This is a genomic window from Chloroflexota bacterium (assembly GCA_016875535.1).
Classification (GTDB): Bacteria; Chloroflexota; Dehalococcoidia; order SHYB01; family SHYB01; genus VGPF01.
On sequence record VGPF01000002.1, the window covers coordinates 1 to 115,343 of the forward strand.

General features: G+C 63.6%; 100 protein-coding genes, 1 rRNA gene and 1 pseudogene (1 of these 102 running past the window's edge). 54 read left to right on the top strand and 48 right to left on the bottom strand.

Annotation, left to right across the window (positions count from 1 at the left end; all coding sequences use genetic code 11):
- The first annotated feature begins 318 nt into the window (after window positions 1-318).
- From FJ039_00855 to FJ039_00865, 3 genes are all read left to right on the top strand, one after another.
- Window positions 319-1,539, top strand: coding sequence for a hypothetical protein (locus FJ039_00855; GenBank protein MBM4404724.1), 1,221 nt, complete (start codon window positions 319-321; stop codon window positions 1,537-1,539).
- 242 nt (window positions 1,540-1,781) lie between these two features.
- Window positions 1,782-3,011, top strand: a complete 1,230-nt coding sequence (locus tag FJ039_00860; protein ID MBM4404725.1) for a thiolase — start codon at window positions 1,782-1,784, stop codon at window positions 3,009-3,011.
- 3 nt (window positions 3,012-3,014) lie between these two features.
- Complete coding sequence (locus FJ039_00865) at window positions 3,015-3,488, top strand: hypothetical protein (protein ID MBM4404726.1); 474 nt, start codon at window positions 3,015-3,017, stop codon at window positions 3,486-3,488.
- 69 nt (window positions 3,489-3,557) lie between these two features.
- Here the strand turns inward: FJ039_00865 and FJ039_00870 are convergent.
- The 3 genes and pseudogenes from FJ039_00870 to FJ039_00880 form a co-directional block, all read right to left on the bottom strand.
- Window positions 3,558-4,622 (bottom strand): annotated as a pseudogene (locus FJ039_00870) (class I SAM-dependent methyltransferase).
- A 677-nt stretch (window positions 4,623-5,299) separates the two neighbouring features.
- Window positions 5,300-6,124 (bottom strand): tRNA (adenine-N1)-methyltransferase, encoded by an 825-nt coding sequence (locus FJ039_00875; protein ID MBM4404727.1) that lies wholly within the window; start codon window positions 6,122-6,124, stop codon window positions 5,300-5,302.
- A gap of 55 nt (window positions 6,125-6,179) precedes the next feature.
- Window positions 6,180-7,253: an alpha/beta hydrolase gene (locus FJ039_00880; protein ID MBM4404728.1), complete on the bottom strand. Its 1,074-nt coding sequence runs from the start codon at window positions 7,251-7,253 to the stop codon at window positions 6,180-6,182.
- 599 nt (window positions 7,254-7,852) lie between these two features.
- Here FJ039_00880 and FJ039_00885 point away from each other — a divergent pair.
- The 3 genes from FJ039_00885 to FJ039_00895 are packed head-to-tail and all read left to right on the top strand — an operon-like array spanning window position 7,853 to window position 10,190.
- Entirely contained in the window at window positions 7,853-9,076 is a 1,224-nt protein-coding gene (locus FJ039_00885; protein MBM4404729.1) for a hypothetical protein, read from the top strand.
- Between the two features lie 34 nt (window positions 9,077-9,110).
- Complete coding sequence (locus FJ039_00890; protein ID MBM4404730.1) at window positions 9,111-9,308, top strand: DUF2235 domain-containing protein; 198 nt, start codon at window positions 9,111-9,113, stop codon at window positions 9,306-9,308.
- Window positions 9,309-9,326: 18 nt separating this feature from the next.
- Entirely contained in the window at window positions 9,327-10,190 is an 864-nt protein-coding gene (locus FJ039_00895; GenBank protein MBM4404731.1) for a DUF2235 domain-containing protein, read from the top strand.
- A 17-nt stretch (window positions 10,191-10,207) separates the two neighbouring features.
- Here the strand turns inward: FJ039_00895 and FJ039_00900 are convergent, their stop codons facing one another.
- Window positions 10,208-11,368: a hypothetical protein gene (locus FJ039_00900; protein ID MBM4404732.1), complete on the bottom strand. Its 1,161-nt coding sequence runs from the start codon at window positions 11,366-11,368 to the stop codon at window positions 10,208-10,210.
- 121 nt (window positions 11,369-11,489) lie between these two features.
- Here FJ039_00900 and FJ039_00905 point away from each other — a divergent pair, with 121 nt between their 5' ends.
- The 9 genes from FJ039_00905 (at window position 11,490) to FJ039_00945 (ending at window position 17,322) form a co-directional block, all read left to right on the top strand.
- Complete coding sequence (locus FJ039_00905; protein ID MBM4404733.1) at window positions 11,490-12,689, top strand: aminotransferase class V-fold PLP-dependent enzyme; 1,200 nt, start codon at window positions 11,490-11,492, stop codon at window positions 12,687-12,689.
- Entirely contained in the window at window positions 12,686-13,069 is a 384-nt protein-coding gene (locus tag FJ039_00910) for an iron-sulfur cluster assembly scaffold protein (protein MBM4404734.1), read from the top strand. Before FJ039_00905 ends, FJ039_00910 begins: the two co-directional genes overlap by 4 nt.
- A 12-nt stretch (window positions 13,070-13,081) precedes the next feature.
- Entirely contained in the window at window positions 13,082-13,696 is a 615-nt protein-coding gene (locus FJ039_00915; protein MBM4404735.1) for a hypothetical protein, read from the top strand.
- A gap of 73 nt (window positions 13,697-13,769) precedes the next feature.
- Window positions 13,770-14,795 carry a phosphate acyltransferase PlsX gene (gene plsX, locus FJ039_00920; GenBank protein MBM4404736.1) on the top strand — a complete coding sequence of 342 codons (1,026 nt, stop codon included), beginning with the start codon at window positions 13,770-13,772 and terminating at the stop codon, window positions 14,793-14,795.
- A gap of 37 nt (window positions 14,796-14,832) precedes the next feature.
- On the top strand, window positions 14,833-15,162 hold the full coding sequence (gene trxA, locus FJ039_00925; GenBank protein MBM4404737.1) for a thioredoxin: 330 nt from the start codon (window positions 14,833-14,835) through the stop codon (window positions 15,160-15,162).
- A 250-nt stretch (window positions 15,163-15,412) separates the two neighbouring features.
- Window positions 15,413-15,796 (top strand): hypothetical protein, encoded by a 384-nt coding sequence (locus FJ039_00930; GenBank protein MBM4404738.1) that lies wholly within the window; start codon window positions 15,413-15,415, stop codon window positions 15,794-15,796.
- Window positions 15,797-15,812: 16 nt separating this feature from the next.
- Window positions 15,813-16,277, top strand: a complete 465-nt coding sequence (locus FJ039_00935) for a redoxin domain-containing protein (GenBank protein MBM4404739.1) — start codon at window positions 15,813-15,815, stop codon at window positions 16,275-16,277.
- A 5-nt stretch (window positions 16,278-16,282) separates the two neighbouring features.
- The gene (locus FJ039_00940; protein ID MBM4404740.1) at window positions 16,283-16,819 is read left to right on the top strand and encodes a 2'-5' RNA ligase family protein; all 537 of its coding nucleotides are present in this window, start codon (window positions 16,283-16,285) and stop codon (window positions 16,817-16,819) included.
- A complete protein-coding gene (locus FJ039_00945; GenBank protein MBM4404741.1) occupies window positions 16,819-17,322 on the top strand; it encodes a flavodoxin in 504 nt (167 codons plus the stop codon). The genes FJ039_00940 and FJ039_00945 overlap by 1 nt, the downstream gene beginning before the upstream one ends.
- A 12-nt stretch (window positions 17,323-17,334) precedes the next feature.
- On the opposite strand, the gene FJ039_00950 is transcribed toward FJ039_00945, so the two are convergent.
- Window positions 17,335-17,985, bottom strand: a complete 651-nt coding sequence (locus FJ039_00950) for a hypothetical protein (GenBank protein ID MBM4404742.1) — start codon at window positions 17,983-17,985, stop codon at window positions 17,335-17,337.
- 80 nt (window positions 17,986-18,065) lie between these two features.
- Here FJ039_00950 and FJ039_00955 point away from each other — a divergent pair, with 80 nt between their 5' ends.
- A complete protein-coding gene (locus FJ039_00955) occupies window positions 18,066-19,400 on the top strand; it encodes an MFS transporter (protein ID MBM4404743.1) in 1,335 nt (444 codons plus the stop codon).
- Between the two features lie 6 nt (window positions 19,401-19,406).
- On the opposite strand, the gene FJ039_00960 is transcribed toward FJ039_00955, so the two are convergent.
- Window positions 19,407-19,859, bottom strand: coding sequence for a hypothetical protein (locus tag FJ039_00960; protein ID MBM4404744.1), 453 nt, complete (start codon window positions 19,857-19,859; stop codon window positions 19,407-19,409).
- Window positions 19,860-20,036: 177 nt separating this feature from the next.
- On the opposite strand from FJ039_00960, the gene FJ039_00965 reads away from it, so the two are divergent.
- From FJ039_00965 to FJ039_00980, 4 genes are all read left to right on the top strand, one after another.
- Complete coding sequence (locus FJ039_00965; GenBank protein MBM4404745.1) at window positions 20,037-21,161, top strand: type III PLP-dependent enzyme; 1,125 nt, start codon at window positions 20,037-20,039, stop codon at window positions 21,159-21,161.
- Between the two features lie 7 nt (window positions 21,162-21,168).
- The gene (gene speE / locus FJ039_00970) at window positions 21,169-22,032 is read left to right on the top strand and encodes a polyamine aminopropyltransferase (protein MBM4404746.1); all 864 of its coding nucleotides are present in this window, start codon (window positions 21,169-21,171) and stop codon (window positions 22,030-22,032) included.
- 109 nt (window positions 22,033-22,141) lie between these two features.
- Complete coding sequence (locus tag FJ039_00975) at window positions 22,142-23,272, top strand: site-2 protease family protein (GenBank protein MBM4404747.1); 1,131 nt, start codon at window positions 22,142-22,144, stop codon at window positions 23,270-23,272.
- A gap of 90 nt (window positions 23,273-23,362) precedes the next feature.
- The gene (locus FJ039_00980; protein ID MBM4404748.1) at window positions 23,363-24,568 is read left to right on the top strand and encodes an NADP-dependent malic enzyme; all 1,206 of its coding nucleotides are present in this window, start codon (window positions 23,363-23,365) and stop codon (window positions 24,566-24,568) included.
- Here the strand turns inward: FJ039_00980 and FJ039_00985 are convergent.
- Window positions 24,565-25,707 carry a hypothetical protein gene (locus FJ039_00985; protein ID MBM4404749.1) on the bottom strand — a complete coding sequence of 381 codons (1,143 nt, stop codon included), beginning with the start codon at window positions 25,705-25,707 and terminating at the stop codon, window positions 24,565-24,567. The two genes, FJ039_00980 and FJ039_00985, sit on opposite strands and share 4 nt — an antisense overlap.
- Window positions 25,708-25,797: 90 nt before the next feature.
- A complete protein-coding gene (locus FJ039_00990; protein MBM4404750.1) occupies window positions 25,798-26,973 on the bottom strand; it encodes an acyl-CoA dehydrogenase in 1,176 nt (391 codons plus the stop codon).
- A gap of 164 nt (window positions 26,974-27,137) precedes the next feature.
- Here FJ039_00990 and FJ039_00995 point away from each other — a divergent pair, with 164 nt between their 5' ends.
- Window positions 27,138-27,458 (top strand): DUF370 domain-containing protein, encoded by a 321-nt coding sequence (locus FJ039_00995; GenBank protein ID MBM4404751.1) that lies wholly within the window; start codon window positions 27,138-27,140, stop codon window positions 27,456-27,458.
- A 6-nt stretch (window positions 27,459-27,464) separates the two neighbouring features.
- Complete coding sequence (locus tag FJ039_01000) at window positions 27,465-28,067, top strand: guanylate kinase (GenBank protein ID MBM4404752.1); 603 nt, start codon at window positions 27,465-27,467, stop codon at window positions 28,065-28,067.
- 3 nt (window positions 28,068-28,070) lie between these two features.
- Here FJ039_01000 and FJ039_01005 read toward each other — a convergent pair whose 3' ends face one another.
- Window positions 28,071-28,979 (bottom strand): A/G-specific adenine glycosylase, encoded by a 909-nt coding sequence (locus FJ039_01005; protein MBM4404753.1) that lies wholly within the window; start codon window positions 28,977-28,979, stop codon window positions 28,071-28,073.
- A 12-nt stretch (window positions 28,980-28,991) separates the two neighbouring features.
- Window positions 28,992-30,752 (bottom strand): DNA mismatch repair endonuclease MutL, encoded by a 1,761-nt coding sequence (mutL, locus tag FJ039_01010; GenBank protein ID MBM4404754.1) that lies wholly within the window; start codon window positions 30,750-30,752, stop codon window positions 28,992-28,994.
- A gap of 211 nt (window positions 30,753-30,963) precedes the next feature.
- On the opposite strand from mutL, the gene FJ039_01015 reads away from it, so the two are divergent.
- From FJ039_01015 to FJ039_01040, 6 genes are all read left to right on the top strand, one after another.
- Window positions 30,964-31,851: a trypsin-like serine protease gene (locus FJ039_01015; GenBank protein MBM4404755.1), complete on the top strand. Its 888-nt coding sequence runs from the start codon at window positions 30,964-30,966 to the stop codon at window positions 31,849-31,851.
- Between the two features lie 120 nt (window positions 31,852-31,971).
- Window positions 31,972-32,946: a MoxR family ATPase gene (locus FJ039_01020; GenBank protein MBM4404756.1), complete on the top strand. Its 975-nt coding sequence runs from the start codon at window positions 31,972-31,974 to the stop codon at window positions 32,944-32,946.
- Entirely contained in the window at window positions 32,933-33,856 is a 924-nt protein-coding gene (locus tag FJ039_01025) for a DUF58 domain-containing protein (protein MBM4404757.1), read from the top strand. Before FJ039_01020 ends, FJ039_01025 begins: the two co-directional genes overlap by 14 nt.
- Window positions 33,853-34,872 (top strand): VWA domain-containing protein, encoded by a 1,020-nt coding sequence (locus FJ039_01030; protein MBM4404758.1) that lies wholly within the window; start codon window positions 33,853-33,855, stop codon window positions 34,870-34,872. Before FJ039_01025 ends, FJ039_01030 begins: the two co-directional genes overlap by 4 nt.
- 284 nt (window positions 34,873-35,156) lie before the next feature.
- Complete coding sequence (locus tag FJ039_01035) at window positions 35,157-36,332, top strand: lipid-transfer protein (protein MBM4404759.1); 1,176 nt, start codon at window positions 35,157-35,159, stop codon at window positions 36,330-36,332.
- Entirely contained in the window at window positions 36,284-36,784 is a 501-nt protein-coding gene (locus tag FJ039_01040) for a thiolase (protein MBM4404760.1), read from the top strand. The genes FJ039_01035 and FJ039_01040 overlap by 49 nt, the downstream gene beginning before the upstream one ends.
- Before the next feature lie 68 nt (window positions 36,785-36,852).
- On the opposite strand, the gene mutS is transcribed toward FJ039_01040, so the two are convergent.
- Together mutS and FJ039_01050 are read right to left on the bottom strand one after the other, a co-directional pair.
- Window positions 36,853-39,435 carry a DNA mismatch repair protein MutS gene (gene mutS, locus FJ039_01045; GenBank protein MBM4404761.1) on the bottom strand — a complete coding sequence of 861 codons (2,583 nt, stop codon included), beginning with the start codon at window positions 39,433-39,435 and terminating at the stop codon, window positions 36,853-36,855.
- Window positions 39,436-39,603: 168 nt separating this feature from the next.
- The gene (locus FJ039_01050) at window positions 39,604-40,968 is read right to left on the bottom strand and encodes an FAD-dependent oxidoreductase (GenBank protein ID MBM4404762.1); all 1,365 of its coding nucleotides are present in this window, start codon (window positions 40,966-40,968) and stop codon (window positions 39,604-39,606) included.
- 92 nt (window positions 40,969-41,060) lie between these two features.
- On the opposite strand from FJ039_01050, the gene FJ039_01055 reads away from it, so the two are divergent.
- The gene (locus FJ039_01055) at window positions 41,061-41,633 is read left to right on the top strand and encodes a TIGR03086 family protein (GenBank protein ID MBM4404763.1); all 573 of its coding nucleotides are present in this window, start codon (window positions 41,061-41,063) and stop codon (window positions 41,631-41,633) included.
- A gap of 103 nt (window positions 41,634-41,736) precedes the next feature.
- Here FJ039_01055 and FJ039_01060 read toward each other — a convergent pair whose 3' ends face one another.
- From FJ039_01060 to FJ039_01075, 4 genes are all read right to left on the bottom strand, one after another.
- On the bottom strand, window positions 41,737-44,454 hold the full coding sequence (locus tag FJ039_01060; GenBank protein MBM4404764.1) for a 4Fe-4S dicluster domain-containing protein: 2,718 nt from the start codon (window positions 44,452-44,454) through the stop codon (window positions 41,737-41,739).
- Between the two features lie 57 nt (window positions 44,455-44,511).
- Complete coding sequence (locus tag FJ039_01065) at window positions 44,512-46,161, bottom strand: NADH-quinone oxidoreductase subunit F (GenBank protein ID MBM4404765.1); 1,650 nt, start codon at window positions 46,159-46,161, stop codon at window positions 44,512-44,514.
- 1 nt (window position 46,162) lies between these two features.
- Window positions 46,163-46,636, bottom strand: coding sequence for a hypothetical protein (locus FJ039_01070; protein MBM4404766.1), 474 nt, complete (start codon window positions 46,634-46,636; stop codon window positions 46,163-46,165).
- A 118-nt stretch (window positions 46,637-46,754) separates the two neighbouring features.
- Window positions 46,755-47,162, bottom strand: coding sequence for a hypothetical protein (locus FJ039_01075; protein ID MBM4404767.1), 408 nt, complete (start codon window positions 47,160-47,162; stop codon window positions 46,755-46,757).
- A 614-nt stretch (window positions 47,163-47,776) separates the two neighbouring features.
- On the opposite strand from FJ039_01075, the gene FJ039_01080 reads away from it, so the two are divergent.
- Complete coding sequence (locus FJ039_01080; protein MBM4404768.1) at window positions 47,777-49,972, top strand: response regulator; 2,196 nt, start codon at window positions 47,777-47,779, stop codon at window positions 49,970-49,972.
- A 59-nt stretch (window positions 49,973-50,031) separates the two neighbouring features.
- On the opposite strand, the gene FJ039_01085 is transcribed toward FJ039_01080, so the two are convergent.
- The 5 genes from FJ039_01085 to ftsY all read right to left on the bottom strand — a co-directional run bounded on the left by FJ039_01085 (window position 50,032) and on the right by ftsY (window position 58,238).
- The gene (locus tag FJ039_01085) at window positions 50,032-51,345 is read right to left on the bottom strand and encodes an NAD(P)/FAD-dependent oxidoreductase (protein ID MBM4404769.1); all 1,314 of its coding nucleotides are present in this window, start codon (window positions 51,343-51,345) and stop codon (window positions 50,032-50,034) included.
- The gene (locus FJ039_01090) at window positions 51,342-52,430 is read right to left on the bottom strand and encodes a flippase-like domain-containing protein (protein MBM4404770.1); all 1,089 of its coding nucleotides are present in this window, start codon (window positions 52,428-52,430) and stop codon (window positions 51,342-51,344) included. The genes FJ039_01085 and FJ039_01090 overlap by 4 nt, the downstream gene beginning before the upstream one ends.
- A 61-nt stretch (window positions 52,431-52,491) precedes the next feature.
- Complete coding sequence (locus tag FJ039_01095) at window positions 52,492-54,777, bottom strand: TIGR03663 family protein (protein MBM4404771.1); 2,286 nt, start codon at window positions 54,775-54,777, stop codon at window positions 52,492-52,494.
- Window positions 54,778-54,785: 8 nt separating this feature from the next.
- The gene (locus tag FJ039_01100; GenBank protein ID MBM4404772.1) at window positions 54,786-57,284 is read right to left on the bottom strand and encodes a hypothetical protein; all 2,499 of its coding nucleotides are present in this window, start codon (window positions 57,282-57,284) and stop codon (window positions 54,786-54,788) included.
- A gap of 3 nt (window positions 57,285-57,287) precedes the next feature.
- A complete protein-coding gene (gene ftsY, locus FJ039_01105; protein MBM4404773.1) occupies window positions 57,288-58,238 on the bottom strand; it encodes a signal recognition particle-docking protein FtsY in 951 nt (316 codons plus the stop codon).
- A gap of 158 nt (window positions 58,239-58,396) precedes the next feature.
- Between ftsY and FJ039_01110 the strand changes: the two genes are divergently transcribed.
- Window positions 58,397-59,275: an LLM class F420-dependent oxidoreductase gene (locus FJ039_01110; GenBank protein MBM4404774.1), complete on the top strand. Its 879-nt coding sequence runs from the start codon at window positions 58,397-58,399 to the stop codon at window positions 59,273-59,275.
- A gap of 88 nt (window positions 59,276-59,363) precedes the next feature.
- Here the strand turns inward: FJ039_01110 and FJ039_01115 are convergent, their stop codons facing one another.
- From FJ039_01115 to rnc, 4 genes are all read right to left on the bottom strand, one after another.
- Window positions 59,364-59,858 carry a type II toxin-antitoxin system VapC family toxin gene (locus FJ039_01115; GenBank protein ID MBM4404775.1) on the bottom strand — a complete coding sequence of 165 codons (495 nt, stop codon included), beginning with the start codon at window positions 59,856-59,858 and terminating at the stop codon, window positions 59,364-59,366.
- Window positions 59,858-60,073 carry a hypothetical protein gene (locus FJ039_01120; GenBank protein MBM4404776.1) on the bottom strand — a complete coding sequence of 72 codons (216 nt, stop codon included), beginning with the start codon at window positions 60,071-60,073 and terminating at the stop codon, window positions 59,858-59,860. The genes FJ039_01115 and FJ039_01120 overlap by 1 nt, the downstream gene beginning before the upstream one ends.
- A 155-nt stretch (window positions 60,074-60,228) precedes the next feature.
- A complete protein-coding gene (locus FJ039_01125) occupies window positions 60,229-61,161 on the bottom strand; it encodes an SDR family oxidoreductase (protein MBM4404777.1) in 933 nt (310 codons plus the stop codon).
- 89 nt (window positions 61,162-61,250) lie between these two features.
- Window positions 61,251-61,949, bottom strand: a complete 699-nt coding sequence (gene rnc / locus FJ039_01130; protein ID MBM4404778.1) for a ribonuclease III — start codon at window positions 61,947-61,949, stop codon at window positions 61,251-61,253.
- A gap of 59 nt (window positions 61,950-62,008) precedes the next feature.
- Between rnc and FJ039_01135 the strand changes: the two genes are divergently transcribed.
- From FJ039_01135 to FJ039_01150, 4 genes are read left to right on the top strand one after another with little or no spacing between them, the layout of a single operon-like run.
- Window positions 62,009-63,298: a CCA tRNA nucleotidyltransferase gene (locus FJ039_01135; GenBank protein ID MBM4404779.1), complete on the top strand. Its 1,290-nt coding sequence runs from the start codon at window positions 62,009-62,011 to the stop codon at window positions 63,296-63,298.
- Window positions 63,291-63,524, top strand: coding sequence for a hypothetical protein (locus FJ039_01140; GenBank protein MBM4404780.1), 234 nt, complete (start codon window positions 63,291-63,293; stop codon window positions 63,522-63,524). Before FJ039_01135 ends, FJ039_01140 begins: the two co-directional genes overlap by 8 nt.
- Before the next feature lie 2 nt (window positions 63,525-63,526).
- The gene (locus FJ039_01145; protein ID MBM4404781.1) at window positions 63,527-64,594 is read left to right on the top strand and encodes a hypothetical protein; all 1,068 of its coding nucleotides are present in this window, start codon (window positions 63,527-63,529) and stop codon (window positions 64,592-64,594) included.
- 3 nt (window positions 64,595-64,597) lie between these two features.
- The gene (locus FJ039_01150; GenBank protein MBM4404782.1) at window positions 64,598-64,870 is read left to right on the top strand and encodes a hypothetical protein; all 273 of its coding nucleotides are present in this window, start codon (window positions 64,598-64,600) and stop codon (window positions 64,868-64,870) included.
- Here FJ039_01150 and FJ039_01155 read toward each other — a convergent pair.
- From FJ039_01155 to FJ039_01165, 3 genes are read right to left on the bottom strand one after another with little or no spacing between them, the layout of a single operon-like run.
- Entirely contained in the window at window positions 64,867-65,745 is an 879-nt protein-coding gene (locus FJ039_01155; protein MBM4404783.1) for a hypothetical protein, read from the bottom strand. The genes FJ039_01150 and FJ039_01155 overlap by 4 nt on opposite strands.
- A 39-nt stretch (window positions 65,746-65,784) precedes the next feature.
- Window positions 65,785-68,655 carry a hypothetical protein gene (locus FJ039_01160; GenBank protein ID MBM4404784.1) on the bottom strand — a complete coding sequence of 957 codons (2,871 nt, stop codon included), beginning with the start codon at window positions 68,653-68,655 and terminating at the stop codon, window positions 65,785-65,787.
- An 18-nt stretch (window positions 68,656-68,673) separates the two neighbouring features.
- Window positions 68,674-69,360, bottom strand: a complete 687-nt coding sequence (locus FJ039_01165; GenBank protein MBM4404785.1) for a hypothetical protein — start codon at window positions 69,358-69,360, stop codon at window positions 68,674-68,676.
- 169 nt (window positions 69,361-69,529) lie between these two features.
- Here FJ039_01165 and FJ039_01170 point away from each other — a divergent pair, with 169 nt between their 5' ends.
- From FJ039_01170 to FJ039_01180, 3 genes are all read left to right on the top strand, one after another.
- Entirely contained in the window at window positions 69,530-70,132 is a 603-nt protein-coding gene (locus FJ039_01170; GenBank protein ID MBM4404786.1) for a sigma-70 family RNA polymerase sigma factor, read from the top strand.
- Window positions 70,133-70,201: 69 nt separating this feature from the next.
- Complete coding sequence (locus tag FJ039_01175) at window positions 70,202-71,038, top strand: anti-sigma factor (GenBank protein MBM4404787.1); 837 nt, start codon at window positions 70,202-70,204, stop codon at window positions 71,036-71,038.
- 101 nt (window positions 71,039-71,139) lie between these two features.
- Entirely contained in the window at window positions 71,140-72,447 is a 1,308-nt protein-coding gene (locus FJ039_01180; protein MBM4404788.1) for an adenylosuccinate synthase, read from the top strand.
- Here FJ039_01180 and dapA read toward each other — a convergent pair.
- From dapA to FJ039_01195, 3 genes are read right to left on the bottom strand one after another with little or no spacing between them, the layout of a single operon-like run.
- Entirely contained in the window at window positions 72,444-73,352 is a 909-nt protein-coding gene (gene dapA, locus FJ039_01185) for a 4-hydroxy-tetrahydrodipicolinate synthase (GenBank protein ID MBM4404789.1), read from the bottom strand. The two genes, FJ039_01180 and dapA, sit on opposite strands and share 4 nt — an antisense overlap.
- Window positions 73,353-73,367: 15 nt before the next feature.
- Window positions 73,368-74,390 carry an aspartate-semialdehyde dehydrogenase gene (locus FJ039_01190; GenBank protein ID MBM4404790.1) on the bottom strand — a complete coding sequence of 341 codons (1,023 nt, stop codon included), beginning with the start codon at window positions 74,388-74,390 and terminating at the stop codon, window positions 73,368-73,370.
- 9 nt (window positions 74,391-74,399) lie between these two features.
- Complete coding sequence (locus tag FJ039_01195) at window positions 74,400-75,197, bottom strand: 4-hydroxy-tetrahydrodipicolinate reductase (GenBank protein MBM4404791.1); 798 nt, start codon at window positions 75,195-75,197, stop codon at window positions 74,400-74,402.
- Window positions 75,198-75,319: 122 nt separating this feature from the next.
- Between FJ039_01195 and FJ039_01200 the strand changes: the two genes are divergently transcribed.
- Window positions 75,320-76,438 (top strand): hypothetical protein, encoded by a 1,119-nt coding sequence (locus tag FJ039_01200; GenBank protein MBM4404792.1) that lies wholly within the window; start codon window positions 75,320-75,322, stop codon window positions 76,436-76,438.
- Window positions 76,435-77,523: a hypothetical protein gene (locus FJ039_01205; protein ID MBM4404793.1), complete on the top strand. Its 1,089-nt coding sequence runs from the start codon at window positions 76,435-76,437 to the stop codon at window positions 77,521-77,523. Before FJ039_01200 ends, FJ039_01205 begins: the two co-directional genes overlap by 4 nt.
- 60 nt (window positions 77,524-77,583) lie before the next feature.
- On the opposite strand, the gene FJ039_01210 is transcribed toward FJ039_01205, so the two are convergent.
- The 4 genes from FJ039_01210 to FJ039_01225 all read right to left on the bottom strand — a co-directional run bounded on the left by FJ039_01210 (window position 77,584) and on the right by FJ039_01225 (window position 83,494).
- Window positions 77,584-79,845, bottom strand: a complete 2,262-nt coding sequence (locus FJ039_01210; GenBank protein MBM4404794.1) for a polyribonucleotide nucleotidyltransferase — start codon at window positions 79,843-79,845, stop codon at window positions 77,584-77,586.
- 87 nt (window positions 79,846-79,932) lie between these two features.
- Window positions 79,933-80,196, bottom strand: a complete 264-nt coding sequence (rpsO, locus tag FJ039_01215) for a 30S ribosomal protein S15 (GenBank protein ID MBM4404795.1) — start codon at window positions 80,194-80,196, stop codon at window positions 79,933-79,935.
- Window positions 80,197-80,311: 115 nt separating this feature from the next.
- Window positions 80,312-80,758 (bottom strand): Lrp/AsnC family transcriptional regulator, encoded by a 447-nt coding sequence (locus tag FJ039_01220; protein ID MBM4404796.1) that lies wholly within the window; start codon window positions 80,756-80,758, stop codon window positions 80,312-80,314.
- A 249-nt stretch (window positions 80,759-81,007) separates the two neighbouring features.
- On the bottom strand, window positions 81,008-83,494 hold the full coding sequence (locus FJ039_01225; protein ID MBM4404797.1) for a hypothetical protein: 2,487 nt from the start codon (window positions 83,492-83,494) through the stop codon (window positions 81,008-81,010).
- Window positions 83,495-83,626: 132 nt separating this feature from the next.
- On the opposite strand from FJ039_01225, the gene FJ039_01230 reads away from it, so the two are divergent.
- From FJ039_01230 to FJ039_01240, 3 genes are all read left to right on the top strand, one after another.
- The gene (locus tag FJ039_01230; protein MBM4404798.1) at window positions 83,627-86,047 is read left to right on the top strand and encodes a CoA transferase; all 2,421 of its coding nucleotides are present in this window, start codon (window positions 83,627-83,629) and stop codon (window positions 86,045-86,047) included.
- Window positions 86,048-86,064: 17 nt separating this feature from the next.
- Entirely contained in the window at window positions 86,065-86,718 is a 654-nt protein-coding gene (locus FJ039_01235) for a methyltransferase domain-containing protein (protein MBM4404799.1), read from the top strand.
- A 186-nt stretch (window positions 86,719-86,904) separates the two neighbouring features.
- Entirely contained in the window at window positions 86,905-87,813 is a 909-nt protein-coding gene (locus FJ039_01240; GenBank protein ID MBM4404800.1) for an acyl-CoA desaturase, read from the top strand.
- Between the two features lie 219 nt (window positions 87,814-88,032).
- On the opposite strand, the gene FJ039_01245 is transcribed toward FJ039_01240, so the two are convergent.
- Window positions 88,033-89,109, bottom strand: coding sequence for an ABC transporter permease (locus tag FJ039_01245; protein MBM4404801.1), 1,077 nt, complete (start codon window positions 89,107-89,109; stop codon window positions 88,033-88,035).
- A 1-nt stretch (window position 89,110) separates the two neighbouring features.
- Complete coding sequence (locus FJ039_01250; protein ID MBM4404802.1) at window positions 89,111-90,064, bottom strand: ABC transporter ATP-binding protein; 954 nt, start codon at window positions 90,062-90,064, stop codon at window positions 89,111-89,113.
- Window positions 90,065-90,264: 200 nt separating this feature from the next.
- On the opposite strand from FJ039_01250, the gene FJ039_01255 reads away from it, so the two are divergent.
- The 3 genes from FJ039_01255 (at window position 90,265) to FJ039_01265 (ending at window position 94,483) form a co-directional block, all read left to right on the top strand.
- Window positions 90,265-91,485 carry an amidohydrolase gene (locus tag FJ039_01255; protein MBM4404803.1) on the top strand — a complete coding sequence of 407 codons (1,221 nt, stop codon included), beginning with the start codon at window positions 90,265-90,267 and terminating at the stop codon, window positions 91,483-91,485.
- Window positions 91,482-92,624 carry an amidohydrolase gene (locus FJ039_01260; protein ID MBM4404804.1) on the top strand — a complete coding sequence of 381 codons (1,143 nt, stop codon included), beginning with the start codon at window positions 91,482-91,484 and terminating at the stop codon, window positions 92,622-92,624. The genes FJ039_01255 and FJ039_01260 overlap by 4 nt, the downstream gene beginning before the upstream one ends.
- Window positions 92,625-93,733: 1,109 nt before the next feature.
- On the top strand, window positions 93,734-94,483 hold the full coding sequence (locus FJ039_01265) for a dienelactone hydrolase family protein (protein ID MBM4404805.1): 750 nt from the start codon (window positions 93,734-93,736) through the stop codon (window positions 94,481-94,483).
- On the opposite strand, the gene aroA is transcribed toward FJ039_01265, so the two are convergent.
- The 7 genes from aroA to FJ039_01300 all read right to left on the bottom strand — a co-directional run bounded on the left by aroA (window position 94,480) and on the right by FJ039_01300 (window position 101,691).
- A complete protein-coding gene (gene aroA / locus FJ039_01270) occupies window positions 94,480-95,787 on the bottom strand; it encodes a 3-phosphoshikimate 1-carboxyvinyltransferase (protein MBM4404806.1) in 1,308 nt (435 codons plus the stop codon). The genes FJ039_01265 and aroA overlap by 4 nt on opposite strands.
- Window positions 95,777-96,793 (bottom strand): prephenate dehydrogenase/arogenate dehydrogenase family protein, encoded by a 1,017-nt coding sequence (locus tag FJ039_01275; protein MBM4404807.1) that lies wholly within the window; start codon window positions 96,791-96,793, stop codon window positions 95,777-95,779. Before FJ039_01275 ends, aroA begins: the two co-directional genes overlap by 11 nt.
- A 14-nt stretch (window positions 96,794-96,807) precedes the next feature.
- Complete coding sequence (gene coaBC / locus FJ039_01280; GenBank protein MBM4404808.1) at window positions 96,808-98,007, bottom strand: bifunctional phosphopantothenoylcysteine decarboxylase/phosphopantothenate--cysteine ligase CoaBC; 1,200 nt, start codon at window positions 98,005-98,007, stop codon at window positions 96,808-96,810.
- Window positions 98,000-98,785 (bottom strand): type III pantothenate kinase, encoded by a 786-nt coding sequence (locus tag FJ039_01285; protein ID MBM4404809.1) that lies wholly within the window; start codon window positions 98,783-98,785, stop codon window positions 98,000-98,002. The genes coaBC and FJ039_01285 overlap by 8 nt, the downstream gene beginning before the upstream one ends.
- A gap of 87 nt (window positions 98,786-98,872) precedes the next feature.
- Entirely contained in the window at window positions 98,873-100,432 is a 1,560-nt protein-coding gene (locus FJ039_01290) for an NAD(P)H-hydrate dehydratase (protein ID MBM4404810.1), read from the bottom strand.
- Complete coding sequence (gene acpS, locus FJ039_01295; protein MBM4404811.1) at window positions 100,429-100,794, bottom strand: holo-[acyl-carrier-protein] synthase; 366 nt, start codon at window positions 100,792-100,794, stop codon at window positions 100,429-100,431. Before acpS ends, FJ039_01290 begins: the two co-directional genes overlap by 4 nt.
- Before the next feature lie 12 nt (window positions 100,795-100,806).
- Window positions 100,807-101,691, bottom strand: a complete 885-nt coding sequence (locus tag FJ039_01300; GenBank protein MBM4404812.1) for a 5,10-methylenetetrahydrofolate reductase — start codon at window positions 101,689-101,691, stop codon at window positions 100,807-100,809.
- Between the two features lie 56 nt (window positions 101,692-101,747).
- On the opposite strand from FJ039_01300, the gene tenA reads away from it, so the two are divergent.
- The 8 genes from tenA to FJ039_01340 all read left to right on the top strand — a co-directional run bounded on the left by tenA (window position 101,748) and on the right by FJ039_01340 (window position 108,862).
- Window positions 101,748-102,413, top strand: coding sequence for a thiaminase II (tenA, locus tag FJ039_01305; GenBank protein ID MBM4404813.1), 666 nt, complete (start codon window positions 101,748-101,750; stop codon window positions 102,411-102,413).
- Window positions 102,414-102,441: 28 nt separating this feature from the next.
- A complete protein-coding gene (locus FJ039_01310) occupies window positions 102,442-103,326 on the top strand; it encodes a bifunctional 5,10-methylene-tetrahydrofolate dehydrogenase/5,10-methylene-tetrahydrofolate cyclohydrolase (protein MBM4404814.1) in 885 nt (294 codons plus the stop codon).
- A 4-nt stretch (window positions 103,327-103,330) separates the two neighbouring features.
- Complete coding sequence (gene queA, locus FJ039_01315; protein ID MBM4404815.1) at window positions 103,331-104,359, top strand: tRNA preQ1(34) S-adenosylmethionine ribosyltransferase-isomerase QueA; 1,029 nt, start codon at window positions 103,331-103,333, stop codon at window positions 104,357-104,359.
- 5 nt (window positions 104,360-104,364) lie between these two features.
- The gene (locus tag FJ039_01320; GenBank protein MBM4404816.1) at window positions 104,365-106,344 is read left to right on the top strand and encodes a DUF2075 domain-containing protein; all 1,980 of its coding nucleotides are present in this window, start codon (window positions 104,365-104,367) and stop codon (window positions 106,342-106,344) included.
- Between the two features lie 48 nt (window positions 106,345-106,392).
- The gene (locus FJ039_01325; GenBank protein MBM4404817.1) at window positions 106,393-106,653 is read left to right on the top strand and encodes a hypothetical protein; all 261 of its coding nucleotides are present in this window, start codon (window positions 106,393-106,395) and stop codon (window positions 106,651-106,653) included.
- 2 nt (window positions 106,654-106,655) lie between these two features.
- The gene (locus FJ039_01330) at window positions 106,656-106,889 is read left to right on the top strand and encodes an Lrp/AsnC family transcriptional regulator (protein ID MBM4404818.1); all 234 of its coding nucleotides are present in this window, start codon (window positions 106,656-106,658) and stop codon (window positions 106,887-106,889) included.
- Between the two features lie 88 nt (window positions 106,890-106,977).
- Entirely contained in the window at window positions 106,978-108,213 is a 1,236-nt protein-coding gene (locus FJ039_01335; GenBank protein MBM4404819.1) for an acyl dehydratase, read from the top strand.
- A gap of 61 nt (window positions 108,214-108,274) precedes the next feature.
- Window positions 108,275-108,862 carry a DsbA family oxidoreductase gene (locus FJ039_01340; GenBank protein ID MBM4404820.1) on the top strand — a complete coding sequence of 196 codons (588 nt, stop codon included), beginning with the start codon at window positions 108,275-108,277 and terminating at the stop codon, window positions 108,860-108,862.
- 232 nt (window positions 108,863-109,094) lie between these two features.
- On the opposite strand, the gene FJ039_01345 is transcribed toward FJ039_01340, so the two are convergent.
- The 4 genes from FJ039_01345 to FJ039_01360 form a co-directional block, all read right to left on the bottom strand.
- Window positions 109,095-110,590, bottom strand: a 16S ribosomal RNA gene (locus FJ039_01345).
- Window positions 110,591-110,801: 211 nt separating this feature from the next.
- Window positions 110,802-111,410 carry a hypothetical protein gene (locus FJ039_01350; GenBank protein ID MBM4404821.1) on the bottom strand — a complete coding sequence of 203 codons (609 nt, stop codon included), beginning with the start codon at window positions 111,408-111,410 and terminating at the stop codon, window positions 110,802-110,804.
- Window positions 111,411-111,486: 76 nt separating this feature from the next.
- A complete protein-coding gene (locus FJ039_01355) occupies window positions 111,487-113,982 on the bottom strand; it encodes an ATP-dependent Clp protease ATP-binding subunit (protein MBM4404822.1) in 2,496 nt (831 codons plus the stop codon).
- 120 nt (window positions 113,983-114,102) lie between these two features.
- Window positions 114,103-115,343, bottom strand: partial view of a S1 RNA-binding domain-containing protein gene (locus FJ039_01360; GenBank protein MBM4404823.1) — the 3' portion only. It continues 4 nt past the right edge of the window; the window shows 1,241 of its 1,245 coding nt (coding positions 5-1,245); the start codon falls outside the window, past its right edge; the stop codon is at window positions 114,103-114,105.

The window sequence follows — 115,343 nt, forward strand, 5'->3', positions numbered from 1 at the left end:
CCCACCCAGCAAAACGAAAAGAAAGCGAGAAACAAAAGAAACCCTCCATCTAGAAGCAAGTGAAACAACCACAAACCACAAGGCGTCCCTCCCTTCTCAGGGCGAGGGATAAGAGGGAGAGGTCTCCCACCGCCGTCCCACGGCCATCCCCCGTAGGGGCGGTCCGATTCCATCGGACGAACGCGGCGCGCGCCCCTCCCTCGCCCCGGTGCGCCCCTCTGCAGCCCTGAGAAGCGGCGATGCCCAATCACCGCGCCGGGACGACCCTACTGCATTGTGCTACCCTCTTCTCCCACCCCCTAGCACAGGAGCAGTCCCATGGGCCCCTTCACGGATAAGTGCGCCATCGTCGGCGTCGGCGAGACGGCCCACATGCGCCCCTCCAACCGCACGACGCTTTCGATGGCCGTAGAGGCGATCAAGCGGGCGTGCGACGACGCGGGGCTGAAGCCGAGCGAACTCGACGGGATCACCAGCTACCAGGCCGGGGATTCCGTCTCCGGCGCGAAGGTGGCGCACGCCCTGGGCATGCGGCCCAACTACTACATGGACGTGAACGGCGGCGGCTCCAGCATCGAGGCGCTCATCGCCCACTGCGTCGGCCTCATCGTCGGCGGCTACGCCCGGCGGATCGTCTGCTTCCGCTCCATGAACGGGCGCTCCGGGAGGCGCATGGGGGGCCAGTCGCCGGGCGGCCCGGCGACGGCGATGCCGATCGTGAACGACGACGGCTTCATGCAGATGAACGGCTTCACCACGCCGGCCCAGCAGTTCGGCATGGTCTGCATGCGGTACATGCACGATTACGGCCTCACGAGCGAGCAGCTTGGAGCCATCGCCATCACGCACCGGAGGCACGCGCTCCTGAACCCCAAGTCCATCATGAAGGCGCCCCTAACGATGGAGGACTACCTCTCGTCGCGCTGGGTCTCCAAGCCATTTCGCCTCCTGGACTGCTGTCTGGAGACGGACGTTTCGGCCGCCCTGATTGTCACCAGCGCGGAAGACGCGCAGAACCTGCGGCATCCGCCCGCCTATATCATGGGCGGCGCGGCGAAGCTCCAGACGGAGGAGGCGGCGTGGAACTATGGCCGGGAGTCCATCCACAAGGTCGCCGGCTTTTACGCCCGCAACAGAGCCTTCGGCATGTCCGGCATTGGCCCCAAGGACGTCAGCATCACTTCTTCCTATGACGCCTTCACCTTCACCACGCTCATCCAGCTGGAGGCCTACGGCTTTGTGCCCAGGGGCGAAGCCGGCCCCTACGTCGCCTCCGGCGCCATCGGGATAGACGGCGAGCGGCCGAACAACCTCTCCGGAGGGCACCTCTCAGAGGGGTATACCCATGGCATCTCGATGGTCATCGAGAACGTGCGCCAGCTGCGACACCGGGCGGACGACTTCTGCCCCCGGTGGCGGGAAGGCGTCCACACCTATGACCGGGCGAAGGGTTGCCGCCAGGCGAAGCGGGCGGAGATCGCCGCCTGCCTGGGCTGGGGGAGTCCCACCACCGCCAGCACGTGCATCCTGCGGCGGTGATAGGAACAAGGAACTCAGGAACTTAGGAACCGAGGAGCATAGGGGGCCGGATACGGACCGACCAGCGCGAACACTTCCCGCCCTAGTTCCTGACTTCCCGTTTCCGACTCTCTGCTCCACCCTACGCAATGCATCCTTGAAAGCGCCCTCTTGCTTTGGTACAGTCACAGGGTTTTGCGCCGGAGCCACACCGCACTCGAGGCTTGTCCAGGGTAGCGGCGGCTCGCGAAGGAGCTCCGTACATGGGTGAATTTACCGATAAAGTCTGTATCGTCGGCTGCGGCGAGACGGCCCACATGCGCCCCTCCAACCGCACGACGCTTTCGATGGGCATCGAGGCCGTGAAGAAGGCCTGCGACGATGCCGGGATGGACCCCCGGGAAGTGGACGGCATCACGAGCTACAACGTGATGGACTCCACCTCCGGCATGGCCATCGCGGAAGCGCTGGGCATGCGCCTGAACTACCAGGTGGACATCATGGGGGGCGGCTCCAGCTCGGAGGCCCTGATCGCCCACGCCGTCGGCCTCATCGTCGGGGGCTATTGCAACAATATGATCATCTTCCGCTCCATGAACGGGCGCTCGGGCCGCCGCATGGGCGGGCAATCGCCCAGCGGCCCTGCCGCGGCGATGCCGGTGAGCGGCCCGACGCTCAACCAGCTCTACGGCTTCACCACGCCGGCGCAGTACTTCGGCATGACGTGCATGCGCTATATGAAGGACTACGGCCTGAAGAACGAGGCGCTGGGAGCGGTAGCCATCGCGCACCGCAAGCACGCCCTCCTGAACCCCAAGTCCATCATGCGGCCCCAGGGGCCCATCAAGATGGAAGACTACCTGGCCTCCCGCTGGGTGGCAAAGCCTTTCCGGCTCCTGGACTGCTGTCTGGAGACGGACGTGGCGGCGGCCATCCTGCTCACCAAGCGGGAGCGCGCCTTCGACCTGCGGCACCCGCCGGTCTATATCAGAGGCGGGACGGCGCGCGTCATGACGGATAACCCGATGTGGAATTACAGCCGCGACGTCATCCATGAAGTGGCGGGCTTCTACGGCCGCAACCGCATGTTCGGCATGTCCGGCGTCACGCCCAAGGACGTGAGCATGACCTCGTCCTATGACGCCTTCACCTTCACGACGCTCATCCAGCTGGAGGCCTACGGCTTCGTCCCCCGCGGCGAGGCGGGCCCCTACATCCTGGACGGGAACCTGGAGATAGACCACCCGGGCGGACGGCCGAACAATCTCTCCGGCGGGCACCTCTCAGAGGGCTACACCCACGGCATCTCCATGGTGATTGAGAACGTGCGCCAGCTGCGCCATCGCGCCGACGACTTCTGCCCGCGCTCCCAGGAGGGCATCCACACCTACGATCGTTCCAAGGGCTGCCGCCAGGTCAAGAACGCCGAAGTGGCCGCCTGTTTAGGCTGGGGCATGGAAACCATGTCCAGCACCTGCATCCTACGGAGGTAAGCCATGCCAGGACCTGTTGACTACGCCAAGATCGCGATCTTTCCGGACCAGGACACCACTGAGTGGTATGAGGCCTTCAAGCGGAAAGAGTTCCTGATCCGCGAGTGCAAGGACTGCAGCCACCGCTTCTACCCGCCGCTGCCCGCCTGCAAGAAGTGCGCCTCCATGAACGTGGGCTGGCACAAGATCCAGGGCAAGGGCACTATCTATAGCTACATCGTGGTGACGCAGCCGATCCTGGCGCACCTGGTGCCCACGGTCCCCTACGTCATCGCCATCGTGGAGCTGCCGGACGGCCAGAACAAGGACGGCTCCAAGACGCGCATCCCGGCCCTGATGCTGGACGATGAGAAGGACTGCGGCATCGGCGCGCCGGTGGAGCTTGCCTGGGACGACCATCCCAAGCAGGAGTACAAGATCCCGCGCTGGCGCGTCACGGATAAGCACGCCAAGGGCGTCTGGCACTTCCCCAGCTAACGCCATCCACGTTAGACACAAAAGGGGCGGCCTGCGCAGGCCGCCCCTTTTTATTCGTGCGGCGGCGCGCTACTTCTTGGCGATGAAGAAGGCGTGCATCGGGTCGCCTTCGATGTGCTTCACGACGATGTTCTTGAAGCCTGCCTTGGTCAGGTATGCCTGGGCCTTCTGCTCGCCCCACACCGTGCCGAGTCCCTCACCCTTGTAGGCCAGGGAGACGGTCATGCAGTGGAGGGTGGAGACGGCGTAAAGCGTCGGGCCAAGGGGATGCTGGACATTCTCCTCGAGATTGCTTGAGCCGGCGATGTCCATCATCAGGAAATCGCCGCCCGGTTTGAGGGCGGCGCGGATCTTCTTCAACACCGTCATCGGCTTTGCCTGATCATGAATCGTGTCGAGGGCCGTGATGAAGTCGAACTCCCCGCGCAGGTCGCCGATGTCCTTCACTTCGAAGCGGGCGTTCTTCAGCCGCCACTTCTTCGCCTCCGCCTTGGCCGCCGCGATGCCCTCCTTGGAGAAGTCGTAGCCCACAAAGGTGCTCTTGGGGAAGGCCTTGGCCATGACGTTGACGGCGTGGCCCTGGCCGCAGCCGACATCGGCGACGGCGATGCCTTGCTTGAGCCTCTCCGTCAGGCCCGGGACCATGGGCAGGACGACAGGGATAAGGGCGCTATCGTAGAGCATGGCGCTCTCTTCGCCTTGGACCGCTTGGAAGCGCGGGTACTCGGACTAGGGGACGCCGCCGCCGTTCTTGAAGGCCTTGATAACCTTCTGTTCCACATCGCCAAGCACTGAAAGGTAGGTCGCAAAAAAGGCTAAGTTATTCTGGCCTGCAGCGCGGGTCAGGAAGGCGGCGTGCTCCGGCGCAAGGCGGTAGGTTTGCCCCTTGGGCTCGTAGTGCACGATGCCGCCGGTGACCATCGCGCCGAGCCATTCGCGCACATAGCGCTCGTTGAGCTTGGCCGCCTTGGCGATCTGCTTGCTCGTGGATGGCGGCAGCTTAGCCATCGCGTCGTACAGTCCCGTCTGGTGGCCGATGCTGACCATGAGCCCCAGCATCGAATCATTCAGCAGGCCGAGCATCTTGCCTGCAAAGGCCTCGGACTTTGCCTGATCCATCGTCCGTGTCGTCATATCTTCCCCCTTGCCAAGCCGTTAGGCGAGCGAAATCGGCGGCGATTGTAGCACCGCCGCCTGAGGGGAGACAAGGCAAGCGGAAGGCCAAGAGCCGGTGTGCCGGGCCATCCAGCCGTTGAGCGGCCCTCAGCGCGCGACGGGCGTTGGAGCGTCTCTACCAAAGGCCCATTGCCGAATGGGCGCCGCCTCCCGAATAATCGTGGCGGTTGCGGCAGTGTCACACAATGTGTTCCATTCACGAGGCGGCGGATGTATATCGAGGACCTTGAGTGGGACGAAAGAAATGTGGAGCACATCGGCAGGCATCACATTACGACGATGGACGTCGAGAACGTTTGCTACGGCAAGCTCCTGGCCAGGAATATCGCCCATAGGCGGTATACGGTCAGCGGACAGGCAGCAGCGGCGTGTATATCAATGTAATCATAGAGCGATTGCATGGTTCGTTCCTCCGACCCATCACCGGATATGAGACGAAGCCTCAGCAGAAGAGCAGCTTCCGAAAGAGAGGCTAACAGACCACCTATGCCAAGAAGAAAAGAGGATCCCGTCCCGGAATTCGATACGCCAGAGGAAGAAAAGGCCTATTGGGAAGATGTGCTCGCCAAGAGCAACGTGAAGGACAGGAAGAAGCTGGTCAAGACGCTGGACAGCCTGCTGAAGCCGCCGCGCTCCTAATAGCCGCCTAGGACGCGGCGCGTCATGGGGCGCGAGCTCTCGCGCGGCTCGCAGCGGGTGGCGCGCGTCAGGAAGCCGGTGTGGGCCACCATGCGATGCCCGGGGCGCGCGCTCGTCTCGGCGAAGTGCCAGGGCCGCTGCATCACCTCGAAGCTGTCCAGCAGCTCGAAGCGCCTGTCCTTGGTGATCTCTTGGTGGAGCTGGTAGACCTGCAAGACCGTGGGCAGATAGACGACCCAGACGCCGCCCGTGCGCAGGGAGTTGGCAACAGGCTCGATGGCGCGCCACGGCTCCGGCACGTCCAAGACGACCCTGTCCACCTCTTGCTCTTGGATCCCTTCGTAGATATCGCCGATGTGGAGCGTGTGGTTCGGCGTCTCCCCCATGAAGGACCTGACGTGCTTCATCGCCTGATTCGCCATGTCCTCGCGCACTTCATAGGAGATGACCCGGCCTCCGGCGCCCACGGCGCGAAGGAGCGCCATGGTGAGCGCCCCGGAGCCGATGCCCGCCTCCACCACGGTCGCGCCGGGGTAGATATCGCCATACATCAAGATCGGGCCGATGTCCTTGGGATAGATGATGGTGGAGGCCCGCTTCATGTTCATCAGGTAGTCTTCCAGCGTCATGCGCAGCACCAGGAAGTCGTGGCCCGTATGGGTGGTGATGCGCGAGCCTTCCGCCTTCCCGATGATATCGTCGTGCTTGATCATGCCCAGGTGGGCGTGGAACTCCCGTCCGTGGACAAGATGGGCCGTGTAGGGACGGCCCTTGGGGTCGTAGAGGACAACGTGGTCGCCGGGGGAGAGGGGTTTAGGCATGGCACAAGAATTGTATCTGAAAGAGAGCGGATGCGGGGCGCGTTCCAGCCACCGGCTAGGCGCGGCTCACGAACTCCCGCACCGCCTTGAAGTATAGGTCGCGGCCGACCCATAAGAGGTCGTTGTGGCCGGCGCCGGGGATGACGCAGAGCGTCTTATCCTTGGAGCCGACGGCGTCATAGAGGTGGATCGCACTCTCCACCGGCACCAGTTCGTCAATCTCGCCGTGGATGATGAGCACGGGCAGCGTAACGGCCCGTACCTTTTCTTCATGCAGCTTCTGAAGCTCCTTGGCGCGCGGCAGCTCCTTCGTCCCCTCAAAGCGCTGGATCATGCGCATCGTCACGCCGGCGCCGCTGCTTTCGTGAATCATCCCGGCAAGATCGCCGGCAAAGTGGTAGGCCACCTCCAGCGCCGAATGGCCGCCGAGGGAACGTCCCTTCACGTAGAGCTTCCCCGTGAAGCCTTCCTTCTTGAGCAGGTCGCGCACGTAGGGAAAGCCGGCGCGGGCATCGGCGATCATATTGGAGAAGAGGGGGCTGCCGCCGCTCTTGCCGTAGCCGCGAAAGTCCACGGCGAAAAGGTTGGCGCCCGCCTTGGTATAGTCGGGCGCCACATCGTCATAGTCGCAGGCCACTTCACCGTTGCCGTGGAAGAAGAGGATGGTGGGCGACTGTTTGTCCCGGATGTAGAGGCGGGCCGAAAGGCTGACGCCCGCCGCCACAGGCACCATGTGGTCTTGCGCGTCCGGCGGCGCGGGCGACCAGACGCGGCGCGGGAAGAACATCCGCGCCATGAGGTCGGGGCTATCGAAGAGCGTGTATTCGATGATGCGCGGCACCGGGCGTGGGCTAGATCGCCTCGCGCGGGGCGGGGAACTGGAGAATGAGGGCTTCCATGCCGGAGGCGCCTGCGGTGAGGTGCAGCGGCGGGTCGCCGGGCGTGAGGGAGATGCACGACCAGAGCGGCATCTGCTTCTCGCCATGCTGAGCATCCCCGGAGACGATGAGGGCGATCTGGCCGCCGCCCTTTGGCGAAGGGGCGCTGACCTGCATCTTGGGCCCCGCGCGGATGACCCAGGCCGCCAGACCATCGTTGTGCGGGGCAAAGGGCTGCTCAACCGCCACATCGTTGCGATAGAGCGTTTCGGGGGCTTTCACCTCGGTCTCAAAGATGACCTCACGCCCGGAGCGCCCCTTGATCTCGTGCCGCGATTCAGGCATGTTGTAGATGCTGGTCCCGTCCGTCCGCGCCCGGAGCGTAAAGAATGAGATGCCCTTGGGCCCGGCCAGGATAGGGCCATAGGGCGTGTAGGCGTCCGTGTAGTGGACGGAGATGGGGTGCAGGCCGTGATTGCCCATGTGGCCCCCGCCTGCCACCACTACCTGAAACTGGTCCACGGCATGGAAGTGGGGCTGTATCTTGCCGCTGGGCGTGACCAGGGCGACGAGGAAGGCGCAAGCCCCTTCCCTGACCTCCTTGGGGCCGTTGCGGTAATCGGCGTTGATGTAGTAGCGGTTGACGAAGGTTCCGTTAGGGCCTTCATACCGCTTTTCGATGGCCTCTGTGCTCGCCACTGCTTGAACCATGTGCTCCTCCATCCACTGCCTGATCGCGCTACGTCAGGTAGGGCCCAATGATACGTCCTCCTTGCGCACCTGTCACTCTCCGCCCTCTGAATCTGGAGGGGGCAGACCGAATCGTCGCTCTCCTTGATTCAAGAGGCGCATGACCATATCCTTAGTTGGTTCACCGTCTGCATGGAGGCACGCCGTGGATTTCAAGTTCGGCCCCGAGCACGATACTCTCCGCCAGGAAGTGCGCGACTTCGTCAAGAAAGAGCTGCCCCAGCCCTGGGACGGATTCATGGGCGAAGTGGACGGGCCGGAAGAGCTGGCCCTGGATAAGAAGATCCGCAAGCGCCTGGGCCAGAAGGGGTGGCTCACCTTCGCCTGGCCCAAGGAGTACGGCGGCGGCGGCGCGGACCACATCATGCAGATGGTCCTGAACGAGGAACTCTCCTACCACCGCGTCCCAGGCAAGGACGGCTCCGGCAACGCCTTCATCGGCCCGTGCATCATCGTCCATGGGTCAGAGGCCCAGAAGAAGCAGCACGTCCCCCCCATCGCCCAGGGTGAGGTGGTCTGGTGCCAGGGCTTCAGCGAGCCCAACGCCGGCTCTGACCTTGCCTCCCTCCAGACCAGCGCGGTCAAGGACGGCGACGACTACATCATCAACGGGACCAAGATATGGACCACCTTCGCCCATTACGGCGATTGGATGCACATCCTCTGCCGCACGGACCCCAACGCAGAGAAGCACAAAGGGATCACCTACTTCCTGCTGGACATGAAGACCCCGGGCATCACCATCAAGCCCCTCTTGAACGTGGCCGATGGGCACATCTTTAACCAGTGCTTCTTCGATAATGTGCGCGTCCCCGCCAGCAACATCCTGGGCCAGCTCAACCGGGGCTGGTACGCCGCCGCAACCGCCCTCGACTTCGAGCGCTCGTCGGTGGCCTCTTCCGCCCAGTCGCGCCGCCTTCTCGATGATTCGATCACCTACCTGAAGAGCGAAAAGAAGAATCCCCACGCGCCCATCAACAAGGCCGTTTCCAGATACAAGCTGGCCGACCTGCTGGTGCAATCAGAGGCGGGCAAGGTCCTGAACTACCGCGTGGGCTGGATGCAGCGCAGCGGCAAGGCCCCTAACGCCGAGGCCTCAGTAGCCAAGGTCTTCTCCACGGAGTTCAACCAGCGCCTAGCCCGTACCCTGATGGAAATGATCGGCCTCAAGGGTCTGCACTACCATAAGGACAAGAAGCGTTCGCCGGTCTTGGGGCGCATCGAGCACCACTACCTGCACTCCATCGCCTCCACCGTCGGCTCCGGCACCTCCGAGATCCAGCGCAACGTCATCGCGTGGAGAGGCTTGGGCCTGCCCAGGTAGCCTTCGTTACAGAGCGATCCATTAGGGGGCGAGCGTGGCTCGTCCCCTTTTTCTTTTCCAGGGCTTGACGGCGCATCCCTACAATAGAGGCATGAAGAGACGGCTCATCGTCTGCGCGGACGGCACGTGGAACTCCATCGGCCAGCGCTATCCCACGAACGTGGTGAAGTTCGCGCGGGCCATCGCGCCCACAGCGCCAGATGGCGTCAGCCAGGTCGTCTTCTACGATTAGGGTGTCGGCACCGGCAATATCCTGGATAGGCTCACCGGCGGGGCATTCGGCAACGGCCTGGAGCAGAATATCTCGGACTGCTACCACTTCCTGCTGCACAACTACGCCGAGGGCGATGAGATTTTCCTTTTCGGCTTCAGCCGGGGGGCCTACACGGTGCGGAGCCTGGCGGGGCTCGTCCGCAAGTGCGGCATCCTGCGCAAGGCCCACGCCAATCGCTTTCGCGATGCGCACGCCCTCTACCGCCGGAGCGACATCCACCCGGACGATGAAGCGGCGAAGAAGTTCCGCGAAGACCACTCCCGTATCGTGGAAATCACGTGCCTCGGCGTCTGGGATACGGTGGGCGCGCTGGGCATCCCCGTTTCAGGGCTACGACGCCTTACCAAGGGGAAGCACCAATTCCACGATGTTGAACTGAGCCGCTTTGTGCGCAACGGTTTTCACGCCATCTCCATAGATGAGCGCCGCAAGGCCTTCGCGCCATCCATCTGGGCGAACAAGGTGAAGGCAGGCCAGCGGGTGGAGCAGGTTTGGTTCGCCGGGGCGCATACGGATATCGGCGGCGGGAATCGAAGCTCCGGCCTCTCCGACATCGCCCTCGATTGGATGGCGGGCAAAGCCGCCTTCTGCGGCCTCGCCTTCGATGTTGCCTATCTAAAGGATATATGCCATCCGGATGGCAACGGCCCGTTGCATCTGCGCATCCCGTGGTTCTACCGCTTCCTTGGCAGCTTCAAGCGCCGATTAGGCAGGGGCGGCTTGAACGAATCGGTGCATCCGGAGGCCATCGCTCGATATCGGAGCCCAACGATGGCCTATCACCCGGAAAATCTAACGGCCTACCTGAGCGAACAGGGCGATAACGGGCCGGCGGCGTAGAACACCGGCCGGAGAGGCTATCGGGGCAGGCCCAGGCCGCGTGTGGCCAGAATGTTGCGATTGACCTCGGAGCTGCCCGCCGCGATGGTGGCAGGGATACTCACCATCGCCTGATAGGGCAGGATGCCCGCCACCGGGGCGCGGCGATCGCCATTCAGCAAGTGGCTGTACAGCCCCACGATGTCCATGGCGACGCGGGTCATGCGCTGCTCCAGCTCCGTGGCGAAGATCTTGGCCATGGAGGCCTCTTTGTTCGGCTGCTGCCTCTGGTCCTGCATCCATGCCACGCGATAGGAGAGGTTGCGGCTGACGGCGATCTGCACGCGCATATCGGCGAGCTTGTGGAGCGCCCCTGCGCCGCGGCGGACGCCAGGCACGCCCTTCAACTGGCGCAGCGCATCCAGGATATCGTCAAAGAGGCGGCGGCAGCGGGCGACGTCCCTGATGCCGGAGCGCTCGTTGTCCAGAGTCGTCGTCGCCACGTACCAGCCCATATTCTTCTCGCCGATCATGTTGATCTTCGGCACCCGCACATTTTCAAAGAAGACCTGGTTGAAGTGGTGCTCGTCGGTCATATCCACCAGGGGCACGATAGTGATGCCGGGTTGGTTCATTTCGGCGACGAAGTAGGAGATGCCCTTATGCTTCGGCGCGTTCGGGTCTGTGCGCACCAGGATGTGGATGTAATCGGCCTTGTGGGCCATGGAGGTCCAAATCTTGGAGCCGTTGATGACAAAATCGTCGCCGTCCTCAACGGCTCGCGTCTGCAGGCTCGCCAGGTCGGAGCCGGAGTTCGGCTCTGAGAATCCCTGGCACCAGACGATCTCCTGGGAGGCTGTGGCGGCGATGAACTTCTTTTTGAGGTATTCTGAACCGTGCTTGATCATCGCCGGGCCAAGCTGATAGGCCTGGGAATCAAGCGGCGCATGGTGGTAGATCATCTCCTCATGGAAGATGCACTGCATCATGGGGGAGGCGCCCAGCCCGCCGTATTCCTTCGGCCAGCCGATGCCGATCCACTTCTTGGCGCCGAGCTTCTTGCGAAAGCCCATGGCCGCCTGGAAGTGCTGGCGATAGGCCTCTTCGCCGGCGATGATGCGCGGGTCGAGCTCTTTACGGATGTAGTCGCGCACCTCGGCGCGCCAGGCATCCTGTTCGGGAGTCAAGTTAAAGTCCATGAAACAGCCTCTAGAAAAGCGACCGTGAAAGTCTAACACAGAGGCGTCTCACTCCTGGAGGCGCTCTGTGTTATGTCCAGTCGGCGAGGCGGCGGATGGTATACTTCTCTCGAGCGCTTCCATGGCAAATCAACCCGGATCCTTCATCTACATGGACCACGCCGCAACCACGGCCGTCCACCCAGAAGTCCTTGAGGCGATGCTGCCCTACTTCTCGGAGGAGTTCTACAACCCTTCGAGCATGTACGCGCCAGCTCAACGCTGCCGACAGGCCGTGGACGCCGCCCGCAAGACCATCGCCGATCTGCTGGGCGCACTCCCTCCTGAAATCATCTTCACCAGCGGCGGCACCGAGTCCGACAATGCCGCGATCAGGGGCATCGCCACGGCCCTGCGGCCCCAGGGCAACCACATCATCACCTCAACGGCAGAGCATCACGCCGTCCTCCATACCTGCCACGCCATGGAGAAGCTAGGCTTTGCAGTGACCTATCTGCCCGTTGACCGCTACGGCATGGTGAAGGCGGGCGATGCGGAAAAGGCGATCAAGCGCGAGACGGTCCTCATCAGCCTCATGCTGGCGAACAACGAAGTGGGCACGATCAATCCCGTTGCCGAGATCGCCGCTATCGCGAAGGCAAAGGCCAAGAGCCTCAAGACGCACATCGCCGTCCATACGGACGCCGTCCAGTGCCCCGGCCACCTGGACATCACGGTGGATCGGCTCGGCGTAGACGCCCTGAGTCTCTCCTCGCACAAGTTCAACGGCCCCAAGGGCGCGGGCATCCTGTACCTCCGGAAGGCCACGCCCTTTGAGCCATATCAGGCCGGCGGCAGCCACGAGCGCAACCGCCGCGCCGGAACGGAAAATGTGCCGGGCATCGTCGGCACAGCGGCGGCCTTGAAGATCGCGATCGAGGAGCGCTCGTCAAACGTCGAACAGACCAAGGCCCTTCGCGATCGGCTCATCGGCGGCATCCAGAAGCGCATCCCGGGGGCGCACCTGAACGGCCACCCGGTGGAGCGGCTACCCAGCAACGTCAACTTCTCCTTTGAGCGCACCGATTCCCAGTGGACGCTGATGGCCTTGGACGAGGCGGGCATCGGCGCGTCCACAGGCAGCGCCTGCAGGACGGCATCGCTGGAGCCGTCCCACGTCCTCGTCGCCTGCGGCATCCCGGCGAACCTGGCCATCGGCACCCTGCGGCTCACCCTCGGCCCGGAGAACACGGCGGCGGAAGTGGACAAAGTCCTTGCGATCCTGCCCGGCATCATCCAGCGCGTCCGCGATACCGCGCCGCCGGCGGAGGCGAAGGCGTGACGCGCGAAACAAAGGGGAAAGAGGCGGCACTGGAGCACTACGCCCATCCGCGCAACCAGGGCGAGATGCCTTCGCCCGACGCCTCCGCCTCCATCTACAACCCCGCCTGCGGCGATACACTGCGCCTGATGCTGAAAGTCAGCAACGGCGTTATCACGGAGGCCAGGTGGAAGGCCCAGGCCTGCGGGGCATCCCTGGCGGCGGCGAGCCTTGCCACGGAGACGATCAGGGGCATGACGCTTGCCCAGGCGGAGGCGGTGACCCGCGAGCAGATCGCCGATGCCTTTGGGGGACTGCTTCCCGCCAAGTTCCACTCGGCCACACTTGCGGTAGACGCCGTGCGGGCCGCGATCCAGGACTACACGGCCAAGCGCCGGTAAAAGCCCCCGCCTGTGGCGACCCTCTCCGCACCCCGAACGCCCAGAGCGCCCATAGAGCGGCGCATCTTTCACCTTCTGGCCGCTTCGCTCTTTCCAACGCTCTCCTTCTTTGTCCCCAAAACGCCGCTGATGCTCACGGCCGCCGCTACCGCCATCGCCTTCGTCGGCATGGAGTGGCTGCGCCTTCGCTGGCCGCCGCTGAACAACCTGCTGACGCGCCACTTTAAGCGCATCATGAAACAAAAGGAGAACCGGACGGCCTTCGCCAGCACCTCGCTCATGGTCGCGACGGCCGTCTCCATGGTCACGATGCCGCGCGCCGCCTACACCGCAGGCCTCTTCTTCACCGCCGTCGCCGATCCGTTCGCCGCCTTCTACGGCGAGCGATGGGGCAAGCGGCGCTGGTTCGATAAGACGATCGAAGGCTCGATGGTCTTCCTCATCGCGGCCCTCCTCATCGGCGCGATCATCTGGGCAGGCGGCTTGGAGGTCTCCTACTGGGTCATCATCATCGGCGCCATCGTGGCCATGCTGGCGGAGGCGGTCCCCATCCTCGGCCTGGACGATAACTTCAAGGTGCCGCTCGCCTCGGGCGCGGTGATGATGGTCGCGGCGAATCTCATCTGACTTCGCCTGCCCATATCGCCTTGTCAGTCCAGAATTCAACCGCTACTATTGTCGAAACGCACCGCACGGATAGATGCCCATGCCCAGCGAAGTGATCGCCCTGGACGTTATGGGCGGCGATAAAGCTCCCGATGAGATCGGCAAGGGGGCCATCGCCGCCTCGCTCGACCTCGGCGCGCATATCGCCCTCGTCGGCCCCAAGGAAGTCCTGGCCTTCCAGATGGAGCGCGCCCGCGAGGCTGGGGCCGCCACCATCACGCCCGTGGAGGCGAGCCAGGTGGTGGAGATGGCCGAATCGCCAACGGAGGCCTGGCGCAAGAAACCGGACTCCTCGATCGCCGTGGGCCTGCGCCTGCACAAAGAGGGGAAGGCCGCCGCCTTCATCTCCGCGGGCAACACCGGCGCCATCGGCACGGCCGCCCTCTTCACCCTCGGCACCATGCCCGGCATCGAACGCCCCGCCATTGCCACCATCTTCTCCACCACGGACGGCAAGGCCGCCATCTTCCTCGATATCGGCGCCAATGCCGATTGCCGTCCCTCCTTCCTGCTCCAGTTCGCTCAGATGGGCAGCGACTTCATGACCAAGCTCTTCCAGGTGGAGCGGCCGCGGGTCGGCCTCCTGAGCAACGGAGAAGAGGAGTCCAAGGGAAGCAAGCTCGTCAAAGAGAGCCATGCCCTGCTCAAGGCCAGCAATCTGAACTTCATCGGCAACGTGGAGGGTTTTGACGTGCTGAACGGCAAGGCCGATGTCGTCGTGACGGACGGCTTCACCGGAAACGTGGTGCTGAAGCTGGCGGAGGCACTGACGGAGTCCATCTTCCTCTCCCTCAAGGACGCCCTCATCAACAGCCCATTGGCACGGGCCTCCAAGTTCCTCTGGGGTCCGCCGATCAAGTCTGTCGTGAAGCAGTGGGACTATAGTAATATCGGCGGCGCGCCGCTCTTGGGCGTGAACGGCAACGTTATCATGGCCCACGGGAGGAGCGACGCCGACGACGTGAAGCACGCCATCGAGTTCTCCCTGCGCATGATCCGGGAGGGGTGGCTCCAGCCATCCGGGATGAATCCCAAGACACAGGTCTCGCATCAAAGCTAATGCACAGCTGAAAACCACAGGCAGAGAAGAGGTTGCCATGGCAAAGCCCGTTGAAGTGTCCGACCAGAACTTTGAAGCGCAGGTCCTGAAGGCCGCGACGCCCGTCGTCGTTGACTTCTGGGCCGTCTGGTGCGGCCCGTGCCGCATGATCGCCCCCGTGGTGGAAGAGCTGGCCACGGAGTATGACGGCAAGGTCTCCTTTGTAAAGCTCAACGTGGATGAGAATCCCGAGACCTCGATGAAGTACAGCGTGCGGGCCATCCCCACGCTCCTCATCTTCAAGGGCGGCAAGCCCGTGGACCAGATCGTGGGCGCGGTGCCCAAGCGGGAGATCAAGCGCAGGGTAGACGCCCTGATGACCGCCTAGCCGCCAGGCGCTGTGGGAGAGGATGGGTCCCGGTGGGCTTCGCGGTCTTCAAAACCGTTGGTCCTTCCGTTCCCGGAAGGACGGTGGGTTCGACTCCCTCCCTTTCCCGCCACAGCGCCAAGGGGTAGGCGACCCTGCAAGACGCGGCATGTTCTAGGCGTCCCGACCTGGTCGGGACGCCTAGGTTTTTTGCCCAGCAAGGCGGCATGAATCTGGTATAATTCGTGGCCGTTGCACCGAGTAGGAGACTATGAACGTCTTTTTCGATGTCGACTACACCCTCATTGCGGAAGACGGCAGCCTCCGCCCTTTCGTCCGGGAGACCTTCGAGAAGATCAAGCAGGACGGCCACAAGATCTACATCTGGTCGGGCGTCGGCATCCGCTGGGAGGTCGTCCGCCGCCATGATCTGAAGTCGTTCATCGAGACCTGCTACCTCAAGCCGCTCTCCGATTATCGCGAAACCCTCATCGAGCTGGGCGTGGACGTTGTCCCCGATTTCTGCATAGACGATCACTCCGGCGTCATCCTGGCCTTTGGCGGCGTTGTGGTGAAGCCCTACTACACCAAGAACCCGGCCGATGAAGAGATGAACCGGGTCTACGACGAGCTGAAGAAGTTCAAGAAGCCCTGAACGGCGCGAGGCCCCGATGAGTCCAGAACTCCAAGCGGGCCGGCAAGCGCCTGACTTCACCGCTGCAAGCGCCTCAGGCGACCTCCGCCTCGCCGACCTCCTGAAAAAGGGCAAGCTTCTCCTGGCCTTCTACACGGAAGATGCCACGCCCCTCTGCTCTTCGGAGGTCGCGTCGTTCAAAGAGGAGTTCGCGACCTTCCAAGAGCTTGGCGCGCAGGTTGTGGCCATCAGCTCTGACGGCCTGGATTCGCACAAGGCCTTCGCCCAGAAGCTCGGCGGCCTGCCCTTTCCCCTAGCCAGCGACCCATCGCTGGGCATCGCCTCCCAGTACGGCGTCGCGGATCCCGCCACAGAGCGCGCCCGCAGGGCCGTCTTTGTCATTGACCAAAACGGCGTCGTCCTCCACGCCAACAGCTTCTACAATCCCGGTAACCCGGGCCACTTCGCGGAAATCTTTAAAGCCTTAGGCCTGGAGATGTGACGGCTATGAGGGGCCACGGCGAGACTGCGCTGATAGTGAAGGTGCCCGAATCTGAACCTTTGGTTGAGCCGTTCCGCAAGAAATTCGATCCATCTGCCGCAGTCGGAGTCCCCGCGCATATCACTATCCTGTACCCCTTTAAGCCACTCTCTGAACTGACAAAGGATGACTTTGCGAATCTGGCATCGCTGTTTGCGCATATGCAGGCTTTCCCCTTCTCGCTCACTACAATAAGCCGCTTCCCAGGCGTCCTCTATCTCGCACCCGATCCGGAAAGATACTTCAAGGATATGACGATGGCCGTTACCGCGGCATACCCTGATTACCCGCCATATAAGGGCGCTTTCCCAATCGTGATTCCTCATCTCACTGTCGCGGATACGGACCGAGAAGCCCTACCATCGATTGAGAAGGATTTCGCACGAGCTTGTGAGAGGGGTCTGCCGGTAGCCTCTAAGGCTGAGTCCGTTTGGCTGCTGGCGGACGACAGCGGATTTTGGCACGATGCACGGCCATTCGCTCTAGGAAAGGGCAGACGCTAATGCCCCTCGTCCTCATCGTCTTCGATAGTCGGGGCGGCCTCATCGAGAAGCTCGCCGGTGGGATCGCCAAGGGCGTCTCTTCCGTCCCCGGCGTCACCGCGCGCCTTTCGCGGATAGAGGAGACGACGAAGGCCGACCTGGAAAAGGCGGACGCCATCGTCCTCGGCTCGCCCAACTGGACGGGCATCACCGGCAAGATGAAGTCCTGGATGGACGGCCTGGGCGACCTCTGGTCGGAAGGGCAGATCAAGGACAAGCTGGGCGCGGCCTTTACGGCCGGCTCTTCCAAATCGGCGGGCATCGAGCCTACCTTGCTCATGCTCATCCACTGGATGATCGCCGGGGGCATGATCATCGTGGGGCTCCCCTGGAACGAAGGGATGCGCACCACCGGCTCCTACTACGGCGCAACGGCGGCAGGCACGGTGCAGGAGGCCGATCTGGAACAGGCGCGCGCCCTGGGCAAGCGGGTGGCGGAGCTTACGCTCGCCAAGCGCCGGTAGCGGCGAAGGCGCTCAGCGCGGCTTCGCCATCCTGAAGTACTCCTGCACGCGCTCGCGCAGGTGTCCCCAATGGTCGTCCGCCTTGTGCAGCTCCTCGGGCGTCAGCTCGGCGTAGACCTTGCTGAACTCCGGCATGCGCCAGAGAGAGAAGGCCCAGAAGCCGGGCTTCACCTTCGCCGGGTCGGCCTCGGTGACGATATAGCCCTTGGCGCTGTGAGCCTCCCAGGTCATCAGCACATCGCCCTGGTCGGCCAGCGCCACCGATTCCACCCAAAAGGCCACCCGCTTTTCACCCTGCAGGTGCGCCATCATCTCCAAGAGCTTCTTCGCCCGCACGGCATCCGTGGCCTCCTGCCCGGCGAAGCGCGCGGTCCGCAGGGAATCCCAGCTATCGCCCAGCGCAGGTATCACCAGTCCGCCGTCGGTCGCCACCGCCAGCCCCTCGAATGCGTCCGACCAGAGGACCGCCTTCGCCTCGGCATTCTCCAGGTGCGTGTAGCCGTCTTCCGTGTGGATCGGCGCGTTCGAGATCTCCATCGGCGTGTGGAACTCCAGGCCAAGCCCGTCGAGCATCCAGCGCAGCTTCTCCATCTTCGCTGGATTCGTCGTCGCCAGCAGTATGCCGGAGCGCTTCTTGGCGGGCGTCATGACGGTGTCAAGCATGAATTCCCTTTCATCTATAGTACCAGAGCTTTCGCCCGTCGTGCCTCCGGCCCTTCACCTTGCCCCCAGCTCCCGCTCTCATGTATCCTCGCGGCGCACCGCACAAAGGCCCTGCCTTGACCACCAAGCCTCCACCACCGGCCCGCCCCTTCCCCTTCCTGCCTAAGCGCATCTTCTTCGGCTGGTACATCGTCTTTGCCACCCTCATCGTCAGCACCGGCGTCTCCGGGTTCTTCAACTTCGGCCTCTCGGCCTTCATCATCCCGCTGGAAGAGTCCCTCAACACCAACCGCGAGGTGATCTCCACCGCTATCGGCATCGCGCCCATCGAAAGCGCCATCATCGGCCCCTTCCTCGGCTTCTTCGTGGACAGGCTGGGCGCGAGGCGGATCATGTTCGTCGGCGTGCTTCTCATGTCGGGGGGGTTTGTCCTCCTGGGCCGGGCCCACTCCATCGGCGAGTTCACGGCTTACTACATCATCCTCGCCATCGGTAACGGGATGATCGTCGCGCCTTCCATCGCCACCATCGGCAACTGGTTCATCAAGCGCAGGGGTCTTGCCTACGCCATCGGCCCCATGGGCTTCGGCTTCGGCGGAGCCGTGACGCCCCTGGCGGCGCTTCTCATCCGGGAATTCGGCTGGCGCGATGCGACGTGGATCTGCGGACTCATAGTCTTCTGCATCACCATGCCGCTGGTTCCCGCCTTCCGCTACCGGCCGGAGCCGTACGGCCTCTACCCGGACGGCGATACCAAGCCCCAGAGTTACGACCCGGAAGGGAAGCTCACGGCGGCCACGGAGATCAACTTCACCGTCAAAGAGGCGCTTGTGACCAAGGCCTTCTGGCTGGTCAATCTGAACTTCGCCACGCGCACCGTCGTCGTCGGCGCGCTGGCCACCCAGTTCGTCCCGGCCATGGTGAGCAAGGGCTTCTCCGCCACCACCGGCGCCACGATCATCGCCCTGCTCGGCGTCTTCATGATCCCCGGCCGCTTCGGCATCGGCTACCTGGCGGACAAGTACGATAAGCGCTACGTCACCGCGGGCGTCTCCATGGTCATGGCGCTGGCGATGGTGGGCTTCTTCTTCGCCGAAAGCTACTGGCTCATCCTGCTGGTCTTCGCCGTCTACGCCTCCGCCAACGGCGGCGGCGGCAGCGCCGCCTTCGCTGTGCGCGCCGAGTATTTCGGACGCGCCTCCATCGCCACGCTCACCGGCATCGGAAGCGTCCTGCAATCGGCAGGCGTCTTCATCGGTAACCGCCTGGCCGGGACGTTCTATGTCCACACGGACAGCTACGGCCCCACTTTCATCATGTTCGCATGCGTCTCCGCGGTCGGCGCGGTCTTCATCCTCCTGGCGAAGCGCCCCATCCCCAAGCGCCTGCAAGGGCAGCTGCGCGGGCGCGTCTAGCGGCGGCTACCGCCCCTCCGCCTCCGCCTTCAGCGTGTGCAGCCACCGGACAAAGAGCTCGCGAACCCGCGCCTGCGGCATCACGAGCCACATCAGGCCCAGGCCGGGGCCGCTGAATATCTCCATCGTCGTCGCCAGGGTGCCCTCGCCGTCAGCCTCGAACATGAACGTGTGCTTGCCGAAGATGCCGCCGCTGCTGCCGACCCACGTGACGGCCGTCGGCCGCCTCACCTCGATCACCTCCGCACATATCCGGAGCGACTTCCACCACGGCTTCACCGTGAAGGCAACCTCGGCGCCGAGCGTCCACGGCTCGCCCTTGCGATGCTTCGGCGAGCGCGCGACATCGTTCCACCGGGGCCAGCCTTCGAGATCCGTGAAGACGCGCCACACGCGCTCCGGGGGCGCGGCGATGCGCAGCGACTCGCGGATGACGATGGTTCGCTCGATGATCGTCATGCGCTTCGCCGCCGCTCACGACCGCTCGTTGCGGAAAACTGTTTCATAAATTCGTCGTGAAAACTATTGTGATTATGAAAACTCGATGGTATTGTAGTAGAAAATTCATCCGCGATTCCGCAGCCCACCACCCGGTGACGGGCGGGCCCATCTGGAAAGTCTGGAGGGGTTGCCCCGTTGCTCACACATGCAGCGCCGTCAATAGAAAATCTCAAGCACCTCTTCGCGAGCGTGCCTGAGACTCCCGCTCTCCTCATTGATCGCAACGTTCTCCGCGAAGATTTCCTCGCATTCAAGCGCAGCTTCACCGGCTCCCGCATCTGCTACGCCATCAAGGCGAACTCCCACCCGGACGTTTTGAGCGAGCTGCACGCCCTGGGCTGCGACTTCGAAATCTCCAGCCTGGGCGAGCTTCGCATCCTGCAAGGCATCGGCGTACCCGGCCACCGCATCATCACCAGCAATCCCATCAAGTCGCCGCTCTTCATCAAGGAAGCTTACGCCGCAGGCATCCGCCACTTCGTCTACGATTCCAAAGCCGAGATTGACAAGCTCGCCGAACTCGCTCCGAACTCCAGCCCTTGCGTCCGCCTCACGGTGCCGAACGAAGGCAGCGAATGGCCACTGGACAAGAAGTTCGGCGTGGGGCCGGAGCTGGCGCTCCAGCTTCTCCTGCTCGCCAAGGCCAAGGGCCTCAAGACGGCGGGCGTCACCTTCCACATCGGCTCCCAGAACCGCCAGCTGAAGGGCTGGCCCATCGCCCTCCAAGTGGTCCGCGATCTCTGGGACAAGGCGAAGAAGAAGGGCATCCGCCTCACCACGCTGAACGTTGGCGGCGGCATGCCCGTCTACTACACGAACCCCGAATTCCCCAGCGTGCAGGAGATCGCGAAGACGGTCTACGCCGCGCGCGACGCCCTCTTCCCCGCGGGCACGGAGACCTTCCTGGAGCCCGGCCGCGCCATGATCGCCCGCGCCGGCACCATCGTGACCACCGTGGTCGGCGTCGCCGATCGCGACGGCACGCGCTGGGTCTACATAGACACAGGCATCTTCCAGGGCCTGGCTGAAGCCCTGGGCGGCATCAAGTACCGCTACCTGAGCGAAGCGCCCGGCCCCGTGGAACAGTGCACCCTCGCGGGCCCCTCCTGCGATAGCATGGACACCATCGCCAGAGACGTCATGTTGCCCCAGGTGAAAGTCGGCGACCGCATCGCCATCCCCGCATGCGGCGCCTACACCACCTGCTACGGCACGGACTTCAACGGCTTTCCCAGCCCCCGCACCATCATCGTAGGATAGAGCACCGATGCCAAAGTTCTGGTTCGCCGAGTCTGATCCCTTTGCGCCCATCAACTACCGCTACAAGGTGAACAAGCGTCTCTTCTCCAAGAAGAGCCCCTACCAGCACGTCAAAGTCTTCGAGCATGATTTCTTCGGGCGCATCATGACCATTGACGATGTGGTCCAGCTCGCGGACCGCGACGAGTTTTTCTACCACGAGATGCTGGCCCACGTGCCGCTCCACATGCACCCGGCGCCGAAAAAGGTCCTCATCATCGGCGGCGGCGATGGCGGCACCCTCCGCGAAGCCCTCAAGCATCCCACCGTGGAGAAGGCCGTCCTTATTGATATAGACGCCCTCGTCATCGAAACGTCCAAGCGCTTCTTCCCCCAGGTGGCCGTGGCCTTCAAATCGCCCAGGGCCACCGTCCTTAACATGGACGGCGCGAAGTATATGCGCGAGACCGGCGAGCGCTTCGATGCCGTTCTAGTGGACTCTACTGACCCCGTGGGCCCGGCGAAGACCCTGAGCACTCAGGACTTCTTCAAGACCGCGGCGAACGTCCTCACGCCCAACGGCCTCTTTGCCATGCAGACGGAGTCCTTGCACTACCACATCGTCTTCATCAACCAAGTGCAGGGCTATCTCGGCAAGGTCTTTCCGTCCGTCGGACTCTACGCCGCGCCCCTGGCCACCTATGCAGGCAACTATTGGACCTTCTCCATCGCCTCCAAGGCCAAGGTGCAGAGCTGGGACCCCGTCCGCCCCGCCATCAAGGGCACGCGCATCTACGATGAAGAGTTCCACCGCAAGGCCATCGTCCCCCAAAAGGCGCGCGATTGCTTCACGGCCATCGGCTCCGGCCCCTACAAGCGCGCCGCGCGGTAGCAGGATCCTTCCGACTTCCTCATCAACGGGCTCATGGAAGGCCCTGCGCCCATCCGCCAGTAACACCGCTTCTATATAATGATGCCTCGCAGCAGCGAGGAGGCCGTCCGTGTTCGGCAGTTCCATAAAGATCGGGCGCATCTTCGGCATACCCATCGGCGTCCACTACACCTGGTTCATCGTCTTCATCCTTATCACCGGCATCCTGGGGAGCAACTACTTTCCCAGCGAATTCCCAAGATGGAGCGGGTTCCAAACTTGGGGCGTCGCCATCCTCACCAGCCTGCTCTTCTTCGCCTCCGTCCTGGCCCACGAGCTCGGCCACAGCCTCGTTGCCAAGAGGTACGATATCGGCGTCAAGAGCATCACCCTCTTCGTCTTCGGCGGCGTCGCCCAGATAGCCAAGGACCCGCCGCGGCCGAAGGTGGAGGCCCTCATCGCCCTCGCTGGGCCGCTGGTGAGCCTGACCATCGGCGGCATCTTCCTCGGCATCTATTTCGCCGCCAGCGATCGCAACGACTCCATCGCCGGGCTCGCCTACTATCTGGGCAGCATCAATATCATGGTCGCCACATTCAACATGATCCCCGGCTTTCCCTTGGACGGCGGCCGCGTCTTCCGCGCCATCGTCTGGGCCGTGAAGGGCAACTTCGTCAGCGCCACCCGCTTCGCCACCACGGTCGGGCGGGGCGTCGGCTATCTCTTCATCTTCATCGGCGTCATCCGCGCCTTCTGGTACAACGATCTCTCCAGCGGCCTCTGGATCGCCTTCATCGGCTGGTTCCTGGAGAACGCCGCCTCCCAGAGCTACGCCCAAGTCGCCATCCGCCAGGCCCTGGAAGGCATCTACGTGCGCGAAGTGATGTCCAGGGACACCTCCTTCATCTTCAAGCGCATAGACCTGCAGACGTTGATAGATAGCTACATCAACTTCTCCGGCAAGCGCTTCTTCCTCGTCGGCGAAGCGGAGAAGTGGGAGGGCGTCCTGAGCCTCCAGGACATCCGCAAGGTGTCGCGCGAAAAGCGCCGGGAGACCCGCGTGGCAGACGTGATGGTTCCCGTGGGGAAGGTTGCCACTGTCAAGCAATCAGACGAATTGCTCAAAGCAATAGAAATCATGGATAACGCCGACGTGAATCAGGTCCCTGTGCTGGATGGCGAGCGCGTCGTCGGCGTTCTGAGCCGGGAGAATATCGTGCGTCTCCTGAGGAGCCGGGCCGAGCTCAAAGCGGGCGCATAACCCCGGCAACAAGATGCAGCCGCACTGCACCCCTAGGTCAGCAGGGCCTGTTCTGGTATAGTGTTCGTCCGCTTAGGAGGCCTATTGCCCATGAATTACGGTGAACTTTCCATCAAGCGCCATCGGGAGACCAAAGGCAAAGTCGCTATCGTCTCCAAGATGCCCCTTGAGACCATAGAGGACCTTTCCGTCGCTTACACGCCCGGCGTCGCCGCCGTCAGCCTTGCCATCGCCGCCGAAAAGTCCCTCTCCTTCGAGCTGACCAACCGCGCCAATACCGTCGCCGTCGTTTCAGACGGCACCGCCGTCCTCGGCATCGGCGATCAAGGCCCCCTTGGCGCGATGCCCGTCATGGAAGGGAAGGCCATCCTCTTCAAGAACCTCGCAGGAGTTGATGCCATCCCAATCTGCTTGGACACCAAGGACCCTGCGGAGATCGTCAAGACTGTCCGCTACCTTGCTCCCAGTTTCGGCGGCATCAACCTGGAAGATATCGCCGCCCCCAAGTGCTTCGAGGTCGAAGAGGCGCTCCAAGACCTCGGCATCCCGGTCTTCCATGACGATCAGCACGGCACTGCCGTCGTCACCCTCGGCGGCCTCATCAACGCCCTAGCCATAACCGGGAAAAAGATCAAGGACGTGAAGATCGTGATGTCCGGCGCAGGCGCCGCAGGCTGGGCGACGACCAAGATCCTCCTGGATTCCGGCGCCCGCGATATCACCCTCGTGGACACCAAGGGCACCATCCACAAGGGCCGCACCGACCTCACGCCGGTCAAAAAGAAGATGCTCGAAGTGACGAACCCCCGCGATATCCGTGGCGGCATCGCCGACGCCCTCAAAGGCGCCGATGTCTTCATCGGCGTCTCCGCCGCAGGCATCGTCACGCCGGAGATGGTGCGCTCCATGAACAAAGACCCCATCATCTTCGCCATGGCGAACCCCGTGCCGGAAATCATGCCTGACCTGGCCAAGAAGGCCGGCGCGGCGATCGTCGGCACCGGCCGGAGCGATTTCGCCAACCAGATCAACAACTGCCTCGCCTTCCCCGGCATCTTCCGCGGCGCCCTGGATGTGCGCGCGCCGCGCATCACCTCGCGCATGAAGGTGGAGGCCGCAAAGGCCCTGGCCGCGCTGGTGAAGAGGCCCACTCCCGAGAAGGTCATCCCCTGGGCACTCGATAAGACCGTCGTCCCCGCCGTCGCTCAGGCCGTCCGCGACGCCTGGAAGTCGGAAGCCAAAGGGAAGGTCGCCGTCGCCGGCAAGGCCGCCTCCGCCGCCCGCGGCAAGGCCTAACCGCCCAGCGCCGCCCGCAGCGAGGCCCCGAACTCCGCCGCCTGCCATCGCCGCACATCGGGCAAGGCCAACTCCCGGTCGAAGAGCTCCGGCGTTCGCATCAAGCGATCCAGGCTCGCCATGGGCCACACCAGCGCCGGGTCCAGGCTTAGCTGCTTCCCAACCTCGTTGCGCCATGCCCGCAGCTTCTGCATCCGGGCCAGCTGCTCCGCCGTCGGCCTCGGCAGGAACGGGTGCATCGGCGGCGGCCTCTTCTCAGGCGGCGCCTCCAGGCCCTCTTCCATCGCCTGTTTGATAGCCCTCCCGTAGCGCTCCAGCAGCAGATGCGTCATCCCAGGGGCATCCTTCAGCTCTGCCTTGGGGTTCGCCGCGATGTGCAGCAGCACATCATTCCCAAAGACGCGGAAGGGCGGCCGCCCCTTGCGCAGCGCCTCTTTCTCGCGAAGAAGATAGAGGCGTTTCAGCACCGCGAGCCCGCGCCCGTCCAGCGTCCGGCTCCCCTTCACGGAAAGGTAGGCCGTCTCCGGGGAGGCGTCTCCCTCGTAGCGGATCTCCTCCAGACGGCGGCACTCCTCCTCCACCCAGGCCGTGCGCCCAAGCTCCGCCAGTTTCACGGAAATCGCGTCCCGCAGCTGCAGGAGATAGGCTACATCCGCCGCGGCGTAGTCCAGCGCCTCTTGGGAAAGCGGCCGCACGCCCCAATCGGCACGCTGGAGCCTCTTCTCCTTCTCCAGCATCACCCCAAGGAATTGGGCGGCCACCGTCCCCAATCCAAGCTTGTCCAAGCCGCAGAAATGCGCCCCGACGCTGGTATCGGAGATGAGGCGCACCCGGAAGCCCCATTGCCGGTCGAGGCTGCGAAGGTCGTAGTCGGCGCTGTGGATGATCTTCTCGATGCCCGGGTCCGCCAGCACCGCGCCCAAGGGCTCCACGTATTCCAGAGCCGCGGTGTCAACGAGAAAGATGCCTTGCGCTGAGGCAATCTGGATAAGGCAGATGCGCTCCGGGTAGCGGAAGAAGCCGTTCGACTCCATATCGAAGGCGATCCGCCGTTCCTTCGCCAGGGCGCGCGCAAGGGCCTCTAAGCCGGCCGCATCGTCAATGAACTCCACCTGGCGGGGGACGTCCTGTGTGCTCATAAGGACACTATTCTAGCCAAGTGGGAAGGGCGGCCCGGCTCTGGGGAAGAACCGGAAGGAAGGCGCGGTGACCGGGCCGGAGGTGCGCCGCTACCTCGGCAACCCGAGGCCGCGCGTCGCGATGATGTTGCGCTGGATCTCCGATGCTCCCGCCGCGATGGTGGCCGGGATCGTCGTCATATAGGTGTTCTCCAAGCGGCCGTGCATGACGGTGTGCTTCTGTTTGGGCGCGATCATCCCGTAGAGTTGGAACATGGGCAGAAGCGTGCGCACCAGCCGCTGGCTCTGCTCCGTGGAGTAGCACTTGTTGACTGAGGCCTCCATGTTCGGTACCAGGCCCTTGTGCTGCATCCACGCCACCCGATAGGCCAGCACGCGGCTGATCTGGATGCCCACGGTCAAGTCGGCCAGCTTGTTCTGCACCAGCGGGTCCTGCAGCGGCGACTTGCCATTGATCGTGATCGCCCTGAGCGCCGCGATAGCATCGTCCATCGTCCGCCGCATCCCGGCGGAGAAGCCGATCATCGAGCGTTCGAAGTCGAGCGTCGTCGTCGCCACGTACCATCCCCGGTTCAGGTCGCCGAGCATATTGCGCTTCGGCACGCGGACATCGTTGAAAAAGACTTGGTTGAAGCCGTGGCCGCCCGCCATGTTGATGAGGGGCCGGATCTCGATGCCCGGCGTCTTCATGTCCAGCAGGAAGTAGGTGATGCCCTTGTGCTTGGGGGCGTTCGAATCCGTGCGCGTGAGGATGTGTATCCAGTCCGATTTATGCGCCAGCGTCGTCCATATCTTGGAGCCGTTGATCACGTAGTCGTCGCCGTCCGCCACCGCCCGCGTCTGCAGCGAAGCGAGGTCGGAGCCGGCCCCCGGCTCACTGAAGCCCTGGCACCAGACCACTTCGCCCCGCGCGATCTTCCCAAGGTGCTCCTTCTTCTGCTCCTCCGTCCCGTGCACCATGATGCACGGGCCGATGAGCCCGATCCCCTGGCCGTCTCGTCCCGGCGCGCGGTAGTAGCCCATCTCCTCGTTCATCACCAGCTGCTTCATGATGTCCGCGCCGTAGCCGCCGTACTTCTTCGGCCACGGGAGGGCCAGCCAGTTCTTCTCCACCAGCTTCCTCTTCATGTGCTTCTCAACCTCGGGCCGGTCCGTCGTGCCCGATTCGTCCATCGTGCCGACCCAGTCCTTGGGCAGCTCCTTGAGCAGGAAGGCGCGGACCTCCTGGCGAAAGGCTTCGTCTTCGGCGGAAAGTCGGAAATCCATTGGGGTATCCTCTCTGTGAAAAAGCCTTCGTAGCGTAGATTTGCATGGGCTGCATGTCAAGAGAAGCGGCGGCGCGCGGCGCGCCGCGTTCGCCTTGCCTTTCCTGACACCATGCTCTATAGTGAACGCCAAGATTCGGCTAGGCCAAGGGGACGCTCGGCGGCATGAAGGCGGAGCTCCTACATATCGGCTTCGACAATGTCGTCGCCGCCAAACGGCTCGTCGCTATTCTCCCTGGGGCTTCAGGCGCCCGCGGCGCCTTCTCCTCCCCCACCCATCGCATGATCAGCAGCGCCAAGGATCGCGGCCAGCTCCTCGATATGACCAACGGCCGCCGCACCAAGGCCGTCCTCGTCCTCGATTCCGGCCACGTGATGCTCTCCGCCATCTCCCCGCGCACCATCGTCGGCCGCCTCATCGCCGACCGCAACGGCGTTCGCGCCCTTGCCGCCTGGGCCGCGAAAAAAGACGACTCCGAGGACTAACCCTCCGTGCATCCCTATCTCCGTCGCACACCTGTCCTTATCGTGCTTTCCGGTCCTTCAGGCGTCGGCAAAGACGCCATGCTCAACAAGATGCGTCTGATGGCCCTGCCCATCCACTTCACCGTCACCGCCACGACCAGACAGAAGCGGCAGAATGAGACCGAAGGCGTGGACTATCACTTCCTCGCCAGGGAAACCTTTGAGGAGATGATCAAGCGCGGCGAGTTCCTCGAGTACGCCAACGTCTACGGCAACTGGTACGGCGTCCCCAAGGCCCAGGTCCACAACGCCCTCGCCGGCGGCAAGGACGTCATCATCAAAGCCGATGTCCAGGGCGCGGCGACTATCAAAAAGGCCGTTCCCCAGGCCGTCATGACCTTCGTCGTCCCGCCCTCCATGCCGGAGCTGGAGCGCCGCCTCCGCTGGCGCATGACCGAATCGGACACCAGCCTCCGCACGCGCCTGGATACCGCGCGCCAGGAGATGGAGCGCATCGTGGAGTTCGATTTCGCCATCGTGAACGATAGCCTGGATCAGGCCGTCCACGAACTGCTCTCCGTCGTCAACGCCGAGCGCTGCCGCATCCCTCCCAAGCCCATCAAGCTCTAGCCGTTACTCCGGCAGCGCCACTCGCCTCTTTCGCACCGTCACCAGCCCATCCCGCTCCAGCCCGCTCACCAAGTCTACGACCCAGTTTGGGTCCGGGTTGCCCGTTCCCAGCGCCTTCGCCAAATCCTCCATCGTCGCCCCTCTGCCGCTGGAGAGCGCGCGCAGATATTCGACGACTCGGCCTCTGTAGTAGCGCCGCGAACCCTTGAACGGCTGCGCTTGTTTCCCCCTGACCTGCCTCGCCAGCACCCGCTGGATCGTCGGCGCCGCGCGGCAGATACGGCGCGCCGGGCAGTCGCCGCACCGGGGCGCGCGGGAAAGGCAGACCGTCGCCCCAAGCTCCATCATCGCCTGGTTCCACTCGTATGCCCGCGATCGCGGAAGCACGGCCTCCGCGATCGCATCAATCTTCCGGGGCGATGCCGCCCGCCCGCCCAGAACGATGCGTCCCAGTACACGCCGCACATTCGTATCCACCACAGGCGCCGTCCCGTCAAAGGCAAAGCAGACCACCGCCGCCGCAGTATAGGCGCCTATCCCCTTGAACGCCCTCAGCGATCCGCTATCGCCAGGCAGCCTGCCGCCGTGCCGCGTCACAACCTCCCGCGCGATGGCTTGCAGGTTCACCGCGCGACGGTTGTACCCAAGCCCCGACCACTCACGGATGACCTCCCTCGTCGCCGCGACGGCGAGCGCCTGGAAGTTGGGGAAGCGGGCCATCCACGCCAGGTACTTGGGCGCAACGCGGTCGGCCTGCGTCTGCTGCAGCATCACCTCGGAGACCAGGATGGCGTACGGGTCGCGCGTTCTTCGCCACGGCAGGTCTCGGTGGCCCTTCGCGTACCACCGGAGCAAGGCGCGCTGGAATGCGCTCTTCCGCTGAGGGGATAGGGCTGTCCGCCCGGGCAACATAGAGGTGGGACGCTACTTCCTGCAGAAGTCCTTTTCCAACTGCGCCGTCGTCATCCGCAGGAGCACCGGCCGCCCGTGCGGACAGGAATGCGGATTCTCCGCCGCCTCCAGGAGACGGAGCATCTCCTGCATCTCCGCCTGTGTCATCGTCTTTCCCGCCCGCACCGCGCCGTGGCAGGCCACGCTGGCGATCAGCCGGTCCTCCCAGTCGTAGCCCTTCAGATCCTCCGACTCCATATAGTCCAGCACATCGCGCAGCGCCCGCGCAGGCGAAAGGGCGCCGAGCGCCTCAGGCACGCCGCGCACCAACACCGTGCGCTCGCCGAACGGCTCCACCTGGAAGCCGTAGTCGCGGATCCTTGCTCCCTGCTCCTCCAATAACCGCTCCTGCTGAGGCGTCAACTCCACCGTCACCGGCTGCAGCATGCCCTGCGCCTTCACCGCCCCTGATCGCTTCGCCTTGCGCAGCTGGTCAAAGAGCACGCGCTCATGGGCCGTGTGCTGGTCTATCAGATACATCCCGTCCGGCCCCTCAGCCACGATGAACGTCTCCCGCATCTGCCCCAGAACTCGCAGGATCGGCAGCTTCAGCTCACCCTGAACGCTTGGCGCAGCGGGCGCAGGCGGCGCGATAGGCGCGCCTGTTTTCACAGGCGCCGGCGCTCGCCAGACGGGCTGCACCGCCCCAGGCGAAAGGGGCGTGTGCGCCGCCGGTGCGTTCGTCACAGGCGCGGGCACGGGCGCAGGCGTCATCCCCTGGGCAGGCCGCGCGATGCCGCTGGCCGCAAGGGCATTTCGCACGGCATGGTGTATCGCGGCAAAGGCGATCCCCTCGTCCCGGAACTTGATCTCCATCTTCGCGGGATGGACATTCACATCCGTCTCCGAGGGGTCAATCGTCAGGTCCAGCGCCGCGATGGGATAGCGCCCCGTCATCAGCAGGCCCTGGTAGGCGTCTAGAACGGCGTAGGAGAGCGTCCGGCTCTGCACCAAGCGCCGGTTCACGAATATCGTGATGTAGTTCCGGCTCGCGCGCGTCACGCCCGGCGAACTGACCATCCCCCGCACACCCAGCTCCGACCCGCCCAGCTCCTCGCGGTGCTCCACCGCCAGCATCGCCTCTCCCGCCTCCAGGCCATAGAGCCGCGTCAGCGCGTCGCGGAGGTCGCCGCTGCCCTGGGAGGCGAAGACGCGCCTGCCGTCAATCGTGAGGCTAAAGCGCACCTCAGGATAGGCGAGCGCATACTGGCTCACCAGGGTGGAGATGCGCCCCGCCTCCGCCGCGTTCGATTTCAGAAACTTCAAACGCGCAGGCACGTTGCGGAAGAGGTGCTTCACCGTGACCGATGTCCCCTGCGGCGCGCCGCGCCGGCCCCGCTCCTTCACCTCGCCGTCCGCCACGCGGATGAACGAGCCGCCCACGTCCTCTTTCCGCCGCGTCACCAGCGTCACATCTGCCACCGCCGCGATGCTGGAGAGCGCCTCGCCCCGGAATCCCAGGCTCGCGATGCGCTCCAGGTCCTCTGATGACTCGATCTTGCTCGTGGCGTACCGCTGGAAGGCGATCTCCAGCTCACCGGGTGCGATGCCTGAGCCATCGTCCGCCACCCGCAGGAGCGCGATGCCGCCGCCCTGCGCCTCAACGTCCACCTGCTTGGCGCCAGCGTCCAGCGCATTCTCGATCAGCTCCTTCGCCACCGAGACAGGGCGCTCCACCACCTCTCCGGCGGCGATGCGCGCGACTGTCTCCTGGGATAGAAGGCGGATGGGCATGGCAGGGCACACATTCTAGCAAACCGACGGTATGCTTCCAGGGGAGGACGGGACGGCTCTCGTTGACAATACCGATGAGTGACCCCTAGTATTGCCCCTCAAATCCGATTCTAAGAAACGGGTCGTACTATCTACTGACCTCATCGCCGAACAGCGCTCAGGCCTCGTTTGCCGCACGAGCGTCCATACCGAGAGGCGTGCACTGCCTATGATGCATAAGCGGATCGGCCCCACGCCACCCGCTCAGCCGCCCGCCAATCCGGGTCAGCCACCCCCGCCCCGCGTGGGCCTCCGACGGCGCCTCGCCGCCGCCTTCCGACGCTTCCGCGCAATCGCCCTTGTCGCCCTCGGCATCCTCATCGCCTTCGTTGGCTTCCTTCTATATAAGGCGACCGAAGACCCGCCGCGGCAAGTCACTCGGGGGGATATCGAGGCCGTTATCCAGGAGCACCTAGAATCGGCTACGCCCGCACCCTCGAACGAATCCCTTATCTTCGCCATGCTTGCCGCCTCCGTCGTCACCATCACGACCGATGACCCTCAGCCCGGCGCTCCAGCGGGCGCCAGGGGCATCGGCTCGGGCGTCATCGTGGATGAGGCCGGCATCATCCTCACGAGCTACCATGTCGTGCAGAACGCCGGGACGATTACGATCCACTACGCCGATGGCACTCGCTCTCCCGCCGTCGTCGTCAACGCCCAACTGGAGAGCGATCTCGCCATCCTCCGGGCCGCCGAGATTCCCGATGATGTTCGCGCCGCCACCCTCGCCCCCGTCGCCGGCCTGCGCGTCGGCGATCACGTCGTCGCCATCGGCGCGCCCTTCGGTCTCTCCCGCTCCCTCTCCTCCGGCGTCGTCTCCGGCCTCGGCAGGACCTTCCGCGAGCCCAATTCCGGGCGCAACCTCACCAACATGATCCAATTCGATGCGGCAGTGAATCCCGGCAACTCCGGCGGCCCCCTCGTCAACCGCAACGGCGATGTCGTCGGCATCGTCACCGGACTCACGAACCCAAAGAACGAAGGCGCATTCGTCGGCGTCGGCTACGCCGTTCCCATAGAAGCCGCAGGCGGCGCGGGCGGCCCGCCCTGGTATTAGAGTAGGGGCACGCCTCAGGCGCGCCCGGAAAACCGTAGGCGCTGGCCTCAGGCCAGCCCGAAAATCAGAGGAGGCGTCATGACGAACCAGAAAATCGTGAACCCCAAGGAAGCTCCCGTCATGGAGCAAGTCCTGTACGAAGTGAAGAAGGTCATCGTCGGCCAGGACCACCTCCTCGAGCGCGTCCTCGTCGCCCTCCTCTCCCAGGGCCACCTCCTGGTGGAGGGCGCGCCGGGCCTCGCCAAGACCCTCACCATCAAGACCTTTGCCGAAGCGATCCAAGGCACCTTCAAGCGCATCCAGTTCACGCCAGATCTCGTCCCCGCCGACCTCGTCGGCACGCGCATCTTCAATCAGAAGACAGGCGAATTCAGCACCTCCCTCGGCCCCGTCTTCGCCAACCTCCTCCTGGCCGATGAGATCAACCGCGCCCCGGCCAAGGTGCAGAGCGCCCTCCTGGAAGTGATGCAGGAGCGCCAGGTCACCATCGGCGGCGAGACCCACAAGGTGCCGCAGCCCTTCCTCGTGATGGCCACCCAAAACCCCATCGAGACCGAAGGCACGTACCCGCTCCCTGAGGCCCAGGTTGACCGCTTCATGATGAAGGTCCTCGTCAGCTACCCGAGCGAGACCGAGGAGTACGTCATCGTCGAGCGGGTCACCGGCGCGATGGCCGCCGTCCAGCCCGTCGTCACCACGGCGCGCCTCCTCCAGCTCCAGCGCGAAAGCCAGGCCGTCTACGTTGATCCCGCCCTCATCCAGTACGCCGTCCGCCTCGCCTCGGCCACCCGCGAACCCGGCAAGTTCGGCGATGCCGGGCTCTCCCGCTACATCATGTACGGCGCCAGCCCCCGCGCCTCCATCAATCTTGTCGTCGGCGCCCGCGCCATGGCCTTCATCCGCGGCCGCTCCTACGCCGTCCTCCAGGACCTCACCGATCTCGCCCTAGACGTGATGCGCCACCGCCTCGTCCTCGCTTATGAGGCCGTCTCGGAAGGCCTCTCGGCCGATGCCGTCCTCCAGCGCATCCTCCGCCTCGTGCCCCAGCCCACACAACCCCTTCGCACCGCCGAGGAGTCCCATGCGCAACGCTGAGAAACTCCTCCAGCGGCTCGATTGGACCGTCATCCGCCGCTTGGACGGCCTCCTCCAGGGCGATTACCGCACGCTCTTTCACGGCTTCGGCCTCGATCTGGCCGAGATCCGAGAATATGAGCTGACGGACGACGTTCGCTATATAGATTGGAACGTCACCGCCCGCATGAACGCCCCTTACGTCCGCCAATATATGGAAGACCGCGAAGTGACCGCCTGGTTCCTTCTCGATTTCAGCCCCTCCGTGGACTTCGGCGCGGCGGAGCGCACCAAGCGCGACGTCCTCATCGAGTTCGTCGCCGTGCTTTCGCGGCTCCTCACACGCCACGGCAACCGCGTCGGCGCTATCTTCTATAGCGGCGAGATTGACGGCGTCGTCCCCGCCGGGAACAGCCGCCATCAGGTGCTGAGCATGACGAAGGCGATGCTCGATCAGCCGAAGCGCGCCACTTCGCCGCCGACGGACCTTTCCAAGCTCCTTACCGAAGGTCTCCGCCTCATCAAGCGCCGCTCCCTCATCTTCATCCTCTCCGATTTCCTCAGCGCCCCCGGCTGGGAGCGCTCCCTCGCCATCCTCGCCCGCCGCCACGAGCTCCTCGCCGTCCGCCTTCACGACCCAGGCGAGATGGAGCTGCCCGATGTGGGGCTCGTGCGCATCCAAGATGCCGAGACCGGGGAACAGCTTTTGGTGGACACCCACGACCGCGCCTTCCGGAGACGCTTCGTGGAGTCTGCCCTGCGACGTGAAACTCAGCTGAAGGCCGCCCTCAGCCGCTCGGGCGTAGACGCCGTTGAGCTATCCACCAGGGACGATCTCGCCCGGGAAATCGTGCGCCAAGCCCGCTTGCGCAAACAGCGGAAGGCCCTTCCCGCCGCCTTCGCCAAGCCCGCTGCCGGGGGTCAGCCGTGAGCTTCATCTGGGCTAACCTGCTCTGGCTCCTCTTCCTTGTCCCGGCGCTCGTCGGCCTATACGTCTGGCTCCAGCGCCGCCGCAGGAAGTTCGCCGTGCGCTACGCCAGCCTCTCACTCGTGAAGGATGCGCTGGGCCGTGGCCCCGGCATCAGGCGCCACATCCCGCCTACCCTCTTCCTGCTCGGCATCGCCGTCATGATTGTCGCCATCGCGCGCCCTCAGGGGGAGCTCAAGCTCCCATCGCGCGAAGGCACCATCATCCTTGCGATAGATGTCTCCGGCAGCATGCGCGCCGAGGACGTTCAGCCCAGCCGCCTCGATGCGGCGAAAACGGCTGCTCTCAGCCTGGTGGACACCCAGCCCAAGAACGTCCGCATCGGCGTCGTCTCCTTCAGCGATGGCGCCTTCATCGTCCAGCCGCCTACCGTGGACAAGATCGCCGTTACAAGCGCCATCGCCCAACTCCTGCCCCAACGCGGCACCGCCATCGGCAGCGGCCTCCTCATGTCCATCAACGCCGCCTTCAACATCCCGCCGCCTCAGCCCCAGTTCGGCTTCCGCGACCCTCGCGCGCTTCCCACGCCGACCCCCACGGCTCTGCCGCCCGTCCCTCCCGGCTCCACGGAATCGGTCATCGTTGTCCTCCTCACCGATGGCCAGAACACCGTCGGCCCCCGTCCGATAGATGTCGCCCCGCAGGCCGCCAATCGGGGACTGCGCGTCTACACCATCGGCCTCGGCACCCCAGGCGGGGCCATCCTCAATGTGGGAGGCCGCTCCGCCCGCGTTCAGCTGGACGAAGAGACGCTGAAACAGGTCGCCGCGGCAACCGGCGGGCAATACTTCAACGCCACTAGCGCCACCGACCTGCAGGAGATCTACAAGAACCTGAGCACCCGGCTCGTCTTCAAGAGCGCGCAGACGGAGATCACCTTCATCTTCACCGCAGCCGCCGTCGCACTCATGGTCATCGCTGCGGCCCTCTCCCTCTTCTGGTTCAGCCGCGTCTTGTAGAAGGCGCCAGGGCCGTGCAAGGAACGCGTCGCCTACGATGCCTCCACTAAAGTGCCTACCGGGAAGCGCCTGTATCTGTCGCTGACCGGGAATCATTCCAAGAGAAAATCCCACGGTCAGGCGATCCCCCAACGGTGCGCAGTGTTGCCGTCCCTATTGCAATTCGTCATACTCACCTCCCGCCATCCTGCGATCGTAGGAGCGTAGATTGCCCGCTCTGCGAACGGCCGGCCCATCGTGCCGGAATCATTCGCCACCGATAGGGCCTCCGGGAGATCACCCATATGCCTTCACAATCATCACGCCCCCTTCGCGATACGACAGCCGTCGTCGGCATCGGCGCAACCGAGTTCTCCAAAGCTGCAGGCAGGAGCGAGCTTCGATTAGCCGCCGAAGCGATACATGCCGCCATTGCGGACGCGGGACTGGGCGCCAACGAGCTTGACGGCCTCGTCTGCTTCGACTCTGATGTTGCCTCCCCTATCCCACTCGTCAACGCCCTGGCCCTTCCGAACATCAGGTACTGGGCGACCACAAGCTATGGCGGAGGAGGCGCCTGCGCAACTGCGCTCCTCGGCATGATGGCCGTAGCCACCGGCCAAGCGAACTACGTGGCATGCTACCGCTCCCTGCGAACGGCGTCAGGGCGGCGGTTCGGCTCCTGGTCGGGCAAGGAAGGCTCAGCCGGTTTGGAGCAGTTCTTTGCCCCGTTCGGCATCGTGACCCCGGTCCACCGGCGCGCCCTTGCGGTGACGCGCTACATGCACGATTTCAATATCAGGCCGGAACAGTTCGGCGCAGTCGCCGTGGCCTGCAGGAAGCATGCCAATCGCAATCCCAAGGCCGTGATGCACAACCGCACCTTGACCATGGAAGAGCACCTCGGCTCCCGCATGATCTGCGAACCCCTCCGCCTCTTCGATTGCTGCCTCGAGACGGACGGTGCAGTAGCCTTCATCGTCACCACCGCTGAACGGGCTAAGGACCTGAAACAGCGGCCTGCCTATATCCTCGCCGCCGCCCAGGGCGCAGGCAGACAGCCAGTGTGGCCGCCGCCCACCGCGATCCATCGCACGCCCATGACCACGACCCATGAAGCGGCGGCAAGCGCGAAGAATCTCTACGCCATCGCCGGCGTTGAGCCCAAGGATATAGACTGCGCGCAGCTTTATGATCACTTCACGCCGCTCGTCCTCATGGCCCTGGAGGCCTACGGCTTCTGCGGCGTGGGAGAGGGAGGCGCCTTCGCAGAGGGCGGCCGCATCGAGCTCGGTGGACAGCTGCCGATCAACACCGCCGGCGGCAACCTCTCGGAGGGCTATATCCACGGCGTGCAGCTGATCCCGGAGGCGGTTCGCCAGATACGCGGGACCTCAACGGCCCAGGTGAAAGACGCCGAGCTGACGCTCGTATGCGGCGCGGCGGACGACCCCAGCAGCACCCTCATCCTCAGAAGGTGAACGCCATGGACAAACAGCTGACACAAGCCGACCTGGGCCTGAAAACCGATTTCCCGTCCTCCATACCCCTGCCTGACGACGACACCGCACCGTTCTGGGAAGGCTGCAAGCGGCATGAGTTTCTGATCCAGCAGTGCGGCAAGTGCCACGTCTTTCGCTATCCGGTCCGGCCCATGTGCCCGGACTGCGGCTCCGGCGAGTTCACGTGGGTGAAGTCCAAGGGGACGGGAAAGATCTATAGCTACGCCATTCCCAACCACCCGAGCGGCAATAAGGCCTTGCAAACGCTGGTGCCCTACAACTTCGTGCTCGTGGAGATGTCTGAGGGCGTCCGGGTCGTCAGCAACCTATTAGACGTGCCGACGAAGGAGATAAAGATCGGCATGCCGGTCCATGTCGTCTTCACGGAAGTCAAGCCCGGCGTCGTGCTCCCGCATTTCCGACGGGCCTAAGCTTCGCTGTCGAAGAACGGTGCCACGAGCAGGCCAACTACGCCGATGGCCCTGTCGTCTTCAACCCCTTACGCCCCGCCCCCCGCCTTCGCCCTCTCCTGCAGCTCGTAGAGCTTTGTGATCGCCTCCAGCGGCGTCATCCCGCTCACGTCCAGCCGCCTCAGCTCCTCGAGCGTCTTCGATTGCTGCGCGAAGAGCCGCATCTGCACCTGGACCTGCGGCGCCTCCGCCCTCATCCGCCTCGGCCGTCCCGCCTTCTCCGATTCCAGCGTCGTCAGCACCTCTTGCGCCCGCGCGATCACCGGCTTCGGCATCCCCGCCAGCTGCGCCACATGCACGCCGTAGCTCCGGTCCGCCGCCCCCGGCACGATCTTGTGCAGAAAGGCCACCTTCCCACCCTCCTCGGAGACGGCGACGTGATAGTTCTTCACGCGCGGCAGCACCTGCGCCAGCTCCGTCAGCTCATGGTAGTGCGTCGCGAAGAGCGTCTTCGCCCCCAGGCGCGGGTGGTTGTGGATGAACTCCGCCACCGCCCGCGCGATGGAAAGCCCGTCGTACGTGCTCGTCCCGCGCCCGATCTCGTCCAGGATGATGAGCGATCGCGGCGTGGCGTTGTTCAAGATATGGGCCGTCTCCACCATCTCCACCATGAACGTGGACTGCCCCGTCGCCAGGTCGTCCTGCAGGCCAACCCTCGTGAAGACCCGGTCCGCGATCCCCATCCGGACGCTGTCCGCAGGCACGAACGAGCCCATCTGCGCCAGCAGCACGATCAGCCCCACCTGGCGCAGATAGGTGGACTTCCCGCCCATGTTCGGCCCGGTGAGGATCACCACCTGGCTCTCTTTGCCTGAAAGCTCCGTGTCGTTCGGCACGAACTCGCCCAGCGGGATGCTGCGCTCCACGATGGGGTGCCGCCCGTTCACGATCCGCAGCTCGTCGCCCTCCGTCAGCACCGGGCGCGTATAGTTCCCCCGAGCCGCCGTCTCCGCGAAGGCGGCAAAGACATCTGTCTCCGCCACCGCCGCCGCCGTCCCCAGGATCGCGTCGCCGTACCCGGCCAGCTGCCGTAGGACTTGCTTGAAGAGCGCCGACTCTATCTCCAGCATCCGCTCCTGCGCGTTCAGGATTAGCGATTCGTACTCCTTCAGCTCAGGCGTGATATACCGCTCGCCCCCCACCAGCGTCTGCTTCCGCACATAGCTTTCGGGCACCTGGCCCCGGTTGGCGTTGCTCACTTCGATGTAGTAGCCGAAGACCCGGTTGTACCCCACCTTCAGCGACTTGATGCCCGTCTTCTCCCGCTCCTGCCGCTCCAGGTTCGCCAGGTACGACTTCGCATTCCGCGAAGCCTCCCGCAAATGGTCCAGCTCTTCGTTGAACCCCGGCTTGATCACATCGCCGTCCGCCACCATAGCCGGCGGCTCCTCCACGATGGCCGCCTTCACCAGGTCAACCGCCTCCTGGCACGGCCTCAGCCTCGCGCGCAAGCCCTCCACCGCCGTCGGCGGCTCCTGCCCGAAGACCTCCCGCAGCTCCGGCAACAGCTCCAGCCCGCGACGGAGCGCCACCGCTTCCCTCGGCGTCGCGATCCCCGCTCGCGCCCGGTTCACCAGCCGCTCCAGGTCAGAGATGCGCCCGACGGTAGCGATGGCCTTCGCCCGGGGCGTCGCATGCTCCACCAGCCACTGCGCCACATCCAGCCGCTCCTCGATCGCCCGCCGGTCCAAGAGCGGCTGGCTCAGCCACCGGCGCAGAAGCCGCCCGCCCATCGCCGTCTTTGTCAGGTCCAGCACGCTCAACAGCGAATGCTGCGCCGCTCCCCATCTGCCGCCCTGCGTCAGCTCCAAGTTCCGGCGCGTCTGCGGGTCCAGCGCCATATAGGCCGAAGCCGAATAGGTGGAGAGCGCTGTCACCTGCGCCAGAGACGTCTTTTGCATCTCCGTCAGGTACGCCAGGATGCCTCCGGCCGCCCGCGCCGCCAGGGGCAGGTCGGCGCACCCATAGGCCTCCAGCGTCGTCACGCCGAAGTGCCTCAGCAGCCGCTCCGTGGCGTCTTCCAGGTAAAAGTCCTGCGCCTCCCTGGCCGTCCGCGTCACTTCGATCTTCAGCTCGGGAATCGTCGTTCCCTTGGGCAGCAGCAGCTCCGCAGGCGTAAGCCGCTCCAGCTCCGTTGCAAGCTGCTCCAGGGGCAGCTGCGTCACCGCGAACTCGCTGGTGGTGATATCCACGTAGGCCACGCCCGCCAGCCCGCCCTCCACAACCACTGAGACCAGGTAGTTGTTCGCCTTCTGCTCCAGCAGATTCGGCTCCACCACCGTCCCCGGCGTCACCACCCGCACCACCTCCCGCTCCACCAGTCCCTTGGACTCCTCGGGGTCCGTCGTCTGCTCGCAGATCGCCACCTTGTGCCCCTTCGCCAGGAGCCTTCCAAGGTAGTTGTCCAGCGCATGCGCCGGGATGCCCGCCATCGGCACCCGCTGCCCCTTCCCCATCTCCCGCCCCGTCAGTGCGATGCTCAGCGCGCTCGCCGCAACCCGCGCGTCGTCGTCGAACGTCTCGTAGAAATCGCCCAAGCGGAAGAGCAGCAGCACATCGGGAAACTGCCGCTTGATGCGGAGGTATTGCTGGCGCAGTGGCGTGATGGACATTGGGCCTGCCATTGTACCCGACCGCACAGCCTCTAGCCCGGTTCGACTTTGCGTGGATAAACCCTCTTAACTCTTCCCACCTACTAATCTGTGTTCATCTGTGTAATCTGTGGATAAATCCTCTTCCCCGGAACCCTGCTCCTCGCTCCCTGAACCTATCCTCCCCCTTCACTTCCTCTCCTCCCTCTTGCTCCAGACCTCCGGCACCTTCGCCCGCCACAGGTCGCACCGCACGCATCGCCGCGCCTCCGCGATCGCCTCCTCCTTCGTATACCCCTGCTCCACCAGCGCGAAGCTCCTCTTCCTGGCGCGCAGGTCCACGAGCGGCATCGCCACCACCGGCTTCCCCTGCTCCGCCAGATGCGCCGGCATCGTCATCTCGCTCCCCGGCGCGAGCGCGAACGACTCGCTGATATCGCCATCTCCCCCCAGGAACTTGTCTATCGCGATGGCCGCCTTTTTCCCTTGCGCCATCGCCTCCACGATGCTGTCCGGCCCGGTCACCGCATCCCCTGCGGCAAAGAGCCCTCGGCGCGCCGTCATCTGCGTCTCCTTGTCCACGCCGATGCCCCCGCGAGATGTGGTCGTAACTCCCCACTGCTGGGGAATGCCTGTCTCTTCCCCGGCGGCCACGAGCACAAGCTCCGCCGGAGGCGCATCCTTCAACAGCGTCTTCTCGATGAATCGCACGCCCTCTTCCTCCGCCGCCGCTATCTCGAAGTCGTAGGCCTGCGCCGCGACTCGCTCCCCCTCGAAGACGATGCGCACATCCTTCCCCCCCAGGCGAACGGCGCACCTCGCGGCGTCCACCGCCACGTTGTTCCCGCCGATGACCACAACGCGATCGCCCACCCTCGGCGCGCGACCCGCGTTCACCTCTCGGAGGAACTCCGAGGCCGCCCGCGCCTTCTCCAGGCCGGGGATCGCCTTCGCAACCGTCTGTCCCACCGCGATCAGCGCCGCATCGTACTGCTGCAGCAGCGCCTCCACATCCCTTACCCGCGTGCCCAACCTCACCTCAACCCGCACCGCAGTGATCCCTTCGATCTCCTTGCGCAGCGCATCGCGCGGCGCCTTGTACTCCGGCAAGCCGTAGCGCAGCTGCCCGCCAAGCTCCGGCATCGCTTCATAGAGCGTCACGCTATGCCCGCGCCGGCGCGCCAGATAGTAGGCCGCCGTCAGGCCCGCAGGGCCCCCGCCGATGATGGCGACTCTCTTGCCCGTCGCCTTCGCAATCTTTCCAACGTTCCTGTCTTCCTGGTCCCCAAGTTCCTTCCCATGCTCATACGCCGCTCGCTTGATGGCATTGATCGCCACCGGCTGCTCCATGATGCCCCGGCGGCACCACGGCTCGCAGGGGCGGTAGCAGATGAGCCCGCAAGCCACGGGCAAGGGGATGGACTCGCGCACCACGGCCTCCGCCTCGGCGAACCTCCCCTCCTCCACGTACCCGATGTAGCGCGGCACGTCTATCTCCGCCGGGCAGGCGATCACGCACGGCGCAACGAGTCTCTTGTGCGCATCTGATGTCATAATAGCCCGTCATCATACCCTGCGGCGGGCGCGAAGCGCATGGTGCCGCCTGTGGTAAAATCTCCCCGATATCTGTCGAGGGGGAATGCGCCATGTCGAAAGCAACGATGCTCGGCCCGGTTGAGCTCTATGAACAGGCCGTCCGCAATACCAGAAGGGTCTTCGCCGCCGTCAAGCCCGACCAGTTGGAGAACGCGACCCCCTGCGAAAAGTGGAACGTCCGCGAGCTGATGCAGCACATCGCCGGCGGCGTCGCCATGACCGCTCACTCCTTCGATGTGAGCCACCTCACCAACGCTGAGCATCAGGCCGCCAAGGCCGGCGTTTCCCTCGCCCAGTACGATGCCGCCATGCATCGCGCCCTCGCCGCCGTCTCCAAGCCCGGCGCCATGGACAAGAGGGTCCGCACTCCCATGGGCGAGATGCCCGGCGGCAACTTCCTCATGGTCCTCTTCATGGACAACCTCACCCACGGCTGGGACCTCGCCAAGGCCACGGGACAGGACACGAACCTGCCTGCTGACCTGGTGGACGCCTGCTACGAGAACTTCGCCCCCGGCTTCGCCGATCTCTCCAAGTCCGGCGCCTTCAAGCCCCCCATCTTTGTTTCTCCCACAGCCTCCAAACAGGCCAAGCTCCTCGCCGGCCTCGGCCGCAACCCGTAAAAAAGGCGGCCACTCGTGGCCGCCTACACTGTTACCTTATCGGAGACTCCGTACCTTCGGAGAGCCTTCCGTAAACTTCCGGGAAGCGAAGGGTCTACAAGCCCTACGCCTTCTTGATCTGCGCCGCGAACCGCTTCGCCTTCGTGAACGGCTGCAGCTTCCCTGGCGTCGCCTTGTTCAGCACATCCGTCACCACTGTGTGGTGCGGCAGGCGCACCAGCGCCGTCCCCGCCTGCGCGCGGCCGTTCACGTGCGCCTTCGCCTCGATCGTGCCCAGCGTCGCCGCGCTGATCATCACCCTGTCGCCGCTCGCGATGCCCAGGTGGCGCGCATCGGAGGCGTTCAGCTCCACCCAACTCTCATGCTTCAGCTCAACCGTCCCCGCGACCTCGCGGAAGATGGACAGCATCGCCGTCATGCCCTGCGCTTGCGCGTGGGCGGGAAGCGCCATCGGCTGGAAGCGCCCAAGCCCGCCGAGAAATCGGTCGGCGTGAAGGATCGGCGTGCCGGGGTCCCCTGCCCCTCGGCAGGGCCACTGCACCGTCGAGCTCTCCAGGCGCTGGTAGTCCACGCCCGCATAGGTCGGGGCCAGCTTGGAGATCTCCGCCATGATCTCCCCAGGGTCCGCGTAGTCGAAGCCGCGCGCGCCCAGCTTCCGGGCGACCATTGAAAGGGCCTGCCAGCCCTCTTTCGACTCGCCGACGGGCTTGATCGCCCGCCGGACGCGCTGGATGCGGCGCTCAAGGCTCGTATACGTGCCGTCGCGCTCCGCGAAGGAGGCCATCGGCAGGACCACGTTCGCATGTCCCCCCATGCCAGTGATGAAGGTGTCTTGCACCGCAAGGAATTCGAGTTTAGATAGCGCCGCGCCCAGTTCGCCATCGGCATTGAGCGCCGTCGAGGCGTTTTCGCTTATCGCCACCAAGGCCTTGATCTTCCCCTGGCGGATGCCGTTCAGGATCTGGCGATAGCCCAGGCCCGGCCTGTTCGGGACGCGCTCGCCCCACAGATCCCGCGCCTTCAGCCACGCGCCCGCCGCCTCGATGTGCAGGCCGCCCGGCAGCATGTCCGGCAGACAGCCCATATCGGCCACGCCCTGGCTGTTGCTTTCGCCCAGCATCGGATAGAGCCCGGCGCCCCGCTTGCCGATGTTGCCCGTCAGCATCGCCAGGTTAGCCAGCGCCGCGCCCATCTCCGGCGAATCGCCCGCAAGCGCGCCGCCCAGGATGAAAGCCCCGGGCTTGCGCGAGGAGACCAGCCGGACGACCTGCTCCAGCCGCGCCTTCGCGATGCCCGACGCCTGCTCCGCCGCCTCCAGCGTGAAGGCCTTAAGCGACTCCTGCAGCTCGGCAAGCTGGAGCGTGCGGTCGGCGATGAACTGCTTGTCCTGGAGCCCTTGGGCCAGGATGGCGTTCACGATCGCACCCAGGACGGCGACTTCGCTTCCCGGCTTGCAGACCAGCTTCTCCGTGGCCTGGAGGCCGAGCTCCGTATCCCGCGGGTCCAGCACGATGAGGTGCGCCCCCCTGCGGACGGCCTCCTTCACCTGCTGCGCCGCCACAGGATGTTCGAACGTCAGATCAGCATCAACGACTAAGATGAGTTTGGAATCGCGCAGATCCCAGATAGGGTTCGTCGCCGCGCTCGTGCCGAAGGCATTCTCGATCCCCGCCAGCGCCTGGCGCGGGAAGAGCGGGTCAACGGAGTCAATGTTGGATGTGCCGATGACCGCCCGGGCGAACTTCTGCAGGACAAAGTTATCCTCGTTCGTCGCCTTGGGGGAGGCTAGGAAGGCCACTTCATCGGGCTTATAGCGCCGCAACTGGGCCGCGATCATCTCGATGGCGCTCTCCCAGGTCGTCTCGCTCAGCTGGCCGCCCTGGCGCACCATCGGCTTCGTCACGCGGTCCTTGCTGTAGACCCACTTGTAGCCGAACTTGCCCTGGACGCACTCCGCGCCGTGGCTCCCTTCCCCTTCGATATCGTGGGTGACGCGGATGAGCTTCTCTTTCTTCACATTGAGGTTGAGGGAGCAGCCGACGCTGCAGCTGGAGCAGGCCGAGGTCACATAGTTGTCCGCCGCGCCTGCCCACTTGCTGTCCTTCTCCGTGATGGCGCCCACAGGGCAGACATCCACGCAGACGCCGCAGTAGGTGCATCCCGAATCGGCCAGCGTGCCGCCCAGGGAGGAGACGACCACCACATCGTTGCCGCGCTTCTGGAAGGTGATGGCGTTGGCCCCCTCCACCTCGGCGCAGGCCCGCACGCACTTCCCGCAAACGATGCACAGGTTCATATCGTGGTCAATAAACGGGTTCCGCGTCTCCAGAGGGATGTTGCGGTACTTATAGGGCAGCGGGACCTCGTTCACCTTCACGTAGTAGACCACGTCCTGCAGCTCGCACCGCTCGTTCTGGGGGCAGACCACGCAGCGGTCAATGACGCTCACGTTGCGAAGGCAGACGTCCTTGGGGCCGCAGTGCTCCGTGCGCCAGCAGGTGAGGCAGCCGTGGGGGTGGTTCGCCAGGGTCAGGCCCAGGATATCGCGCCGCACATCCTCGATGGCCGTGGAGTTCGTCTTGATCTCCATCCCCTCCATCACGGAGGTATGGCAGGAGGCGGGCAGGCCGCGCATGTTGCTCACTTCCACCACGCACATGCGGCAGGCGCCGTAGGGCTTCAAGATGGGATGCCAGCAGAGATAGGGGACGTAGACGCCCGCATCCCGCGCGGCCTCGATGATCATCTGGCCCTTCTTGGCCATGACCTCTACGCCGTCTATCTTGATCTTCACCCGGTCGCTTGGGGGCTGCGTCGTCATACGCTTCTCTCTACCACCCCTTCCATCTCAGGGAAGGGGCCGGGGGTTAGGTCGCCGTCACTTGGCCGCCGCGTCAAACTCCGCTTTGAAATAGCGATAGCCCGATTTGATGGGGTTGTCCGCCAGCTGGCCGTGGGCGCACAGCGACGACTTCATCGTGTCGCCGATCACCATGGCCGCCGCCAGCTCCTTCTTGGTCCCCTTGCGGTGGGCCAGCCGCTCCAGCACATCCGCCACCTGGCGCGTCCCCGTCCGGCACGGGAAGCACTTTCCGCAAGACTCCTCAGCGTTGAACTCCGCCAGCGTGGCCGTCAGCTCCACCACGGAGACCGTCTCATCCCCGACGATGATGCCGCCGGAGCCGAACATCGCGCCGGCCGCCACCATGCCGTCGAAGTCTATCTGCATATCGAGCGCCGAGGCGGGCAGGAAGCCGCCGAGGGGCCCGCCCGTCTGGAGGAACTTCAGCTTTTTGCCGTCCGGCACGCCGCCGCCCACCTGCTCGATCACCTGGCGCAGGGTGAGGCCGAAGGGCACTTCGTAGAGGCCGGGCCGCGCGATGTGCCCGGAGAGGCAGACCAGCGCCGTCCCCTTGCTCTTGGCCGTGCCGATGCCCGCGAACCAATCGCCGCCCTTCAGCACGATATCGGGCGCGTAGGAATAGGTCTTCACGTTGTTGATGTTCGTCGGCTTCTGCCAGAGGCCCGCCGCCGCCGGGAAGGGCGGCTTGTAGCGCGGCATGGCGCGCTTCCCTTCGATGGCCTCCATCAGCGCCGTCTCTTCGCCCGCCACATACGATTCGCCGGTGAAGGCCAGTTCAATATCGAAGTCGAAGCCGGAGCCGAGAATGTTCTTCCCCAGGAGGCCCAGCTTGTGGCACTCTTCGATGGCGTGCTGGATGCGCGCGATGGGCAGGTCCCACCCGACGCGGATGAAGACGAAGCCCTTGCCGCCGCCGGCCTTGCAGGCATAGCCGCCCAGGATGATGCCCTCCAGCACGCGGTGCGGGTCGCTCTCCAGGAGGTGCTTATCGTTGAAGGCGCCGGAATCGCCCTCCTCGCCGTTGCAGAGGAGGTATTTTGGCGAGACGTTGGACGTGGCCAGGAAGCGCCACTTGGTGCCCGCGGGGAAGGCCGCGCCGCCGCGCCCGCGCAGGTTCGATTTCTCGATCTGCGCCAGGACGTCGTCCGCCTTCATCTGGGTCAGCGCCTTGTGCAGCGCCGCGTAGCCGCCCCTGGCGATGTAGTGCCAGATATTCGTGGGGTCAATGATGCCGCAGTTCGCCGTCGCCACCCGGTTCTGGAGTTTGAACTCGGGGCGCTCGAAGAGGCTCTGGAGGCCCGTGCCTTCGAGCTTGCCCAACGCGCCGAAGACCATATCCTGGGGCGTCTGGCCCCCGGCGATGTAGTCCGCGATGCGGGAGGCGTTCTGCGGCGTGACGTTCCGGAAGAAGATGCGGGGCTGGCCCGGCTTGATCACGCTCACCAGCACCTCGGCATAATCGGGGCCAAGGCCGCCGGTGATATGGAAATCGCAGGCGGCGCCCTTGGAGTGGGTGAGCCGCTTCAGCGCCTCCAGCACATGGGGCGCGCCCGCCGCCTGGCCGTGGATGCCATAGCCGATGAAGACCTGCGGGCGCGTGGGGCTTTCCACGGCCTGCCAGGCCGCGTCCGCCTTCTGCTTCAGCGCCGCGTAGCTCTCAGCCATCCTATGCCCCTGCCTTGCCGTTCTTCATCTTGTCCAGCTGCTCTTTCAGCTTCTCCTTGGTGAGCCGACCCATGAGCCTCCCATCGAACTTGCCCACGGGGGCCAGGGCGCACGCGCCGCCGCATTCGAGGCCGCGCAGAGTGTAGTGCTTATCGGCCGATGTGGTCCCGAACTTCGTCCCAGCGAACTCCTCGGCCTGCTTCATGAGGGCCTTGGAGTGGAAGAGCTCGCAGGAGGGGCCCCAGCAGAGCTCGATCTGGTGCTTGCCGGGCGGCTCGAAGCGGAACTGGGTATAGAAGGTGGCAACGCCGAAGACATCGTTCACCGAGGCGCCGGTGTATTCGGCGACGGCGGCGATGGACTCCTTCGGCAGGTAGCCCAAGGCCTCTTGCACCCAGATGAGCGACGAAAGGACGGTGACCGTCCGGCCGATCCTTTTCTGGCCGTCCAGTATTTCCTTATATTTGGCGTCCATATCTTTTGAACGGCCTGCCCGCAAGGGCGATTGTGAACTTTCGCACGAACGCGGGAATGCTAGCACAAACCCCCCGTCCGTTCAAGGAGCGCAAAGGCTGATAATGAAGGGAGGCCTGTCACGTCTGCGCTGTGTAAGCAACCAGCCATGCCACTAACGAAGAGCTAGTAACCCCTACTACAAATCCCAAAAGAAAATCGAAGCCCTTCTCTATCTTCCATCGAAGCCACTGTTTCTCAAAAAAGCTTGCCTTTGTCACGTCAACCTCTAGGGAAGCTTGAAGAAAATCGTCCGGGATATCTAATTCTTCCCTGGTTGGCGGATTCAAATATATCTCGTTGACCTGCGAATTCTCGAGCACACCTTGAAACGCCCATAGCTTAATGGCTTTCCCACGGTGTCTTACGACTACAGCATCACCTCTGGCCCTTAACCCCAGTTGTTCACGTGACTTCTGAGTCAACAAGCATCTGTTGGTGACATCAAACGAGAGTGCTTTCGGAAATTTCTGCACCTTGATCCGCATGCCTCTCCTTGCTAGGGGAACAATAGCTATTTGGAAGCATATCACCCAAAACAACAACCTTGTTATGAGGTTCCCAACGGAGTCCGACCCCTGATGATAGTTGACACTCTTCGCTATCATATAGTATACATTATCTCGTAATGCCTACACCACGAAACGTTATGCAGAAAGGCCCCGGAACGGACGGCCGCGCCGAAAGCATGCCGGCGCTCCGCCCCCGCTCCGCGATGCACCTCGTGGCACAGGCGTGGACACAAGGGAGGATCGTACGATCTGAGACCTCCGCACTCACAGGCGGGCGTGACCGGCTGACGTCAGTCGCCGAGGGCACGGTGGGGAAAGCGCGAGACCGCTATCGCGCCGCCCTCTCCCGGCTCCGCCGGGACGTTCAACGCTCGCACCTTTGTTGGACGCGTTCATCCATGGAACAACCGTCGGGCCCTCTGCATAACACCCCTCCCCACCGCATCCCGCCCCAGGAGGAACTCGCACCTCGGTGCCGCTGAAGATGGGCGTGTCGCGAAGACTTGCCGCGCCCCTACGCAACTGAAACCGCCCTCCCCTCCCGCCCTCCGGGAACCCGGTGGCCGGTGCTACAATCCCACCGAGGGACCATGGACTGGCACGCCTTCCGCTACACGATCCCTTTTTATATCGGCGTCGCGCTGCTCCTTATCCTGGGCGCGACGGCCTGGCGCTACCGTCCCGCGCCCACGGCAACGCTGACGGCGCTGCTGGTCTGGGGCATCGGCACGTGGTCCATCCCCTACGCCCTGGGGTTGGGCAGCACGGACCTTGACCTGAAGACGTGGCTCTCCAAGACGGAGTATCTCTCCATCACCTTCGTCTCGCTAATCTGGTTCGCGCTCGCGGTGGCCTACAGCGGCCATGACGAGTGGATCACCCGCAAACGCATCGCCCTCTTCAGCATCGTGCCGCTCATCACCCTCGTCCTCGTCTTCACCAACGAACTGCACCACCTTATCTGGGAGCATATCTCCCTGGAGCCGAGCGGGCCATTCCTCCTCTGGAAGGCCGATTACGGCGCCGTCTTTTGGGTCTACGCCGCTTACGCCTACGGGCTGGCGCTGACGGGCATCTTTCTCCTCTTGCGCTCCATGGTCGGGGCCACGAGGCTTTTCCAGATCCAGGCCGCATCGCTCATCGGCACTGCGCTGATCCCGCTCTTCGGCAACCTGCTCTACGTCTCGGGACTCACGCCGTTCCCCAGGTATCTCATCTCGCTCACGTTCCTCTTCGCAGGCATGGGGTTAGTCTGGCTCCTCTTTCGCTCCCAGTTCGTAACGCTGCTGCCCATCGCCAGGACGTGGGTGCTGGACACCATGGCCGACGGCGTGCTGGTGCTGGACGAGCGCGACCGCATCGTGGACACGAACCCGGCGGCGCGGCGGCTGGCAGACTGGGAGTCGCGGCCGCTCATCGGGCGGCCCGTGCAAGAGGCCTTCGCGGGCCTTCTGCCTGCGCGTCCCGAATGGGAGAGGCAGCCTGTGCAGGAAATCGTCCTCACCAAAGAGGGAAGAGCGACGGTCTTAGAGATGCGCAGCTCGCCTGTGTACGACGCGAAGAGCCAGCCCAGGGGACGCGTGGTGATCCTGCGCGATATCACGGTACGCAAAGAGGCGGAACGGGTCCTGCAGCGCGGCAGGGACGAGCTGGAACGCCTGGTGGAGGAGCGGACAGGAGAGCTGAAGGCGGCGGCGAGCGAGCTCCAGGAATCGCGGTACCGCCTGGTGAATACGCAGGAGCAGGTGCGGAAAGAGGTGGCCCAACAGCTTCACGGGCCGGTGCAAAACCGCCTGCTGGTGGTCCGGCACCAGCTGAACGACGCGCTGGAGGCATTGAAGGAGCGAAAGCCGGGAGCGACGGAGTCAGTGGAAAAGTCCCTGGCGCTTCTGGAGGAGATCGTCTCGCGGGAGCTCCGAGCGGCGATGCAGCGGCTGCACCCTTCGCTCATCAGGATCAACCTGCATGCGGCGCTGGATGAGCTGGCGAAGCGGTTCGAGCCGAAGGTGACCGTCACGGTGCGGGCGGAAGGGTCGCCGGCAACGCCGGAGCGACTCTGGCGGGACGGCCTGCCGGAGCAGCTGCGCCTGGCGATCTACCGGGTGACGGAGGAGGCGCTGACGAACGTGCTGAAGCATTCGGGGGCGGCCACGGCGGAGGTTGTCCTGGGCCAGCCGACGGCGGAGACGATCAGCGTGACGATCAGGGACGACGGCAAGGGCTTCAACGCGGTCACGATGAAGGCCGGCTACGGGAGTCAGGCGATGCAGGACTATTCGCGTGCCGAGGGCGGCTCCGTGACGTTCACGAGCAGGCCGGGCAAAGGAACAGCCGTCATCGCGACGTTCCCGACGCCCCGCCCGGCGGCGGCAAGCCCCCAGGCCGCGCAACCCGCCCAGGACCATGCGGCGAGGGAAGCGGCGAACGGCCAGAAGACGCTCCTGGTGGTGGACGACCAGCCGGATTTCTGCGCCTATGTGCTGGAGATGCTCAAGCCCTATACCGATGTGCGCATCGCCGGGGTGGGCCATGACGGCGACGAGGCCGTGCGCCTGGCGGCGAAGCACCACCCGGACGCGGTGCTGATGGATGTGGAGATGCCGCGCAGGGACGGCATCTCTGCGACGCGGGAGATACGGGCGCTGCACCCGGAGACGAAGGTGATCCTGATGAGCGCCCAGCACGGCGAGGCCTTTTCCCGAGACGCGCTGGCGGCGGGGGCGACGGAGTTCATCGCGAAGCGGGACATCTCCGCCGCGCGGGTGCGCAAGGCGATGGGGGAGTGAGGGGGCGAGCCCGATGGGGAGGGCGCGCGCCGCGTTCGTCCGATGGGATCGGGCGGCCCCTACGCTTCCATCATCAGCTTGGCGACGTGGCGGCCGAGCTTCACGCTGTAGTTGGTGCCCCGATCCTCCGGGTAGATCTGGGTGGTGTTCGCCAGCCAGAGGTCCTTGATGGGCGTCTTGAGCTCAGGGATGTTCCGGGAATAGTCCAGGCCGATGATGGGCTGGGCGGCATCCTCTTTGTAGTAGTAGCGCTTCTTGACCCAAGAGGGATCGAAGTCCGGATTGATCTTTTTGAGGGCGGGGATATAGGCCTGCCACAGCTCATCGGGGGTCATCTTGTAGTAAGGGCTGTCCTTGGCGAGGTAGTTGGAGAGGTAGACCAGGTGCGTCCCGCCGTAGTGCGACCTGTCTATGAAGTTGGTGTGCTCGATGACGCCGACGAAGGGGATGGAGCGATCGGCGACGTTCATCCAATAGGCCCAGCTGAGCTGACGATCCATCTCCAGCACCATGACGACGGCCGCCTGGTAGACGACTTTCGAGAGCTTCGCCGTGTAGTCAGCAGGAAGCTCGGGAACGAGCTTGGGGAAGATGTATGAGGGGGTAGTCGAAAGGATACGGTCGAACTCTCGGACCTCTTCTCTGCCGTCCTTGTACTTCACTTGGAGACCGACGGCCCGACCATTCGCCACGACGACCCGCTCCACGGAGGCGGGATAGACGACATCCACGCCCCGCTCTTTCAGCTTCGCCTCCAGGACATCGAAGATCTCGCCGAAGCTGCCCATGGGATAGCCGAGCTGCTCCTTGCCGAAGGTCTTTCGCGACGTTGTGCGGAGGTAGATCTTGCCCCAGAGCCAGACCATGGCGACCTGCTCCGTGCTGACGCCGAACTTGCCGCGCAGCATCGGCTCCCAGATGACTTCGAAGATGCGTTTGCCGGCGTGCCGCTTCATCCAATCGGCGGCGGTGACCGATTCGTACTCTCGCGGCCAATATTTCTTGCGCTGGAGGCGCAGCGTGAGAAGGCCCAGCTTGATGCGGTCGGCCAGAGGAAGCGGGCTGAAGCGTAGGAGGTCGCCGGGGGTGGTGAACTTGTGGATCTTGCCGCCGTAGAAGAAGCCGACCTTGGATTCGATCCAGGCAAGCTTGGGGCCGAGGCCGAGCTCGTGGATGAGGTCCACCATGTAGCGATCGCTGCGGAAGAGGTGGTGGTAGCCCTTCTCCAGGCGGCCGCCGCCGACATCGAAGGTGGCGGCCTGGCCGCCCAGGAAGGGGGCGCGCTCGTAGACGGCGACCCTGTGGCCGGCCTTCGAGAAATCGTAGGCGGCCGAGAGGCCCAATGCGCCGCCGCCGATGATGCCGATGTTCATTCCTTGGCTCCGGCGGGCGTCTCTAAGAGGCTATCCGCCCGCTGGCGGGCAATCATACCTAACGACATGTGCTGCATCCACATGAAGACGAGGCCGAGGACGGTGACGGGGACGAGGAGGGCGACGTGGAGGGCGATGGTGAAGGCCGTGGCGACGCCGCTGGCAACATCGAGGCCCTCCAGGGTGAGGCGCGCGCCCCACTCAAAGGGGCCGACGCCGCCTGCGCTGGAGGGGATGCTTGTGGCAAGGTTGGAGGTTGAGGTGGTGAAGAGCATGCCGTGGAAGGAGACATCCATGTCGAAGCCGTAGGAGATGATTTCGAACATGGCGGCTTCGGCGATCCAGATGGGGAAGGTAAGGACAAGGACGGAGAGAACGCGCCTGGGGCTATGGAGGGTGCTTAAGCCTTCCACGAAGCGCATGCCTAGAGCATCTATGACGGCCTTGCCCTTTTGGGGCACGACGCGCACGAGCAGGCGAACGAGCCAGCGCCCGAACTCGGGTCGCATGGCGATGGCAAGGAAGAGAGCGAGGATGATGATGAAGGGGGCGGCGACGAAGAAGATGAGGAGGCCGACGGGGATGCCTGAGTCATCGGAGAAGTTGCGGAGGAGGTCGGGCAGAGGAAGGAAGGGCCAGACGAAGAGGGCGATGAAGAGGAGGGCGACGCCATCGAAGACGCGCTCGATGATGATGGTGGCGAGGGCGGCGGTCTTGCTGACGCCCTCCTTTTCGCCGATGTAATAGGAGCGGACCAGCTCGCCGAGGCGGACGGGCAACAGGTTATTGGCCATGTAGCCGATAACAACAACCGGGAAGAGGCGAGGAGTCGAGATCCTCTTCATCGGCCCCAAGAGGTAGCCCCAGCGGACGGCGCGGAACCAGACTCCTACGAAGTAGACGGCAATGGCGGGGATGAACCACCAGTAGTTGGCGCTTTTAAGCGCGTCGGCGGTCTCCGATAGGTCAACCTGCCAGAAGAAGAGGGCAAGAAGGGCGGCGCTGAAGGCCAGGCCGATGAGGAAGCGGCGCGAGGTGAACAACGGGGTCAGGACTCCAATCGAAGGCGCGGGGACGCCTGGGATAGGCGGCGCAAATCAGGATACGTAGTATACGGGGAGGGCAAGGTGGGACGCCAGAGTTCCGTTATGTCCCCAGCTTGCGGAAGTAGGCGTAGCCGCTATCAATGGCCGGGGAGCTTTTCAGGTCGCGGTACATGTAGTAGCGGAGGAAGTTGTTCCAGTCCTCGCCGGAGGTGAAGTCTCCCCTGAACTTCTTGAAGGAGTATCTCTGATAGGTCCAGGGAGCGAACCACTGGAGGAGGTTGAAGCGCCGGCCGTCATCGTACCTGGCCCGGTCGCCGGCCTGGAACAAGACGCGCTGATTGCCACTGCTGAGAATGACGACATCGGCGGTCAGCTCACCGGTGTAGTTGGACATATCGCGGTGGGAGGCGTTTTTATAGCCGCGCAAGTACCAGCGCCAGGGGGCCAAGGCCGCGCCGGAGGTATCGGCGTAGATGACGAGGTTCTTTCCCTTGCCCGAGGTGCGGGCAAAGGCATCAATCTGGTGCACTATCTCAAGCATCTCATCGTCGGTCTGGGAGTAGACGAGGAGCTCTTTGGGGTCATCGTCATTGGCGAAGGCGGCGGCGGTGGCGGCGCGGAAGGTGAAGAGGGTCATGAGGGCAACGAGGGAGAGGGAGACGACTTTCATCCCGGTCTTGAAGCCGAGGCGGTACCAAATGTAGGCCCAGAGGTTGATGAAGAGCGCCGTGAAGATCATGGGGCCAACGAACCGCCAGATGCCGATGGAGGACTCATCCCAAGGGACGCTTTTCACAAGGGCGTAGAGGGCGAGCGCAAGGAGAGGCACGGCGACGAACAAGAGGAGCCCGCCTTTCCTCGCCGCTTCAGCCCACGGCACTTTGCCCAAGAGATCGCCGACGGCCTTGCCAGCAAGCACAGCGGCCGGAAGCGCTAGGTGCGTAGTGAGCCAGGGCATCTTCTCGCCCGCCACCATGAAGAGGATAAGGGAGATGATGAGCCAGTGGACGAGGAACCATTCGAAGGGGTCGCCCTTGCCGAGGGCGAAGAGGTTGATGGCGAGGAGGCCGACGGCGAAGGGGGCGAAGACGGCCTTGGAATCCGTGAAGGCGCCGATGCCGACGGCGATGAGGGTGGCGAGCAGGATGATGATCAGCGAGGCGACGACGACGTTCGCGCCGCGACGGACGGTGTAGGCGGCGATGGCGGCGATGGAGACGAAGAAGACGGCGGTCTCATAGAGGCCAAGGGTCATGAAGTAGTAGTACCAGGGCTGGCTGCCGCGCTCGACGGCTTGCTGGGCGATCCAGTAGCCGAGGGACTGCCAGACGCCGGTGCCGATGCCGACCATGTTGGTGAAGAATGTGGTATGGAGCGTGAACAGGAGGAGCCAGAAGGCGACCATGGCGATAAGGAAGACCCACTTGCGCCACCAGATGCCGATGATGAGGGAAACGATGAAGAGGATGAAGACGATGATGCCCGCCGCGGCATAGGCGCCGCTGCCGCCGGATGGGGCGCCGACCTTTCCGGCGCCCAGGGCGTTGTTGTTGTTCACCAGCTCGATGCTGCTGAGGCCGCCGGGCATCTTGTCCACAAGGGCGCCGACGGCGGCTGAGAAGAGCGGCAAGGCGAGGGCCAGGATGAGGATGAACCAGCCGCCGGAGACCCGGGCGGCATCTTCCGAATCGGTGAAGAAGGCGCGGAGCCACCAGACGGCCAGAAAGCTGACCAGGATGGCGAAGTGGATGAAGGCCGTCTCCTTGGTGGAGAAGGAGAGGGCCAGCAGGAGGGCGCCGATATAGAGGTAGCGGTTCTTCTTGGAATCCAGATAGCGCCAGAGACAGACGATGAGGCCGAAGTCCCAGACGAGGACGAAGGGGTCTTCGCGAAGGAAGCGGCTGAAATAGAGGAGGGATGGGGAGACGGCGATGAAGGCCCCGGCGCAGAGAGCGCCCCACTTGCCCATGCGGGAGCGCAGGAGAAGGGGCATGAGGACGAGCGCCGCGCCGAAGAGGGCGGGCATGACGCGGGGGGCGGCGAAGGTATCGCCGAAGAGGAAGAGGCCGGTCGCTCCCATCATGTATTGGATGGGGCCGTGGGACCAGGGGCTATGGTTATAGCCTTCGCCCCGGAAGAGCTTCCAAGCGTCGTAGGAGTGGATGCTTTCATCGTAGTGGACGGCGCGGGCATCCAGGTTCCATAGGCGCAAGGTCAGGGCGAGGGCGAAGAGGGCGAACCAGAGGATCGCCTCCCAGGGAACCTGGTCGAGGCGGATGGAAAGGCGCAGCTCGCGCCCGGAGGCGGGAGGCGCGGCAGGCGGCGAAACCTGGGCAGAGGGGTCGCCCTGAAGCGCTTCTATCTCACTCTGTGAAAGGGAGGCCATGCCTATCCTTAGGAGGAGTCACGAGTTCTGTATATTACAACGCGCTCGTTCCTATATTCGACTTCCATGAATTGAGCGAACTTCCGGCCGACGTCCGGGCCGTAGGTCCCCCGCTCAAGCTCGCCGATAAAGACGTAGTCGGCGTCATACTTCTTCAAGAGCCGCGCGACCTGGACGACGTTCGTGCTGCGGAAGATGGCGTCCACATCGCGGAAGCGCTCCTGGATGGGGTCATACGGGTCGCCGCGCCACTGGTGCTGATGGCCGGGCCAGCCCAGGATCGTGGGGATGCCGGTGCGCATGGAGACCCGGCTGATGGAGGCGTCGTAATCGCCCGTGGGACGTCCATCGCGTCCCGGCATCGCCTCCACGACGACCTTATCGTGGTCAACGATGCTTCGCAGGTAGGCAATGGCCTCCATCTCCTTGGGGTCGCTGCGCTTGGCGGAGGCCAGAGCATCCAAGGTGCGCGAGGGCATGCCCTTGACGGCCTTGTTCTTGACGGCGGGCGGCATGTAGGCCATCCCGGCGGTGATGGCAGCGGCGAAGGCGACCAGAAGCCCGACAAGAGCGAAACGCGGGAGCCGCCGCGCCGCCCGCAGGCGCGCGGCCCACCAGTAGAGGGCGATAGCGTCCGCGACGGAAAAGAGCGCCCAGGTTTGGTAGTAGAACTTGAAGACGGTGTTCATCCGGTTGTTGAAGAGATCCACGATGCGGAAGAGCTCTGCGCCCATGGTGAGGAGCAGGCCGAGGAGGATGAGGACCAGAACAAACTGGATGGGCGTAGCAGCCGTCCCTTCCTTCCGGGCCTTGTGGATAAGGACAAGCAGCGCCAGGCCCATGAGGATGAACCAGGGCATCAGATGCCAGAAGCGCGTCCCGATGGCGAGCAGGCCCTCCGTGGTCTTGCCTTCGTGAACGTCTATGCCCAGCTCGACGCCGGCCCAGAGGGCGAAGGGGACAAGGGGGAAGAGGACGGCCCAGAACCAGGTGCGAGAGAGGAGAGAAGGGGCAGGCCCACTCGTGTTTCCGTTCCCTCCAATCGAAGGAGCGGGGTTGCCGGAGGATTTGCTGTCTGCGCCCCAGAGCCAGCGGAGAGCGCGGCCAATGCGGTCGCGGAAGGTGACGACGAAGAGGCCGACAAGGAAGGTTGTAGTCAGCAGGAGGAATGGCCCCCAGACGAGCGTGAAGTGGACGGGCCGCGTCATGACTCGGCGAACGGGAAGGATGCCCTGGGCCTGGGAGTCAAAGAGGACGTAGAAGGGAAGATAGAGGACGATGGCAGCGACGGCGAGGACGAGGAGGACGGCTATGAACTCCCACCATTCGACGAGGGCGCCGTGGAAGCGGGCGTGGAGGGCGCGCAGGAGGATGCAGGCGAAAATGAGGGCGGCGAAGGTGGGCAAGTCCCAGCTGTTCATGAAGCCCAGGCCGCCGAGGACGAGGGCGACGAGGACTGCATGCCAGGGGTGGCGCCGCAGCCAGGTGATGTCCACGATGGGGGCGGCGCGCAGAATGGTGAGGCCTATGGCAACGGCCAAGAACATGAAGGGCAGGGCCATCACGTGGGGGTGCATATCGCCGAGCATGAAGCTGAAGAAGGGGAACTCGGTGATGGTGTAGTCAACGCCGCCCCCGCCGCCGGGGAAGCTGTTGATGACCCGGGTGGAGCGCCACCACCACCAGGTGCCGTCCGGGAAGCGGCCGACGCTGACGTCCGCACCGGTGAGACCGTCCACACGCACCCACTTCCAGAAGCCCTCCGAGCCGACGCCGTTGGCCTGGAGGTATTCCAAGAAGGCCACGAGATTGGCCATGAAGAGAAGGAGGACGATGGCGAGACAGCCGACGAGGGCCGCCGTCCTGAAGCTCGGCGGCTTGATGGAGGGGAGCCTGATACCGCGCACGACGTTGTAGGCGACGCTGAAGGCGCCCGCGGCGGCCATGGCGGCGAAGGAGGCCAGGGCGAGGTTGTAGGCGACGCTTGAGGAGATGCCAGTGAGCTTGGTGACCCCCGCGACCATCAGGTAGCCGAAGTAGTAGTAGGAGATGGGCTCTCCCGCGAACCAGGCGTCTTGCGGAGGAAAGCGATCGCTCTGCAAGACGCTGTTGAGGAACATGAAGTCCATGGGCTGTTCCGTGTGGGCGATGTCCGGCATCAGACTGCGAATGAGGGCCCAGACGATGAAGACGCCCAGGAATACGGCCTCCGTGGCCAGGACGAGGCCCCACTGCTTCTTGAAGAAGTCAATGACGACCTTGCGGCGGCGCGGCGCGATGAAGACGATGACGGCCAGCATCACGAAGGCGATATCGAAGGTGAGGCCGCGACGATTAGGGACAACGTGGCCCAAGAGCCAATAGGCATAGGCGAAGATGAGGAGGCTGAGGGGACGGCTGAAGGCATAGCCGCGATCCGGCAGGCGGTGGAAGAGGACGAGGGTGATGGGGAGGGTGCAGATGCCTAGGAGGAAGAGGGTCAGCCACCAGAAGAAGGCATCGAGCACGGGTTAGACCTCGCGGGTGAAGAGGGCGTCCACGAAATCGGCGGCGGAGAAGGCGGCGATATCGTCCACCTGCTCGCCGGTGCCGACGAAGACGATGGGGAGCTTCAGCTGATCGGCGATGGCGAAGGCGATGCCTCCCTTGGCCGTGCCATCGAGCTTGGCCAGCATGATGCCCGTGACGCCCACGGCCTCGGCGAAGCTCTTGGCCTGGGCCAGGCCGTTCTGCCCGGTGACCGCGTCCAACACCAGCAGGGTCTCGTGCGGGGCCTTGGGATCGAAGCGCTGGATGACGCGCTGGACTTTTTTGAGCTCGTCCATAAGGTTGGTCTTGGTGTGCAGGCGGCCTGCCGTGTCTATCAGTACTACGTCAGAGCCGCGGGCTTTGGCCGCCTGGAGGGCATCGAAGGCGACAGCGCCGGGATCGCCGCCGGACTGGTGGGAGACGACCTCCACATTGATGCGCTTGGCCCAGATCTCCAGCTGCTCGGCGCCGGCCGCCCTGAAGGTATCGCCTGCGGCCAGAAGGACCTTCAAACCCTTATCCGTCAGGGATTTGCCGATTTTGGCGATGCTGGTGGTCTTGCCGACGCCATTGACGCCCACTAGAAGAACAACGTAAGGCTTTGCAGGCAGGGCGGGCCTCTCTTCCACGGCCAGGGCCGAGGGTCTGCCCACCACGTTCAGGACGCGGAGCATCTCGTCCTTGAGGATGGCCTGGACGGCTGCGCCATCGGCGACTTTTTCCTTCTTCACGCGCTCCTTGATGCGGCCCAAGATGTCTATGGCGAGCTTGGCCCCCACATCGGCGGCGATGAGGGCCTCTTCCAGCTCGTCCCACACGTCATCGCCGATGGTGGGCTTGTCCAGGATGCCAAGGATGCGCCCAAAGAGGCCGGAGCGGGTCTTTTGGAGGCCGGATTCGAGCTTTTGCTTGCGTCCAAAGAGGCGGATCATAACCGGAGCATGATAGCAGAAGGAGAGGGAGAATTTTCCACAGATTACGCAGAAGACGCAGATGTATCAGGAAAGGAGACGGGACAAGCATTGGAATAGGACGAGGCAACTCGTATACTGCCGGGGCTGCAACGCTCCCATGCGAACGAGGTACCCACATGAAGATCGGCGTGCTCTTCCCACAGACGGAAATCGGGACGGACCCCGGGGCTATACGCGCCTACGCAGAGACGGCAGAGGCCATCGGCATTGACTATATCCTCTTTTACGAGCACATCCTGGGGGCGGACGTGGCCTCCCACCAGCCCTGGAAGGGCGTCTACGATGCGCGGCACATGTTCCATGAGCCTTTTGTGACCTTCGGCTTCATGGCCGCCGTCACCAAGCGCATCGAGCTGGTGACGGGGGTGGTGGTAACGCCGCTGCGGCAGACGGCGCTGCTGGCGAAGCAGGCGGCGGAGGCCGACGTGCTGAGCAACGGGCGGGTGCGCCTGGGCATCGGCGTGGGGTGGAACCATGTGGAGTACGAGGCGCTGGGCGTGGACGTACACAAGCGGGGGGCGATCCAAGAGGAGCAGATCGAAGTGCTGCGGCATCTATGGACCAAGCCGATCGTCACCTTCATGGGGCGCTTTCACACGATCACAGCCGCCGGCTTGAACCCCATGCCGGTCCAGCGCCCCATCCCCATCTGGATGGGGGCCTATTCCGAGCGCGCCCTGCGCCGGGCAGGCCGCCTGGCCGACGGTCTTATCCCGGCGGGGCCGGGGCTGACGGACCACATCAAGGGCGTGGTGACCGCCTTTCGCAAGCACGCCAAGGAGGCGGGCCGGGACCCGGCGAAGCTTGGCGTGGATGCCAGCGTGGTGCTGGCGAAATCGTCCATCGAGCAGTGCGCGGCGCAAGCGGCCGAGTGGAAGGCCTTCGGCGCGACGCACGTGCGCATCAATACGATGGATGCAGGCGTCACCGGCGCGCAGGGGCACATCGAGGCGATGCGGAAGTGGCGCGAGGCGCTGCGGCAGCGGGGGATCTGAGAGAGATAGCCACAGGTAGCCAGGCATCGCAAGAGCAGGGACGCGTCTCGCGCACCGAAACAAGTGAGGGATTCAGTAGAACCCTGGACTATTCGCCCCGGATACGGCTCAGCAACTTAGAGGCTCCCGGGGTTTCCGGATTCAGCTGGGACAAGTCGATAGCAGCACATGTCTCGCTGATTCTCTTATCGGCCACCACAACATACATCGCTTCGTCGTCCAGCGCCTCTTGAAGTCGGCGCGCAGTCGCCACATGCAGGGCGTCACCCGCTCGCAGCGGGTAGTCCGGCAGCAGCGCTAACGCCTCTGTGACAAGCGCGCTTTGGAGTGGTAGCACGATGATGGCATACCTATTCAGGTCCTCGGCAAGCGTCCCCACAATCATGCTGTAACGCGCTTGGGTTATCTCTCCATTTTTAAGCAACCTGGCTGAGGAAGAGCTGATCTCGAAAATGGTCAGATGGGAAGTGACGAAGGTCTCGTCTGTCGCCTTATTTCGCACCAGCTCTGTGACGATATCCGAGCCAGCTTCCGACTTGTACAGTTTCATCAGGGCGGAAGCCTCAAGGTAGTAGACGGCCATCAGCCCTCTTCCCTCATCTTGTACAACCCTGCGGTAAGCCTTTTGTCGCCGAGCTCCTCGTCGAGAATCGACCGGAGCTTATCTGTGGAGACAGCGTACTTGCCATACCGTTTCCTGAGCGCATCCAGAGACCTTTGCACCTCTTGGCTCTGAAGGGTGGAGATGCGTAACATCGTAGCTGTAGCGCCCGGCTTTTTGGATTTGTAGCTTGCCATCGTGATCCCCTCTGCCCTTATCTGCCCGCCTCGTCGTGCCCAGCATATCGTTTCTGTCCGAAATGGCTAGGTGCTAATACCTTATCACAATGGGCAGAGCGTCTCCCCTATCGGGCTAGCCATAGCCTTAGTCTGGAAGACGGCCAAACCCGTCCCTACCCCGGCAGCGTTGGCCGGGGCATGCCCCACATGGTGGGGCCGTAGGGCGGCGGCAGCTTGGCGCTGTCCACCAGCTTGTGGTCCACCACAAAGCCGGGGGCAAAGACGTTCATGCCGGAGTAGTAGAGAGGCGTTGGGTGCGTGGCGAGGAAGGCGCAGGTAAGGCCGGGGACATCCACGCCGAGCGCCTTGCTCACATCGAAGCCGAAGGGGCCCATATCCTGAGCCAGGCGCTCGGTGCCGACGAAGCCCGGCTCCAGGTTGATGACGGCGATGTTGAACTGCTTGAGCTCCTTGGCCAGGCCCGGCGCGATGCGGTTGAAGGCGGCCTTGCTGACGGAGTAGCCGAGGCCCCAGCCGCCTGCGCCCAGCATGTTGGGCGTCTCATGCCAGCCTGCGGCGGAGGTGACGTTGATGATGACGCCGCCGCCCTGTTTGCGCATGGCGGGGATGACGAGCTTGCAGAGGAGCAGCGGCGAGAGGACGTTGCACTGGAGATGCTGGTCGAAGAGTTCCACGGGGGTGTCCACGAACCAGTCCATGTGGCCGGGGCCGATATAGCGGGCGTTGTTCACCAAAACGTCTATGCGGCCCCACTGGCGCAAGGCCGTCTCCACGGCGGCCTCCACCTCTTTCCGGGCCAGCAGGTCGAGCTTCACCACCAGGGCCTGGCGGCCTAGGGCTATGATCTCCTTCGCCACCGATTCCAAGCTCCCAGGCAGAGGCGTGGTGTCCGACTTCTTGACGGTGGAGGAGTGCTCAAAGGCCTGGCCCTCCTTCACGGTGCGCGCGCAAAGGACAACATCAAAGCCCTTCTTGGCAAGCTCCAGGGCACAGCCGCGGCCGATGCCTCGGCTTGCCCCGGTGACCATCGCGACCTTCGCCGGCTTGGACATACGAGCCTCCTTTGTGGGCAACGGGGAGACCATCCTTCGCAGAGCCTCAGGGCAGGCTCCAGGTCGCCATTATTTGATTGATTTTGGGGCGACCATGCAAGGTCGCCCTTACACGCAGACTGTTAGGATTCGCCGCGGAGCTTCACCAGGGCCTGGCGGGCGGCCTCCTGCTGGGCGGCGCGCTTGCTGCGCCCCTGGCCCCGGCCCATGACTTCGCCGTCCACAATGACCTCGATCTCGAAGTCCTTCAAGTGGTCGGGGCCTTCCGAGCGGATGACACGATACTTGGGCGCGCGCCCGCCTTCGGCCTGGGCCTCTTCCTGCAGTCGGGACTTGAAGTCCTTTGGAGGAGCATCGGAGAGGGCCGCCAGGCGCTCTTCAAAGAGGGCCAAGGCCCACGCGCTCGCTACGGCGTAGCCCTGATCGAGGAAGACGGCGCCGAGGACGGCTTCGAAGGTGCGGGCCAGATTGCGCTCCTTGGCGCGGCCGCCGGACTGCTCTTCGCCCTTGCCGAGGAGGAGATGCTCGCCGAGCTTGAGGCGCTGGGCGATCTCCGCCAGTGTGGCGGAGCGCACCAGATCGGCGCGCATGGTGGTGAGCCGGCCTTCCGGGACGTCCGGGAAGCGGCGGTAGAGCGTTTCGGCGATGGCGGCGCCGAGGACGGCATCGCCCAGGAACTCCAGGCGCTCGTTGCTCAGCGAAGCCTCATCGGGCGATTCGTGGAGGTAGGAGCGGTGGACGAGGGCCTGCCGGAGCAGGGCAAGGTCGTTGAAGGAGAGGTCGAGGCTGTTTTCGAGGTCTTGGAGGGAGCGATTCGCCATAGCGGAGGCAATGATAGCACCGGGGCCAACGGGGTCAAACTGGTATAATCCGACCGCCCATGCCAAAGGCCGCCGCCGAATCCAACATCAAGCCCCTCATCGAGCACTTGCTGCCCGCGCAATCGCTCAAGCTGCTGAGGGCGGTCGCGGCCATCGCCGATGAGAAGGGCCTGAGGGCCTACCTTGTGGGCGGCGTGGTGCGCGACCTCTTCCTGGTGCGGGAGAACTTCGATCTCGACGTGACGATCGAGGGGAACGCCCAAGAGGTGGCGGGGCAGGTGACCCAACGCCTTAGGGGACGCCTAGTGAGCCACGACCGCTTCGGCACGGCCACCGTCTATGCCGATGGGGGCCATGTGGACCTGGCGATCGCGCGGACGGAGAAGTACGCGCGGCCCGGCGCTCTGCCGGAGGTCGCGCCCAGCACCATCGAAGAGGACCTGCGCCGCCGGGACTTCACCATCAACGCCATCGCCGCCTCCATAAACGCCAAGGACTTCGGGCGCATCCTGGACCCCCTGGCCGGGAGGAAGGACCTTGACGCTCGGCGCGTTCACGTTATCCACGATCAGAGCTTCACTGACGATGCGACTCGTCTCTTGCGGGCCATCCGCTACACGGCGCGCTACGACTTCGGCATTGACCCGGAGACGGCGCGACTGATGCGCCAGCAGGCCTCCATGCTCAAGACGATCTCGGGCGACCGCATCCGCCAGGAGTTCGTCCGCATCCTGGAGGAGCATGCGCCGGAAAAGGCGCTGGCGGCGGGACACCGCTTCGCCATCCTGCGGGAGCTGCACCCGGCGCTGGTGTGGGACCAGTGGCTGGAAGAGGCCTACCGCCGCGCCCGCCTGGAGGGCGATGGGACGCCGGCTGTCTACATGGCGCTCCTCTGCTTCCGGCTGGACGCCACGGACGGCGAGGCGATCGTCAGGCGGATCAAGCTGCCCGCCGCCATGGCGAAGGCCGTGCGCCAGGCGCAGGAGATCCGGCTCCTTTCGGACGCCCTTGGGAAGCTGGAGGCGCGCCCGAGCGACATCTTTGAAGCGCTCAGCGGCAAGGGCGATGAGGCGCTGGCGGCGGCGAGGGCCGCCTTCGGCGGGTCGCTCGTGGGGAAGCGGCTGGACGACTATATCGAGCACCTCAAGACCATCGAGACGGCGCTGGGCGGTAAGGAGCTCATCGCGATGGGCGTGGCGGAGGGCCCGGACATCGGCGCGGTGCTGCATATGCTGAAGCGGGCGCGGCTGGATAGCCTGGTGAAGGACAAGACGGGGGAGGCGGCGATGGTGAAGGCGTGGCTGACTCATCGTGTAGAATCTGAGAAGCAAGGGAAACCCAATGGTTGAAGCAACGGTTGAAGCATGCGGCGTCTGCGGCGACTCGATGGAGACGGACTACGTGGCGAACTGCGCCTTCTGCGGGCGCAACTTCCACCTGACGTGGGATACCCGGAAGCCCATCAAGGACTGCGGCCGCTTTGACCTGGACGAAGAGAGCCTGGGCCTCTTTTTCACCTGCAACCCGTGCCTCCAGACGCTGGGCGGGCCGCAGAGAACGCTGACGCGAGGGTGAGCATGACGATGCGCAGGCTTGGATCGGCGGGGGCGGTTCTCCTTCTCGTTCCGCTCCTGTTCAGCGCGTGCGGCCCTGCAGGCAGGGACGAGGGCACGAAGGCGGTTAACCATGAGTCGCTGAATCTCATCCCCCCTGGGGTGACGGTGGTCGCCAGCGCGCGCATGGAGAAGCTCTTCAACGGCCCCCAGGTAAAAGGACTCTTGGAGCGCATCACAGAACTGGCAGGCGAAGAAGTCAGCGGTGTCCTTAGCCTAACGGGCGCGGAGGCGACGTGCGCCTTCAATCTCAGGCCGAAGTTCATCGTCGCCTTCGGCTCCTTCAAGGGCGACCGGCTTGCAGGAATCTTGGACAGCAATGGGAATCCCCTGGAAGAGGGCGACTCTGGAGCAATCATCACCGAAGGGTCCTACGAAAAATCACGGGTGCTCAAATGCTTCGTGGGACCGGACGGCGCCGCGCCGAAGGCTGTTTCGTACAAGGGTGTGGAGGTCTACCAGGCCGTAAGCGGCGGCGACCCCCTCTCGATCGCCTTTCTGAGCGATGGCCTTTACGCAACTGGGACGCCCGAAGTCATCGTCTCCGTCATTGATATCTTCAAGGGCGAAAAGAGCGGTTTGCGCGGCCCGCTGGTGCGCTACCACGACCAGCGGGATACGGCGCTCGCAAAGGTCAGCGCCACCGCAATAGGCGACCTGATAGGAGAAGAGGACCAGGATGCGCAGGATGTCCCCGCAGCGTTTCGGAAGATCCAAGCTCTCACGCTTCAATTTGAGAAGGCGCGCAGAGATTTCGTTGTGAAGGTACGGGTGGACCTGCCGAGCAGGAAACAAGCGGATGATCTCAGGACAGTTGTGGGTGCGGCTCAGGCCCTAGCCAGCCTGTCTGAGGACGAAGACGACGATATGGAGGGAATCATCAAGGCCCTCAGCGATATCTTCAAGAGGACTCGCAGCGCAGTCTCAGGAAACAGCTATGTGCTCAGCATCACGTTCAGCCCTGACGATATTGAGTCCTTCATGGCGACCGCACTGAAGGCTGCTCAAGAGCTCCAGGACGAAGAGGAGTAGGCCATGACTCAGATGAAGCCGGTGCCGATAACGACGCTGAAATCGCCTGCGGCTAAGAAGGGCTCAACGCCTATCTGCCACGTCTGCCGGAAGCCCATCTATGACGATATGGACTCCACCTGCCGGGTCTGCACCAAGCCGGTGCACATCGCCTGGGAGCAGGGAGCGCCGGAATCGGCCTGCAGCAAGGTGGTGGCGATGGTACAGTGCTGCGGCATCTCCTTCGTCTGCAACCCATGCTCCGAGCGGGACCGCCAGTTCGGGGAGCAGGGCTAGCCCTTCGCGGCCTTGGCCTTGCGAATCGGCGTCTTCCCTGATTGCCGCTGGCGGTGGAAGAGATATTGCTGGGCGTAGGCGGCATCCTTGCCGAAGTAGCTCGCGGCCCACTCCCGCACCACCTTGTCCGTCACCTTTCCCCCCGGCAGGTACCAGCGCTTCACGGCGCGCCGGATGTGGACGTCCACGGGGAAGGCCTGCCCCTTATCCAGCGAAAAGGCCAGCACGCAATCGGCGACTTTGGGGCCCACGCCGCGAAGCCGCTCCAGGGTGGCCTTGGCCTGGGCGTAGGGCTTCTTGCGGAGGCCCAGCAGGTTGATGCGCCGCTTGATCACTTGCCGCGTCATCTTCACCAGGTGCACGTCGCGGTAGCCCAGCCCCAGCTTCGCCAGCTCCGCCTGGGTGGCCTGCGCCAGCTCCTCCACCGTGGGGAAGCGCCGGAACGGGCCTTCCGGCGTCTCGACCAGCGTCCCATAGCCCTCGCAGATGGCGTTGATGTTCTTGGTGATGCGCGGGATGTTGGAGTTCTGGGAGACGACGAAGGTCACCAGACACTCCCACGGCTCCTGCCGGATCAGCCGCATGCCGGGATAGAGGCGCGTGGCGCGGACCATCCGCGCATCCTTGCGGATGCGGCGGTAGACGGCGGGGAGGTCATCGTCAAGGCGGAGGTAGCTGCGGAGGACCGGCGCGGCAACCGCCTCGGCTAGGGGCGCGGAGGTGAAATCGACGGCCTGGGGGCCGGCCTGGCGGACGCGGAAGAGTATCCCTTGGACGATGCCCTCGTACGCCTCGCCCTCGCGCCGCCAGCGGAAGGCCTGGCCCGATTCCAACGTGTGCTGGAGATTGAAGGGGCCGTTTGCGGTGAGGCGCATCGCTCTCCCTTGGGCTGACCACAGGCCAGCCTCCGCAGGTTACCCTTGGGTCCGGCCAAGCCAGCCGACGATCTCAGCGGGCAGATTGGCCGAAGGGCCGGACTTTCGCGTGCAGGGCGGGATGGAGCCGAAGAAGGCCGCGCCGTAGCGCGCATTGAGGATACGCTTGTCCAGCACAACAAGGACCCCCCGATCCGTCTTGCGGCGGATGAGCCGCCCAAAGCCCTGCTTGAAGCGCAGGACGGCCTGGGGCACGGCGTACTGGCTGAAGGCATCTTCGAACTGCTCGGAGCGGGCGGCGAAGACCGGGTCCGTGGGCACGTTGAACGGGAGGCGGGCTATAACGAGAACGCTCAAGGCATCGCCGGCGATGTCCACGCCCTCCCAAAAGCTGCCGGTGGCTAGGAGGAGGCACTTGGAAGTGGTCTTGAACTGCTCGGTGAGCTGGCGAGGCGAGCCATCGGCCCCCTGGGCGATGACGGTGACGCCATCGGCGGCGAGGGCGGCGGGCAGGCGCGAGCGGGCGGCGCGGAGCGGCGCCCAGCTGGTGAAGAGCACCATCGTGCGGCCCTTGGCGGCGCGGGCGACCTCCGCGATGACCTTTTCCAGGGCGGCCTGGTAGCCCGGCTGGGAGGGCTCCGGCACGTCATCGGGCGTGTAGGCCAAGGCGAGCTTGGGATAATCGAAGGGCGAGCCCAGCGTCAACTCGTCGGCATCGTCCAGGCCCAAGCGGCCCTTCACATAGGCCATCTTGCCGCCCACGGCCAGGGTGGCGCTGGTGAGGACAAGGGTCTCCTTATCGTCAAAGAGCCGCTCGTTCAGCTCCGCCCCCACGTGGAGCGGCGCGCTGTGGATTGCGACGTTGCCATCCTTGGAGTTGACCACCACCCAGTAGACTTGGCTCGCGCGCGGCTGGACGACGGCGTTCGCGAGGCTCTCTTTCACCTGGCGCAGGCCGTTCACCACCGTCAGCAGCTCCAGCCGGAACTCATCGCGGTTCGTCAGCTCGCCAAGGGCCAAGCGTCCCACCATGGAGTCGAGCCGCTCCAGGCCCTTCATCATCTTTTCCAGCAGGATGTTCACATCCTCCCACGCGATCTCGATCTTCGCCCATTCCGGCCTGCCTCGGGCCGCCTTGGTGAGGCGCACGGCGGCATCGTAGGTGCTCCTTTCCGCCTGGTGGAGGGAGAAGGCGCTGATGAGGCGGAAGAGTCCCGTGACCTTGCCCTGACACTGAAGGGCGTCCGTCTGCACCTCTTCCAGCAGGAGCTTCAGCTCCTTCCCCTTCTCGCTCGCGCCCAGAAGCCCGCGCGTGAGGGCCAGAACGGGCGCAAGGAGGCCCGGCCCTTTGTCACGCTGGGGCGCGGAGCTGCCGATGATCTCTTCGACGAGGTCGGCGATGGTGCCTTCATCAATCTCCAAGCCCCACTGGTCGGTGACGACCTCTTCCAGATTGTGCGCTTCGTCAATGATGAGGCGGGTGGAATGGGGCAGGAGCCCTTCGTGGACGGCATCGAGGGCGAGGAGGGCATGGTTGACCACGATGAGGTTGGCCTGCTCGGCGCGACGGCGCGCGGCATCGTAGAAGCAGAGGCCGCGCTTCACGAAGGGGCAGGGCCCCGTGCCGCCATCAAAGCTCTCGGCGGAGAGGCGGCTCCAGACGGGCTGTTCCTGCGGCGTGAGGTTGATCTCGCCCTTATCGCCATCAGCCGTCTCCCGGAGCCAGATGAGGAGCTTCACCAGGATGCGCGCCTCCACAGCGGAGAGGTTCGGCGATTGCTTGAGCCCGGCCCAGCGGCGCATGCAGATGTAGTTGGAACGGCCCTTCAGCAGGGCGACGCGGAAGCTGTCCACATTCGGCTCCCCAGAGACGGTCAAGGCCTCCAAGGTGCCGGGGATGTCCTTGAAGAGCAGCTGCTCCTGAAGGTTGATGGTGTTGGTGGAGACGACCACCGGTTGGCCGGTCCGCAGGGAGAAGACGGCGGAAGGCAGAAGATAGGCGATGGACTTTCCCGTGCCGGTGCCCGCCTCCACGATGAGCCTCCCATTTTCGGCAAGGGCCTTGCCCGCGGCCTTCGCCATCGCCACCTGCTGGGGGCGCGCCTCGTACTGCGCGATGGTGCGTGCCAGGGGGCCATCGGTGGCAAGGAGGTTTGCCACCGCTTCAGGGTCAAAGGCCATGCCGGACTTGGGCGCGGGGGCCGTCTCCTCCACGGCGAGCCGGGCCTTCATATCGCCCACCACAAGCCCCTCAAAGCCGGGCTCGCTCGCGTAGACGGGGCGATAGCCCGGGCCAAAGACGTCCCGGAAGAGGAGGCGGAGAGGCCAATCGCTCCGTTCGGCTATGCGCATGATTTCCGCTTGCACATCAGACGGCAGGCTGCGAAGGAGCTGGATAAGGCGGAGGAAGATTCCCATCGTCGTCTCGGCGTCATGGACGGCGCGGTGGGCATGCTGGTGTGTGATGCCGAAGTGCCGCGCGATGCCCGTGAGGGTGTAGCCGCCAAGGCGCGGCAAGAAGGCGGAAGCCAGGTCCCACGTATCGTAGGTGGGGCTGGCGAAGCGGACGCCCTTCCGTTGGAGAAAGCCCAGATCGAAGGGGATGTTGTGGCCGATGACGGGGCTCACGCCAACAAAGGCCACAAGCTTCGGCGCCACTTCGCTAAAGGCCGGCGCGGTAGAGAGTTCGGCATCCGTGATGCCCGTGAGGGATTGGATGAACTGCGTGAGGGGGCGCTTGGGGTTGACCAGCTGGCTCAGGGACTCCACGCGCCTATCGCCGTGGTACTTCACCGCCCCCACTTCGATGATCTCATCGGTCTCAACGCTCAGACCCGTGGTCTCCAGGTCAAGGGAGACCCAGGTGATGTCTGGGACGGAAGGGTGGCCTGAGGCGGCGGGTGGCGTCACTGGAGGGCCAACGGCGCTCTAGTTGGCCGAGGGGCCAAAGGGCTTGGTGTGGCCGTTCAAGAGGCCGTCGGTGGCGTGAAAGCGTCCGGCCTTCAGCTCGTGGATGAACTCTTCCTGGGAGCGGATATCCCGTTCGAAGACGGTAGCGCCGCTAGCGAAGCCGTGGGTGGAGTGGGCGTCGCTGCCCCCCAGGGTCGGCTTGCCCAGCTTATTCGCTGTCTGTAGGGCAAAATCGTTCTCCTTCAGCGTGCAGGCCCCGTTCACGATCTCCACGGCGTCCGTTAGGCTGAAGACGCGGTGCTGGACGGCATCCTCAAGTGGAACGGGGTACTTGAAGAGGAGCGACTTGTTCAACGGCGGCTTCTCAAAGAAGCGGCGGAATGGGTGGACAGCCACCATAAAGCCGCCGATCTCCTGGACCACCTTCCGCAGGTGCTCGATGCGATGGATGCCGCTGATATAGCTATCCAGCCCATAGACGATGATGTGGCCCATATCCGTGTCCACTTCAAGGGCGCGGATAAGCAACAGGTCCGGGTGCTGGGCGGCGAAGCGTTGGAAGTCCCACTTATCCCAACCGCCGCCGTGCTCCGTGAGGCAGACCCCGCCAAGGCCAAGGCGACGCGCCTCTGTCACCAGCTCTTCTGGAGAGAGATTACTATCGGGACCGCCTTTAACGGTGTGGACGTGGGTGTCAAAGATCACGGCGCAGGGGGGCCTTCCTACGAGCAAATCTGGAAAATTGTACCGTTTTCATACACTTTCCGTCAAACAAAACGGCACAGCCCAAATCTGTTGAAAAGAGTTATGTATAATCATTGCGCGTTGCCGCAGCGGCATCAATCCGGCGGTACAATGCCTGCGTAGTATCAATATGGGACTCCGGGAAAGGGAGGCGGCAATGAAGCCGGCCCCGCGAGACTACACCCAGCTGAGCGACAACGAACTCCTCGGCTTCATATTGCGGAAGGATCGAGAGGCTCTTTCGGCTCTCTATGACCGCTTCGTGCGGCAGGTCTTCTCCCTCTCCCTGCGCATGGTGGAGAACCAGAGCCTGGCGGAAGAGATCGTGCAAGACGTTTTCATGACCGTGTGGTCGCGAGGAGGGTCGTACAAAAACGACCGGGGGGCCTTCTCTTCGTGGCTGATGAGTATCGCGCACAACCGCTGCATAGACGAGCTGCGAAGGCGGCGTCGCCGGGCCAAGCTACCCACCGTGCCCATAGAGGACCTGACGCACGAGCCGAAAGGAAACGAAGAAGAGGTCACAGACGAGGTCTTTGCCAAGCTGGACCGGGAGGCCATCGTCCAGGCCATGAGCAAGCTCCCCCCGGCGCAGCGCCAGGTCATCACCATGGCTTATTTCCAGGCCTTGACCCAATCCGAAATCTCGAACGTGCTGGCGACGCCCCTCGGAACCATCAAGACGCGCATGCGACTTGGACTGCAGAAGATGCGGGACCTGTTGGCGGTATAGAAATACATATGGCTATCACGTGCGACGAGGCTGTTGAGATCTCCGCCTCCTACGCCCTTGGGGCGCTGGATGAGGCGGAGAAGGCGACAATTGAAGAGCACCTGGAGGGGGTGCCTTGCTTGCCGTTTATCCCTGGAGCAGGACCGGGCTATCGTGAGCCGCCTGCCTGAGGCCGTGAAGCTTACCGAGCCGCCGCCCGCGCTCAAAGGACGGCTGATGGCGCGCGTGGACGAGTTCGAGGCCGAAGAGGCCGAGCCCGTGGTCGCGCAGGCCGAGGGCAGCGGCGGCGGCAACAAAGGCTCAGGTTGGTTCGGCCTCTTTGGCAACCGCCCCTTCGTCTTCGGGACGGCCATCGTCGCCGCCATCGTCTTCCTCATCGCCTGGAGCATCACCCAGACGGTCCGCCTGAACGACCTCTCCAGCGAGAATTTGGAGATGACCGCCCGAGTGGAGGACCTGGAAGCCCAGAATGCGACCGTTTCCACGAGCGTCAGCGGCGTCAAGGAAGAGAATGCCCAGCTCGCCAGTATCGTGCGGCGGCAGTGGGACGCCCTCGCCTTCGCCACCGCGCCGGAGATCAGGGCCGTCCGCTTTGACGGCACGGACGGTTCGCCCACCATCAAGGCCAGCCTCTTCCTGGACGATTCCACCCTCCGCGCCATGATGATGGTGACCGGCCTCAAGCCCCCGCAGGACGGCTACACCTACCAGCTCTGGCTGGTCACCTCCGAGCGCAAGGTTGTGAGCTTGGGTACCTTCCGCACCATCGCGGACGGCTATGCCGCCTGGCCCTTCCAGATGCCCTACACGGCCGCCCCCTACTACACCTACATCGTCTCGCTGGAGCCGCGCGGCGGCAGCGATTGGCCGACGACTCCCGCCGTCCTCCGCTCCAAGACCACGTAACCGCCCCGCGAACCTGGATTTTGGGTGTGTCGCACCTTTCAGCCCACGCGCCCCTTTGATATACTTTCGCCTGCCCATCGAACGTTGACCGTGGTGAACGCATGCCTGCAATAGTCGTCGTCGGCGCCCACTGGGGCGATGAAGGAAAAGGCAAGATCGTAGACATGGTGGCCCGGCAGGCCTCCATGGTCGTCCGTTACGCCGGGGGCGATAACGCCGGGCATACCGTCATCAACGACCACGGCAAGTTCGGCCTGCACCTTGTGCCTTCCGGCATCTTCACCAAGGGCGTCACCTGCGTCATCGCCAACGGCGTGGCCGTGAACTTGGAATCGCTGAGCAAAGAGGTGGAGAGCCTGGAGAAGAGCGGCATTGCCATGAGCCGCCTCCGCATCAGCGATAAGGCCCACGTGGTGCTCCCCTACCACATCCAGCTGGACGGCTTGGAAGAGAAGGCCCGCGGCGATGAGGCCATCGGCACCACCAAGCGCGGCATCGGCCCCATGTACCAGGACAAGGTGGGGCGCATCGGCATCCGCGTCGGCGACCTCCTGGACGCCGACCAGCTCGCCTCCCGGCTGGGTCAGGCGGTGGAGGCCAAGAACACGCAGCTCCGGCACTTCGGCGAAAAGCCCGTCTCCTACGAGGCCCTCTACTCCTGGTGCCGCACGTTAGGCCGGCGGCTGGAGAAGTACATCTGCCCCACGGAAGACCTGATCAACGATGCCCTGGACAAGGGCAAGACCGTCATCTTTGAAGGCGCTCAGGGCGCCTTGCTGGATGTGGAGTTCGGCACCTACCCCTTCGTCACCTCATCGTCCACCATCGCCGCCGGCGTCTACCCCGGCGCGGGCCTGCGCCCGCGCGCCATCGAATGCGTCCTCGGCATCTTCAAGGCCTATACCACGCGCGTGGGCACCGGGCCATTCCCCACAGAGCTGCTGGACGCCACGGGCAACCGCATCCGCGAGCGCGCCCACGAGTTCGGCACGACGACGGGCCGCCCGCGCCGCTGCGGCTGGTTCGATGCCGTGGCCGGGAAGTACAGCGCACGCGTCAACGGCATGACCGCCGGGGCCATCACCCGCCTGGACGTCCTGGACGATTTCACCTCCGTGAAGGTCTGCGTGGGCTACACGATGGAGGGCAAGAAGGTCCCGCACTTCCCGGCGAACCAGCACCACCTGCGCCTCTGCAAACCCGTCTATGAAGAGCTGCCCGGCTGGATGGAGCCGACCTCCCACCTGCGGGAGTTCAAGAAGCTGCCCAAGAACGCCAAGGCCTACGTGAAGCGCCTGGAAGCGCTCGTGGGCGTGCCCATGAAGCTCATCTCCATCGGCCCGCGCCGCGAGGAAACTATCGAAGTCGCGCCGCTGGTGACGGTGAAGGGAAAGCAGAAGCTCCGCTAGGCCTTCTTCTTCACCGGCAGGTCTATCGTCACCTTCGCCAGGGCCGCGCGCACCGTTGCCGCGCTCTTCTCGTCTATCGCAACGAGCGGCAGCCGCAGCCCGCCAACGCTGAAGCCCAGGTAGTTCAGCGCGTACTTGATGGGGATGGGATTCGGGACCACGTAGAGGTCCTTGAAGATCGGCGATAGGCGGTCGTGGATCGCCTGGGCGCCGGCATTATCGCCCTTCGCATCCCGCTCGATCATCTCCTTCATCTGCCTGCCCGCCAGGTGCGAGGCGACGGCAATGACGCCGTAGCCGCCCGCCGCGACGATGGCGTGGGTGTTTCCGTCGTCGCCGCTCCAGACGCGGAAGTCCTTGCGGGTGACGCCCTTGATGATCGCCTCGGCCTGCTTGACATCGGGAGCGGCCTCTTTGACGCCGATGATATTGGGGATGGCGCTCAGGCGTATCGTTGTCTCCGGCGCCATGTTGGTGACGGTGCGAGTGGGCACGTTATAGAGGATGCAGGGGAGCTTGGTGCTCTCCGCTATGGCCTTGAAGTGGGCGTAGAGACCGTCCTGCGTCGTCCTGTTGTAGTAGGGGACGACGAGCAAGACCGCATCGGCCGCGCCCTGCTTCTCCACCTTGCGCGTGAACTCGATGCTCTCTTGAGTATTGTTGGAGCCCGTGCCCGCGATGAGCGCGGCCTTCTTGCCGATGGCCTGGCGCACGGCGGCAAAGAGCTTCAGCTTCTCGTCCTTGGAGAGCGTGGGCGATTCGCCCGTGGTGCCGGAGACCACCAGGCCGTCGCTCCCGGCGGCGATGAGGGCCTTCGCCAGCCGCTTCGCTTGGGCGTAGTCCACCTGCCCCTTCCTATCGAAGGGCGTCACCATCGCGGTGATCAGGCGGCCTATCTCGCGCATGGAGGCTCCGAACCCCTATCGCTTGCCGAGGAGATTGCGGCGCACCAGCTCTTCGGCGATCTGCACAGCGTTCAGCGCCGCGCCTTTGCGAAGGTTATCAGTTGCCAGCCAAAGCGCAAGCCCCGTGGGGTTGGAGCTGTCCTTGCGGATGCGCCCCACGTACACATCGTCCGTCTCCGCCGCCTGGATGGGCAGAGGGTAGAGGCCCTTTACCGGGTCGTCCGCCAGCTTCACGCCGGGCATCTCCGAAAGGAGGACCCGCGCCTGCTTCGGCTCCACGGGGCGCTCGAAGTCAATGTGGACGGCCATGCTGTGTGCCTGGTAGACGGGCACGCGGACGCAGGTGGCGGAGAAGGGCAGTCCGGGCAGGCCCAGGATCTTCCGCGTCTCTTCCTGCATCTTCCACTCTTCCTTGGTGTAGCCGTCGTCCCGGAAGGTGTCCACCTGGGGGATGAGGTTGAAGGCGATCTGGTGCGGGTAGACCGACGTTTCGATCTTCCCGCCGGCAAGGGCAGCGCGCGTCTGGTCCGTCAGCTCGCGCACGGCGGCCGAGCCCGTGCCGGAGACGGCCTGGTAGGTGTCCACCACGATGCGCTTGATGGGGCTTGCCTGGCGCAGGGCGTGGAGCACCATCGCCAGCGGCACGGTGGTGCAGTTGGGCGTGGAGACGATGCCGTGGTGGTTCTGCAGCTCGCTTGCGTTGATCTCCGGCACCACCAGCGGCACCTTGGGGTCGAGGCGGAAGGCCGAGCTATCGTCAATCGCCACTGCGCCCACCCGCGCGGCTGCGGGGCAGTAATCCACAGAGGCGGCCGTGGTGGCCGAGATGAAGGCGATGTCCGCGCCCAGGAAGGCCTTGGCGGGGTCCGTCTCCTCAACGGTGATCTCCTCACCCCGGAAACGCAGCTTTTTGCCCGCCGAGCGCTGTGTGGCGTAGAGCCGCAGCTTCCGCATGGGAAACTTGCGCTGCTCCAGAACCTTGAGGAACTGCGCGCCGACTGCGCCCGTAGCGCCGACCAGGGAAACGACAACACTCATCGCAAACTCCTAGAGACCGAGCAGGCGGTCCAAGCCGAATAGGAAGCCTTTGTTGGCGGCGACGTGCTTCACGGCCAGCAGAACACCGGGCACGTAGCAATCGCGGTTGATGGTATCGTGGCGGATGGAGAGCGTCTGTCCCAGGTGGCCGAAGATGACCTCCTGGTGGGCCATCGTCCCCGGCAGGCGCACGCTGTGGATCGTGACGCCGTCCAGCTGGCCGTCGCGGGTGTGCTGGATCGCCACTTTCTCCGGCGTATTGCGCTTGAACGGCTTGCCCCTGGCGCGCGACATCATCTCCGCCGTCGTCTTCGCCGTCCCGGACGGCGCGTCAATCTTCGTCTCGTGGTGCGTCTCGATGATCTCGGCATAGTCGAAGTGCTTGGCGGCAAGCTGGGCCAGGTGCATCATGACCACCGCGCCCAAGGCGAAGTTGGAGGCGGCCATGCCGCCCACCTTGTGCTTTGCCGAGATGGCCTCCAGCTCTTTCAGCGTCGCATCGGAGAGCCCCGTGGTGCCCACCACGAAGGAAACACCCTTTTGCGCGGCGGCGCGCACGGCGGGAAGCACCGCATCGGCGGTGGAGAAGTCCACCAGCACGGAGGCCTTCACCTTCCCCAGCAGCTCGTCCACGGAGCGGGCCAGAGGCAGCTCGCCGGGAAGGCCGGGGATCATGACCCGCTCGCTCTTGGCCATGACGTCAGCCCCGCCGACAACGGCGGTGTCAGGCCCTTTGCCGAGGCCGGCGCACATGGTCTGACCCATCTTGCCGAGAGCGCCGTTGACGATGACAGTGACCGGGGACATGGGGAGCATTCCTTATGCGAATCGAGAGAACATTATAGCGCAAGAAAAGGGATCGAAAGGGGGTTGACGAAGGTGCTACTGTACCCCTGAGCATCACCACAGCCACGGCGGAGGAGGCCCCTATGAGTTCCGCGGTCAGCACGGGAAAATACGGATTACACACAGGCAAGCCGGAGATCAGGTCCATCGGCCCCATCGCCTTCGGCCCGGAAAGCATCCTCTTCGCGGCTGATAACTCCGGCGCGAAGATCTTCGCCTTCGATGTTCGCGATACGGATGTCGCCCATTTCACCCGCCCCGTCAACGTGGAGAATCTCGATACCCGGCTGGCCGCTTACCTCGGCTGCTCCCGGGACGACCTCACCATCCGTGACGTGGCCGTCCACAAGGCCTCCCAGAACCTCTACCTCTCTGTCATGCGAGGGAGCGGCGCTTCCGCCATCCCCGTCCTGGTAAAGCTCACCGCCAACGGCGCCCTCTCCGCCGTCAGCTTCGAAAGCATCCCCTTCGCGCAAACGGCAGTGGAAAAGGCCCCTTCGGAAGACGACCCTCGCTTGGATGGCCGCGTCGTGCCCGATTCCAGCAAGGAGGGCGAGTTGCGGGTCCTACCGGGAGGCAACCTGCGGCTGGCGCGGGAAAAGCTCCGCACCGTCACCGTGACCGACCTGGCCTATGTGGATGGCGTCCTCATCGTGGCAGGGGCTTGCAATGAGGAGTTCACCTCCGCCCTCCGCCGCATCCCCTTCCCCTTCAGCGGCAAGACGGAGATGCACACCGTTGAAATCTTTCACGTCTCCCACGGCAAGTATGAGACGGCTTCGCCCATCCGCAACTTTGTCCCCTTCGCCGGGAACAAGAGCATCCTCGCCAGCTACACCTGCACGCCCATCGTCCACATCCCGGTGAAGGACGTCGCACCCGGGGCGCAGATCAAGGGCAAGACCGTGGCCGAGCTCGGCGCGCGCAACACCCCGCTCGATATGGTCTCCTACAAGCTGAACGGCGAAGAGTTCCTCCTCGTCTCCAACGCCCGCCACCCGCTCATGAAGATCGCGGGCAAGGACGTGGAGCGCCAGGAGGCGCTCACCCAGCCCAAGGAGCCCCTGGGCGTGCCGCGCAAGGACCTGCCGCATCAGGGCGTCACCCGCATGGCGAACCTGGATTCCGGGCATGTGGTGATGCTGCAGCAGGAGGCCTCCGGAAGCATCCACCTGCGCACCTACCGCGCCGCAGACCTTTGAGCGAGCCGCGCGCCCTTCAGCTAGCCTGGTCGGAGCGCGAAGGCCTCGTCTCTCTTGAGGTGCGCGGCTGGACGGCCGAGGAGCTGCGCGCCTTCCAGCGCGGCGGCGACGATGACCTGAGCCATCGCCTCGCCATCCTGCCCTCTGAACTCGTCGCCGCCATGGCATCCTTCGGCTCCCTCCAGCCCCTCGCGGGCCGCTTCGCCATCATCGGCGATAGCCTGCGCTTCACCCCGCGCTTCCCCTTCCTGGATGGCCTGAGCTACTCCCTCCTCGTCCGCCGGGAAAGCGGCCCCGGCTTTGAAGAGTGGCGCATCCGGCGTCCAGCCCCCAGCGGCGCGCCCACAACCCGTGTTCTTGCCATCTACCCCACCGCTGAAGAAGTGCCCTTTAACCTGCTTAAGTTCTATATCCACTTCTCTAACCCTATGAGCGAGGGGAAGGCCCTCCGCTCCGTCCATGTCCGCCGCGCGGACACCGGGACGACGCTGGAAGACGTCTTTGTCGTCATGGACGAGCTATGGGACCCTGAGCGCCGCCGCCTCACCCTCCTCCTGGACCCCGGCCGCATCAAGCGCGGCCTCGCCCCGCATGAAGAGTCGGGCTACCCATTAATCGAAGGCGTTCCCATCACATTGGCTATAGACACATCCTTCCGGGATGCCTCCGGCATGCCTCTCCAGGCGGCGGCGGAGCGAGGCTACGCCGTGGGCGCGGCCCTTCGCCTCCGTGTTGACCCCAAGGCCTGGCGCATCCGCCCGCCAAAGGCCGGTTCCAAGGAAGCCCTCGTCGTGGACTTCGATCGCCCGCTCGACCACGCCCTCCTTCAGCACTGCCTCTGGGTGCGCGATGGCGCCGGGAAGAGCCTCCCCGGTCACAGCGCCATCGGCCCGCGCGAACAGTCCTGGCGCTTTGAGCCGGAACGTCCATGGGCAAAAGGCCGCTACACGCTTGTGGTAGACCCACGACTGGAAGACCTGGCGGGCAACTCCCTCACGCGCCTCTTTGACCGCGACCTCGAGCGCGCCGAGGATGCCCCGGCCGATACGCGGCTCATCGAAATACCGTTCACCTGCGGCCTCTAGCCTCAGGATCCGCAGCCAAAGAAAAGGCCCCCGAGAACCGGGGGCCTTTTTGCACTCTCTTTAGCGGGGGCCTCTATCGCGGAAGGGAGGCCTGCCGCCGCCATCGCCGCGCGGCGGGCCGCGGGGGCCGCGATCCCCGTAGGGGCGCGGGCCGCGGTCACCGTAGGGCCTGGGCCCGCGGTCTTCCCGCGGGCCGCGATCCTCGCGGGGGCCGCCGTCGCTCACGCGCGCGCCGGAGCTTTGGAGGCCTTCTGAAAGGGCGCGCTTCGATAGGTTGATGCGCCCCATCCGGTCAATCTCCGTCACCATCACCGTGATCTCGTCGCCCACCTTCACCACATCTTCCACGCGGTTGACCCGCTCGGTGGAAAGCTCGCTCACGTGGACCAAGCCCTCCTTGCCGGGCAGGATCTCCACGAATGCGCCGAAGGTCATGATGCGCGTCACCTTGCCGGTGTAGATCGTGCCGACCTCCACCTCGCGGGTGAGCCCTTGGATGATCTCGATGGCCTTGCGCGTCCCCTCTTCCGTCGGCGAGCCGATGAAGACGGTGCCGTCGTCCTCGATGTCCACGGATGCGCCCGTCTGCTCGATGATGGAGCGGATCATCTTGCCGCCTGGGCCGATGACCGCGCCGATCTTCTCCGGGTTGATGCTGATGCGCGTCATGCGCGGCGCGTACTTGCTCATCTCCGTGCGCGGCTGGGCGATGGCCTCATGCATCTTGCCCAGGATGAACATCCGGGCCTCATGGGCCTGGGCCAGAGCCTCCGTCATGATGCCCATGGTCAGGCCCTTGATCTTGATATCCATCTGCAGCGCCGTGACGCCCTTGGCCGTGCCGGCCACCTTGAAGTCCATATCGCCCAGGTGGTCTTCGATGCCCTGGATGTCCGTCAGCACCTTGTACTTCTCGCCCTCCTTGATGAGCCCCATGGCGATGCCCGCCACAGGCGCCTTGATGGGCACGCCGGCGTCCATCAAGGAAAGGGTGCTGCCGCAGACGCTCGCCATGGAGGTGCTGCCGTTGGAGCTGAGCACCTCGGAGACGAGGCGGATGGTGTAGGGAAACTCCTCTTCGTTCGGGATCACCGCCAGCAGGGCGCGCTCGGCCAGCGCCCCGTGGCCGATCTCGCGGCGGCCGGAGCCGCCGATGCGCTTCGCCTCACCAGTCGAAAAGGGCGGCATGTTGTAATGGTGGAGGTAGCGCTTCTCCTCCTCCACGCCGATGCTGTCCAGCTTCTGCTTCTCGCCGATGGAGCCGAGCGTGGTGATGGTCAGCACCTGCGTCTGGCCCCGGCTGAAGAGTCCGGAGCCGTGGGTGCGCGGCAGGAGCCCCACCTTGCAGGAGATGGGCCGTATCTCCTTGGTGTTCCGGCCGTCGGGCCGGAGGCCGCGCTCCAGGATGGAGCGGCGGACCGCCGTCTTTTCTTGCTCGTCTACGGCCTCGTCAATCAGCTCCGACGGGAACTGGTCGCCGATCTTGGCCTTGATATCGGCCTTCAGATCAGCCAGGCCCCGCATCTCCTCCTGCTTGGTCACCGGCTTGAACATGAAGGTGTCCAGCCGGTTGCCGAAGTGCCCCGCCACCATGCGCTGGAGCTCTTCGGGAGCGGTCTTTTCTTCCCCAAAGGCGAACTTGGCCCTGCCGATCGCCTTGGACATCTCTTCGATGAGCTCGATGATTTCCTTGTTCACGATCTGGGCCATCTTCAGAGCCTGGAGCAGGATCTCCTCGGAGACCTCCTTCGCCCCGGCCTCCACCATCACAATGGCGTCCTTGGTCCCGGCCACCACGATGTCCAGCAGGCTGTTCTCCAGCTGCTGGTAGGTGGGGTTCACCACAAGCTGGTGGTTCACATAGCCGATGCGCACGCCGCTCACGGGCCCGTGGAACGGGATGTCCGAGATGGAGAGCGCGGCCGAGGCGCCGATGATCGCCAGGATGTCCGGGTCGTTCTCCTGGTCGGCGGAGAGGGTGGTGATGATGATCTGGACATCGTTCCGCAGGCCCTTGGGGAAGAGTGGGCGGAGCGGGCGGTCCACCAAGCGCATCGTCAGGATGGCGTCTTGGGTGGGGCGGCCCTCCCGGCGGAAGAAGCTGCCGGGGATCTTCCCGGCGGCGTAGAGGCGCTCTTCATAGTCCACCGTCAGCGGGAGGAAGTCTATCCCGGGGCGCGGCTGGACGGAGGCGACTGCGGTGACCAGGAGGATGGTATCGCCGTAGCGGACGGTCACTGCGCCGTTGGCCTGGCCTGCAAGAGAGCCTGATTCGATCTGGAGAATCTTACCTGCGATTTCACGTTCAAAAACACGAGACATTGGGCAAAACCTTTCTTGTGCGGGGAGCCGAGGGGGAGAGGACGGTGGGAGAAAGCGAAAGACCTCGCGCGATGGCGAGGTCTTTGTCTACTTCCGAAGGCCCAACTGCTGCACTACCGACCGATACTTATCTACATCGCTTCGGTGGAGATAGCTCAGCAACCGACGGCGCTGTCCCACAAGCGTGAAGAGACCGCGTCTGGAGATCTGGTCCTTCTTGTGGTCGCGGAGGTGCTCGGTGATCTGATTGATCCGGTGCGTCAGTAACGCGACCTGAACCTCTGTAGAACCCGTATCCTTCGCCTGCTTCTGGAACTGGGAGATGACTGCTGTCTTCTTTTCCTTATCCAACGACCCCGCACCTTTTACTTTCTTCTATGTTTTTATTTTCGAAGGCATTATAGCATGCGCCCTTGGACGTGCCAAACAGGCGATGGCGCAGCGCTGGAAATGCCCCAGGAACGCGCTACCCGATCCTGCCTGACCCGCGCTTCTTTACGTCAAGCACCACAAGCGTCTCCGTCTTTCGGATGCCCGGCACCTTGGAAAGATAGCTCTCCAGGAAGGTGCGCAGGTCCTCCAGCGTGTGCACAAGGACAAAGCAGATAAGGTCGTAGCGCCCAGTGGAGACGGCCAGGTACTGCACCTCTTCCCTATCCTCGAGCGACTTCGCCGTGTCCTCAAGCTGGTCGGGCTGCACGTCTATGCCGATGAGCGCCGAGGTGTTCAGGCCGAACTTGTTCGGGTTGGGCACGGCGCGGATGGCGAGCGTCCCATCCTCCACCAGCATACGGATGCGCCGGCGGATCGTCGCCTCGCTCACGCCGATGTCCCGGGCGATGGCGGCATTGGACTGGCGGGCATCCTCTTGAAGGAGACTGATAATCTTGCGATCGGTCTCGTCAATCTTCATTGAGCGACTCCTTTAGACGTGCATATTCGAGGCAAAGGCAAACCTCTTGGGGGGGAAAGGAGAACGACGAATATTTAATCAGGACGGCCTGATTTCGTCAATATTCGTCATGGCTGGAGCGGGTAATTCGTTGCGTATTCCATCTGAAGAGCCGGGATTCCAGGCGGCTTCGGGCACAGCGACTGGAATGCCACTCCCCAGACAAGGCGATAGAAAGCGTAATGCCAGCGCTCGGGAGCGCCGAAACGGCTATGCGCCCGGCCTCGCCGAGCCGTTTTCCTTTGCCTGCTCGCTCTGACCTGTCGCCCCTGCCGCCTTGGCCGCTGCAGCCTGCGCCTTCGCGAACTCCTCCAGACGCTTCTCCACCAAATGATTGATGGTGCCTTCCGGGAAGTTGCCCTGCCCATCGCGCTCGCCAAAGGGAAGACCAGTCAAGAGCTCAACCCCCTCGGCGATTGTGCCGACGGCATAGATGTGGAACTGGCCTTGCGCCGCCGCCTCCACCAAATCCTCCCGCAACATCAAGTTGCGAACGTTCTGCTTGGGAATCATCACGCCCTGCTTGCCTGTGAGGCCGATAGCCTTGCAGACGTCAAAGTGCCCCTCTACCTTCTGGTTCACGCCGCCGATGGGCTGGACCTCCCCCTTTTGGTTCACGGAGCCGGTGACGGCGATGCCCTGCTTGAGCGGAACGCCGGAGAGGCTTGAGAGGATGGCGTAGATCTCCGTGGAAGAGGCGCTATCGCCGTCAATCCCCTCATACGATTGCTCAAAGCTCACCGTGGCAGAGATGGAGAGGGGGCGCTTCTGGGCATACATCCATCCCAGGTAGCCGCTGATCGTCAGCAGCCCCTTATCGAACGTCTTGCCGCTCATCTTAGCTTCCCGGTCTATGCTGATGACACCGCCGCGCCCAAGGAAGGTCTTTGCCGTGATGCGGCTGGGCTTGCCGAAGGAAACATCGCCCAGGTCAAAGACGGCCAGCCCGTTCACCTGGCCCACCTCGCTGTTCGTCACATCCACCATCAGCGTCCCTTCCTGGATCAGTTCCTGGATGCGCTCAGACACCAGGTTGGATCGGAAGATCTTCTGCTCCAGCGCCTTCTGGACGTGCGCAGCCTTCACCACGTCCGCGTTGTCCTTGCGCGCCCAGAAATCGGCCTCGATCAGCACATCCAGCAGGAGGCCGAAGCGCGTCGAAAGTTTGGTCTGGTCGGAGACGATGCGCGCCGCATACTCCACCACCTTCGCCACTCCCGAGGAATCAAGGTGCTTCAACTTGTTCTTCTCGCAGGCGCTGCAGATAAAACCGGCGTAGGCATCTAAGTTGTTCAGCGTGCGCGGGATCTGGTAGTCAAAGTCCGCCCTGACCTTGAAGGTCTCCCAAAAGTCTTCGTCGTACGCGGCAAGCAGGTGATAGAGCGAGGCATCCCCCGTCACCACTACCTTCACCTCAAGGGGCATCGGCTCCGGGCGGAGGGTCTGCGGCGCGATGAGCCCCATCGCATCCATGGGGTCCTCCAAGCGCACCTCCTTATTCTTCACCACGCGCTTGAAGGCCTCCCACACCAGCGGCGCCATCAGCACCTGGCGCATGTTGAGCACCAGGTAGCCGCCGTTCGCCTGGTGGAAGGCCCCCGGCTTGATAAGCGTGTGGTCGGTCACATAGGCGCCCATCAGGAACTTGCGGTCTATCCTGCCGAAGAGGTTGGCGTATGTGGGGTTGCTCTCTGAGACAATCGGCGGCCCCTTGGAGGCAGAGTTATCCACAAAGACGTTGACCACGAAGGGGACGAGCAGCTCCCGCTCCCGGGCGGCTCGCGCCGCCTCCAGCATGGGCGAGGAGGGCTGGCCGTCCTGCCCATCGCGGATGACGTCCATGTGGGAAAGGACGAACTCCCGCAGGCGTTTGAGAAAGTCGCCCACCTCTTCATACTGGCCGAACTCCTTCTCCACCTCTTTGAAGGAGCCTGAAGTGGAAAACTCCGCCACCTTCCGGTCAAGCTCTTCCAGCCTGGCTCCCGCATCGCGCTCCACCTGCTGGGCGCCCTCCAGCGTCTGCTGCACAAGCCCGCTCAACGACCTGCGTCGCTCGTCCAGGGCGCGCTTCAGTTCGTCCGGGAACTGGGCGAACTCCTCTGGAGTCGCGGGGCGCCCCTCCTTCGTCATCGGCACCAGCGCGATGCCCATCGGCGTCAGCTGAACGGTGAAGCCCTTCGCCCGCGCCTCCCGGTCAAGCTCCTGAAAGAGGCGGCGCTGGTTCGTCTGCCCGCCCTCAAGCGTCGCCCGCCGCTCCGCCTGGTACTCCTCGCTGGAGAAGGCGGCGGCGGCGTGCTTCCGCAGGTCGTCTTCCAACTGCTCGAGCTTTGCCTTGAACTCGCGGCCCTTGCCCGCAGGCAGCTTCACGATGTTCGGCTTGTCAGTGTCTGCAAAGTTGAAGAGGTAGCACCAGTCCGGAGGAGAAGCCGCCGTCCCTGCCGCAATCTTCTTGGCCACCACGTCCTCTAAGTGCTGCTTCACGATGGTGGACTTGCCCGTCCCCCCCAGGCCGGTGACAAAGATGTTGTACCCGGGCTGCTCCACCCCCAACCCGAACTCGATGGCGCCGATCGCCCGCACCTGCCCCACGAACTCCTGCAGCGGCACCAGCTCGTCCGTGCAGCGGAAGGAAAAGGCCTTCTGGTCGCAGCGCCACCGCAGCTTGTCAGGCGTCAGCTCCAGGTGGTGACCTTCCATAGCGCTCCTTTCGGCGGCCGCCGAAGGCGGGGGCCTTGCCGTCAGTCAATCATAGTTACGCCTTATACCTGTTGCAAGGGAAATAGCCGTGTGCCACAATGGGTCGCCCCAGGCTTCTATCAGGAGAAAACGATGCCGAAGATCTGCGAAGGTTTGACGGTGCTGGATGTCAGCCAGGGCATGGCCGGCAGCCTTGCCACCATGGTGCTGGCCGATGCCGGGGCAGAGGTCATCAAGCTCGAACCGCCATCCGGCGATAGCTTCCGCTCCCACCCCGCCTCTATCATGTGGAACCGCGGCAAGAAGAGCGCCATCCTGGATCTAAAGACATCCCAAGGCAAAACTGCTTTCCAATCCCTGGCCAAGACCGCCGATGTCGTTGTCTATAGCGGCATGCCGGACGGCGATGCTCGCCTGGGCATAGACTATGCCGCCCTCTCCAAGACCAACCCCGGCCTGGTCTACTGCAAGATCACCGGCTTCGGTCCCCTCAAAAGCCTCGCCCACCTCAAGGGCTATGACGCCATCGTCAACGCCAAGACGGGCCGCATCCACTCCTTCGATAAGCAGCTCCCCAAGGACGGCCCCCGCTACGCCGCCGTCATGTGCGGCAGCTATGGCGCCGCCATGCACGCCATCCAGGGCGTCATGGCCGCCCTTTACGCCCGCGATAAGTACGGGAAGGGCCAGAAGGTGGAGACCAGCATCACCCAGGGACTCTTCGCCTACGATTGGGGCTGGCTCGGCTGGCAGACGGCGCGCCGCTCCGCGCTGCCGCCCGCCTTCGTTACCGGCTCTCCCACGCCCCAATACTTCGTCGGCCGCACCAAAGATGGTGTCTGGCTCCAGGGCTCCAACTCCATGTCTCATCTCTTTGTAAACTTCCTGGTGGGCATGGAGCTTTCGGAAGTCCTGGCCGAAGAGCGCTACCTGAAACTGCCGAATATCCCTCCCGGCAAGGACATGGAAGAGCTCTACGAAAAGATGCACGCCCGCATGCAGGAGAAGACCGCCGATGAGTGGATGGATATCTTTGTGAACAAGGTGGACGCCGCCTGCGAGCCCTTCCGCACCACCCAGCAGGCCCTCGATCACCCACAGGTCATCCACAACGGGAACGTCATCGAGCTCTTCGACCCAGCCGTCGGCAAGACGCGCCAACTCGGCCCCATCGTCAAAGCCGCCGATACCCCCCTGGAGCCACAGGGCCCCAGCCCTGCCCTGGGCCAGCACACCCAGCAGGTGCTGGACTCCATCAAGGCGCGCAAGCCTAAGGTCTTCGCCAACGGCAGAAAGATGGCCAAACGCCCCTTGGAAGGCGTCACCATCGTCGAATTCGCCACCTGGTTCGCCGCGCCCTTCGGCACCGCCCTCCTGGGCGAGCTCGGCGCGCGCATCATCAAGTTCGAATCCCTGGACGGCGATTCCTTCCGCCGCTGGGCCAACACTGCCACCAAGCCCATGCAGGGCAAGAACAGCATCGCCGTGGACCTCAAACAGCCCGAAGGACAGAAGATCGCCCATACCTTCATCAAGAAAGCCGATATCCTGATGCACAACTTCCGCCCCGGCGTCACGCCGCGCCTGGGCATTGACTATGAGACGTGCAAGAACCTCAACCCGCGCCTCGTCTACCTCTACGCCGGCTCCTACGGCTCCACCGGCCCCATGGCCCACCGCCCCGCCATGCACCCCATCCCCGGCGCCATCTGCGGCGGCGCGCTCTACCAGGCGGGCCAGGGCATGCCGCCCCCGCGCGATAAGAAACTCGTCTATAAAGAGCTCCGCGAGATGAGCAGCGCTCTCTTCCAGGCGAACGAAGGCAACCCGGACGTCTCATCCGCCCTCGGCGTCGCCACGGGTCTCCTCCTGGGCCTCTACGCCCGCGAAAAGACCGGCAAAGGCCAGTACCTGGAGACCACCATGATCGGCTCCTGCCTCTACGCAGAGGCCGATGACGCGATCCAGTATGCCGGCAAGCCCGAGCGCGCTCTGGCCGATCCGCAGCTCAACGGCCTCAACGCCCTCTACCGCTTCTACAAGGCCTCCCAGGGCTGGGTCTTCCTCGCATGCCCCACGGAGAAGGAGTGGCATGACCTCTGCGAAGCCATCGGCAAAACGGCCCTGGCCAAGGACCCGCGCTTCGCCGCCAAAGAGGCCCGCCGTAAGCATGACGCCGACCTCGTCAAAGAGCTGACGCCCATCTTCGCCCAGCGCACCGCCGCACAGTGGGAGGTCATGCTCGCCGAGCATGGCGTCGCCTGCGCCGAGGCGCGCGACAAGGACTTCGCCGATTTCTCAAATACCGATCCGGAGATGCGCAGCGCCGGCCTGTGGGTGGAGACCAAGCACCCATCCCTGGACGTCTATCATCGCTACTCCGCGCCCATGACCTTCTCCGACCAGGAGACGGTCCACGGCCCCACCATTTACGTCGGCGAGCACACGCAGCAGCTCCTCAAGGAGGTCGGCTACAGCGATCAGCAGATGAACGACCTCAAGCAGCGCAAGGTCGTCACCTGGTCCACCCGCGAAGCCGACGACGAGGCATAGTGCTAGAAAGAGCCATCATGGCCAGCTTCATCGTCCCGGAAAACATCGAAGGCTACGCCGCGCGCCACACCACGCCCGTCCCCAAGCTCCTCCAGGAGCTGACGGACGAGACCTTTCGAACGATGGAATCGCCCGCGATGCTCTCCGGCCAGCTGGAAGGGACGCTCCTCCAGTACCTCATCTCCCTCTCTAGCGCCAAGCGCGTCCTTGAGCTGGGGATGTTCACCGGCTTCAGCGCCCTGATGATGGCCGCCGCGCTGCCGCCGGACGGCAAGCTCATCACCTGCGACGTGAACCCCAAGGCCAGGGAGTTCGCAAGCCGCTACTTCAGCAGCAGCCCCCACGGGCATAAGATCGAGATCAGGCTCGGGCCCGCCCTTGAGACGATGAAGACCCTCCAAGGCCCCTTCGACTTCGTTTTCATAGACGCCGATAAGCCGAACTACATCAACTATTACGAGCGCGCCCTGGATCTCCTCTCGCCCAAGGGCATCATCGCAGTGGACAACGTCCTCTGGAGCGGCCGTGTCCTTGACCCCAAGGACGAAAGCAGCAAGGCCATCGCCGCCTTTAACGACCATATCGCCAAAGACAAGCGCGTCCAGGTCGTCATGCTCACCATCCGCGATGGCCTCTCCCTCATCCGCCGCGCGCCTGCCGCCTCAGCCTAGCGCCGCTACCTCGGCTTGCGATGATGCACAAATAGTGCAGCACTTCGCTATCTCCCCTAGTACCCGCCCGCTAGAATTGCCCCCAGATTCAGGCGGAAATACAGGTTGCAGTGACCGTCGCTCCGATATAATGAGCCGAACACCTACGTATGGGAGAGACTGTTGTTCGAATTCCTACGCGGACAAATGAAACCCACCTACGAGCGTCACCCGGATAGAGAACTCCTCTTCATCCGCATCTCGACTCTTTTTCTCGTCATCGCCCCCTTTGCCGGCGTCATCTGGGCCACCGTTTACTCCTTGAACAACGGCATCGGCGTCAAGGACCTAGGCATCCTCGCCGGCTTCTACCTCGCCACCGCCTTCGGCGTCACCGTCGGCTTCCACCGCATGCTCACCCACCGCAGCTTCGATGCCAACCCGGTGGTCAAAGCCATCCTCCTCATCTTCGGCACCTGGTCCATCCAGGGTGCCGCCATCGGCTGGGCCGCCATCCACTCCAAGCACCACGCCAAGTCCGATGATGTCGGCGATCCGCACAGCCCCTATTGGAGCGAGTCCGGCAAAGTCGGCGGCTGGCGCGGCTTCTTCCACGCCCACATGGGCTGGATGCTCGGCGGCATCCGCGCCGACCCTGAGCGCTACGCCAAGGCCCAGATGCAAGACCCCGTCATCCGCTTCATCAGCAAAACGGCCTTCTGGTGGGCTGTGCTGGGCATGTTGCTCCCCTTCTTCATCGGCGGCGTCAGCGGGTTCATCTGGGGCGGCCTCGTCCGCGTCTTCCTGGTGCATCACGTCACCTGGAGCGTCAACTCCATCTGCCACATCTGGGGCAGCCGTGATTACTCCACGGGCAAGGACCGCAGCACCAACAACCGGTTCGTCGCCCTCCTCTCCATGGGCGAAGGCTGGCACAACAACCACCACGCCTTCCCCCGCTCCGCCTACCACGGCCTCACCCGGTGGCAGGTGGACTTCTCCGCCTACCTCATCCGCGCCCTCCGCGCCGTCCGACTCATCAGCAACGTCTACGAAGTCCCCAAAGACGTCATCTCCGCCCGCAAGTCTCAGGCTATCAACCGCCGCGCCGCCTGACACCCACAGATCCCCTCGAACAAAAATGCCCCGAAGGATCGGGGCTCTTTCCGGATCGGATGCAATCAATCCGGGCTGATGTAGGGGCGTCCCAATCCCGTCGGGAAAGCGCGGTCCTTGCTGAAGGACTCTCGGTCTTACGAGTCCGGACCTATCGGACCGTATGCTGCATCGAAGCCGCACCGGAGCGCGCGCCCTCAAAATTCTGAATGGCGTAGCCTACCGAAACTTAAAGACCTTCACTGCAATGAAGGCCGTCACGATGATCCACACGCCCAGGATCGCCATCTCCTGTGGGAAATCCCATAGCGGCCTGGCGTCCGTTGCGATACCCCGCATCCCCTCCAAGAGCGGCGAAAGCGGCAGGTACTGCACCAGCCAGCGCAGGAAGGCCGGCAGCGTATCCGTCGGGAAGAACGTCCCGGAAAGAAACATCATCGGCAGCGAGACCACGTTCCCCAATCCGCTCGCCGCGCTCACCGTCTTCGCGAACGCCCCCACGATGAACCCCAGGTTCAGAAAGACCAAGTTTCCAAAGACAACAAAGACGAGGAGGTAGAAATAGTTGCCGTAGAAATGCGCGTCAAAGAGCAGCATCCCGGAGACCAGGATGATAGCCGCCTGGATGAGCGAAAGGACGAGGAACGAGACGATGACCGCCGCGAAGAACGTCTGGATCCTCAGCGGCGTCGCCAGCAGCCGCTTGAAGATCTTCTTCTCCCGCCACACGGCGAGGTTCGATGCCAGCCCGATGATCGAATAGGTCATCACCCCAAGGCCGATGAACCCCGGCAAGAGGAAATCGAAATAGCCCGTCTGCCTGGACAGGATGCCCTGCGATTCCAGATTCAACAGCGGCTGCGCATCCGCAAGCTCCAGGTTCGCCCCGTCTACGAAGCGCCGCACCAGCCCGATGATGACGGCGGATACGGCGCTGCTCTCATCGTAGATCAGCGTGATCTTCACCGGCCTCTTCGCCGCCACATCCTCCCCCAGTCCCTGGGGAAGGATGAGCAAGAACCGACGCTCCCCGTCCCGCAAGTCCTGCCTCGCCTTCGCCTCGTCGGCCGCCTCCTCCATCTTCAGCGTCTCGATGTCGTCCAAGCTCTTAACCAGGCTCTTGGAGAGTTGGTCCCGGGAATAGTCCACCACCAAGACCTTCGTCGTCGGCGTCTCGTCCAGGTTGAAAAGGCCGAAGACCACCACGAAGATGAGCGGGAAGAGCAGGGCCCAAAAGATAGACTGCCGGTTGCGGAAGAGCATCTTCAGGTTCGCGGCTACCAGGTAAAGTAGCATCTCAGTCCCTGAGCCCGCGCCCGGTGATCGTCAGAAAGACGTCTTCCAAGTTGCCGCGCACCACTTCCAAGTGGTCTATCCGCCGCCCGTTGGCGTTCGACCACGCCATCAGCGCCGGCAGCGTCCGCGCCGCGTCCGAAGAGGCGAGTGTCAATGCGCCGTCCGCCTCCGCCTGCACATTCATCACCGCCTCAAGACCCTTGAACAGCTCCGGCGGCTGGGCCTCGGCAAGCTTGATGCGCACCTTGTACGGCACCGGTAGCCCTTTGATCAGGCGCTCCGGCGTATCCAGCGCCACGATGCGCCCGCGGTCCATGATCGCCACGCGCTGGCACAGGAACTGCGCCTCTTCCATATAGTGCGTCGTCAGCACCACGGTGCGCCCCTCGCCGTGGATGCGCTGGATGAACTCCCACAGGTTCCGGCGCGCCTGCGGGTCAAGCCCCGTCGTCGGCTCATCTAGAAATATGACCTCAGGGTCGTTCACCAGCGCCGCCGCTATGGCGAAGCGGTGCTGCTGCCCCCCGGAAAGCTTCACCACCGGCGTCTCGATCTTCTCCGCCAGCCCCACCTTCTCCAGCAGCTCGGCGGGAGAGAGCCGCTTCGCGTACAGCCTGCCGAACAGCTCCAATATCTCTCGGAGCTTCAAGTAGTCGAAGTAGGCCGAAGCCTGCAGCTGAACGCCGATGCGCTCCTTCGCCTTCCACGGCTCCGCCGCCGTGTCTATGCCCAGGACGCGCGTCTTCCCCGCTGTCGGCTCCTGCAGCCCTTCGATGCACTCCAGTGCCGTCGTCTTCCCCGCGCCGTTCGGCCCCAGGATGCCGAACACCTCTCCGCGCCTCACGGCAAAGGAAACATCCTTCACCGCTTCCAGCGAGCCGAAGCGCTTCGTCAGCCCCTCAACAACGATGTCATGTTCCGCGTGCTGGGTCGCCATGGGAAAATCGCACTCCATTGTAGCAATGACTCGCCCCGCGGATATGATCTCCCCCTCTCTCGCCCTAAGGAGCGGCGCTGCCTCATCGCCACGACGAACCGGCCTACACTGTCTGAGTTGCCCCAGCAACTCCTACCCCTTCTACTTGACTTACCAAAACCCCTCTCCCTATCATTTGCCCCCATTCCACGGCCTGAGTCTCTCTCTAAGGAGATGTCATGAACTACGGATTCAAAGCCGTTGATTCCGATGGCCACGTCTCAGAAGCCCTCATCAACTGGGAAAAGGAACTCCCCGAGCGCTATCGCAGTTTCGTCGTCCGCTCACCCAACATCTACCACCAGCGCGATGCCAAGGGTCGCCTCGTCACAGGCCAGCTCACACCCAAAGACGCCTCCTTCGTCAACTTCAAAGGCGTCCGCCGCAACCCCGGCCCCGGCCATCCCAAGACCCACTTCCACGGCCCCGCCAGTGACATCCTCTCCATGCGCAGCCCGGAGATCACCGGCATGTGGGACCCCCACGCCCGCATCAAGGACATGGAGCGCGCCGGCACCTGGGCCGCCGTCCTCTTCCCATCCCACGCCATCGCCCTCCCCACCTGGGACAACGCCGGTCTAGCCGTCGCCGCGGCAAAAGTCTACAACAACTGGCTCGCCTCCTATTGCAAACCCTACCCTGATCGTCTCTTCGGCCTCGCCGTCCTGCCCCTCCAGCACCCGGAGGCCGCCGCCGAAGAGCTCCGCCGTTGCGTCACCCAGCTCGGCTTCCCCGGAGCCTGCGTCACCTCCAACATCCGCAACATCCCCCTCAGCGACCCGATGTTCGATACCCTCTGGGCGGAGGCCTCCCGGCTCAAAGTGCCCATCGGCATCCACGCGGCAACCGGCTCCAAGGGCATCGAATCCGTCGGCCAGGACCGCTTCGATCGCTTCATCCACACCCACATGGTCTCCCACTCCTTCGAGCAGATCTGCGCCGTCAGCGCCTTCATCCTCGATGGCGTCCTCGATCGCTTTCCCGGCATGCAGGTCGTCTTCTGCGAAGGCCAGGCAAGCTGGCTCCCCTGGTGGCTCTACCGCATGGAGGAGCACATGGAGAAGCTCCGTCCCCAGGCATATTGCAATGAAGAAGACCCCGCCGAATACTTCCGAAATGGCCGCTGCTACATCACCTGCGAATCGGACGAGCCCGCGCCTCTCCTCAACGCCGTCGCCGAGTTGGTGGGAGATAGTTGCGTCTGCTACGCCTCCGATTACGCCCACTGGGACACCTCCTGGCCCAGGGATGTCGAGATGATCGCCACAAACCCTAAGCTCTCCACCGCCTACAAGCAGAAGATCCTTGTGGACAACCCCACTCGCGCCTTCAAACTGCCCATCGGCGGGAAGAACGGGAGCGCCGCCAAAGCGAAGCCTCCCGCCAAGGCACGAGCATGACAAAGCCCGTCATCGTCTCCAGCGACTCCCACGTCGTCGAGCCGCCCGACCTCTGGACCAAGGGCATCGAGAAGGCCTACCGCGACCGCGCACCCCGCGTGGACTATAACGACGAAGGCGATTGGTGGGTCTGCGACGGCCTCTGGCTCATGTCCATGACCGGCGGCACGGACGCCGGCTTCCGTTTCGAAAGCCTGGAGAAGATGCGCCGCGAGGCCAAGTTCTCGGAGGTCGTCAAAGGTGGCTACATCGCAAGCGAAAAGCTTAAGGACATGGACGCCGACGGCATCTACGGCGAAGTCGTCTACCCCACCACCGGCCTCGTCATGTGGCGGCTGGAAGATAGCCTCCTCTTCGATGCCGTCTGCCGCGCCTATAACACCTGGATTGCCGATTTCTGCAAGGAGGATCCCAAGCGCATCAAAGCCGTCGCTATGATCAATACCGATGATGTCGCCGCCGGTGTCGCGGAGCTCCAGCGCGCCGCCAAGCTCGGCCTCGCCGGGGCCATGATCAGCGTCAATCCCGGCGATCGCGATCAGTACAGCCAGCCTAAGTACGAGCCCCTCTGGGCCGCCGCGCAAGACGCCCAGCTCCCCCTGACGCTCCACATCGGCACCCACCGCGCCAGGCAAGGCGCCAACTCGCCCATCCGCATCCGCGAGCGGGCGCGCAACATGATGTCATCGCCGCCCTTCACCTCAACCGCCGCCCACTGGTTCCAGGTCTCCGTCGCCCACATGATCTTCTCCGGCGTCTTTGACCGCTTCCCCAAGCTCCAGGTCGTCTCCCTGGAGCATCGCGCCTCCTGGGCGCCGCACTTCCTCACCGCCATGGACTACGAATACACTCAGCGCCCGCCGAGCCCCGATTGGCCGCGCTTCCGCAGCGCCTCCCTCCCCAGCGATTTCTTCCGGACCAACATCGCCCTCAGCTTCCAGGAAGACGTCCTCGCCGTCCAGCAGCGCCACCTCATCGGCATGGACTGCCTCACCTGGGGCGACGACTACCCCCACCCGGAAGGCACATTCCCCAGGAGCCGGGAACGCCTCGCCCTCATGTTCGCAGGCGTCCCCGAAGCGGACAAAGCCAAGATCCTCGGCGCCAACGCCGCTCGCATCTACCGCTTCGCCTTGTAGCGCCGAGGCAAGTCTTTCGATTCGTCGCACCCGGGTAGAGGTGCGCCCCCTCTCGCCCTGAGGAGCGGCCACGCCTCATCGCCACGACGAACGGACCTACGCCGTGTGGGTTGCCCCCGCAACCCAAATCCTCCTGGTAGGGGCTGGCCTTCCCCCAGGGCTCCGATTTCAACGGAGAGGCCAGCCCCTCCCCGTCGGGCGCACCACGCGCCCCTCTCCACCCCATTCCCCTGGGTTGCCCCCCAACCCAGCGCGCACTGGGCTGCACAGCAGCCCCTATCCCTCCCTTCTCAGGGGAGGGACCAAGGTCGAGTCTTCGAGACCCCGATGCGGCATCGGGGGAGAGGTCTCCCCTGAAAACACCGGCCTCTCCCAACCACGCCGCACACCGCTTGACACAGAAGCCTACTATGCATAGTATTGTCTTGTGAGCGTAGAGATACGCCCACGCCTTCGCCAGGACAGAGAGCCGGGGAGGCGCAAAAACTGGCTGTGTTCCTGGCTCCATGGGCGTGGAACCGGCTGGCCGAGCGCCTCCCCTTTTCTTTGCCCGCGACCGGGGTCGGCCGCCCTGAGTCACAATGGCGCGGGCACAGAGCGTCGCGCGGGCGGCTTCGGAGCGAAACTACGTCGGAGCAGAATAATGGCGGCGGTCCGGTAACCACAATCGAATAGCTCACACGCGAGATTGACCGGCAGACGTGAGTCGCTGTGCATGCTTGAAAGAGCGCCCTGGCCGTTGCAGCCTCGGCCGCAGCCTCCAGGTCGCACCGGCTCAGGGCACCGTGGGCAAGCTCTGGTTTCTACCAGGGCATGCAGCGTCGGCTGTCGAAAGGTCGGCGGCCGGCGCGTTAGAGTCTCGCAATCTCGGCCCGAGATGCATGTCCCATTTCCCAAACCACCAATAGCAGTTCGAACCACATACCGGACCGCCCGCGCGACGCTCAAAATCACCGGACAGGAACAACACAAAAGGAGGGAAAACAAAAATGTAGGGGCAACCCGGCGCCTGCCCTGAAGCTCAGCGAAAAGTGAGGGTGATTGCGTTCCCCGGCACTTGGCGGCGACGCTGCACATCGCTAGGATGTGGCTGTAAAAGCCGCATCCCCATGCCCCACACGCCCCACATCGCACAGAAATGCCTCTCCCTCTCAGGAGACGGCGCTGAACTCCACGGCGAGCTCTTCACACCGGAAAGCGCTCTGCCGCTCCCCGGCGTCGTCCTCCTCCATGACCGGCACGGCCTCACAGGCCATGTCCGTGACACCGCGCGTCGCCTGGCGGCGCAGGGCTATGCCGTTCTCGTCTTCGATCTCTTCTCCCGGGGCGATGGCGACCGGCAAGACCCGCCCTCCAGGGAACAATCGCGCAAACTGTCCTTTTTCCCTGATGAGCGCGCCGTCCGCGATGTCCAGGCCGCCCTGGCTCGCCTTCGCAGCGAACCCGGTGTTGACCCCAAGCGCATTGCCCTGGGAGGCTTCTCCTTCGGCGCGCGCTATAGCCTCCTCACCGCCGGGACCGGCGAAGATGTGGCCGCCCTCTTCCTCTTCTACCCCGTCATCATCTATCCTGAGCTGCACGCCAGCCGCCCCAGGCAGCCCCTCTCCCTGGTGCACGCCATCAAATGCCCCGTCATGACCGTCTTCGGAGAGAAAGACTGGATGGTGCCGCTCCCGCACCAGACCTTCATGGAAGCGCTCCGCAAAGGCCACGGCCTGCCCCGCGAATGTATCCGCTACCCCAGCGTCGGGCACGGCTTCTTCAACGAGGAGATCAAGCAATACGATAAGGCGGTCGCGGAAGACGCCTTCGCCAGGCTCATCGCTTTCCTGGAGCGGCATATCAAGCGCACAGGCTAAACGGCCAGCGACTCCAGGTCCGCCCAGAAGCGCGGATACGAAACATCCACCGCCTGCGCCTCGTTGATGGTCGTCTTCCCGGAGGCCACGAGCCCCGCCACAGCCGCGCACATCGCCAGCCGGTGGTCGCCGTGGCTCTCCCACACCGCGCCCGTAAGCTTCGCGCCTCCCTCGATCACCATGCCGTCCTTCAGCTCGCGCACCTTCGCCCCCAGCTTCGTCAGCTCGGAGGCCGTCGTCGCGATGCGGTCGCTCTCTTTGGTGCGCATCTCCTCGGCGTCGCGTATCTCCGTCGCCCCCTCTGCCATCGCCGCCGCAACGGCGAGGATCGGCAGCTCGTCAATAAGCCGGGGGATGATGGCGCCGCCGATCTTCACACCCTTCAGCCGCGATGACGTGACCCGGATATCGGCGACGGGCTCTCCGCCGATAAGGCGCTCCCTCTCGAGGGAAATCTTTGCCCCCATCTCGCGCAGCACGTCAATGACGCCCGTCCGCGAAGGGTTCACGCCCACCCCGCGGACCAGAACGTTCGCGTTGGAGTGGATCGCGGCTGCAACCATCCAGTAGGCGGCGGAGCTGATATCCCCAGGGACGGCTACATCCACCGGCTTCAGCACGCCAGGCTGCACAGTGATTCGCAGTCCCTCCACGGAGATCTTCGCCCCCATCGCCTTGAACATACGCTCCGTGTGGTCCCGGCTGACGGCAGGCTCCTCTACCGTCGTCTCGCCCTCGGCAAAAAGCCCCGCGATCAGAATCGCCGATTTCACCTGGGCGCTGGCCACCGGCATGCGGTAGCGGATGCCGCGCAGCCTGCCGCCCCTGATAGTGAGCGGCGCCAGCGTATCGTTCGCCGCGCCGTGGATATCGGCGCCCATCAGGCGCAGCGGCTCGATCACCCGCGCCATCGGCCGACGCCTGAGCGATTCATCTCCCGTGATCACCGATTGGAAGGGTTGCGACGCCAGGAGCCCGCTCATCAGGCGCATCGTCGTGCCGCTGTTGGCGGCGTCCAGCGTCTCCTTCGGAGGCTTCAGCCCTTGGCCTCCGCGCCCTGTGATGTGCGCTGTCCCCTCGCCCTTCTCCTTGATCGTCACGCCCAGCGCGCGGAGACAGCGCATCGTCGCCAGGCAGTCTTCGCCGCGAAGGTGATTGGTGACCGTTGCAGACCCGCCGGCGATGGCGTTGAAGATGAAGGCCCGGTGCGTGATGGACTTGTCCCCGGGGACAACAACCTCGCCGCGCAGGAGGCGCGGGCTTGTGACGGTGCGCGTCGAGACGGGCCGCTCGTTAGCGCCCATCCCTCTTCCCTTTGCCCTCGGCGCGCTCTTCGTAGCTCTCCATCAGGGTCCTGCTCTTCTTCGCAAGAAGATCGCCCAGGAAGACGGTCGAAAGCTGCTGGCCCATGGATGGGACCTTCACCTCGGGGGCCGCGGCGGGGCTCGTCACTGCGCCTGCCTCCCACTTCACCCGCTCCTCATGGACAGCGCCGAAGTAGCGCGCCAGGGCCGCCTCGTTCTTATCGCGCAGGGCCTTGCGCAGCTCGAGAAGCTCCGTGATCGCGCGGTCAATCCACCCGCCGATCTCCTCGGCGTTCGTCATGTAGATATCCCGATTCATCGTCGGGTCGCCCCCGGCTAGGCGCGAAACATCGCGATAGCCGCTGGAGGCCAGGCGCGCGATCTCATGCCACGATGGGCTCTTTGATGTCGCCGAGACCAGGGCCGATGAAAGAGCGATGGGCAAGTGGCTCGCGGCGGCGACGAAGCTATCGTGCTCCTGGGGATCAAGGAAATACGGCTTCCCGCCGATGGTTTCAACGATGCCGACGACCGCTTCGACGGCCCAATCCGCGGCGTCCCGACTCGGGAAGAGACACCAGACCTTATCGCGAAAGAGCGTCGCCTCGCCCGCCTCCGGGCCGGAGGTCTCTTTCCCCGCCATCGGGTGCCCGCCGATGAAGCTCACGCTCTTCGGCAGGAACTCCTCGGCCCACTTCATCACCTGCTGCTTGGTGCTCCCGGTGTCCGTCACGGCGCACTGGGCGGGCATCTCCCTCCCGATCTCCTGAAGCACCTCGCGGATCGCGGAGACGGGAGTCGCGATGATGACGAGGTCGGCGCTCCGGACGGCATTGCGAAGGTTGCCCTCGGCTGAGTCTATAGCCAGCCTCTTGTGGGCCTGGCGCGCATTGCCGTGTTCCACATCGTAGCCCACGATCTTGATGCTCGCCTGTTTCGCGTTCTTTAAGCCAAGGCCGATCGAAGTGCCGATAAGCCCCATGCCGATGATGGTGATTTGCGCCATAAAAGACGTCCCTTCTACTTCTTCCGTCGCTGCAGGATCGCCGCGACCCGGTCCAAGATTCGCTGGGCAACCTCATACTTGGGCATCAGCGCCACCGGCTCCTGCTTCCCCTGGGAATCTATGATGACGACTCGATTATTATCCGAAGAGAAACCGGCATCCCTGGCCGAAACATCGTTGGCGACGATAAGGTCAAGGCGTTTCTTCTGCAGCTTGGCCTTGGCATTCGCGATGAGATTCTCCGTCTCCGCCGCAAAGCCCACACGTACCTGACCGCCTTGGACTGTCGCCAGGATATCGGCGGTGGGCTTGAGGTCCACAACGTATGCCGCATCCTTTTTCTTGATCTTAGACTTGGCCGGGGATGCGGGCGTGTAATCGGCGACTGCGGCGGCCATGATGAGCGCGGATGCCCCCTTCACCACCTTGGCGACGGCATCGCGCATCTGGCGGGCCGTCTCCACGTGAACGACATCAACGCCCACCGGGTCGGGCAAGGCCGTCGGCGCGGTGACCAGCGTTACCCTCGCGCCGCGGTCGCGCGCCGCTTCGGCGATGGCGTAGCCCATCTTGCCGGAGGAGCGGTTCGTGATGACGCGGACCGGGTCTATCGGCTCCTGGGTCCCGCCCGATGTGATCACCACGTGCCTGCCCCGAAGGTCGCCATCGCGCTTGCCTAGGACCTGGCTGATGGTCCCAAGGAGCTTGGCCGTCTCCGAAAGTCTACCGACGCCCGAGAGTCCCGAGGCGAGGTAGCCCCTGTCCGGGCCGATGAAGAGGACGCCGCGCCGCTGAAGCGTTTTGACGTTCTCCTGGGTCGCCGGGCTATCCCACATGTGGCCGTCCATCGCCGGAGCAACGATGACCGGTGCGGCAGTGGCGAGGAGCGTGCATGTCAGCAGGTCGTCGGCAAGGCCGTGAGCCATCTTGGCCATGATGTTTGCCGTCGCGGGGGCGACAGCTACCACATCGGCGCGGTTCGCCAGTGCTACGTGCTCAACGCTCGTCTCGGAATCAGGGTCGAAGAGCTCCCGGTGGACGGTGCGATGGGTAAGACTGCTGAAGGTAAGGGCCGAGACGAACTTCTCCGCCTCACGCGTCATGACTACGTCCACGATGGCGCCCGCCTGGGTGAGCTTGCTTGCCAGGTCGGCGGCCTTGTAGGCGGCGATGCTCCCGGAGACGCCAAGGACGATGTGTTTCCCCTTAAGCACGAGCGCCTGCCGCCTTTTCGTTCATCTCATAGAGGATGCGCAGGCCGATGAGCACCAAGTCATAGTTCACGTGGTCCACCACCTTCGTTTCACTGGCGATGAGCCGGGCAAGGCCCCCGGTCGCCACGACCTTCGCGCCGCCGCCAAGCTCCTTCTGGAAGCGGGCAACCAGCCCTTCGATGAGGCCAACATACCCGTAGAAAAGCCCCGCCTGCATGCTGGCCACCGTGTTGCGTCCGATGGCCGCCTTCGGCCGGGCGAACTCGATACGCGGCAGCTTCGATGCGCGCTGGAAGAGGGCCTCCGCAGCGAGATTCACCCCGGGCGCGATCGCGCCGCCGAGGTAGTCGCCTTCAGCGGTTATCGCGTCAAACACGGTGGCCGTGCCGAAGTCAATCACGATCAGCGGCGCGCCGTAGAGCTTGCGAGCGGCGACGCCATGACAGATCCGGTCGGAGCCAACCTCCCGGGGATTTTCATAGAGGACGCGCATCCCGGTCTTCGTCCCCGTGCCGACGACAACCGGGGTGACCTTGAAATACTGCTGAAAGATTTCCTCGAAAGTCGGGATCAACGGCGGGACGACGCTGCTGAAGATGCCCGCCTTCACATCGGTGAGCGCAAGGCCGTTGTGCTGGAGGATCTGCATGCTCATCGCGGCGAACTCATCGGGCTGGCGGCGAACGTCGGTCGCCATGCGCCATGTTGCGCGCAGCTTCTCGCCGTCCCAGACGCCGTAGTTGATGTTCGTATTCCCAATGTCAATGGCAAGCAACATGAAGGTCCTCGCGGTGGCAACCCAGAGATTATACGGACTCCAGAGATGGGGGTGCAAACGGCCCGCTTCAGTGGGCCAGGGGGAAAGCTAGCCCCGAAGCGCCGCGATGGCCCGGGGAAGCCTCTGAAGGAGGTCTGAGGCGATGGCCCCGGTGTCGCCTACCTCCGAGCGGACCAGCTCACCCGCGGCGCCATGGAGGTAGGCCCCCAGGGCTGCGGCCTTCTCCGAGGACAAGCCCTGCCCCAGGAGGGCCGCCACCACGCCGGCCAGAACATCGCCTGTGCCAGCGGTGGCCAGGGCCGGGTTGGCAACCGGGTTGACGATAACTGCGCCGCCAGGAGAGGCGGTGAGGGAGTAGGCGCCCTTCAGGAGGACGACTTTTCCCCATGAGGAGGCCACCTTCTTTGAGATGCCGAAGCGGTTTGTCTGGACCTCTTTCACAGATAGCCTGGCAAGTCGCGACATCTCTCCGGGATGAGGCGTCAGAATTGCCTCTTTGGGAGTCCTTTTCGGCCAGGAGGGCATCCTCGCAAGGATATTCAGCGCATCGGCGTCTAAGACCACCCTTCCCCTGAAGGAGGCCGGCAAAGAGGCAAGCAGCTTTCTTATCGCCGTCTCCGCCTGGGGGTGCTGGCCCAGACCACAGCCGATAAGGAGGGCGTCATATCTAGCTCTAGCGGCTGCTTCCAGAATCTGGTTCGCCGCAGCCTCGCCATGGACGACGCCGTGAGCCGTCTCCTCAAGAGGCAGGTGCGTCGCCTCCGGGAGCATCTTGGCGATAAGGGGGGAGAGGCTCTTGGGCGTCGCCAGGGTCACAAGGCCGGCTCCAGCCCTCAGGGCGCCTGCGCAGGCAAGATAGGCCGCGCCGATATAGTCGGCGGACCCGGCAAAGACCAGGACTCGGCCAAAGGTACCCTTGTTGGCATCAGCAGGACGGGACGGCAAGAGCGCCCTGGCCCACTCAGGCGTCGCCAACTCGATCTTGACGTCCTTGGCGAAGCTCTGCGGGATCCCGATGTCAACAACTTCCAGTCTGCCCACGCGCGCCGAGCCGGGGGCGCAGAAGAGTCCAACCTTGGGGAAGCCAAGGGTTATCGTGAGATCAGCGTGGGGCGTGGCGGGGTCGCAGGCGCCGGTATCAGCATCAAGGCCGGTGGGAAGATCAAGAGCGAAGAGTGAAAGCCCGCGACGGCGGGCCTTCTCCTGCGACACCAGGCGCAGGGCATCGCGTATCGCCCCTTGAAGAGGGCGGGCGCGTCCGGTGCCGAGCAAGGCATCGAGGACGGCACGGGCCGATGGAAGGTGCTTGGCTAAAGCAGCGCGGCTCTTTTCAGGCGGCACGATATCCAGCGCGCGCGCCGCCAGGGAGGCCATCTTCTCATCCGGCTCCCTGCGCGGGGCGCAGACGACCACATGGACCTTCGCTCCCCGATCGCTCAAGTGGCGCGCCGCGACGAGGCCATCGCCGCCGTTGTTCCCCGGGCCGACGAGCACCACGATATGCTCGCCCTGAAGACTCCCGATGCTCTTGCGCATCGCCTCCGCGACGGCCAGCCCTGCCTTTTCCATGAGGCTATCCGTGGAGATGCCGCTCGACTCACATCGCGCTTCGAGCCGCCGCATCTGGTCTATCGTCACGACCTTCATCTATCGCTCCCGACGACTGAGGCGACGGCGTACTCCTTGGAGTGAGAGAGGCTGATCGCCAGCTCCTTCACCCCGAGGAGCTTGGCACGCTCCTTGGCGCGGCCGTGAAGGTAGACGAGGGGCTTGCCCCGGCGGTTCGGCAGGACTTCGACCTCCCGCCAGCCGATGCCGCGGATGCCGGTGCCAAGGGCCTTCATCACGGCCTCTTTGGCGGCGAAACGGACAGCGAGCTCGTGGATGCGGTCGCGGTACAACGTGATCTCCATCTCCGTGTAGACGCGCTTCAGAAAGGCTTCACCCCGGCGGGCGATGGCCTCTTCCACCCGGGGGATCTCGACGATGTCCACGCCGACGGTCAGCATAGTTGCGCCGCCCTAGCGCAGGCCCGCCTGCTTCAATGCCTCGGGGATGAGATGCTCCCACCCCATGGCCATCATGTGGACGCCACGGCAGATGGGACGCAGCTCCCTGATGATGCGCGCGGCGATGGCGATAGAGGCGGCCTCCTTATCGCTCGCTGAGTCTATCTCGGCGATCAAGGCCTCGGGCACGTGGATGCCCGGTATCTTCTCGTTCATGTACCGCGCCTGCTTGGCGGACTTCAAGAAGATGATGCCGGGGATCATGGCGGCATCCAGGCCGGGCACATGCTTGATGAAGGCGGCATATTGGCCCGGCTCGTAGACGGCCTGGGTCTGGATGAACTGCGCCCCTGCCGCGACCTTTTTGCGGAGCTTGACCAGCTCCGGCTCCTGGGTCTTCGCGCCAGGGTTCGCGACGGCGCCGATGCAGAAGTTAGGCGTGCCTTGGAGCTTGTTGCCCGCTAGGTCCTTGCCCGAATTGAGCTGTTTCACAGTCGCCACAAGGGCGACCACGTCCAGATCGTTAACGGCCTTCGCCTCAGGGTGATCGCCGGTGCCGGGAGGGTCGCCGGTGAGGCAGAGAACATTGCTGATGCCGAGGATGGATGCGCCGAGAAGATCGCCCTGCATCACGACCCTGTTGCGGTCGCGGCAGGTCATCTGCATGATGGGCTCGATGCCGCGATCCTGAAGGGCCTTGGCCAGCGCCCAGGGAGAGGCACGCATAACGGAGGCCTGCTGATCGGTGACGTTAAAGGCGTCAACAATGCCTTTGAGCCGCTCGGCGGCGGCAAGCGGGGCTAGGATATCGGTGCCCTTTGGGGGCGCAAGTTCGGCGGTGACGAGGAACTTCCCGGAAGCGATGGTGTCAGATAATCGGCTCAACCTATCCTCCACTTCTGCATGCCATTATATGGGCACACCTGGAGTCAGTCCAACGAACTCCCGCTATAATGATGGCGCTCATGGGACTAGCCGAACGCCTCCGTAGACACGCCGCCGGACTCTGGCGCGCGAACCTTCGCCATCCCTTCGTGCACGGCATCGGCGACGGCTCGCTGCCCCTGGAGCGCTTCACCTACTTCCTGAAGCAGGACTACGTCTTCCTCATCGGCTACGCCAGGGCGCTCTCCCTGGCTTCAGCCAAGGCGCCGGACCATGAGGGCATGACGAAGTTCGCAGAACTGGCGCACGCGACACTCTCCCAGGAGATGGCGCTACACCGCCGCTACTGCGCAGGCTTCGCCATCAGCGCGAAAGCCCTTGAGCGCACCAACCCGGCAAGGGTCACGAGCGCCTATTCAGGTTATCTGATCCGAATCGCCAAGGCCGGCTCCATCCAGGAGATCGCGGCGGCGCTCTTGCCCTGCCAGTGGGGCTACAGCGACGTGGGGCTGCACCTAGCGAAGACGGGCGACCTTTCACCGAATAATCGCTACCGCGAGTGGATCGCCAGCTATGCCTCTCCCGAGTTCAAGGCAACGGCCGATTGGCTCCGCGGCTACCTGAACCGGCACGGGAAGGTCGTCACAGCGGCGCAGATGAAACGACTGGATACCATCTTTGCCACGAGCGCGCGCCACGAATATGCTTTCTGGGAGATGGCGTGGCGCTCATGAAGAAACATTGACGGCAACGGGAGCAGACATGGCAAGCATCATTGACGGCAAGGCGATTTCCGAGCAGATTCTCAAGGAATCGGGCGAAGAGGTGACAAAGCTCAGGCAGAATGGCCTCACGCCCGGCCTGGCCGCGGTGCTGGTGGGCGATAACCCCGCATCTCAAGTTTATGTGCGCAACAAGACAAAGTCCTGCGAGCAGATCGGTATGTTCGCCGAGACGATCCGGATGCCGAAGGAGTCGCCACAGGAGGCAGTGGTGCAGAAGGTGCGCGGGCTGAATCGAGACCCTCGCTTCCACGGCATCCTTGTCCAGCTACCGCTGCCTTCGCACATAGACGAAGGGACGGTGGTGAACACGGTCGCGCCGGAGAAGGATGCCGATGGCCTCACTGCCGCCAGCATGGGCAGGCTCGCCTTAGGCGAGCCGATCTTCGTGCCTGCCACCGCCGCAGGCATCCAGCAATTGCTCCTGCGCACCGGCCACGACCCTGAGGGCAAGCACGTGGTGATCTGCGGGCGGAGCAACATCGTCAGCAAGCCGCTGGCGCTGCTCCTGGTGCAAAAGGCGAAGGGGGCGAACGCCACCGTGACGATGTGCCACACGCGCACCAAGGACATCGCCTCCTTCACGCGCCAGGCCGATATCCTGGTGGTCAGCACCGGCGTGGCGCAGTGGGTGAAAGGCGACATGGTGAAGCCGGGAGCTGTGGTGATAGACGTCGGCATCAATCGCATCAACGACCCGACAACGAAGAGCGGCACGCGCCTGGTGGGCGATGTGGACTTCGCCAGCGTCAGCACAAAGGCCGCCGCCATCACACCCGTCCCCGGCGGCGTGGGACCGATGACCGTCGCCATGCTGGTGGCAAGCACCGTAAAGGCAGCGGCGCACTCGCTCAAGGCTAGATAGCGCCGTGCCGCAGGATCTCCGGACGGCCGATTTCGACTACCATCTGCCGCCGGAGCTTATCGCCCAGACACCTATCGAGCCGCGCGACCATTCGCGCCTGCTGGTGCTGAACCGCCGGGACGGCTCCATCGAGCACCGCCGCTTTTTCGACCTGCCGTCCTATCTCCGCAGCAACGATCTGCTCGTCTTCAACGATAGTCGGGTTATCCCGGCACGCCTCCTCGGGCGAAAGGCGGGCTCCCAGGGCAAGGTAGAGCTTCTCCTGCTCCACCGGATAGGACCGAAGCGCTGGCAGGCGCTAGCCAAGCCTGGAAGGCGGTTGGGCCCTGGCATCAAGGTGGAGATCGAAGGGGCAAAAAAGCAGTACGTCCTCGAAATCGAGTCGAAGAGTGGCGATGGCACGGTGATCGTGCGACTCGACGACGAAGGCGTGATCGAGGAGTGCGGGCATGCGCCGCTGCCGCCGTACATCCAGGAGCGCCTCAGCGACCCGGAGCGCTATCAGACGGTCTACGCCCGGGTGAAGGGGAGCGCAGCGGCGCCGACGGCGGGGCTGCACTTTACGCCGGAGCTTTTGCAAAGGATCCAGCAACAGGGCGTGAAGTTCGCCTTCGTGACACTGCATGTTGGACTGGATACCTTCCGCCCAGTGGACGAGGCGGACCCGCGCGAGCATGTTATCCACAAGGAGTACTGCGAGCTCCCGCTGGAGACGGCAAGGGCCATCGCCGAGAGGCGCAAGCGGGGCGGGCGGATCATCGCGGTGGGGACGACGACGACGCGGGTGCTGGAGACGGCGGCAAAGGCGGGAGGCGTTGCCCCCTGGAACGGCTGGACTTCGACCTATATCCTGCCGGGCCACACCTTCAGAGCGGTGGACGCCCTCATCACGAACTTCCACCTGCCGAAGTCAACGCTGCTGATGCTGGTGAGCGCCTTCGCGGGGAAGGCCTTGATTGACAAGGCCTACCGGGAGGCGATAGAACAGCGGTACCGCTTCTATAGCTTTGGGGATGCGATGCTGATTGAGTGAATGAAATGCCTACACCAGTTGCACGTTCATTCTATTCAAACTCGATAGCAAAATTCCTCACGGAGGAACCTAGCCAAATTCTAGGCAAGCTAGCTGCGGCTAGTTCCTCCGACGACACTGGCGACCAGAAGAATGCCTGGCTGGAACAAATTAGGCTTCTGCAAAGAACTCTCCCCCCATTTCAACGCGGCCACATTCTCTTCGAGTACTCGATCCCAAGAATCGGGAAGCGTATAGACAACATCATAATTCTAGATGGCATCATATTCGTCATCGAATTTAAGGTTCGCAGTTCGGGAGAAGCAAAACACCAGCTTCCTGATATTGAACAAGTCACCGATTACGCCCTCGACCTCAAGTACTTTCATTCCGCAAGCAGAGATGCCCCGATCATTCCAATCCTCTTTGATACCCATGCTCAATCGGCAAAGACTGAAGTTCGCATTGCCGAGGACATGGTTTCTAAATGTCTGCCAGCAAATCAAAGCACATTCGAAGATGTTATGAAGTCGGTGCTAAAGAAGGTTCCAGCCTCACACCTAGACCCGGTTACCTGGGAACGAGCCCATTACAGCCCTACTCCGACAATTATCGAAGCGGCGTGTGAGCTCTACAGAACCCACGCCGTCTTAGAGATTTCTCGCTCCGACGCAGCAAACCTTACTGAGACAACGGATGCCCTGTCACTGATCATTAGAGAAGCGAAGTCCAGCTCGCAGAAGTCGATCTGCTTTGTTACAGGAGTCCCAGGATCAGGCAAGACGCTTGCTGGATTAAACCTGGCTATAGCGCAACAAAATCAGGCCACTGACGAACACGCCACCTTTCTTTCTGGCAATGGCCCCTTGGTTCAGGTTCTTCAAGAGGCGCTAGCCAGATCTACAACTAAAGAGTCACAAATCAAAACGACGAAGAAAAGCGCCCTCCGGAAGGTTAATGAGTTCGTCCAACCAATCCACCGCTTTCGTGATGAGGGTCTAAGAGATTTAGAGACTCCACCTACGGAAAAAGTGATTATCTTTGATGAGGCTCAAAGAGCGTGGAGTCAAGAGCAAACTGCAGACTTCATGAGAAGAAAAAGAAAGCAAGCCGATTTCTCGCAATCTGAACCTCAGTTCCTTATTAGCTACGTGAATCGTCACAAGAATTGGGCTGTCGTCATCTGCCTGGTCGGCGGGGGCCAGGAAATTAACACCGGTGAAGCAGGACTCTCCGAATGGTTCAAAGCCTTGGCTACGACATTTCCGGATTGGCACGTGCATGTCTCTGATAGACTTACTGACTCGGAATATGCCGTAGACGAGATTTTTTTCAAGAGCATCAACCCTTCAAAGTTGCATATCAATAACCACTTACATTTGGCCACTTCTATCAGATCTTTTCGATCTGAACATGTCTCCAATTTTGTGAAGGCTTTGCTTGATTGCGACATCGCTACCTCAATCGAGATGAAAAAGGCACTGAAAGAGAAATACCCACTAGTGCTGACACGCAACCTCGATAGAGCAAAAGAATGGGTAAAGACAAACGCACGAGGGTCAGAGCGCTATGGATTGGTTGCCTCGTCAGGGGCCAAACGGCTAAGACCCTTAGGAATCACAGTTCAAGCAGAAATTAATCCAGCAAATTGGTTCCTAAATCCATCATACGATGTTAGGTCATCATATTACCTTGAAGAAGTTGCTACAGAATTTGATGTCCAAGGGCTTGAACTCGACTGGACCATCGTTGGATGGGATGCCGATTTTCGGTTCACCGAAGGAGCATGGCGCACTCTCTCATTCAGTGGCTTTAGCTGGAAGCAAATCAAGAGTCCAGTCCAGCAAGGCTATCGAAAGAACTCTTATCGTGTGCTTCTAACACGTGCTCGTCAGGGCATGGTAATATTCATCCCCCTGGGGGACTCCAGAGATAACACCCGGCGACCTGAATTCTACGACGGTACTTACAACTACCTGCGGCAAATCGGTGTTGAGGAAATCTAGAGTCCCTTCCGTTTACCCCTCCGCACTTTTGTTTTACACTAGAGCCCTATGCGTGACCTTGAACTCTTAGCGCAGGAGCATTTCAAGCTCTGCCATGCCGAATCGCCACGGCACCGGGCGGAGCTCATCATCTGGTATGCAGACGTCGGCGTGGCAGTCGAAGGACAGAACGTCCAGTACCACTGCCCCGTGTGCGGCAAGATCGTTCATTCAACGGTGGACGAATTCGTCCACCACGAGACGCGCTGGGGCCTCACGTGCCCCGAGTGCAGGGCGAAATCGGAGTCTCGCCCCGGAGGCACAGACTAGCCATGGCCGTGAAAGCGTACATCCTCGTTTCGACGGAGCCGGAGCACACGGCGCAGCTTCACGCCAAGCTGAAGAAGCTGAAACGCGTCAAAGAAGTCCACGAGGTGATGGGCCCCTACGATATCGTGATCGAGGTGAAGGCGAAGGAGCTGGCCGAGGTCACAGACCTCCTCCGGAAGTCCATCCGCCCGATGACGGGCGTTCGCAACACCACCACCTGCGTGGCGATGAACTAGCCGAGGACGCACCGAGTTACCCCGGCAGCCCTGCCCGGGCTTGCTTGCATCTCCTATACTGGGCGGACCCCATCCGGTGAGGTTCGCCATGACTACCCAGGATTTCGCAAAGCAGTTGGCAGACACGCACGCCAAGATCACGGACGAAGGCATCGCCAAGTTCCGAGAGCGCATCGGAGTCGTTGTGCCAAGGGAGAAGCCCTACAACGAGTACGCCGCCATTGACAGCATGCGCCACTTCGTCGAGTCCTACGGCGGTGACAACCCCCTCTACACCAATCCGGAATACGCCAAGGGCACGCGCTGGCGCAACATGATCGCCTCCCCCGAGTTTCTGACGACCACCGGCGTCAGCGAGGTCAAGGAGATACGGCCGGAGATCCGCAAGCGCGGCGAGCACGCCCTGGCGGGGGTCCACGAGTTCTTCTCAGGCGACGAGTGGGAGTGGTTCGCCCCTGTCTATGCCGGGGACTCCTTTATCCGCCGCTACTACCTCTATGACGTTGTGGAGAAGGAGCGGAGCCAGTTCTCCGGCGGCCGCTCCGTCATCACCAAGTACCGCTCCGACTACATCAACCAGCGTGGAGAGCTTGTCGCCACGGACCGCTTTTATTTCATCAAAGTGGAGCGGGATGCCGCGGTGAAGACGGGGAAGAACAAGCACATCGAGCGGACGCGCTACACGGTCGAGCAGATCAAAGAGATGGACGAGGCCTACAAGAACCAATTCCGTCGCGGGGCGGATGTGCTCTACTGGGAGGATGTGAAGGTGGGCGATAGCCTGCCGGCCCTAGTGAAGGGCCCCATGACGCTGACAGATATGATCGTCTGGTGCCGTGGCTGGGGCGGCGGCATGCAGCACACCAGGAACGCCTGGAAAGACCGCTCGCGCCATCCCAAGTTCTACTCCTTGAACGAGTGGGGCGTGCCGGACATCGTCGAGCGGGTGCACTGGGACGACGCCTGGGCGCAGAAGATCGGCAACCCGCGCGCCTATGATTTCGGCCGCATGCGCAGCGTCTACCTCTCCGAGCTGGTCACCAACTGGATGGGCGACGACGCCTGGCTATGGAAGCTTTCCAGCCAGTTCCGCGCCTTCAACTTCATGGGCGATGCCACTTGGTTCAAGGGCAAGATCACCGGGAAGAGCGTGACACCGGAAGGCAACCACATCGTTGAACTGGAGCTGTGGGGAGAGAACGAGCGCCACGAGGTTACGGCCCCCGGGAACGCCACGGTCATCCTCTGCTCCCGCGAAAAGGGGCCGGTGCAGCTGCCTCGGCCTTCGGCGAAGACGGAAGGGACCGTGCCGCTGATATACTAGGCGCATGCCTCTGAAGCTCATCGTCTACTCGGACTACATCTGACCCTGGTGCTACCTCGCCCTGGACCGGGTCGAGCGGCTGGAGAAGCAGTACGGCCTAGAGGTGGAGTGGCGCGCCTTTGAGCTGCATCCCGAGATCCCGCCGGAGGGGCGCGTCCTTACCCGCGACCCGGATCGCGTAAAGGCGGGGCGCGAGCGCCTTCTGAAAGCGGCGGCGGAAGACGGCGTGGAGATGCGCTTCCGCGAGCGAACCTCCAATTCCCGGCTGGCGCTGGAGGCCACAGAATATGCCCGCGACCAGGGCAAGGCCAACGGCTTCCACCACGCCCTCATGAAGGCCTACTGGGTTGAGACGCGGGACATCGGCGACAGCGACGTTTTGACGGATGTGGCCGCGGCCTGCGGGCTGGACGCCGCGGAGCTGCGCCAGGCACTCACGGACAGGCGCTACTCGGAAGAAGTCCAGCACCAGATAGACCTGGCGCGCCAGTTCAACATCTACGCCGTACCGTCCTTCATCTTCAGCCACAAGTTCCTGGTCCAAGGCTGCCAGCCGTACGACGTCTTCGAGCGCATCATGGAGGAGCATGTCCTGCCGGACGCCAGGGCGGCAAGGGGCGAGGCACAGAGCGAAGATAGCGCCTCGTAGCGCGCTTCGAGCGTACGAGGCTTGGGAAAAGCAAAGGGCCCGCCGGATCGGCGGGCCCTTTTTGTTCACCTTAACCGGAGGATAGTAGAAGGAGTAGGGGTAAAAAGTTCATTTTGGGAGTTTGATCGAGTTATTACATCAATCAAACTTAGAAAAAGGTGCCTTCCGATCGCTCGGAAGGACCGACCTAGAAGCTAGCCTCTGGAGCCGAAGCTCCGGAGGAAGACTCCCTAGAAAGGAGGTGATCCAGCCACACCTTCCGGTACAGCTACCTTGTTACGACTTCGTCCCAGTCACCAATCCCACTCTCGGCGCCTGCCTCCTTGCGGTTAGCCTGGCGACTTCAGGTGTTATCGGCTTCCATGACGTGACGGGCGGTGTGTACAAGGCCCGGGAACGTATTCACCGCAGTATAGCTGACCTGCGGTTACTAGCAACTCCACGTTCATGCAGGCAGGTTGCAGCCTGCAATCCCAACTGGGGGAAGGTTTGATGGGATTAGCTCCACCTTGCGGTTTGGCAACCCTCTGTCCTTCCCATTGTAGCGTGTGTGTAGCCCTGGGCGTAAGGGCCATGCTGACTTGACGTCATCCCCACCTTCCTCTCCTTTTACAGAGCAGTCTCTCGTGAGAAAACAACACGAGACAAGGGTTGCGCTCGTTGCGGGACTTAACCCAACACCTCACGGCACGAGCTGACGACAGCCATGCAGCACCTGTGCTAGCTCCTGACTTTACAGGTCGTCCACCTTTCGGATTCCTACTTCTAGCATGTCAAGCCCAGGTAAGGTTCTTCGTTTTGCATCGAATTAAACCACACGCTCCGCTGCTTGTGCGGGCCCCCGTCAATTCCTTTGAGTTTTAGCCTTGCGGCCGTACTCCCCAGGCGGGATACTTAACGCGTATGCTTCGGCACGGGAGGGGTCGATACCCCCCATACCCAGTATCCATCGTTTAGGGCGTGGACTACCCGAGTATCTGATTCGGTTTGCTACCCACGCTTTCGCGCCTCAGTGTCAGGAAACGCCTAGAGAACCGCTTTCGCCACTGGTGTTCCTCCCGATATCTACGCATGTCACCGCTACACCGGGAATTCCGTTCTCCTCTGCGTCCCTCTAGCTGAACACTTTCCTCGGCACCCTCCCAGTTAAGCCGGGAGATTTCACCAAGGAGTTATCCAGCCACCTACTCGCCCTTTACGCCCAGTAAATCCGGACAACGCTCGCCTCCTACGTATTACCGCGGCTGCTGGCACGTAGTTAGCCGAGGCTTATTCTTAGAGTACCGTCCTATCTCGTCCCCTAAAAAAGAGGTTTACGACCCGAAGGCCTTCATCCCTCACGCGGTGTCGCTGCGTCAGGCTTTCGCCCATTGCGCAAAATCCCCTGCTGCTGCCTCCCGTAGGAGTCGGGGCCGTGTCTCAGTCCCCGTCTGACTGGCCGTCCTCTCAGACCAGTTACCCGTCTTCGGCTTGGTGGGCCGTTACCCCGCCAACTACCTGATAGGACGCAAGCCCGTCCAACAGCGCCTTGCGGCTTTCAGCATCCTCATGAAGAGGAGGCTCGAATGCGGTATTAGTCCGCCTTTCGGCGGATTATCCCCCACTGTAGGGTTGGTTGCTTACGTGTTACTCAGCCGTTTGCCACTAATCCTTTCGGATCCGTGCGACTTGCATGCATAAGGCACACCGCCAGCGTTCGTCCTGAGCCAGGATCAAACTCGCCAGAAATGATTTACCTTACCTAATTCCTTCTACTATTCTCTTGTTAAGGTGCGCACCCCTCAGAGGCGCAAACCACCCGCACAGGAGCGGGTGGAACCTAGTAACTATACCTCGCGCGGCTTCGAGTGTCAATAGCTTTGGCGGTGACTTGCTCTCTCCATTTCCCCGGGTTCAGCCATGGGTATGAATCATCCGCGCGAACAATGGGCGCTACTCCTTACCGTATCACCGCCCCCGCGATCCGCAGCTCCGCATCGTTCGTGCGGTCCAGGTAGCCCCGGAGCCGACGCATCCACATCCGCGCCTCCTGGCCCTGGGCAGCTAGCGTGATTTCAGTCCCACCGGGTGCCTCTCGGGCGCCAATTTTGAGGATTGCCGCCCGCATGGGGTTCTGCAGCCCTTGAACCAACGCCGCTTCAGCCATCGCAGGCCAGATGAGCTTTGGCCCCTGGTCGCGGCTGTGCTCGCCCATCTGACTCGGCTTCATCCGGTTCAATTCGCGCCACATCAAAAAGTGGACGTCCGCCTGGAATTGCATCCCTTGCGGCGAGGTGGTGTTCACAGAGCCTGAGGCGAAGTTCCCGAAGCCGTTGGAGGTGAACATCTCGCGGATCACAAAGCGCACGGCGCGCGGCGGGAAGAGGACGGCGGTTTGAAGCGGATGTCGCAGAGGCTTGCGCAGGGTTAGGGCGCCGGCAACTCTGCCGACAGGCGCCCAGCGACGGGCGGTAAGCTCGCGGGACTGCATCTGGAGCCACGCCGCGATGGCCTCCAGCGCCACAGCCGGGGTCACGTTTCGCCTGAGGACCTCAGTCGCTACATCCATCGTCCGGCACCAGACCAGTCCGCTAAAGAAACAGGCTCCCCGCGCGGGGAGCCTGTTGTTCCTGCACTATGCGACCCTACTTCGCCGGCGCAGCCAACTCGGCTCCGGCGACGGCCGGCGCCTCTCCCTGCTCCTTGCGGAGGATGATCTTCTCTTCATCGGCATCCACTACAACAGTGTCGCCCGCATCGAACTCACCCTTGAGCACCGCATCCGATAGGGCATCTTCCACCATGTTCTGGATGGTGCGGCGGAGCGGGCGGGCGCCGTAGGCCGGATCAAAGCCTTTCTTGGCCAGGAGCTCCTTAGCCGCTTGGGTGGCTTTCATGCCCATGCCCTTCTCCAGCATGGTCTTGCCGACGACGTTGAGCATCAGGCCGACGATCTGCTGGATGTGCTCCTGGCTCAGGGCGTGGAAGGTGACCTGAGAGTCTATTCTGTTCAAGAACTCGGGCTTGAAGCGGCGCTTCACCTCACCCAGGACCTTCTCTTTCATCTGTTCGTAGGCGCGCTTGGATTCGATCGCCTCGGTGCCCGTCTGCACAAAGCCCATGGAAGTGCTCTTGCGGATCAGATCGGCGCCGATGTTGCTGGTCATCACGACGATGGCGTTGCGGAAGTCCACCCTGCGACCTTTGGCGTCGGTCAGGTGTCCATCGTCAAAGATTTGCAGGAGGATGTTGAAGACCTCATCGTGGGCCTTCTCGATCTCGTCCATGAGGATCACGCAGTAGGATTTGCGGCGCACGGCTTCGGTGAGCTGGCCGCCCTCGTCATAGCCCACATAGCCGGGAGGCGCGCCGACGAGCCGGGCTACGGTGTGGCGCTCCATGAACTCCGACATATCGAGGCGGATCATGTTTTCTTCGCTGCCGAACATGAACTCAGAGAGAACGCGCACAAGCTCAGTCTTGCCCACGCCGGTAGGGCCAAGGAAGAGGAAGGCGCCGATGGGCCGTCGCGGGTCCTTGAGGCCTGCACGGGCGCGGCGGATAGCCTTCGAGATAACGGTGATCGCCTCATCCTGGCCGATGATGCGCTTGTGGAGATACTCCTCCATCTGGAGGAGGCGCGCCGTCTCTTGCGTGGCCAGACGCGTCACGGGGATACCTGTCCACATGGCTACGACCTGGCTGATGTGCTCGGCGGTGACCTCCGGGCGCTCCTTGGACTGCTCGCTCTGCCACTCCTTTTCAAGTTGCTCCAGGCGCTCGTTCAGCTTGAGTTCGCGGTCGCGAAGCTCGGCGGCATACTCGTACTGCTGGCCGCCGATGGCCTCTTCCTTCTCCTTGCGCACCTTTTCCAGCACCTGCATCGCCTCTTTCACGGAGAGCGGCGTGGTGGCGCTGCTGATGCGCACACGAGAGGAGGCTTCGTCCATCAGGTCAATGGCCTTATCGGGCAGGAAGCGGTCGGAGATATAGCGGGAGGCGAGTTGCGCGGCGGCGCGCAGAGCCTCGTCCGTGATGGTGAGCTTGTGGTGCTCCTCATAGCGGGCCTTGATGCCGCGGAGGATCTCCACCGTATCGTCAACGCTGGGCTCGTCCACCGTCACAGGCTGAAAGCGGCGCTCGAGGCCGGCATCGCGCTCCACGTACTTACGGTACTCGTCCAAGGTCGTGGCGCCGATGCACTGGAGTTCGCCGCGAGAGAGGGAGGGCTTCAGGATGTTTGCGGCATCTACAGCGCCTTCAGCCGCGCCTGCGCCGACCATGGTGTGCATCTCATCAATGAACAGCACACAGTTGCCTGAGGCCTTGATCTCTTCGATGACTTTCTTCAGTCGCTCCTCGAACTCGCCGCGGTACTTGGTGCCAGCAACGAGCGCGCCCATATCGAGCGTGACGAGGCGCTTATTGAGGAGCGTCTCCGGCACTTCGCCACCGACGATGCGATGGGCGAGAGCCTCGACGATAGCCGTTTTGCCTACTCCAGGCTCACCGATGAGCACCGGGTTGTTTTTGGTGCGGCGGCTCAAAATCTGAACTACACGTTCGATCTCCTTGTGGCGGCCGATAACCGGATCGAGCTTGCCTGCGCGGGCGGCAGCGGTCAGGTCAATGCCGAGCTGATCCAGGACCGGTGTGCGCGTTTGGGGGCGCGCCCCCTGGCCTTGCTGCTGGGACATCGTCTGGCTGAGGATGCGGCTGGTCTCGTTGCGCACCTTCTCCAAAGTGACGCCGAGGCTCTCGAGGACACCTGCGGCAACGCCCTCACCTTCGCGCATAAGGCCGATGAGCAGATGCTCCGTGCCGATGTAGCTGTGATTGAGGCGGCGCGCCTCGTCAACAGCAAGTTCGATGACCTTCTTGGCGCGGGGCGTCAGGCCGATCTCGCCGGGCACAGCCTTTTCGCCGCGGCCGATGATGAATTCAACTGCGGAGCGAACCTTGCTCAACTCCACGCCAAGGTTGGAGAGGACACGGGCGGCAACGCCTTCGGTCTCGCGGGCAAGACCCAGGAGGATGTGCTCCGTCCCGATATAGTTGTGGTTAAAGCGCTGGGCCTCTTCCTGAGCCAGGGAGAGCACCCTTCGTGCCCGCTCCGAGAATTTTTCGAATCTACTTGCCATTGTTTTGGCTCCTCGTCGAAGTATTCCGGGCCAATCCTCGCATCTCCGCACATCCCATTTGCTTCGCCCGCATTCGCGGCAAGGTCTCGACCCCCAGCCGCAAGCTATATGCTCTTAAGTTTATGCCTGGGGCTGCCCCTCACTTGAGGCAACAGCCTCGGCGATCTGTGCGGCCATCGCAGTGCTGAGCGCAGGCCGCTCGACCCTTCTGTCGTCTTCGCCGCTCTTGTACTTGGCGAACAACTCCTCCGCTTCGGTCGTCTTCACTTGCTTGATACTTAATCCGATGCGGCGGCGCTCAGGTTCGATTCGCACAACCTTCACGGCAACCTTATCGCCCTCTCTAACGACATCTTTAGGGTGTTGAACCATTTTATCTGAAAGCTCAGAGATATGGATAAGGCCCTCGACGGACCCGTCCAACTGGGCGAAGGCGCCGAACGTCGCGAGTTTGCTGATGGTAGCAGGGATTATCTGACCGATGGTATACGTGCTGGCCACCGCGGCCCACGGCTCCGCCTGGGTGCGCTTCAGGCTCAAGGCGATGCGCTTGGCCTTCCTGTCCACCTTGATGACATAGACATCCACTTCATCGCCAACCTTAACTACCTCTTCAGGAGAACGGACGGACTTCCAGGAGAGCTCCGAGATGTGGATGAGGCCGTCTGCCCCGCCAAGGTCAACGAAGGCGCCGAAGCTGGTGACGCCGCTGATCCGACCTTTGCGGATATCCCCCTCTTTCAGCTCGTCCATGAGGCGGGTCTTTTTCGCCTGTCGGACTTCCTGGCTGGCGGCCCGCTCAGAGAGGATCGCCCGATTACGCTTCTTGTTGACCTCGATGAACTTAAGGTGCAGCTTCTTTCCCACAAGGCCGGAGAGGTCCGGGACCTCCGTGCTCCCGGCAGGCATGCGTGGAACGGAGGATATTTGTGAGAGAGGGATGAAGCCCTGCACGCCCTCCACCATCACGACGGCACCGCCTCTATTGTGGCCGATGACCTGTCCCTCGATGGCCCCGCCGGATTCGGCGTATTCCTGCAGTTTGCGCCAGCCTACTTCCCCAGCCGCGCGGTCCAGGGAGAGGATGGCATGCCCCTCTTCAGATTCAGGGCGGATGACGGTTACGACGATCTTGCCGCCGGGCTTGAACTGGTCCCAGGAATCCATCGGCACACTGCGCATCTCACGCGCGGGGACGACCCCTTCCGTCTTCTGGCCGACGTTCACAAGGAGGCCGTCCTTGTCCACCTTCATAATGACGCCGTCTACAACCTGGCCGCGTTCAAGTGACGTGAAGGTTCGATCAGCTTCATCAAGCAGCCGATCCATCTGGGCGCCGTCATCAGACGGGGGTTTAGTGA

Bases quoted from the DNA above. Each gene is read 5' to 3' on its own strand.
- FJ039_00980 (MBM4404748.1), top strand. From the start codon at position 23,363: ATGAATTACGGTGAACTTTCCATCAAGCGCCATCGGGAGACCAAAGGC.
- FJ039_00950 (MBM4404742.1), bottom strand. From the start codon at position 17,985: ATGCTTGACACCGTCATGACGCCCGCCAAGAAGCGCTCCGGCATACTG.
- FJ039_00855 (MBM4404724.1), top strand. From the start codon at position 319: ATGGGCCCCTTCACGGATAAGTGCGCCATCGTCGGCGTCGGCGAGACG.
- FJ039_00990 (MBM4404750.1), bottom strand. From the start codon at position 26,973: ATGGATTTCCGACTTTCCGCCGAAGACGAAGCCTTTCGCCAGGAGGTC.
- FJ039_00930 (MBM4404738.1), top strand. From the start codon at position 15,413: ATGAACGTCTTTTTCGATGTCGACTACACCCTCATTGCGGAAGACGGC.
- FJ039_01150 (MBM4404782.1), top strand. From the start codon at position 64,598: ATGACTCAGATGAAGCCGGTGCCGATAACGACGCTGAAATCGCCTGCG.
- mutS (MBM4404761.1), bottom strand. From the start codon at position 39,435: ATGTCCATCACGCCACTGCGCCAGCAATACCTCCGCATCAAGCGGCAG.
- acpS (MBM4404811.1), bottom strand. From the start codon at position 100,794: ATGCTGACCGTCGGCGTGGACATCGTCGAGATCCCCCGGGTGGAAGAG.
- FJ039_00935 (MBM4404739.1), top strand. From the start codon at position 15,813: ATGAGTCCAGAACTCCAAGCGGGCCGGCAAGCGCCTGACTTCACCGCT.
- FJ039_01285 (MBM4404809.1), bottom strand. From the start codon at position 98,785: ATGTTGCTTGCCATTGACATTGGGAATACGAACATCAACTACGGCGTC.
- FJ039_01355 (MBM4404822.1), bottom strand. From the start codon at position 113,982: ATGGCAAGTAGATTCGAAAAATTCTCGGAGCGGGCACGAAGGGTGCTC.
- FJ039_01125 (MBM4404777.1), bottom strand. From the start codon at position 61,161: ATGGTCTCCCCGTTGCCCACAAAGGAGGCTCGTATGTCCAAGCCGGCG.
- FJ039_01310 (MBM4404814.1), top strand. From the start codon at position 102,442: ATGGCAAGCATCATTGACGGCAAGGCGATTTCCGAGCAGATTCTCAAG.
- FJ039_01065 (MBM4404765.1), bottom strand. From the start codon at position 46,161: ATGGCTGAGAGCTACGCGGCGCTGAAGCAGAAGGCGGACGCGGCCTGG.
- FJ039_01250 (MBM4404802.1), bottom strand. From the start codon at position 90,064: ATGGAGTGCGATTTTCCCATGGCGACCCAGCACGCGGAACATGACATC.
- FJ039_01170 (MBM4404786.1), top strand. From the start codon at position 69,530: ATGGGACTCCGGGAAAGGGAGGCGGCAATGAAGCCGGCCCCGCGAGAC.
- FJ039_00900 (MBM4404732.1), bottom strand. From the start codon at position 11,368: ATGGACTTTAACTTGACTCCCGAACAGGATGCCTGGCGCGCCGAGGTG.
- FJ039_01265 (MBM4404805.1), top strand. From the start codon at position 93,734: ATGCCCCACACGCCCCACATCGCACAGAAATGCCTCTCCCTCTCAGGA.
- FJ039_01260 (MBM4404804.1), top strand. From the start codon at position 91,482: ATGACAAAGCCCGTCATCGTCTCCAGCGACTCCCACGTCGTCGAGCCG.
- FJ039_00985 (MBM4404749.1), bottom strand. From the start codon at position 25,707: ATGAGCACACAGGACGTCCCCCGCCAGGTGGAGTTCATTGACGATGCG.
- FJ039_01085 (MBM4404769.1), bottom strand. From the start codon at position 51,345: ATGAACATCGGCATCATCGGCGGCGGCGCATTGGGCCTCTCGGCCGCC.
- FJ039_01335 (MBM4404819.1), top strand. From the start codon at position 106,978: ATGACTACCCAGGATTTCGCAAAGCAGTTGGCAGACACGCACGCCAAG.
- FJ039_01275 (MBM4404807.1), bottom strand. From the start codon at position 96,793: ATGGCGCAAATCACCATCATCGGCATGGGGCTTATCGGCACTTCGATC.
- ftsY (MBM4404773.1), bottom strand. From the start codon at position 58,238: ATGATCCGCCTCTTTGGACGCAAGCAAAAGCTCGAATCCGGCCTCCAA.
- FJ039_01240 (MBM4404800.1), top strand. From the start codon at position 86,905: ATGAAACCCACCTACGAGCGTCACCCGGATAGAGAACTCCTCTTCATC.
- FJ039_01230 (MBM4404798.1), top strand. From the start codon at position 83,627: ATGCCGAAGATCTGCGAAGGTTTGACGGTGCTGGATGTCAGCCAGGGC.
- FJ039_00885 (MBM4404729.1), top strand. From the start codon at position 7,853: ATGACCATATCCTTAGTTGGTTCACCGTCTGCATGGAGGCACGCCGTG.
- FJ039_01080 (MBM4404768.1), top strand. From the start codon at position 47,777: ATGGACTGGCACGCCTTCCGCTACACGATCCCTTTTTATATCGGCGTC.
- mutL (MBM4404754.1), bottom strand. From the start codon at position 30,752: ATGCCCATCCGCCTTCTATCCCAGGAGACAGTCGCGCGCATCGCCGCC.
- FJ039_01070 (MBM4404766.1), bottom strand. From the start codon at position 46,636: ATGGACGCCAAATATAAGGAAATACTGGACGGCCAGAAAAGGATCGGC.
- FJ039_01255 (MBM4404803.1), top strand. From the start codon at position 90,265: ATGAACTACGGATTCAAAGCCGTTGATTCCGATGGCCACGTCTCAGAA.
- FJ039_01195 (MBM4404791.1), bottom strand. From the start codon at position 75,197: ATGTCCCCGGTCACTGTCATCGTCAACGGCGCTCTCGGCAAGATGGGT.
- FJ039_00905 (MBM4404733.1), top strand. From the start codon at position 11,490: ATGGCAAATCAACCCGGATCCTTCATCTACATGGACCACGCCGCAACC.
- FJ039_01225 (MBM4404797.1), bottom strand. From the start codon at position 83,494: ATGGAAGGTCACCACCTGGAGCTGACGCCTGACAAGCTGCGGTGGCGC.
- FJ039_00860 (MBM4404725.1), top strand. From the start codon at position 1,782: ATGGGTGAATTTACCGATAAAGTCTGTATCGTCGGCTGCGGCGAGACG.
- rnc (MBM4404778.1), bottom strand. From the start codon at position 61,949: ATGGCGAATCGCTCCCTCCAAGACCTCGAAAACAGCCTCGACCTCTCC.
- FJ039_00880 (MBM4404728.1), bottom strand. From the start codon at position 7,253: ATGTGGCGGTTGAGCAGCCCTTTGCCCCGCACAACGATGGTCTGGCGG.
- FJ039_01200 (MBM4404792.1), top strand. From the start codon at position 75,320: ATGAGTTCCGCGGTCAGCACGGGAAAATACGGATTACACACAGGCAAG.
- FJ039_00945 (MBM4404741.1), top strand. From the start codon at position 16,819: ATGCCCCTCGTCCTCATCGTCTTCGATAGTCGGGGCGGCCTCATCGAG.
- speE (MBM4404746.1), top strand. From the start codon at position 21,169: ATGCCAAAGTTCTGGTTCGCCGAGTCTGATCCCTTTGCGCCCATCAAC.
- FJ039_01180 (MBM4404788.1), top strand. From the start codon at position 71,140: ATGCCTGCAATAGTCGTCGTCGGCGCCCACTGGGGCGATGAAGGAAAA.
- FJ039_01110 (MBM4404774.1), top strand. From the start codon at position 58,397: ATGAAGATCGGCGTGCTCTTCCCACAGACGGAAATCGGGACGGACCCC.
- FJ039_01115 (MBM4404775.1), bottom strand. From the start codon at position 59,858: ATGGCCGTCTACTACCTTGAGGCTTCCGCCCTGATGAAACTGTACAAG.
- FJ039_01210 (MBM4404794.1), bottom strand. From the start codon at position 79,845: ATGTCTCGTGTTTTTGAACGTGAAATCGCAGGTAAGATTCTCCAGATC.
- FJ039_01320 (MBM4404816.1), top strand. From the start codon at position 104,365: ATGCCTACACCAGTTGCACGTTCATTCTATTCAAACTCGATAGCAAAA.
- FJ039_01190 (MBM4404790.1), bottom strand. From the start codon at position 74,390: ATGAGTGTTGTCGTTTCCCTGGTCGGCGCTACGGGCGCAGTCGGCGCG.
- FJ039_01095 (MBM4404771.1), bottom strand. From the start codon at position 54,777: ATGGCCTCCCTTTCACAGAGTGAGATAGAAGCGCTTCAGGGCGACCCC.
- FJ039_01235 (MBM4404799.1), top strand. From the start codon at position 86,065: ATGGCCAGCTTCATCGTCCCGGAAAACATCGAAGGCTACGCCGCGCGC.
- FJ039_01005 (MBM4404753.1), bottom strand. From the start codon at position 28,979: ATGTTGCCCGGGCGGACAGCCCTATCCCCTCAGCGGAAGAGCGCATTC.
- FJ039_01220 (MBM4404796.1), bottom strand. From the start codon at position 80,758: ATGAAGATTGACGAGACCGATCGCAAGATTATCAGTCTCCTTCAAGAG.
- FJ039_00875 (MBM4404727.1), bottom strand. From the start codon at position 6,124: ATGCCTAAACCCCTCTCCCCCGGCGACCACGTTGTCCTCTACGACCCC.
- FJ039_01075 (MBM4404767.1), bottom strand. From the start codon at position 47,162: ATGCGGATCAAGGTGCAGAAATTTCCGAAAGCACTCTCGTTTGATGTC.
- FJ039_01120 (MBM4404776.1), bottom strand. From the start codon at position 60,073: ATGGCAAGCTACAAATCCAAAAAGCCGGGCGCTACAGCTACGATGTTA.
- FJ039_01290 (MBM4404810.1), bottom strand. From the start codon at position 100,432: ATGAAGGTCGTGACGATAGACCAGATGCGGCGGCTCGAAGCGCGATGT.
- FJ039_01060 (MBM4404764.1), bottom strand. From the start codon at position 44,454: ATGACGACGCAGCCCCCAAGCGACCGGGTGAAGATCAAGATAGACGGC.
- FJ039_01325 (MBM4404817.1), top strand. From the start codon at position 106,393: ATGCGTGACCTTGAACTCTTAGCGCAGGAGCATTTCAAGCTCTGCCAT.
- FJ039_01245 (MBM4404801.1), bottom strand. From the start codon at position 89,109: ATGCTACTTTACCTGGTAGCCGCGAACCTGAAGATGCTCTTCCGCAAC.
- FJ039_00865 (MBM4404726.1), top strand. From the start codon at position 3,015: ATGCCAGGACCTGTTGACTACGCCAAGATCGCGATCTTTCCGGACCAG.
- dapA (MBM4404789.1), bottom strand. From the start codon at position 73,352: ATGCGCGAGATAGGCCGCCTGATCACCGCGATGGTGACGCCCTTCGAT.
- FJ039_01145 (MBM4404781.1), top strand. From the start codon at position 63,527: ATGACGATGCGCAGGCTTGGATCGGCGGGGGCGGTTCTCCTTCTCGTT.
- FJ039_00960 (MBM4404744.1), bottom strand. From the start codon at position 19,859: ATGACGATCATCGAGCGAACCATCGTCATCCGCGAGTCGCTGCGCATC.
- FJ039_00955 (MBM4404743.1), top strand. From the start codon at position 18,066: ATGTATCCTCGCGGCGCACCGCACAAAGGCCCTGCCTTGACCACCAAG.
- FJ039_01050 (MBM4404762.1), bottom strand. From the start codon at position 40,968: ATGACATCAGATGCGCACAAGAGACTCGTTGCGCCGTGCGTGATCGCC.
- FJ039_01035 (MBM4404759.1), top strand. From the start codon at position 35,157: ATGCCTTCACAATCATCACGCCCCCTTCGCGATACGACAGCCGTCGTC.
- FJ039_01350 (MBM4404821.1), bottom strand. From the start codon at position 111,410: ATGGATGTAGCGACTGAGGTCCTCAGGCGAAACGTGACCCCGGCTGTG.
- FJ039_01015 (MBM4404755.1), top strand. From the start codon at position 30,964: ATGCATAAGCGGATCGGCCCCACGCCACCCGCTCAGCCGCCCGCCAAT.
- plsX (MBM4404736.1), top strand. From the start codon at position 13,770: ATGCCCATGCCCAGCGAAGTGATCGCCCTGGACGTTATGGGCGGCGAT.
- aroA (MBM4404806.1), bottom strand. From the start codon at position 95,787: ATGGGCGCTAACGAGCGGCCCGTCTCGACGCGCACCGTCACAAGCCCG.
- FJ039_01140 (MBM4404780.1), top strand. From the start codon at position 63,291: ATGGTTGAAGCAACGGTTGAAGCATGCGGCGTCTGCGGCGACTCGATG.
- FJ039_01155 (MBM4404783.1), bottom strand. From the start codon at position 65,745: ATGCGCCTCACCGCAAACGGCCCCTTCAATCTCCAGCACACGTTGGAA.
- FJ039_01135 (MBM4404779.1), top strand. From the start codon at position 62,009: ATGCCAAAGGCCGCCGCCGAATCCAACATCAAGCCCCTCATCGAGCAC.
- FJ039_00940 (MBM4404740.1), top strand. From the start codon at position 16,283: ATGAGGGGCCACGGCGAGACTGCGCTGATAGTGAAGGTGCCCGAATCT.
- FJ039_01025 (MBM4404757.1), top strand. From the start codon at position 32,933: ATGCGCAACGCTGAGAAACTCCTCCAGCGGCTCGATTGGACCGTCATC.
- FJ039_01040 (MBM4404760.1), top strand. From the start codon at position 36,284: ATGCGGCGCGGCGGACGACCCCAGCAGCACCCTCATCCTCAGAAGGTG.
- tenA (MBM4404813.1), top strand. From the start codon at position 101,748: ATGATGGCGCTCATGGGACTAGCCGAACGCCTCCGTAGACACGCCGCC.
- FJ039_01020 (MBM4404756.1), top strand. From the start codon at position 31,972: ATGGAGCAAGTCCTGTACGAAGTGAAGAAGGTCATCGTCGGCCAGGAC.
- FJ039_01055 (MBM4404763.1), top strand. From the start codon at position 41,061: ATGTCGAAAGCAACGATGCTCGGCCCGGTTGAGCTCTATGAACAGGCC.
- FJ039_00995 (MBM4404751.1), top strand. From the start codon at position 27,138: ATGAAGGCGGAGCTCCTACATATCGGCTTCGACAATGTCGTCGCCGCC.
- FJ039_01330 (MBM4404818.1), top strand. From the start codon at position 106,656: ATGGCCGTGAAAGCGTACATCCTCGTTTCGACGGAGCCGGAGCACACG.
- FJ039_01175 (MBM4404787.1), top strand. From the start codon at position 70,202: ATGAGGCGGAGAAGGCGACAATTGAAGAGCACCTGGAGGGGGTGCCTT.
- trxA (MBM4404737.1), top strand. From the start codon at position 14,833: ATGGCAAAGCCCGTTGAAGTGTCCGACCAGAACTTTGAAGCGCAGGTC.